The sequence below is a fragment of the Rhizobium leguminosarum bv. viciae USDA 2370 genome, assembly GCF_002008365.1.
GTDB classification, from domain to species: domain Bacteria; phylum Pseudomonadota; class Alphaproteobacteria; order Rhizobiales; family Rhizobiaceae; genus Rhizobium; species Rhizobium leguminosarum.
Window position 1 is genome coordinate 57,672 of the sequence record NZ_MRDL01000023.1, and the last position, 101,049, is coordinate 158,720.

Below are 101,049 nucleotides of genomic sequence, written 5' to 3' on the forward strand. Positions count from 1 at the left end.
CTATGCCACCCTAGAACGGCATGGGACAATGTACCTCAGTCAATCGCGTCATTGGCCCCTTAGGGGGACGGCGAGGAAAACCAACGGAGAGTCATAACATGGAAACGATAGCTAGCCGTAAGCCCATTGATCCAATCGGTAGCGAGTTGAGCGTGTTTGCCAAGGCGCCGCGCGTCGGACCGACCCCTTCGACCACAGAAATTGCTGCCATGATCAAGGGGGGCAAGCCAGGAGACATGGACAAACTGGACGTTTAAGTTTCATCCGTGTGACCGTCGCCAAGGCGGCGGTCACTGCCCTTTAGATTTTCATCAACCAAGCGATCATCCATGTTCAAGGGAACGATTGACCGAGGTCATCTCGAGTGCGTGGCTGAGCCCCCGATGTATCCGCCGCCCTACCCCAACATCTCTATCAAGATCCTAGACCATCCTTTGCTCGAAAACTTCCGGTGGGACACCGCTGATCAAATCATCCTGATCTGCCGCGAGCGTTCGGCCGAACCGAATGGGCAGGTTATGGCGCTCAGGGATTGGCCGATAGAACGAGCGCATGATTTCTGTGCTTTTGGACAATGGCGATTGGACTATCAGACAATTTCGATCAATCGCCATTCCGGCACGGTTACCTTCAGCGCCGGACATGGAGGTGTTGCGCCACTTTATCTGAAGGTCAGCGGCGAGCGAATTGATCTCTCTTGGTCGATAGCGGACTTTTATTCGGGCATGACCCTGGCCGACGTCGACACGGACCGAACTGGTCTGCGTCTTGTGGGGACGCTCCCCTATGCAACAACCACGATGTTTCGCGGTGTTTTCATGCTGACCGAGCGCGCGTCACTTTGCATCAGCAGGACGGGAGCCGTCGAGACGCACTATCCGCCTCCGGCACCGTATTTCATCCCGACCCCGCTTGTGGATGAGGCCGATGTTGCAGCCGCAGCATGCCGTTTGATCGACGCTCTGCTGCGTCGCTGGCCGCTCACACCCGCCCTCACGGCTAGCGAATTCAGCGGAGGATTGGATTCGGCAGTCGTTGCCGCCATTTTGGCGGGGCAGCATCCTGACGCCCTGCAAACCTATGCCTTAGAGGTCGAGGGGCCAGCTCGAAGTCAACAGACTTCGCGGCGCGAAATAGCAATCGAGCACTTTGGCTTCCACGACCAAACGCTGCGTGTTGACACGATACCAATGGTTCCGTGTGGGTTCGAAGTGAGTAGCGACTACGTTCCCGCTCCCTACAATGCCGATCTGCAGCGGCCTCTCCATCAACTATTGAAGTCGCTCACAACTGCCTCAGCCCCACGGGCGGTCGCAACTGGCACAGGCGGTGATGAGTTGCTAATGGCCCATGCTTTCGAGCAAAATCACGAGCAATTCGCTCGTAATGTTAGCGATTCATTCCTTCCTGCGATCCTTCCCTCCGCCATGACGCTGGTGCTCAAAAACCGATTGCCCGACTATGCAGCAAGCTGCGATCGGGCACCCTTTCCTATTCTGCCGATCTCGGTATTGGAGGCACACGCCGCGCGGGCTCCTTTGTTTGCGAGCCATGGCATATGGCCAATTAGCCCATTCGCCCAGCCAGAAGCCGTACGATTTTATCGGAGTTTGCCTTTAGCCTGGAGGCACGAAAAGGCGCTGCATCGCCGGATGTTGGAACGGCTTGGATATCCCGAACGGTTCTTCACCGTTTCTATACGAGAAAATTTCGAAAACTATCTGTCCGGCTCGCTGATTATCGGTGCTAGCGAGATCACTAGTCAATTATCCCGCCGTTGCCTGCTGCATGAACTGGGACTGATCGATGCTGACCGCCTGATCGCCGCAATAGACGCTATCCGATACGATTCTCCGCTTGGCGAGCTCGGCTTTATCTTCCACGCGATTAACGTTGAACACATGCTTCGGCGAATTGACGGAACTTGAAGGAGATCACCCATCGGGACTTCGACACGCCTGCAATTAGGTCCCTTACAATTCCGCCTGGTGCCGTCGCGAGGCAGATCGTGATTACTCTCGCAATACCGGCCAATAAGACTTTCGATTTCCTTCGCTACAGATAGAACCCGGCCGTCCGCACCTCGTGCACCAATAATCTGAATACCGATAGGTAGCCCCGTGGCGCTAAAACCGCAGGAGACCACACATTCAGGTTGCCCTGTCAAATTTAGCGGGTAGCTAAAGCCAGTCCATTCAGTCCAACTCTTGACTCCGGTATCGGGTGGAGCGTTCATGGCCGTTGCAAAAGGGAGATGGGCGGCGGCGGGCGAGATAACGACGTCCACGCCGTTTAAAGCCACATCCAATGATGATCGAACAAGTCCAAGACGTCATCGATTGGAAGTGTAAATGGGATGATGGATGCGCCCTGATCTGCTAGCGTTTCCATCGCTGACGACACAGCGATATCGATTTCAGCATTAAGCGCTCCGACTGGAGGTTGTCTCCAGAAACCTATTTTCATCGAGCGAAAACTAACCTCTAACATCGCCCTCTTACCGGCACGAGCGCCGGCAAGGTCCCCTCCTGCCCGCCCCTCACGGCATAGCCGCTGGGACGGGTTAATTGGTTTCTCTGCGTTCCGCGTCCAGCCAGTTTTCGAGCTTCAGTCCGGGATACGCCAGGAAGTCCCGCGTGTTGTTGGTCACCAATACCGTGTCCAGAGCGATCGCATGCGATGCGATCAGTTTGTCGAGATGATCTTTCTTCCGGTCTCTCGTCGCCATTCGAACCGGACCGTAGGCACGCGCTGCTGCGATCCCAAACGGCTCTACCGTGATTAGCTCGGCCAGGGCGGAGAGATTATCAAGTTCTCGTTCCGGATCATCGGATGCGGAAACACCGTACTCGAGTTCCGCGAAGGTGATGGCGGACATCACCACGTCCCCCACATAGCAACTGGCAAAGCGGCGAGCGACCTGCTCCGGCTGGTTTTTCATCAGGTAGATACACATGTTCGTATCGAGCATGTAGCGCGCCATCAGATCTTGTCCCGCTCGTCTTGCTCATGGGACTCTCTTCCGTCACGCATGAAATCCGGAGAGAAGCGGGCGAATACATCCAGAACGCCGGCCAGGGAGCGATGCACAGGACGGATGCGAAGCTCGTCGCCGATGCGCTCGATCTCCAACTCAACATCGGTTCGCTCAAACGCCAGTTCCGCCGGTATGCGAACCGCTTGGGAATTTCCATTCTTGAAAGCTTTAGTGGTGTGCATGTCATTAGCCTTGTGTGTACGTGGATGTACTATATCCTAGGCTTTCCAAATAGTACATCCCCAGTGTGTACGTAAATGTTTGGCGCTTGGGGCGACGGGGCGCATCTCGCAACAGGGTGAGGTCGCTCGTGCCGAATCGTGTGCTGGTCCACCCGCCAACGGGTATTGGCCAGCAGGGCATCAAGGCGCCCATCCTTCGGCGGCTCGGGTCGCGCGAGCCCCCGTTTCTTCTGAGCGCGGCCGCGAGGAAGGCCCTGATCCTAGTATCTGGCGGGGGTAGCGGGTCGCCGAAGCGTCGATGCGACGTCAATCTTCGTCAACCCCGCGGTTTTGGCCGCCCTACTCTTGCATCCCGCGATCGGAGGGTGAGCACTTTTGCCGATGTTCATAGCCACCCCTGTCAACTTCATCGAAATGAAATCAGAAATTTGTCCACCGAACTTGATAGGCTTGCCGTTTATCGTGACGTCGCTGACCAAATAGCCCCGATCGGCGGGTACTTCAAAAACAGCGCGGACAGCCTTTTCAGCTGTTCCACGCGTAATTTTCCAGAAGAGGGCCGGTTGCGTCCCATCCGGGCTTGCCCAACCGGCCGTGTTCAAACCTGCGAAATAGATACCAACCGGATTGGCGAGTGAAATGTTTGCGTCAGTCCGCGCCAATAAATTGACGCCGCCCCCGATGGTCGGGTCACTATGCCTTTCCGCTTGCCCATAAGCGCCGCATCGAATGAGGTCCTGGTCGTTCGTCAACAACACGCCTTTGGGCGCACGCGTATTGCTCGCCCCGGCGGCGAGTTCAATCTCTGCGCCAAGAGTGTTGTTCTGTTGGATCAGGTGCATGGCACCCTTAGACGTCCCGCTGTTCCACTTGTTTCTCGGATTATAAGTTCCGGCCGAGGTCAAAAGATCATTCGGCTGAACCGCAGGGTCTATGTGGCCACGGTAAAGGTCCAAAACTTTAGCTGGATCGGTTGCCGCGAGAAATTGCCAGTATTCGGGCCCCTCGCAGGTAAATGTCACGCGCGAAATACGCCCGTCGGCCAAGCGGGTTACACTCCACTCGCAATATTCGTCCTGCACGTCCCTGCTTCCGTCAGCGGTCTTCCAACGCTCTTCGTCGGTGGCCGCATCGATTGCCACCAGGCGGGGAAACGCGGTCCAGCTTATATCTTTTTCGACAGCATCTGCCGCCAACGGCGTCTTAGCGACGTTGAAGAAGCGTGGGCGCGGGGCGTCAAAATCGTACGTCCGGCTGTCCGGCCTTCGCATCGTCAAGCTGTTGCGACATCCAGTCACTCCAAGCCTCTTGTTGCTGCTGGTTGAAGTCCTGCAAGAATCCAGGTGGGTCAAAACTTGGCATCACGCTTCCTCCGGGTCGGGTAAAACATGGGCGTCGACATCCATGCGTAGAAAATCAGTGATCTCAAGAGTGCTGGCGATCGGCAATGTCAGACCGAACTCCGACAAGGGGCGCTTACGGAACTGCCGACGTCTGGATTCGGCCAGCCGAAAAATTTCGTCAAAGCCATCTGCCGTACCCAACTTCTCGGTGAGCTTCGTCCAATGGGTCTCGATCATCGTTGCGAACGACTGTTCCCAGCCGCTTGGATCGACGTCCCATAGGGAGAGGAACTCTGCCCCCATTTCGCCTCCGGGATCGCGAACGGCCTGAACGAAAAGCGCCTCGCCGCTGCCGTCCAGCTTCATTTGGGTGGGGAAAAACCGCAGCAGATATTCTCGTTTTCGGGAAAAGATCGGGTTCTGGAAATCGACCATAAGCAAACAGGCTGCCAGGCGACGGGACAGAACACCTCTTCCCAGCAGGCCGGCTAGAATAACCCGGTCCTCCAGAGACGGCTCCGGAACGGCGAAGGCGAAATCGACATCCCCTTGAACCACGACGCCCCCGTCCTGCCGTTGGACGGCGTATCGACTGAGGCAATTCGTATAGAACGCGCCCGGAACTTTCAGACGCTGGATGTTCGCAGGTATGTTCAGTTCATCAAGCAGGCACTCTGTGTTCAAGAAGAACGTCGTGGGCAAGCGAAGCAGCTCATCTGGCGCCAGTGATGCCGACTGTTGAGGAGAGGATGTAAGATTGACCGTCGTCGTCGTGACAACTTGTCGTAGGAAGCTCTGGGCATTGGAAAGGATGCCATTTTGAGCCTCACGATCGAATCTCGATTTCGTCCAACGGGAGGTGCCAGAGCGCACGATAAGTTCGAGATCCTCAGCACCCTTGACCTGCGAACTGTGGTAGAGAGTGTCTGATCGCAACGGATCGTCAGGAGCAAAGATCTCGTCTTGAATCGGCGACGCCTGAGAGTGCCAGTGTAGCCATGGCACTTTCAGCTCTTTCATGACCGGTCCGCCGTTACATGGCTGTCGAACGGACCGCGCCCCCGGGTTGGCGCTTGTAGCGAATGCCACGAGTTCCCAGCCCAAGACCAGGTTCCACTACGCCGCTCGTAAAAATTATAAGCGCCTGCGACCGGATCCTAGGCAAAAACCTGTAAAAAGATGCCGCTGGAATTGAAAGGAGGCGCCGTCGATACGAATATCTCGGCATCTTGTTCGCGGTGCCGTGTCACAACCAGCCTCAAATGGCGATCTAGATCTGCAGTGGAAGGATCCCAGGCAATTTGCCCGCCGTCTGTGACCCGATAGATCCGCTGATCTGGGAGCGCATCTGGGCCGACAACAGCATCAAGGACAGCCAGCAATTCAAGCAGGGTCTCCGGCCGGTGCCCGGGAGCAAGGACCAGCTTCGCAAAAGCGTCATTGACTGGTGAAGCTTCTGCCCTTGGATCGAGCACCGACGCCTTACGGTCGATCCCTAGGATAAAGCGCGCCGCGGCGCCGGTCGGTGTATCCTTTAGGGGATCGGCGAGCCCGTCACGAGACAGCCCGGAGGCATTCCGGTGGTAAGGAAAATTACGAGTGGGAAATCTTGAGGCGCCTTCAAACTTCATGTTTGTCACCACTGCGTTTTGGTGGTTGGCCGCTGAATTCTTTTACTGCTTTGTCTCATTAGGGCTCGGCTCTGGCCTTTCGAGAGCAACCCCCGATTTAGCTTACCGGGGGCGGGCCACGCTCACCTACGAACCCAAGCTCATGGCAGCCTATGTCCGGCCCTCCCGCAAAGGCACCTAGTTGAGTGGAATCGCTTCCACATTCGCCGGAGCTGTTGCACCGTTCGAACCAGCGGTCCCCTTATTCGCCAGAACACGATATTGGATCATGTTCTTGCCTGAGATGACCTTTCCTTGAATCGTCGAGATCTTCAGTTCACCGGCCACTGAATAGTCGTTGCCGGTATTGATGCTTTGAGCGATACGATCCGCCATATCTGCGATCGTCGAAACAAGTGTTTTAATGTTATCCTCTGACAGGCCTACGTTCTTTAGAAGGTGGCGTATTTTATCATAACCTGCCTCAACGCCGCCGAAAAGATATCGGAAGAAATTCAGGTTCCCCTTTCCATGGACGCTTTCATAATGTTGGACCTCTTCACGAGCTGATGCCGAAAGAAGGGATTTTGAACAGCGCGTCAATATCCTGAGCTTCTTGGCTCGTCAGTGCTGGGACCTTAATTTCTGCGTCCACCCAGCCCTCTGAATGCGCTGGATCGTATAGTCGATGCCCGAATTTATTCCGTCGCCATGAGCATCGACCGATAATGAATCTTCCGCTTACGGGCCTTGAGCGCCATCAGGAGCTAACACCCCATGCAAAAGCGAAAATTGTATTTTCTGAACTGCCATTGATTTTAACCCTTCAGGAGGAATCTTCGTGGATTTAGACTTTTGGTTCGCCAAAAAAAATGTGGCTGCGGTAGTGGTGATCTACGTCATGGTAGTGCCGATAGCCACCGATCACATGGGCGTCGTCCTTCCAAATGCCCTGGCCTCGGCTGAGCTCCTTCGCCAGGGTATTAGCCTTTGATTTGGTCGTATATACGTCCTTGCCGTCCTTCAGCCGCTGTATTGCTTGCGCCTTATCGATCCCATGAAGACGATAGATCTTTACGCTTTTATTTACGCCTTTAGATATTATCTGCGCTGGGTAGTAATCCATGCCCGTACAACTCCTTTCTGACGACGTTTAATGGCTTTAGTGCTGCCATGGTTTGTGAATCGTCTGTCCGCAATACAGGAGCCAAGCCACGTTCGGCGAGCGCGATACATCAGGAGTATAGTGTGCCAACTACCGGCAGGCTGTCGCCGTCATTTGTATTGAGGTGTACTTTGGGAGCCAAAAATCGCAGTTGCTTGTGATATTGCCCTTGTTGGATTGTTGCATCCATAACGATTGCAAAGAGACTACCGGTCACGTCATAATCGAAGTCGCGGTTATATATAGTGCCCTTGTAGTTGAACGTTGACTCGTTCTGAGCGATCTCCATCATGCCGTTAACGATTTTCCGCTGGTCCTCCGCACTCAGGCCCCAACCGTCCAACGTGTGTTTGACATCACTATAACTTGCTGACACGCCGCCCGACCAAAAAGCGAAGAATCCTAAGCCTCCGCTAACGTTCGTCGATTCTGTTTCCTCAAATTTATGAGAATGCGAAGCGTCAAGCATTCCTTTTATCATGTTGTTCAATGCAATCACGTCTGATGGAGTAACACACTGAAGTTTAATATTTAAGGCGACATCAATTTGCCCATGTGCAGGCACTGTATACATCACGCCTATGAGCTGTCCGCGACCGTATGAGGTAATTGATACTCCGTTCTCAACGGCCGGATCGGATCTAAATACAGAAATATGGTGCAGTACTGTCTCTATTCTTCCGACATTCGTGATTGGTTCAAATGTTAAGATGCGTGCTTTTCTAAGTCTGCCGTTCATTACATCCTCCAAAAGTTGATCCATCGCTCCAAGAAGCCAGTCTTTTGAGACCTTCTCAATTGCAAGGCGGACAAATTTGCGTAGAATCAGGCAGCCGGCCTCCATGTCTTGCAATTTGTCAACTGTCTGCATAACTGGAGTAGGTTGAGGCTGTCCGGCATAACACTGATGCCATCTTCTAGTAACGAACGTGCCGTCTCCCAATCCTTCGCGTCTATCGCCGTCCAGATGCGATCGATCAGGGATTGTTCAGCGGAGTCCATTGAGGGAGCTGTTTCACCTACCTTTAGGTTGGGCATGCTTGGCGTTCCTTCATGTGTTCGAAGCAATGCGGTTATCCCGCAATGCGGATGCGGAGGCCGTTCCGCTGCCTCGCAATAGCTCTCAAGATTCGTGCCAGGCAGGCCGATTGAGATGACGAACAATAATTCGCTGCGATTCCAGTTATGTGGCGCGAAAATACGCGATTGACAACAAGGGCGCCTGTCACGTAACCGACAAAGGTAGCGACAATGCCGCAACGTCATGACGTACCCCAATTGAATAGGCCAATTGGAATTTGCCAGTTACGATCCCTGACGGTACTGGTAACCCTCCCCGCCATTAAGGGGCTTCAAAAGTGGAATTTTCTCCGGCTTTATGATCGAGGAGATTTCGATGAAGACGAGCAGATTTAGCGAACCACAAATCCTTGCCATTCTTCGCCAGGCGGAAGGCGGTGTCCCTGTACCCGAGCTTTGCCGGGAACATGGCATGAGCACGGCGTCATTTTACAAATGGCGATGGCGTTGGTGCACGGATGTGGAACTGAAGGGATGGGGATCTTTGAAACGGCTGATTATGGCTTGGCTGCCTTGCGGCGGACGGCTTTCGGGCGTGCGAAAGCAAGCATGCGGTTGAGGACGGCGCAGCCGATGGCGACTTCGGTCTGCTGACCAGGCAGCGACCTGGCCCGCAGACGCCGCCCGATGACGGACTTGTATCGCCCGATTGCCGTCTCAACCAGCGAGCGTTAGCCGTAGCCGTTAGAGACCTGCCATTTCATCCGGCCGTCACTGTTGATTGCGGCGATATGCCGGTTCCGTTGGCCGGGAGGTCTATCGTCGCTTGGCTCGACCGCGTTGGCGCGAGGCGGAATGACGATAGCCGCCGCCGCGCTATGATCGATGACTGCCTCGTATGTAGGTTTTCCATCATAGGCACCGTCGGCTGTGAACTGTCCGATCGGACCGCCAATCTGGTCCAGGAGTGGCGCAACTTGAGAGACATCGCCAGCATCCTGATGGGACTGTCAGGAATTTCGTGTACGGGCGTGCATAATGGGTACGAAGGAGACCACCCATGGCACGACGGAAAGAGCCTATCATCGCGGACAGCATTTTGGACCAGCTTCTCGCCGGTTCTGATGCGAAAACGGCTTTCGAGAGCAACGGTCTGCTCGATCAGTTGAAGAAGGCGCTGGCGGAGCGGGCGTTGAATTCGGAGATGGATCATCATCTCTCCGACGAAGAGACCGTCGGCAACAGCCGCAATGGCTACGGCCGCAAGACAGTGCTGACGGATAGCGGCTCTTTGGAGCTTTCCATCCCGCGCGACCGGCAGTCGAGCTTTGATCCTCAATTGCTTGCCAAGTATCAGCGCCGCTTGCCTGGCTTCGACGAGAAGATCGTGTCGATGTATGCGCGTGGGATGAGCACGCGTGAGATCGTGGGGCATGTCCAGGATCTTTACGGGATCGACGTGTCGGCCGACTTGATCTCGGCCGTCACCGACGCGGTGCTGGACGAAGTTGCGACCTGGCAGTCGCGGCCTCTGGAGCCGGTCTATCCGTTGGTGTTCTTCGATGCGCTGCGGGTCAAAGATCAGAGACGAAGGCCATGCAAGGCGGTGCACATCGCGCTCGGCGTGCGCGGCGATGGCACGAAAGAGATGCTCGGCCTGTGGATCGAAACGAATGAGGGTGCCAAATTCTGGCTGCGGGTGATGAACGAGATGAAGAACCGCGGCGTCGAGGACATCCTGATCGCCGTCGTCGACGGCCTGAAGGGCTTTCCAGACGCCATCAATGCCGTCTTCGCGCAAACGACGGTGCAGACCTGCATCGTCCATCTGCTGCGCGATTCTCTGGATTTTGCACCATGGAAGGACCGCAAGGATTTGGCCCGCGAGCTGAAAGCAATCTACGGAGCCATCGATGACAAGGCGGCGGAGGCGGCGCTGACAACGTTCGAGGGTGGCTTTTGGGGTCGGAAATTCCCAGCCGTCGCCCAGATCTGGCCGCGAGCCTGGCAGGAGGTCATCCCCTTCTTCGCCTTTCCAAGGGATGTTCGCCCGATCATTTACACCACCAACGCCATCGAAGCCCTAAATTCCAAGCTGCGTCGCGCCGTCCGGGCAAGAGGTCATTTTCCGAGCGATGAGGCGGCGACAAAACTGCTCTACCCGGTCTTGAACAGATCGGAGAAAGAGTGGAAAATGCCGCCGAGGGAGTGGGCGATGGCAAAATCCCAATTCGCCATTCTCTTTGCGGACCGCTTTCAGGCCGCAAGGGCGTAAGAGCAAATGTTCAACCGCACGCCCGTACACGAAGTTCCTGACAGTCCCTCCGAAACCTCTTCGTCCCATCCCAGACCAACCGCTCCGCAGCACAAATTCGAACCCATCGACGCCAGGCAATGGCCGCGTGGGAAGCCGTGAGTGCACGGCCTGCCTGAAAAGCGCAGGCTCGGCCTCACGTGGCCACATTCAAACAACGTGACACCGCCCATCCGGGAGCCGGCGGCGCAATCATCTCGAAACAAAGGACGACCTCATCGGAAACGGCAACAAACTGAGCAATAGTACTTATTTACGACATCACAAATATAGCTAGTCTAGCGGCGTCTTGTCCCGCCAAATTTCAATCAATTGTGGAGTCAGCCGATGACAGCAGCGTTTTGGAGTCAGCCGACGACAGTTGCGGATTTGACCAGTACAGGCGTGGCCATCGGCGCTCTTGCGCGTGTGGTTACTCTGACACCTGCCTTCGCGCAGACCGACTTGGTTGCGTTGTCGCGCTATTTTCCTGATGCGGCTTTGCTGGAATGATGGAGGATCAAAGTGCTTTTCCCACTCGAATCAGCGCTGAAGGCGGATTCCAAGTCTGTCGCAGCGTCTGGCGACTACGATATCGTCGTCGTTGGTTCCGGCATTTCCGGAGCTATAATTGCCAAGCAGGCTGCAGAAGCTGGCAAGCGTGTCCTTGTGCTTGAAGCCGGAACCGGTGCCAATAGCTCTTTGGCAGGCTATAACGATCTGCTGACGACCTTCTATTCGGCAGCCACCAAGGATAACCAGTCGCCCTTTCCGCTGAATGCGAACGCGGCCATGCCCCGCAGCACGCAGCTTCGCAAGCTGCAGGCGGGGGAAACCGATAGCTCGACCTATATCGTTCAATCCGGACCTTAAGCGGCAATATGCGGCCCATCCTGTCGTTCACGGCTCCGGAATATACCATGAAGGGTGCCGCCTATGGCCGCCAGTTTGCGCGCACCGTCTTTACGCGTCTGGGCGCGCAGGATCATACCCATTACGACCCTAGCGATTTCGGCTGTGTGGCCTATGAGGCAAGGCTATGCGATCCGCGGCGGCAATCATCTGGCCGGCACCCACATCATGGGAACGACGAAGACCAATTCCGTCGTGGACAAGAACCAGCGCAGCTGGGACCACGAAAACCTCTATCTGGTGGGCCGATTCGGTATAGCCAATGTCACCTTGACGCTGGCCGCCACGTGCTTCCGAAGCAGTCGCGACATTCTGAATATCTGCACTGAACAAAGACCAATATCCGATACGCGGAACGAACTGCNTCTGGTGGGCGGCGGCAGCATGCCGACGATCGGCACGGCCAATGTCACCTTGACGCTGGCCGCCATGTGCTTCCGAAGCGGCCGCGACATTCTGAAGTCTCTGCACTGAACAAAGACCAATATCCGATACGCGGAACGAACTGCGGGACTCGACGCAAGCGACACGAAGCCGGACTGTGCACCTAACTATATTCCAGGGAGCTTGAGGATGGATCCTTATGGCATTAAGACGCTCGATGAGCTGAAAGAGTTTCTCCACCGTGCGATGCAGCTCGAACATGCGACGATTCCGCCGTATCTGACTGCACTTTACTCGATTAAGCCCGGTGTAAACCGGGATGCGGCGCAAGTTCTTCGCGTGATCGTCGTGGAAGAAATGCTGGATTTGACCATTGCGGCCAATATCCTCAATGCCATCGGTGGCACGCCGGATCTTACTAGGCCAGATTTCGCGGTTAACTATCCCGCCTCGCTCCCTGACGGCGAGACCGACTTTAAGGTCAGCATACAGGCTTTCAGCCGTGAAGCGCTGGCGACATTCTTGAAAATCGAGCGGCCGGCCCGGCGCCCCGAACATCTCGCTGGCATGGGCCTGATACAACGCAAGAACTCCCCGCATATCACAGCGCTTGGCAGTGATCCGAGGCACGAAGATCTCCATTTTTACAGTATTGGCGAGTTCTATTCGGCAATCGCAGACGGCATCAAATACTTAGAAGCCGAAGCGCGCCGGGCGGGCACAACGATTTTTATCGGCGACAAGTTTCGGCAGATTACCTCGGAATATTATTATTCCGGCGGCGGTGAGTTGTTTCCCGTGACCGATCTGAAAAGCGCCCTCGAAGCCATAGAGCTCATCATGGAACAGGGGGAAGGTGACGGTGGTGGTATCTACGACGATGACGAGCACGAACTGGCCCATTACTATCGTTTCGATGAACTGGTCAAAGGCCGCTATTACCGGAAAGGTGATCAGCCCGACCACCCCACGGGTCCGCATTTGCAGGTCGACTGGGAAGGCGCTTATGCCATCAAACCGAACCTCAAGGTGGCGGAAATATCCAAAGGCTCGGAATTGCGTGAGGCGGCGACCGACTTCAATACATGTTATGGCGAGTTTCTGGAGCTTTTGACGCGTGCCTATAATGGCCAGCCGAGCTTGCTGCTGGAAGCCGTTCCGATCATGTTCGAATTCCGCAATATAATCGTTGAACTGATCCGCAATCCCCTGCCGGGCCATCCCGGTAAGTACAGCAGCCCCACCTACGAGATTCCCCACAGTGCCAAACAGGCAGCTGTCACCGGGCAGGCGGAGGTGATCGCATGAGTAGCCGTTTCGATGCATTTCTCGACCTTTCTGTCGAATTGACGGCCGTTTCCCGCTTCGATCTTTTGGGAGGGGGCCTGGCGGAACTCTCGACACGCTCGACACGGTGGTCGGGAGCGAGGTCGCCGACACGCTGCTCACCGCCCTTCGTCACCTTGCCCCATCCGTTCAGTTCCACATCCGTGCACCAACGCCAGAAAACATAAGACATAAAATCACTGTTCCTCTTCGCATTCAGATGGGAGATCGCACGACAGCCGAGCCGTACTAAACCGCGCGGGCCGCGGGCCGTTCAATCCACGGGGACCGGCAATTTTAACAATGATTGCCGGTCGATCTTGCCTGTTCCGGTCTTCGGCAGTTCGGCGACATACTGAATTATGCGTGGGTATTTGTGGGGCATCAAAGTCGATTTCACGTAGTCGCGCAGGATGCGGGTTTGCACATCGCCGTGCACTGCGCCATCGCGCAATTTCACCGCGGCCCGCAATGTCATACGGCGATCCTCCAATTTCATGTGCGAGGATGGCGCACTCATGCACGTAGGGATGTTCGTTGAGGCAGCGTTCAACCTCCATCGGCCAGACCCATTGCCCGGAGACTTTGATCAAATCGTCGGTGCGACCCAGAAAGTAATAATAACCATCCAGTCTCCACGCATCGTCTCGCTCGTCTTGTCGGCGCGGTTCCAATAGCAAGGCGCGGAAGAATGACCGCGGATGAGCATTGCGCCCTCCTCGCCCGGTTCTACCGGCTCACCATCTGGCGTGACGAGCCTGATTTCGTAGCCCGGAACGCGCGCGCCGGCGGCACCGATACGGTGATCGTCGAGTTGATTGGAAAGATAGATGTGTAAAAGCTCGGTCGAACCCAGCCCTTCGGTCGGACCGTGCCCGGTAAGATGTTTCCAGGCATTGTAGATGTCTTCCGGGAGGATTTCGGCCGCCGACTCGATTGCCGCAGCGACGAGAGATCCGTTGTCTTGGCTGAATTTGCGCGAACTAGAGCAGTGTAGAGGGTCGGCAACCCAAAAAGTACGGTTGGTTTGAACGTTTCGACCATGTCCAGCACGGCCTCAGGCGCGGGGAACTGGCCTTCCGCACAGTGCCAGTTTGATCCCTTGTTGCTGGTCCAGTCTCCCACTTTGCATCCGAGTGGCTGTCATGCAGCACCGCCTCTCGCATTTTCCTCGGTTTTGGCGATGCCGAATGCAACTGTCAGAATTGCTCTTTCACTGTGTCGACCGCTGCCAGAAGGAGATGAACCCCCTTCTCGATCTGCTGTGGGGTCAGGGCTGAATACCCCATTACAAGCCCGAGCTTGTCTGCCGTCGCCTCATCTGGTTGTGGCTCATAAAGGGCTGAGATGCCATGAACTCCAATGCCGGCGCGTTGTGCGGTTTCCTGCAAAGCCGTCTCGGACGACTTCGGCAATTCGTTGAACCAGACCACAACATGCAATCCGGCATCAGCGCCTTCCACCGTGACCCGCTCGCCGAATGCGCACTGCAGTGCTTTCAACAACGTCTCACGGCGGTCTCTGTTCAGCCGCCGTACGCGGCGCACATGGCCTTCATAACCACCGCGTTCGATGAAAGCCGCCAAGGCTTCCTGCTCGGTCACCGGCGAATGTCTGTCGAACAGTTGCTTGGCGGTTGCGAACACGTCCTGCAGTTTCGGCGGCACAACGAGATATCCGATGCGCATCATCGGCGACAGCGTTTTGGAAATCGTACCGAGATAGATGACGTTGCTTCCAGCCTCCAGACTATGAACAGGAGGCACCGGACTGATGTCATAGCGGTATTCGCTGTCGTAATCGTCCTCAATCACGTAGGCGTTGTTTTCCCGCGCCCATTCGAGAAGTTGATGACGGCGAGAAATCGGCATCACGCCGCCAAGCGGAAACTGGTGGGAAGGGGTGACATAGGCCAGATGAACCCGTACTCCCTCCAAGAGCTCGGTCTTCAGACCCTCGCCGTCGACGGCGAGGGGGACCGGAGAGGCGCCGGTGCTGGCGAAGATCTGACGAGCCATTCGATAGCTAGGGTTTTCGATGACGAACTCGCTGCCAGGGTCGAGCAGAAGCCGTGCGCAAAGGTCTAAGCCTTGCTGGGATCCGTTCACGATGATGATTTGCTCCAGATCGCACTGCAATGTTCTGGCGCGCCAAAGATATCCTCGCAGGGCTTGCCGTAAACGCCGCGATCCTCGCGGGTCATCATAGGCAAGTCGGCTCGGTCGCTGAGCGATGACCGCATTGACAGCTTTCTTCCAGGCAAGCGCCGGAAAATCGGATGGAGCGAGGTCTCCGTAACGGAAATCAATCATAAGTGAGTTGGGCAAACAATCGAGCCATGGCGGTGTCGCCCGAAGTCTTTCGCCATAGGCCGACAGGCGCTGAGCACCCTGCTGCTTGAGCCTGGCATCGCTCGGACGCTGTCCGAATGGAAACGCTGCAACCCGCGCGCGGGCACCTTGGCGCTGCTCCACGAAGCCCTCCCCCGCAAGCTGCTCATAGGCGACTGTCACCGTCGTTCGCGACACACCAAGTTCATTCGCCAGATTTCGCGATGATGGCAACTGACCGCCAGCTTCATAAACGTGGCTCAGGATCTGATCCTTGAGCGCCTCGTAGATCTGGCGTGCTCCCATTTTCGCGTGCTTGGCTACTGCCTGGCTTTCCAACTGGACCATTTTCTTTCCGCAGAACTGGATGTTTCGAGCGGACCAGTATGCTGCCACTGTGGTCGGAAGCAAAGAGGATACCGAACCAATGACGGCCAGCAGCGAACAAGACAATGTCCAGGACCACTCCGATCCGTCGCATGGCGCGCGTCTCGGATTTGATACCCGCGCAATCCATCACGCGTTCGATCCTGCTGACTTCTCAAGAGCAGTGCAGCCACCTGTCTTTCTGACATCGACCTATGGCTTTGAGAGCGTTGCGGCAAATGATGCCGCCGCAGCGCTCGGGGGCAGGCTGTATGCCCGCGAATATAACCCGACCACAGAGATCCTCGAGAAGAGGCTCGCCAACCTGGAAGGGGCCGAGGCAGGGCTTGTGGTATCGACCGGAATGGCCGCGTTCGGCACCCTGGTCCTATCTTTGCTGTCGCAGGGAGATGAGCTTGTCGTGCACAAGACGCTCTATTCGAATACGGTTGCGATGGTCGAGCAGTGTCTGCCTCGCTTCGGGATCAGGGTAGTCCCGGTTGACCTATCGAATCCGAACAATCTCGACGCGGCGATCACAGATAAAACCCGTTTGGTCTATTTCGAGACGCCGGTAAATCCGCTAAGCGCCATCCTCGATATCTCCGCCATCGCAGCGCGCGCCCATGCGCGGAATGTAAAGGTCGCGGTCGATAGCACTTTCGCTTCGCCGTCACTGCAGCGCCCGATCGAGCACGGCGCAGACATTGTGCTGCATTCGCTGACGAAATACATCAACGGGCACGGCGATACCCTGGGCGGAGCGCTGCTTGGAGACGCTGAAACACTCCATACGCTGCACGAAACCGGCCTGCGCTACATCACAGGGGCGACATTGTCGCCGCACTCTGCATTCCTGATCCTGCGCGGCCTGAAGACGCTGTCTCTGCGGATGGAGCGACACAGTGCTTCGGCACTGATAGTCGCGCACATGCTTGAGGCGCATCCCGCCGTTGCCTGGGTGAGCTATCCCTTCCTGGACTCCCATCCCGATCATACGATCGCCCACAAGCAAATGACGCAGGGGGCCGGCATGCTTGCTTTCGGCCTTCATGCGGGCTTCGACGGTGCACGGACGATGCTGGACCGGCTTCAACTGCTGACGCGCGCCGTGAGCCTGGGGGACACGGACAGTCTCATCTATCATCCGGCCAGCATAACCCGGGCGCGCCAGGCGCTCCGGAAAGATGCTCATCTGATCGAAGGAGTTGGGGAAGACCTCGTCCGTCTCTCGGTCGGGCTTGAAGATGTCAGCGACCTCGTCGCCGATCTGCGTCAGGCTCTGCAAGATTTATGACGTGGCAGGGCTCAATCGATAACCAACGTCTCGGCAAATGAGACGAACCCCGGAGTATAAAATGAAATTTTTGAGCGGCCTGTCCGCGTTCCCTATCACGCCCATGGATCGCGACGGCCAGATCGATGCGGAAGCGGCATCGTCAACTTAACGGAATGTGGAATTCGATGTGCGATGAAGGTTGATGACAGACCGTGATCCACTCTATCGTCGACATTGCTTTCCCGCTGAAGTTATTGCCCACGCCGTGTGGCTCTATTTCCGTTTCCCTCTGAGCCTGCGAATGGTCGAGGACTTGCTGGCTGCCCGTGGGATCATTGTCTCGCACCAGACCGTCCGGCTGTGGGCGGAGAAATTCGGCCACACCTTTGCCAACGAGATCCGTCGTCGATCATCCGGTCGGCTTGGGGACAAGTGGCATCTCGATGAAGCCGTTGTTTCAATTCCGCGGCAAGAAGCATTGGCTGTGGCGCGCAGTTGATCAGGACGGTTTCGTCCTGGAGGTTCTCGTACAAAGCCGCCGAAATGCAAAGGCCGCCAAGCGCCTGATGCGCAAGCTCTTGAAGGGTCAGGGACGGTCGCCGCGTGCGATGATCACCGACAAGCTGCAGTCCTACGGCGCAGCAAAGCGAGAGATCATGCCGGGTGTAGATCATCGCTCCCACAAAGGGTTGAATAATCGGGCGGAGAATTCTCACCAACCAGTCCGGCGGCGAGAGCGGATCATGAAGCGCTTCAAGTCACAGCGACATCTACAACGCTTCGTCTCCATCCATGATCCGATCGCCAACCTATTTCAAATCCCGCGCCACGACATCTCCTCCGGCCACCATCGCGAACTGCGCACGGCGGCGATGAGCCTGTGGGCGAAAATTGCCCGAGCATGAGAGATATCTGCGGATGGCGTCTTTCGCTGGCCTTTCATCCCTTAAGTTTACGATGCCGGCGGGATTGGCAGATGCGCCTGCCATGATCTGCCTAACAGGTACGGACAGTTAGGGCTTGGTCTTAGCATGCAGTCACGACTTGATGTAAGGTCGCATCAACTGCTTTGCCTCTTGAAAAAATCCGCTCATTCGTCAGGCGAGCACATCAGCTACGAGGCAATACCAGCAATCGCTTCCAGGAATGCATCGATCTCTTCCTCGGTATTGTAATAATGTGGCGACGTTCGCACCACGGGCGGGAGTTGTCGCGTAGAGGCGTCGACGGGTGTACTGGAAGGAGGGGAAACTGAGACGTTGATTCCCTTGCCTGTCAAATAAGCCATGACAGCTGACGAGTCCCAGTCGTTGACAGTGAATGAGATGATGGACGCAAGGGGCGTCCCGAGATCATGTACGGACACGGCACGCATCCCCCTCAGGCCTTCGCGAAGCTTTGACGAAAGGTGATTGCAGCGCTCTTCGATATTTTCGAGCCCAATGTCGAGCGCGTAGTCCACTGCTGCCCGCAGGCCGAGACGAACCGAATAGTTCTTCTCCCACGTTTCAAAACGTCTGGCATCAGGTCTCAATTCGTATCGATCCGGTGCAGTCAAAGGCGCACCATAGAGATCGATCATGGCTGGCTCGATCTTCTCCAGGACGGATTTGCGCATGTACATGAAACCAGTGCCCCGCGGCGCACGGAGAAACTTCCTGCCCGTAGCGGTAAGGATGTCGCAGCCAAGGGCGTTAACATCCATCGGGATTTGCCCCGCGGCTTGGCATGCGTCGAGCAGATAGAGAATGCCATTTTCGCGCGCTATTCGGCCGATCGCTGCTGCTGGATTGATAAGCCCGCCGTTGGTCGGGATCCAGGTGACCGCTATCAACCGAACGCGATCATCGATCATTTTCGCCAGTGCGTCCGGATCAAGGACCCCAGAAGCGTCATTCGGAATGACTTCGATCGATACGCCGGTGCGCTTGGCAACCTGCAGAAAGGCGATGTAGTTGGCTGCAAATTCGGCACTTGCCGTCAGGATCCGGTCTCCAGGTCCGAAAGAGAGGGAATAGAAGGCGCGTTGCCAAGCGATCGTCGCATTTTCAGCTATCGCAATCTCGTCGCGGCCACAGTTTACGAATGTAGCCAAGCTGTCATATGTCCCCTCCAGTAGAGAGTTGGACTCAGCTGCGGCTTCGTATCCGCCGATCTCCCCTTCCCGCCTTAGGTACCCAACCACCGCTTCAATAACAGGGCTCGGCATCAGCGCAGCGCCAGCATTGTTAAGGTGGTTTCTGTTTTTTGTGCCGGGGGTATCAGCACGCAAGCGAAGAAGGTCCAAAGTCTTGCGAGCGTTGCGGCTGATTTGCGACATGAGGGATTCCTTCCTTTGATCGAGCGTAAATCTTGTTGACGCAATCGGCGTTGTCACGGAAGCTGACAACTTCGCAACCCGATGTGCAGAATTGAGCGACGGGGCGTAAGCGTCCGCCAATTCAGCCGGCCAGAGCGCTCCGCACAGTCCGATTTGCGAAACTTCACGAAGACCAAGGTGAGTTTCTCAGAAGGCGTTGTTCGTCACGACGTAGCAGCTCTTTCACGAATTGCTTTACGGCTCTCACTCTTGGAAGATAAGCTAGATCCTGGTGTGCTGACATCCAGATCTCGCGCTCGCCGCTCAGTTCGTCGAGCACTGGAACGAGACCCAGGTTTAGACTGAGTGCGAATTCGGGAAGGGCTACAATTCCTGCGCCCGCAGACGCCGCGAACATCTGCGACATCATGCTATTTGAGCTGAACGCTATTTTTGGGGTGGGTACGAGTTCCTCTAGCCAGAGCACGCTTTCAAGCTGAATCAGCTCCTCGATATAGCCAACAAAGCGGTGCTCGCTAAGATCCGCCGCTTGAGAGGGAACTCCATTGCGCTCAAGATAAGCCTGCGAAGCGAATAAGCCAGTCTTGAAACGTCCGATCAGCTGACTGTCCAGAGAAGTTCCATGGGGCTTGAAGAAGCTTAGGAATAAATCCGCTTCCCGGCGAGCGACCCGAACCGTTTGCGGCGATGTTACAAGCTCGAGGTCAAGATCAGGGTGCCGGCTACTGAGTTCAACGAGGCGCTCGGAGAGATAAAGCGTTGCGATGCCTTCCATGGTGGCCAATCTGACTGTGCCGCGTATTTCGTCACGATTGCTTACGTCGCTGCGAAGAGCATTCACGCCGTTCTCGATTTCCTCCGCTCGCCGCATTGTAACCAGGCCGGCCGGTGTCAGCAGAAGTCCGTCCTTGGTCCGCTCGACGAGTGCACCGCCAACCGTATATTCCAGACGAGCAAGCCGGCGAGATACGGTGGAATGGCTGACTTTTAGTTCGCGAGCGGCGCCGGTCACGCTCTTGCACCGGACGACGATGAGGAAGAGTTTGAGATCGTCCCAATCAAGATGATCGATTGCAGTCGCCATGCTACCTCCGTCTATTTTTGCACAGGGTAGTGCATCCTATTCGGGTTGGCTCGCAAATTCGTTTTGATAGTTTCAAACGTGCTGTGCCGCTGTATGTGTGGTGCGCAGTGAAGCAAAATATCTTGCGGAAACGCTTATCGCCAGCAGCCCGCACTACTTGAACCTACCTTGGGAGAACGCATGTCCAGACGAACTGTGAATGCTTTAACCGCTGCGGCAGTGGGACCGTATTCGCACGCGACATGGGCCGGCGATCTTCTGTTCTGCTCCGGCCAGACACCGCTAGACCCCGGCACCGGCAAACTTGTCGACGGAAATGTAGCCGACCAGACACGCCAGTGTTTCGATAATCTGTTTCAAGTCCTTGAGGCAGCGGGCCTGGGGTCGGATGATGTCGTATCCGTCAATGTCTATCTCACCGACATGGGTGACTTTGGCCAGATGAATGAGATTTACGCGACGCGTTTTTCATCGCCCTACCCGGCCCGCACCACAATCGGCTGCGCCAGCCTGCCGCTTGGAGCACGCATTGAAATCGGTCTAACAGCAAAGCGGCAATCTTGAGCCTGCCTTTGCCGAGCTAGTCGAGATGGCTGATGGCGAGCCTGGATCTGTAGAGGAATGTCGATGGGAAACATGAAATTCTGGGCCGCGGCTGCTCATATTGCCCCCGTCTATCTCGATCCTGGGGCGAGCGCGGAAAAAGCTTGCTCGGTGATAGCAGAGGCTGCCCGAAACGGCGCGTCGCTCGTGGTATTTTCGGAGAGCTTTCTACCCGGTTTCCCTGTCTGGGCAGCACTTTACCCGCCCATTCAATCGCACGAACATTTCAAACGCTTCTTGAAAGCTTCGGTGTACATTGACGGCCCGGAAATTGAGCGTGTGCGAAAGGCCGCCTCCGATAACGGTGTTTTCGTTTCAATCGGTTTTTCCGAGCGCAACCCGGCAAGTGTCGGAGGTTTGTGGAATAGTAATGTTCTGATTTCCGATACCGGCCAAATCCTGATCCACCATCGAAAACTGGTCGCAACCTTCTTTGAAAAACTAGTTTGGGATCCGGGCGATGGCGCAGGGTTGGTCGTCGCAAACACGAGAATCGGTCGCATTGGCGGCCTAATTTGCGGGGAAAATACAAATCCGCTCGCGCGCTACAGTCTGATGACGCAAGGCGAGCAAGTTCATATAAGTAGCTATCCGCCGATCTGGCCCACTCGCGTTCCCACAGAAAGCGACAACTACGACAACCGAGCTGCCAACCGCATCCGTGCCTCTGCGCACTGCTTCGAGGCCAAGTGCTTCGGGATCATCGTGGCGGGGCACCTGGACGAAGTCGCACGCAAAGCCATTGCCTTGGATGATCCTGCGATCGAAGCGATCATAGATGCCAGTCCGCGGGCCACTAGCTTTTTCCTAGGGCCGACTGGAGCGGCAACTGGTGACGAAATGACCGACGAAGGTATCGGCTATGCCCAAATCGATCTCGACGACTGTGTTGAGCCGAAACGATTTCACGACGTCGTTGCTGGTTACAACCGATTCGATATTTTCGACGTCACCGTGAACCGGATGCGTCGAAACCCAATCAGATTTTTGGAAGGCCGCGCTGAGGACGCTCTAACGAGCCCTGAGGCCGTGGCCATGCCGGAGTAAAGGTGATGGCGCGGACGGGTATGCACATGACCAAGAAGGGTTTCTCCTTCCAGGGCCCTGCCGACGGCGTTCATGCCCTTAAATCGTGGATCACCCCTGAAGATGATCTTTTTCTGGTAACGCATATGGGGTTCCTGGAGATCGACCCCGAGCATTGGCATTTGGATGTCGATGGCCTCGTGGGTAACCCGACGAGATTGCATCTGTCTGACCTTCAAGCAATGCCACAGCGCGAGTACATGTCGGTTCACGAATGCGCTGGAAGTCCGCTTGCTCCGACAGTGCCTAAACGCAGGATCGGAAATGTAATTTGGAAAGGTGTGCCGCTGTCGCTCGTTCTGGAACGCGCAAAGATCAGCAGCCATGCGTCCTACATCTGGACTTCCGGCCTCGAGTGGGGCGAATACGCAGATGTTGAAGAAGCTTATCAAAAAGACCTGCCGATCGGCAAAGCACTTGCAGAAGAAGTTATCCTCGCACTTGAGATCAACGGTCGGCCACTCACTCCAGAGCGCGGAGGACCGGTTCGACTGGTCGTGCCAGGTTGGTATGGTACAAACTCCGTAAAATGGGTTGGTTCGATCACGGCTGCGGATCGGCGCGCAAGCGGCGCCTATACGACGCGCTTCTACAATGACCCTGCGGCGTCGGGGATGAAGCCGGTTTGGGGGGTCGCCCCGGAGTCCGTTATCGTATCGCCGTCCCCAAATGATCTGCTGTCAGCGGACATGCCAACGAAAATATGGGGCTGGGCTTGGGGAGATCACCAGATCTCCAGCGTCGAGGTCAGCGTGGACGGTGGAGGCTCCTGGCGGACTGCCTCAGTAGGGCCGCGCGAAGGAAGGAGTTGGCAACGGTTCGAGTTGTCGTGGACCCCTACATCAGGCCAGAATATCTTGCTATGTCGGTGCACGGATGAATGTGGGGCGGGACAGCCGCTGACTGACGCGAGAAATGCGGTGCACACGGTTAAAGTTGAAGTTGATCCTTGACCCGGAGCCCACTGCGACATTGGGATGGGCGTCCACCGACGCACGAAAAAATCGAGATTTCTCGATGAGCCAGCGGCACTACGGTCTGCCAGATCGACAGGACAAGAGCTTTCCTGCGATCGGGTGGAACAGAGGCGGTAGCCCGCCGTCACACCGGCCCACGCATGACAAAAACCGCCTATTGAACGGCCGAGGCGATGATCGCGATCATGCGCTATAGATCAGCAGTTGTCGCAGCACCTGTCCGCGCTTGTCATCCGATCATTGGCGACACCAGGGCGCTTGTTTTGGAATGCGGACTGGTATCGTCATCATGGCCACCCGTCTTTCCCCTAGTCATCACGGGGTGCATTTCGTTTGTGACTCGATTGAGAAAACCATGCGCAAGAGCCCTCACTCCTGCCAAATCTGGGAGGCTCGCTGCCACGACCTCTTCGCCGATGTCCTCGGACTACCTACAATCTGGATACCTCATTCGTACGCCGATTGTGGGCAATATGGGCCCGACGAACACGCCTCGCTTTCTGTCACTCGCAAAGAAATTATGAAAATGACTGGTATTTTTCTCGACATCGGCGAATGTGCGTCGGCTCGTGGCTGCCATGGGGGGAGTAGGACATTAATCGGATGTACCTTTGCTGAATCTGCTGCGAGACTGTTCACCTCTGTAGGTACGCAACCGCCGGCGCGATAGTCTAGCGTGGCGCGCCCAACGATTCTCGCGGCGACAATTGCGTTCGCCGAATGTGCACGAATAGTAGCTGACCCTGCTACCTCATTCGGAAGACCAGATTCTCGGGAAAACCTTTCGCCTCCCAAGGCAGCGTGGTTGTCGTCGAACTTGTTTCGACGGCAGCCACGTGTTGTGGCTATGAGACCGCCTGTGTCGCGGGGATAAAAGTATCAATGGTCCGGGAGCGAGCGCCGGTGACTGGCGCGATAAGAATGCCGTTCGTTTTTGCTTTGCGGTGTGTCGCTCGCCCAGCGAAACTAGTCGGGTCCACCGCAAGGGAGCCAGAATGTCATCGTTTCCGACCTGACGAGAACGCCTTTTGTGCCGGCCGAATATAATGGTGGCCCGAGTAAACCGACTTCGGCGTAACCGGTGTTCTTCCCACGCGTTCTCCTGTCAGCGATCTGTGTTCGACTTTCAATACAAGAGCGAAGGAAGTGTCTTCGAGACTCCGATTCGGCCAATAAATTCAACTCACTGGCGATCGGCGCGATGGTGACGAAATACTCAATCCGACCAACTTTTCGGAGTTGTCAGATAGAGGGGAACTCTTCGTGCTGCTTGAGGGAGTCATAGCCGTACATGACCACTTCGAGCGTTGGCCATCACCAACGGAGATTGTCAGCTCGAACATTCGCGGACTCAATCAAACCTTCAGCTCGTATGAGAAAGACTATATCGTTTCGAGTTTTGTATTTGACGATTAAAGTATAAAGTTACGCTAGTGCGATTGGCCAAATATATAAAAAAATATATTATTGCTATATATTGATCTATGGCGGAGCGCCGTCTAGACCTGCTCAACACGCGCCAGGGGGACTACCCTGGTCAGCGACGGGAGGCTTAGATGAACCGACGTGACAAAATGCATCCAAACAAAGCCAGGCGTGATAGCCCGGAAATGAGGCTCGCCTTCCTCGATTGCGTACGTGTGGTTGCTCCACGGGGTGCTATACGCTGGCCGGCCGCACGGAACGACCATCTGAATGCGCTTCGCGAAGTCGCAGATAGCGGAAGATATTATCGGATTAACCGTCCCGTGGTGACCGGCACGGAGCCGAGCCTTGAAAAATTGCCGACATTGCAACAACCATCTGCCGAATACGAGGCAAGCATAGGCCTGGGCCTAACCAAGGCACTTCTCGCCACCAAACACGAACCGGAACGAATGGGCCAGATCACATGGTCTCTTTCAAAATCTGAACGTGTCTTTGATTGCGCTGGAGGTGATTCTGACAACGGCGAAACCATCGCTACTGATGGACACGTCGAGGCTCTCGCGAACCGCGGATACTCCAACACCCCCGATGCCTATTATCGGCTGGTTGATAGGAATAACCGATCGGAAAAATTGCTCATTGACGATGAGGCCGACACACGTCCACCGAAGAACTATCATGAACATGTTGATTTCGAAAACTGCCACCACATTGATGGCACTTGCAGGCCTTGGAGACACGGTTCGCTTAAAGCCGGCCGCTTACGCGAAATACGACAGGCGGTAGACATCGGACCAGCGCGCCATCCCGACGCAGCTTTGTGCCTATGGCATTGAAATTAGCGGCAGAATGCGATAGCTGCCAATTACGGCCGCGGCTGTAATGCAGGTGGTTGATGCCGTATCTGGTTCGGGCGCGAAACGCGGTGCCGGTGTTGGAAGGGCCGACTAATTCGACCTTCAATTCGAAGCGACCGTCCGGTCTCAATGCAAGAAGCTCCTGTAGGGTCCTTGAAGGATATCGACAGAGGAAAACTATCAAATGTGGTGTTGCAAGAACGCGCCCCAAGGTCGTGGGGGTGACCCAAATTTTTTTACTGAACCAGAACCTGCAAAGGCCGATATTGCCTACGAGGCTATTCGACGAATTCTCCACAGTAACGGTCGTGTGCCGGGGCAACATCTCAGGGAACAGGATCTAGCGTCTAAGCTCGATCTTGGTCGAACGCCAGTTCGCGAAGCACTTCAGCGGCTTGCAGCTGAAGGGAAGATCCAATACATCCCTCAAAGAGGCTTTTTCACGAGACCGATGTCGGAAAGAACTCTGTTAGATCTTTATGTTGTCGGACGTGAGACCCTGATCTCGGCATTAAATCGAATGCGGCCGCAGGTCCCAGAGAGCTGGACCGTGACGGATAAATTGTCCCCTGACGAACTCGCCTTAAGGGCAGAAGCGATATTCACTAAAGTCGCCCAAGAAGCATCGAATTGCGAGGCTTGCAAAATCGTCCACCGATTCTGTTTTTGCACTCACCCTCTACGAATGGAAATAACTGCGTCGGAACTTCGGCCCGCGTTTGTCGAAAGCCTCGAGAAGCTAATTGCCGCAATGTCTGAACTAGGCACGGCAACGACCCTGGTGGAGTCCGCGTTGGTGAACCACCTTGATCTAGAACAGGGTGCCGTCTCAAGGATTGTACAAGAGGTGAACGAACGTGGATTAACAGGTTTTCCGGGGCCTGCGAGAAGTTTGTGACATCGCATACCGTCATCTCGACGAATGATCCTAATCAACGAACCCGAAGAATCTTGTCGAGTGCCGCGCATATCTGCGGCTGCTGCGGGCAATCCAAAAGCCGACGTCGGCATTACCTACCAGCATTTTAATTATGTTGCCAAATCAAAGAGGCTGCCACCATCCCTTCAGCATTCCAGAATACAGCGCTGGCAAAGCGAAAGTTGCTCGTGTCCTATCGGGCAACGCCCTCCGCAGGTTTCCATTTGCCGCAGCTTGCCCAGGCCAGCTATGATGATCGAGCGACGTTTTCAGCCGAAGTCTCAAAAGACATTGTGCCAAAGATAATAACAGCCAACGGGATCGACGCTGCGACCTTGAGGACAGAGGTTACGCCAGGCGGGTATCTCCTCAAAACCAATGCATCGCTTCAGACCGAGGGTGATCTCGATGACGCCGCGGCGGATCGACTTGCCGGCTCCCTTGGCTACGTCTTCCGCCAATATCGCGTCCTTACCTCTCGCCTCAACGACACGACAGGTAAGACAGGCTTTGTTGTCGTGCGGTTTCCGCAGGGCAGCCTTAACGCCACCGTCGCGCAGAGATTCTTCGAGGCAGCGGACGCAACGAAAAAAGGCTTGGGCGGCGGATATGCCGTGTTCGGTGACGAGCAGATCTTCCTTAATGCAACGAATTCCGAAGGAAAGCCTTATAGCGGACTCGATGACGCAAGCTTCCAAGACGGATTGAGACGCGCAGCCGTATCGTTTGGCAGCCCCAAACCAATGGTTTCTTCCCTCGGCAATGCGACCGCGCGCTCTATTGGGAATGATTGGCAGAGGTCAACAAGAGGCGAGGGCTATCAAACTTTGCTCGGTGGATCGGACGGCGAGTTGGTGAGAAAGCTCGACGAGATCAGCAGGTGTTATGCATTCCTCCTCGCGAAGACAGCCGACAGCAAGGGCTGGGCCAAAGATGAATAAGGGCCGGACGAGGACCTACGCTCAAGTCGCTTAGCGAGTTCAAATGGCGTTTCGCAAAACGGATCTCGCAGTCGATACGATTTTGAGTGATCGTACGCCGGCCACCTGGGGCCGCGCCGGAGAAAATCTCACTGCTGCAATGCTCGAGAAATTCAAGACGGCTTAATCCTGCTTTGGTTCTAGAATATCTTAGCGCGGCGACGTCACAGCTTGAGTGGTCACCATCTTTGCTCGATCTGGCTCAGACATTTGCTGCGCAAGCGGCCGGGATTGCGGCATCGAGGTAGCTGAATCTGATGCCGTCTAATCGCCGTCGGAACAAATGAGAGTCGTCCAACATCGCTAGTCATAGCGTTCGATATTGGTGCGGATCCCATCACCAGCCACCGATTTTACATTCGACGGGGGATTACCAGGGCGAGCCGTGCCGCAGGGAGTCCTTATCTCGCCGGAAAGGTACTGGCCGCTGTTGCAGGGCAGCATGTTGACGTCGAGAAAGTCGCTCCTCTTCAGGGAGTTCTGATACGCTACAACTTCTTTTATCGACATCGGGGTCGAGAAGATCGTCGCTCCCTCAAATCCCGGCAACGCCTCTATTGGCTCAATCATGGGCGACGCCTGACCGGGCGCGGCTGCAGCGCCAATAACCCATGGTCCAACCGATCCGAAAATCACAGATTTCGGACGATCGGCTGGCGTACCAGAGCTGAAAGGAGAATGCGGAAACCCACTGTCGAGCACTGCCTCATCCCATTGGTAAGCTGTAAAAGCTAGAAAATAGGTATACGGCGCAAAACGGTCGATGCGCACTTTGCCGTCTGGAGTAAAGGTATAGTAAATCCACTCTGTGCCGGAGAATGCCCCTGTTGGCCCCACGACGTTCATATCCCAGGGCTTCTGCCACCATGCAATAGACGCCATGTCGCTTTGAAGCAGGCTTTTCGCAAAAGACCACTTTTGACCATTCGGATTGGGCGTGGCTCCCAACGCGAATGATAGGTAAGCATCGTTCGAATTAGAACTTAGAAGCGATAAGGCGCTACCGCCATTAGGAGCGGTATTTTCACGGGTCTTTTCGACCAAAAGGACAGTGAACCCCGTGTCCGGTCGGATCGACGCGCTTTGACTAGTCACGATTGACGCGTGCGGTGGAAAGTTGAAGGAAGTCTTGTTGGTATAGAAGTCAAATGCCTGCCTCGTATCTTCGGGCACCGGATAATCCGCTTCTGTCGCCGAGTCGTGGATGTACAGCTTTGGAAATTCCCAGAAAATTGGCACTACCTTCGGTGTGAGCGTCTGAGATACTTTGTCCGACGCGCTTCTAAGACAATTGGCTTCATTGGTGCATGATGCCCCTTGCCCTTCGCCAGCGACAAGACAGCCCAGCGTGGAAAACAACAGGAAGAATTTCATTCCATTATTCATCAAAACAATCCCGTTTTTGGAAGCGGAGGTCTTGCTCTAGCGCGTGAGCTCGGTGGTGTTGCGGCGCCCTATCTGGCGCAACATATCGCCGACTACGTCGGGCCAATCAGTGGTGATAAGATTGGTACGATTGACGATCGCCATCTCCGGATCTCCTCGGTAATCTGGTACGATCCCTCGTTGAGCGGTCGATTTCGGATCCGTGTTGTGGTCGAAGCAGCATTTTCCGGCGCTGTTGGCGACGCCCTCTGGAAAGTAGTTACTTTCATGATAGGTGGCGAAGCCCTGCTTCTGGTCGATATAGTCGAAATATGCCTGCAGACCGTCACCTTTATAGAATTGGTTCATTTCAAACTGAATGGAGAACGGCGCCACATTCCATTGATCGTAGATTGAGTCCTCGTGGGGATCGTAGCTGGAATCCTTCACATTCTCGTCATCCGGGTTTTCGACGACAATTAGCCCGCCAATGAGGTTGGGGTCGTAGGTCGTCCGATTTAAAATCGTGCCGACATCCACCGCATCCTTTGCTTTGAGCTTGAATACAACGGCTTTGCTGAGTTTCGCATTTCCCTTGGTCGCGAGAATGTCAAGGCAGCGTTGCATGAGCTCGATGGGATCAGTAGGGTCCTGATCATCGACTGCCGCCTTGATATCGACGATCATCACGTAGCCATGACCATCATCGGAGACATATTGGGCGAGTAGATCAAGCGCGGCAGAGAACGTTAGGAACTTCGCCTTTCGCCCTTGTGAATCCGTAAAAACGCGGCCATGTCGGTCCCGTAGATCGGCCTGTCGTAGCTGCGAAAAGTTCTGATTATATAATAGGCCGCTTCCAGTTGACTCGCGCTCAATCCTGTAGTCGTGAGATAGAACGACTTCATTGTCAGCGGTGAAGCGGGCATCGACTTCCACGCTCTCGATCTGCGAATTCCAGGCGTCTTGCAAGGCATAGGCTGAATTCTCGGGATAGATCTCCCAAGATCCGCGGTGCGCAGATAGCAGGACCAAGTCATCGTCGGGTTTCGGCAGCTTAAACATGTTTCTTGTAATCGCACTTACAAGATATGGTGAAGGCTTTACCGGAAGCAGCGCCTCTGCTTCGGCATAGGATGGAATAGCGAAAGCAAAAAAAGAAGTCAAAATGAGCGATGCCCGCAGATCCCGTCGGCCGCCGAGGTAACCAAAACGCGAGGCGTAAGAATTTAGGATCGCTGATGCTACGTTGTTGCTGGTGTGCATAAGGTTTCAGAACCTTTCGATGGGAATTTGGGTAGCTCGCTACGTTGTACGGCCTGTTCCTGGGGCTTTTTGCAACAGCACGAACCGCCTCAGCAGTGGCTAAGGCCTGGGCTGGGAACGAAAGAGGGGAGATGGCCTCGCTACGCGATGGGATTTGTTAGCCGACCGCCTGGTTCCCCCCTTGCTCTATGGCTGTAATAACAGGCTGTTCGACATCAAGATGATCCATAAAAGCGGAGCCTAACAAAGGCGTTGCGTTAAGAGAGTTTCGGTGAAAGCAGCTTGGAGCTCGACACGATTATTTTCATCCTGGTGCAGCGGTTCTCAGGTGAGGAGGCGTTGGCAGGGTTTTCTCCATCAAAGCTGCTGCGCCATAGGGTGTTTGGACGCAATCAATTGCCTGCCAGCCGCTCTTTTCGTAAAGAACTCGCGCGTCCTCCGTTATCAAGAAAAGGCTTTTGTAACCGAGGCGCGATGCTTCGTGCTCCAGCCGCTCGATCAACAACGTGGCTATCCCTTTCTTGCGGTGAAATGGATGGACAAAGAGCGACTTAAGCCACGGGGATAGATGAGATTTTCCATCGAAATCACGATCAGCCAACGTGACCATCCCAACCGGCAATGCGTTTTCAATGGCAATCAATGTTAGCGGTATCAAATTTTTTGTTGCTGCTTCAAACTCGCCCCGCGTTTGTTCGTACGAGCCATTTGATTGAGAACCCCATTGTCCGAAAGTCCAACTTGCGCAAATGGAAATGAATTTCGGAAGTCTTTCTAGGTACTCGATCGTTACCGGAGTTGCAGCTACCATTGGTTTCGCGGTCATAGTATCTCCATTCTTCTGGCGGGCCGAGCAATCGAGCGAGGATCGGTCAATTTGAGGTGAAGCCCGTGCACCAACCGATGCTATCGGATCCCACGATATATCCTGGACGGTGACGCTGCGATTCAAGACGCTTCGCCTGAGCGCAACTGCGTGATCACAAAGCTGCTAAGATTTGTGGCAACGCCGTCATGCGGCTAAACAGCTTTGTGGCACCTGCCTCCATCAGTTTGTCTCCATGCCCAGCAAGGCAATGAGAGCCACCCACGAAGCCAATCACCATCATCCCGGCTGCCACTGCCGCCTGAGTTCCAGCAACGCTGTCTTCAATAACGAGACAACTGCCAGCCGGTGTGTTCATATTCTGTGCTGCAAACAGAAAGAGATCCGGCGCTGGCTTACCACGCGCAACTTGCGAAGCGCTGAAGACATGGGGCCAAAAGAAATCATGCAGGTCTGTGACTTTAAGAGCCAAGCAGAGCTTCGCAGCATCACTGTTCGACGCCACGCACTTCCTTAAATTGATAGCTTCCAAGGTTTGCCGAACGCCGCTGGTTGCACGCAGATCACGAGCATATCGATTTGCAACTTCGGCCATCACACGTTCATGATGATCCTCCGGTAGGCGCAAGCCGCCCTCGGATTCTATGACTGAATAACTTTGCTGGTCAGTCATTCCTATGAAGCGATCGTTATACTCTTCAGCGGATATGATATAACCACATTTCGCCAAAGCTTCGATGTGCACCCTGGTTGCGATAAGCTCGCTATCGACGAGAACCCCGTCGCAGTCGAAGATCAGTAATTCCGGACTTTTCGAAAAAGACATACAAGGAGTCCTCGTTGTAGAATCACTCTGAGTTTTGTCCCAGCGCAGCTTTCAATCTTCCGGGCATTGAGCAAAGTATGATTGAAAAGGATCGGATGTTGACCATTGCGGCACTGGGAAATTGGTGCGACGCGCGGGGCTCAGCCAGAAATTGCTCCTGCGGCGACCTTCGGACCTTGCCTATGAAGAGCATTCCAAACCTTGTGAAACGCCTCTGCATAAAGCTTCATCAATTCGCCATCGTTGGGTGGCGCAATCTCGGAAACGTAAAACATCGTATCCAAGAGTTTCACTGTATTTGGAAAATCGGCAGCCTTCCAGTTGTCGCGAATGTCTGGAAGATATTCGAATACGGGCTTCGTGAGCCAAACACAGATAGGCACGCCTTCGGCCTGCAGCGATTTCACCACGAAATCCCTTGCAGCCGGGCCTGGCGCGAAGCCAAGTGCCGCAGGTTCGATCCGGAGGGGAAAGTTGAGCATCGAATGGTCGCAGTCAGATGGGTTGAAAAGAGGAAATATACCCACAAGCTCGCTGATCATCTCCCATAAAAGCTTGCTATTGTCTCTTCGGATTTGCAGTTGCGTATCCATCTCAGTGACCCGCAAGTTCGCTATAGATGAAGAGAATACGTTGGGCCTGTAGTTGTACCCTTGGGAATAGGGCGAGAATATTCGCGCTCCGCTCCGAGACGAGGTGGACAGCGATACGCGATCAACATGTGCAATCAAGGTGGCGTCTTCCGTGATGACAAATCCTAGCTCCCCAGCCCCAAGGTGCTTGGCGCCGTTTCCGGATAGAGCGAGTGCGTCTGCATCAAGATGCGCACCGTCGACGATTGGTTTCGCGGCGCCGATCGATTGGCAGATGTCGTCGATCACAGCAATGCCTTGAGCTCGCGCTGCAGACCTCGCGTCGGGGACGAGAACATTGTTTCCGAAAAGGTGAGTGACTAAAACTGCAGCCACGTTGGGGCCGAACTCTTCAGCGGCGGCGCGCTGATCAATCCCGGCCAAGTTCATGTCGACATCAACGAAGACGGGTTGAAGACCGCTGATCGTGATTGGCCCTACCGCTCCCGGCCAATTCAATGCTGCGGTAACAACTTGCTCGCCTCGCTCTTTCACGTAGTCGAGCTCGATGTGAATGGCTGCCGTTCCGCTGCCGACAGCGCGCACTTGCCACTTCCCGGTCCACCTTGCAAGGCTTTCCTCCAAACCGCTCACAATTGGATGATTAACGCGGTGATATCTTCCACCATCCACAACTCCACGCAGGGCATCCGAGTGCTTCTTCTCCGCGGCGGGCCAAGGTGTAACACGTCCCTGGGGGACCACAGGCTTCCCACCGAAAACGGCGAGCTTCTCGACTGAGAAAGCACCAGTTGCGTTGCGAGTTATGAGCCGTAGTGCACCGAATCTGTTCATCTCGATCTCCAATCATGCTCATTAGAATGCTGATCAGCCCACACAAACGCTAGCACTGCTTTCCCCGGCATGATAGCTCAAACTAAGTATATAAAAAAGTATATGCTAAATTATATTCAAGCTACGCGAGATAAAATAAGTATAATATTCGATTCTGTCGTGTATGGTCAGGCAGCTGCTTGGGCGTCACCTTGGTCAGCTTCTGCACGGAGCGCTTGGGATATTTCAATAGTTTTTAACGATTGGGCGGACACTAAGATCACTGAATGAAGGCTTGGGACGGGAACCGGCCAAAGTTTCCCGTAAACGCCAGGTGCCGATCATAAGATGCGTTGGAAGAACAGCACATGGCCCCCAGATCATAACCCGAGCCTCACCAGATTGCGAAGAAGCGGTTAGCCCCCTGATAGTGCTGGCCGTTGGCGGCGCAATTGGTTCGGCCAACAGGATTGGATGCTATGGACTCTTTGATAAGAAGACTCGAAGCTCACCGACTGGGAGAAAGTGAGGGCAGTTCTGACGATCGCCATAAAGATGAGAGCGCTAAGGGTATAGTACCGGCCCAAAAACTGATTCCAACGCGAACCTTGGGCCCTGCGAATCGGGGCCGATTGCTGCAAGCCTTGTACGACATAGGGCCATCCAGCAGGGCGGACCTGGCCCGCCTTGCGGGTGTGACTCGAGGGACTATCGGAGGGATTGTGCAGCCCCTGATCGATCAGGGTGTTCTTGCGGAAGGAGAGGTGATACCTCCCAACGAAGCAGGCGGCAAGCCGGCTACCAAGTTGTGGTTTTCCAAGGATGCAAGGCCAATATGCGCGGTGCTCCTGATGCACGACCGCGTGAGTGCTTGTTTGGTCTCTTTGGAGGGCAAGGTCTATGCTCAACACGCCGCCGATTTTCCGAAGAACCTTACACACCCCACCGACGCATTCCGAATTATAAGCACCTGTGTCGAAGAAACCATCGCATCTGGCAAACCGATCTTAGGGATAGGTGTAGCAGTTGCAGGAATGATCAATACGGAGACGGGCACAATTGTGACCGCCAGTCTCGGGCCATTCCTGGACGGCTTACCGCTCGAAGCCGAGTTGCACAAAAGGTTCGGCGTTACCGTGTGTGTCGATCAGGATACCAGAGCCTTGCTGGTTGGGGACCGATGGTTTGGACAAGGCCGCGGCCGGAGAAACTTCGCCTCCGTCCATATCGGCGAGACTTTGGGTGGAGCGCTTTACCTTGATGGGCATCTCTATCGGGGACCCGCAGGTGCAGGCGGCGAAATCGGTCATACGACCGTAGACATCAAAGGTCGGATATGCCAGTGCGGCCGACGTGGATGCTGGGAAACAATCGCCGGCTCGAAGTGGTTAACGGACGAGGCCAAGGTTAGGCGGTTGCCACAACCGCACTCACTGGATGTGAGCCGATTATTGACTCTGGCCAACGACGACGTCCCAGGCGCACGAGAATTACTTCGCGACTACGCGTTCAACATTTCGGTCGGCCTGGCGAACCTCCAGCAGTTCATGGCGCCCAATTTTATCGTTATTCACGGCGACATCGTACGAGGGGGAAACCCCATGCTTCATTTAATCCAGGAAAGCTTCCGGGAATTGGTATTCCATCGCCCGGGCGATGAAATTGCCCTTGCTTTCGGAGATAGCGAATGCCTGGCGGCTTTACGCGGTGCCGCCAGTCTGCTTCTTTCTGAATTGCTGAATTTCGTCATCTAAGGACATCCGCAATTCGTTCCTGCGGGAGGTCCGCGGTCATTGCCGGGATCTATCTGCAACTCGACCGTCACTCACTTTGCCGAGTTCGTTCGCGACCTTTGCCAGCATCCGGCGTGCTGGCAAAGATATTGACGCTGTTTCACGGTTGCTTTGACTGGTCTGCTGCTCAGACAGTGCATTCTCAATCTGAAACTCCGCCACAATCCCGCGCAACTGTTTTGCCTCAAGGGCAAGTGCCGTGCTTGCAGCCGTGGATTCCTCGGCCATGGCTGCATTTGCTGCGTAACCTGATCCATTCGATTGACTGTCCGGTTGACCTCAAAAAGGGTTGCGGACTGCTCGTTGGAAGCGGCCGTGACGGCATCAAGCTGAGTGTTAATCAGCACTATCTGGTCCACGATGATCTTGAGCGCCTCGCCGGTATCGCGGACCAGCTTGACGCCACTGCTGACCTCATCAACCGAATTGAGGATAAGATCCTTGATCTCTTTTGCTGCATGCGCAGAGCGTTGAGCAAGCTCCCGCACCTCCTGGGCAACCACTGCGAAACCTTTTCCTGCCTCGCCGGATCGTGCCGCCTCGACGCCTGCGTTGAGCGCCAGAAGATTGGTCTGAAACGCGATTTCGTCGATGACCCCGACAATACTGGAGATCTGCGAGGATGACCGTTCGATGTGTTGCATTGCCGCGACAGCGCTGGAGACCACTCCCCCGGAGTGGCGCGCCGACTTGTTTGCCTCGATCGCAACATGTCGCGCCTCCGCTGTGCGCTTTGAGGAACTGGCGACGTTCTGGGTAATTTGATCCAGCGCGGCGGCGGTTTGCTCCAGTGAAGCAGCCTGGTGCTCTGTGCGGCGTGACAGGTCCTGCGCGCTCAAACTGATTTCCTGCGCGCCATCATCTATCGATTCGGTTGCGTTCGACACAGCTCTCAAGCTCTCGGCGAGCTGGGCAACAGCAGCATTGAAGTTCGCCCGCAACGGTTCGAAGTCCTCGGCGAACTTGTCGTCGAGGCTGAACACGAGGTTCCCGTCGGCGAGATGCCTTAGGCCCTCTGCAAGCCCGGTCGTTGCCTCCGCCATATCCCGCGCCCGCTGACGATCGGTCTCGGCGAGACGCGCACGTTCAATCTCGTTTGCGCCACGACTTGTCTCTGCATCCTTTCCGAGATCGCGCGCCCTCGGGCCATCGATCCGATCTCGTCGCGGCGAATCGTTCCCTCAACAGTCGAAGTAAGATCGCCGTCGGCTATGACCTTCATCGTCGTAACCATCTGTTTGATCGGTTTGACCAACCAGGCGCGAATTGCGAGAAAGCCGAAACACGAGACAGCGAAGAGTGCCACAATAGCTGTTCCCAAACTCAGCACGGACGTGTCACGGACAACGTTTGAAACGCCAGCACGCTTTTGATCTGCGTCGGAAGCGAGTTTTTCCGTGACGGATGTGAATCTTGGTGAGATGGCAGCAAAGGCGGGTTGGCAAAGAGTGAGATAGAGTTGCTGCACCATGGCAAGCTCGGCTTCACTAGTTGCGCCGCGACCAACAGCGATGGCTGCACCACACGTATCGGTCAGGACGGAGAATCCATCCGCCTTCAACTTCGGCAGTTCGCTCTGCTCAGGAACTGCGGCAATCGCCATATCCATGAACCTGACGAAGTTTCCTCGTGCGTCATTCAAGCCAAATTCTGCGCGCGCCCTCGCCTCTTTCGACCGCGTCATCACCATGTCGCTGATGTTGGCACGCGCTATTTCCAGACTTCGGTTCGACTGGGTCAAGCGAAGTGCTGCAGATGCATCTTTGTCGAGAAGCTCCTGATAGCTGTCGTTAACTTTCAACATTTGCCGGCTCTGATAGAACGTCAGACCGAGTGCCATGACGCCAAAGACGGCCATGATGATAAAGAACTTACCGACAATGGAAATGTGTTTCACGGGCCACTCCTCTAAGCTCGGTGTCACTTACGGCGGATGGATGTTCAGATTCTGATGGTTTGATGTCTCGAGTTTTAAAAAAATGGCTGCCGCCGACCTCGTAATCGACGACAGCCAAGTTGCCTGGGAGGGCAGGAGAAAAGAGTTGAAACCCCAGCTGGCGATATTTCGTGCACGTTCTGTCAGTCGCGGATCGCAGCCCCCGTTACTGGGTCGAACCAGTGCAATTTCTCCAGGTCGACTGTCAATGGCAGCACCTGATTGGGTCGAGGTGTCAGCGCCGGTGGTATACGCGCCACAAGCCGGTTCTTACCCTTATTGGGAAAGTCTTCGGTATCTTCAGCATCGTTGATATTGACCGGCGGTGAGGCGATGTCGAAAAACACGAAAGTGTCGGCTCCAAGCGCTTCGGCAACCGGGATCTGCTCATTGAACAACGCCTCGGCCTCGGGACAAACCTTGAACATCTCCGGGCGAATTCCAACAACGACTTGTCGCCCGGCAAAGACCGACAATGCTGGCTGGGCGGGGATGGAGAAGGATATATTCGTTCCGGTAATCGCAGCTTTCAGCGTCCCGGCTTCCGCTGTCAGCTCGATGCGTACGAAATTCATGGCGGGCGAACCGATGAACCCCGCGACGAACAGATTGGACGGCTTGTCGTAAAGCTTCTGCGGCGTGTCGATCTGCTGAAGATTACTCTCCTGTCCGTTAAACACCGGCTTCAGCACAGCCACGCGATCGCCCATGGTCATAGCCTCGACCTGATCGTGGGTCACATAAAGGGTTGTGACGCCGAGCCGCTGATTAAGCAGCTTCAGTTCACCGCGCATCTGCACGCGGAGCTTGGCATCCAGGTTGGAAAGAGGTTCGTCCATCAAGAAGGCCACGGGATGGCGAACGATCGCTCGACCCATCGCCACGCGTTGGCGTTGACCACCAGACAATGCCCCCGGTTTGCGCTCGAGATAGCGCGCGAGATCAAGCATTTCGGCTGCATCGCGCACCAGCTTGTCAATCTTGTCCTTGGGCATTTTGCGCTGCTGCAAGCCAAAAGCCATGTTGTCGTAAACAGTCATATGAGGGTAAAGCGCGTAGTTCTGGAAAACCATCGCAATATCCCGGTCCTGGGGTTCTGTCTCCGTCACATCAGCGTCATCCATGAGCAGCCGGCCGCTGTTGAGCGCTTCAAGACCCGCTGCCATCCGCAATAATGTCGACTTGCCACAACCCGAGGGGCCGACCAACACGACGAATTCTCCGTCCGCGACCGAAAAACTTACATTCGCAACGGCAACGGTTCCGTCCGGAAAGGTCTTGCCGATCCCGTCGAAGGTCATGGACGCCATTTTTATGTACTCCCCGTATTTTCAAGCGAGGCAAGCCGCACCGTTATGCGGACATGCCCCGCGCCTTTGGTTCCGGCTTTAGCCGATGTTCACAGCCTTGCCGGTCGCAACGGATTCCTCGATGGCGGCCAGGATCTTGGTGTTTGCCAGGCCGTCCTGCGCATCTGCCAGCAGCGGAGCGTCACGCAGGACGCTATCGACAAAGCGAGCAATGGACTCCAGGACAAAGCCGCCGATACGCGTCGCGCCGGTGGGCGTTATGCCGATATAGTCATTGTATTTCAGTCCGCCGTCGACGATACGGCGCAGGCCGCCGCTATGGGTCGGGTCTGCCTGGATCTGGCCCTTTTCACCAACGAACTCGACCTTGAAATCGACGAGCGAAGGATTGTCGCGCGACAGGATCCAGCTGTTCTCCATGGTCACGACCGTGCCCTTGGAAAATTCAAGGATCGACGCATGGAAGTCTTTCGTATCCACGCCGCCGGCAGACAGTGTCCCAGAGCGGGCGACGGAATAAACACGCACGACCTCGTCTGCGAGAATGAAACGCAGGACATCGACGAGGTGGCTTCCCAGGAACCAGAGTGCCGAAGACTTTGCAGCCCAGCTCAGCATTTCGAATGGAACGAATGTCGTATTCGAAAGACGCGCGGTCCCGTGCTTTGCCAAGCCGATCTGACCGTCCTGAATCATGTCGCGAACCTGGGCGAGGATCGGATTCACACGGTTGTGGAAATCAATCATCAGCTTGCCCTTGGATTTTGCGGCAGCCGCGGCAATTTCCTCGGCTTCACTCACCGTCGTCGCAAGCGGCTTTTCGCTCAACACGTGTTTGTCAGCTTTCAGAGCGGCGAGGATTATCGGCGTGTGGGTAAAGTCGGGTGTCGCAACCGAGATCGCATCGATCTGATCGCTGGAGATCAGCTTCTGATAATCGGTGAAGGCCCGCGTTGCGCCGTAGGTTTCCTTCATCTTCAGCGCCCTGCCCTCATCGAGGTCGCAGACGCCGACCAGCTCGGTCTCCGGCAAGACATTAAAGGTGTGGGCGTGATTGCCGCCCCAAAGACCGGCGCCAATGACGCCCATTCGCAGTCTGCTCATTTCATTACTCCATTCATAAAGGGAAAGCTCAGCCCTTCACCGAACCAAAGGTGAGGCCTCGTACGACGTATCGATCGAAAACAAGGAAGATGATCATCGGAGGTATCATCGCGAGCACTGCGGCGGCGGCGATGTAGTTCCAGGTCACTCCGCTCGTTGCGAAATATCCAAGTGTTCCGATCGGAAGAGTGGCGGTCGAGCGTGAGCTCAGCACCAGCGGAAAAGCGGCATTGTTCCATGCGAACACGAAGGCGAACATCGACGTGACAATGACGCCGGGACGAACGATCGGCAGCGTGATCCGCAACATGATCGTGTACCAGCGGGCGCCGTCGACCCGGGCAGCCTCCTCCAGTTCCACCGGCACTTCATCGATGAAACTCTTCATCAACCAGACGGAAAACGGGATCGTCAGCGTCTGCAGGACCAGGATCATGGAGAAATAGGAACCCTGCAGACCGATGCGCGTGATGAGGATGAAATAGGGGATCAGGAACGCGACCGGCGGGGCCATCAGCAACCCGAGATACCACAACATGATGTTCTTCTTGCCGCGTAGCTTGAAACGGGACAACGCGTAGGCAGCAGGAACCGAAAAGGGCAGATTGAGTAGCACAGCACCGATTGCGACGATGAGGCTGTTGACCAGTTGCGGCGCGTTGGTACCCGGATCGACGAGGATGTGCCGGAAAGCATCGAGATTGGGTTCGAAGGTAAGTTGCGGCGGCATGGTGAATGCCGTCTCGGCCGGCCGGATCGCAAGAGCGATGAACCACAGAATCGGACCGACAAAGATTGCCAGGAAGAGGAGGCCGGCGGCGTAGGTGAGTGCCGTGTTGAAGCTCGTGTGGCGGCGGGACATTTTACCACTCCTCGTTTCGGAACGCGAAGAAGACGTAGAGGGCAACGATGACGTTGACGATCAGCACGGTGATCCAGGTCATGGCGCTGACCAGGCCGATGTTGAAGTTGACAAGGCCCTGTTCGTAGAGAGAGTATCCAAGGGTGCGCGTCGACGTGCCCGGTCCGCCGCGGGTGAGCACAAGCACTGTGTCGAAGGTGTTGAAGATCTGCATGAAGCGCAGCATGACGATAATGATTGCGGTGCGCTTGATCAGCGGCAGCTTGATCCGCATCAGGATCGTCCATGCAGACGCGCGATCCAGGCGTGCGGCCTCCAAAATCTCGTCGGGCACGGCCAAAAGGCTCGCATAGAGAACGATTGCAAAGAACGGCGTCCACTGCCAGATGTCGACGAAGAGGATGGCCGCGAGTGCTGTCGATGGCGAGCCAAGAATTCCCTCTGCGGGAACGGGGAGCCAGAGCGACTGCAACAGCCAGCTCAACAGTCCACCGCCGGGATCATAGAGGTAGCGGAACAAAAAGCCGACGACGATGGGCGCGATCGTGGTGGGCAAGATCAGCAGGGCCCGCACGATGTTCATGCCAGGCAGTGCCTTGAGCAGAATGAGTGCAATCGCCAGGCCGAATATGAATTCAAGTGCCGTGCCAAGGATCGACAGGATCAGGGTATTGGTGAGCGCGGCGCGAAAGTCGAATGCGTTGAAGGCCTGCACATAATTTTCGAAGCCAACGAACTGGAGCGGCTCCGGGCCGATTTGCAGGTTCCAGAAGTAGAAGCTCGATCTTAGGGCAAACAGCAAGGGGTAGGCGATCAGAGCGAGCAGCATCACCACCGAAGGCGCAATCAGCAAGTATGGCAGGTTTCGTCGGATAAAGCTCTTCCGGGCAGGCCCGAAGGCTCGCGGAGAGCGAACAGTTGTCGTGTGCATTGCCAGATCCAGTTCTTCTTCAAGTGGATGCCGGCGCGATCGCTGTCGCGCCGGCCCGAGGAGAACTCTGTTACTTCTTGGCGATCAGGGCTTTGGCCCCGTCAAGAGAATCCGAGTAGCTGTCCCTTTGATAAGGGATCATGAGATTGCCCTTCAGGATGCTCTCGAACAGGCTGTTGGCGCGCTCGAGGCCGGTCTTCGGCTCCTCGCTGCCGGTCAGAAGCTGGTTCAATGTGAGACCCAACACGCTTTCGACAGCCGTGTAACCAGGGACCGGCGGGCGTGCGACCTTGCCGTTGCCCTGCTTCATCATCGCATACTGCACATCGAGGTAAGGATAGATCGCCTTGACTTCCTCGTCTTGATAGAGCGAAACGCGCGCAAAGTCGGAGAACTGGTAGTTGAGGTCCGGCCAAAGAGCCATTTTCTTCTGCGTGGCCTTCGAGGTCGCCCATTTGATGAAGGCGTAGCCTGCCTCTTGCCTTTCGGAACTGGATGGGATGCCAAGGCTCCAGCCACCGAGGCTGACCGTCTGAGGCACGCCCTCAGCTTTCGGCAAGGCTGCGGTTGCATACTTCTCCATGACGTCCGATTTCTTACCGGTCATGTAACCGGAATTCTTGATCAGATAGAAGTACGGGGTCCACCAATAGAACATGCCGATGTCGCCCTTGGCGAAACGGGTGCCGGCGTCGAACCAGACATAATTGATGGCTTCAGGCGGAGACAGCTTGTAGAGCTGCCTGTAGACTTCGACAGACTTGATCCAGGCCGGGCTTGTCAACTGCGGGGAGAAATCCCACGGGGCGGTCGGGAACGATTTGAACCAGTTCGCCCCGTGGCTTGCTGAGACCTGCGTAAACATGTGGACGATCGGCGACGGCTGGGAACCGCAAACGACGGTTGGGAAGAGCGGCTTGCCGCCAAATGATTTGCCTTCCATCGACTTCAGGGTGTCGACGTATTTCGTCCAGGTCCAGTCTTCCGACGTCTCGGTCGGCGGTGCTGCAATGCCGAGTTCGTCAAAGACGTCCTTGCGGTACATAACCCCCTGGGCATAGGCGGCGACCGGCAATGTGCCGACCTGGCCGCGCCACATATTCGAGGAGTAAAGGACCTCCGGGATGAAGTCTGAGAGATCGAATTCGTTGTCCTTGGCAATAAAATCATTCAGTGAGATGATCCAGCCATTGTCGAGGTACTGCCCGAGCCACATCTGGTCGACAACGATGACATCGGCGTCGGAGGTCTTGGCGACAAAGGCAGAGACGAGGCGCGACTGAAGGGCGTCATACGAGAGGCTTTCCAGTTCCACCTTGATGCCGGTTTCCTTCTCGTATTCTGGCACCAGCGCCTTCATTGAGAAAAAGAATGGGTCTTCAACGGACAGGACGCGCACCGTGTTCGCATCCTGTGCCGCCCCTCGCCGTGGCACGGCCAATGATCCCGCGCCAACCACAAGAGCTGCGACGGAAGCGCTTTTCAGCAGGTCACGTCGCGACATATTTCCGATATCGATTGTCATAAACAGCCTCCTCAGTTGCTTCGTATCCCAACCCCGGCCCTTCAGCGCAGCCCTGGGCTTCCGCTTGTCGATACTGAGATTGTTACCCCTAATGTGCTTTTTGTAAGCAGTTAGTTTGTACCTCGCACAAACTTATGTTAGTGTCAAGAAGTTGTCGCGGCGAAAATTTCTGCGCTGTACCGCGGTTGTCATCGACGTCCTGCTTGCATCACCGGAAAGGGCCTTATGTTGTATGGCCGTTCGATAATGTACGGGCTAAAAGGATCCGGTAGATTGGAGAAGAGAATTGAAGTTTGAGAGCCAGCCGTCCTATTCGTTGGGCCAGCGCACCCCTGCAAGCAGAGAAGTCGCCGCCGGCGAGAACGGCGGTAACGTGACACTTGTCTCCCAATCGGCACTTGGCGCGATAAACCGCGGTCGCGTCCTTCAGGCCTTATATGATAACGGACCCAAAAGCCGGGCAGATCTCGCTCGACTTGCAGGTGTCAACCGGACCACGATAACCGGTATTGTGCAGCCGATGATCGAAGACCAGCTTCTTGTTGAGGGAGATGCGTCACCTTCCGACGTCAAAGGCGGCAAGCCGGCTCGTCCGCTTTATTTTAACCCCGATGCTCCGATGCTTGGCGCAGTCCTCCTTCTGCCCGGCACGATACAAACATGCCTCGTGGCGCTAACCGGTGAGATCAAGGCCGTTGCGAAAGCTGAGTTTGATACGCATGGCGACACAGAAGCATTCATCGCGGTCATGACGGAGACGCTTACTGCCACACTGTCTCAGGCCCAACAGGCGCCTTTCGGCATTGGCGTGGCCTCTGCTGGAATGATCGACAGTGACAATGGAACCATTCTTACCGTCAACCTTGCTCCCGTTCTAACGGGACTTCCCCTCGTAGCAATACTACAAGAACGCTTCTCTCTTCCGGTTGTCATCGATCACCACCCCCGTGCCTTGCTTGTTGGGGACAGATGGTTCGGACCCGGTCGCGGCCAACAAAATTTCGCAGCAGTCTATACTGGCGAGGTTCTCGGCGGCGCCTTCTTCATCGACGGCAAGGTCTATCGTGGACTCGCCGGATCCGGCGGCGAACTCGGTCACAGCGTGGTGCAGATCGATGGTGCCCTTTGCAATTGCGGAAAGCACGGCTGCTGGGAGACCGTCGCTGCCCTTCCTTGGTTACGAAAAGAAGCCGCCCGATTGAGCTTTCCGCATCCCAAGAGCGTCACCTGTGCCAGGCTTGTCAAGGAAGCAGACGAAGGCTCGAAGGCGGCAGAGGAGCTTCTCGACCGTTATACGCGGAACGTAGCCTTCGGCATCGTCAATCTGCAGCAAACACTCTCTCTCAACTCCTATGTCCTTCATGGAGACGTCGCCGGAGGCGGATTGAAGGCAGCAGAGCTGATCAGGCAGCATGTCGAGCAACTGGTGGTGAAGAGACCTGGTCAGGAGATATCGATCACGGTGAATGGTATCGGCGAAGGCCATACGGCTCTGCGCGGCGCCGCGGGTCTGGTTTTATCCAGCCACCTCAAGCTGGTCATTTGAGGCTTTGTAGCGGCACCGATCTGCAAGGAAGGGCTTGCGGACCTGCAAGGTGCGGTTCGCGCCTGGGCCTGCCCCGGTTGACTTCTTAAAGAGACTCAGGCGCGCAATCAAATTTTCTAAGGTCGGGATTTGGGCTTGCGACCGTTAAGGTAAGGACTGCCATCGTCTGCGACGGCGGCGGAAAAGAGAGAGGCAAAGAACGGAATGCAGGCCGCCCCGATCGCGCCGGCGCGAGGGCCAAGTCGAGAGGCCTCGACTGCGGCAGCCTCCAAACCGCGCGACGGGCCAAGGATTGGCTGACTGGAAATTGCGCGTACCAGCCTGTCTGTCACGAGTTCTGGCAGCCGTCCCCCAAGGACAATCAGCGCGGGGTCGAACATCGCCGTTGCTACACGTACCGTCTCGCTGAGCTGCTTTCCGGCGCGTTCAACCCAGATTTCTAACGCCGCTTCGGCGCTATCTGGCAACCGATCGAGGTCGATGAAGTCGTGGATGGCGAAGCCGGCACCGTTGAGGGTGGCAAAAAGGTCTTGGCCGGATGGGCGCGGCTGGTCGTACGGGTAGAGAACTCCGGGCAGGCAGGCGTTTCCATTGACACCGCGGTACGGCCGTCCGTCGATAACCGCCCCTCCCCCGACACCGTGTCCAATGTGAATGAAGAACATCGGATCAGGCTGCGGGATGCGTCCGCCGAACACATACTCTCCGAGCGCTGCAGCTGTTCCATCATTCTCGATGTAATAGGGCGCTTCGAAAGTCGCTTTAAAAGCTTGGTCCACCTCACCATCATCGAAAGCCGGGAAGAAGCTGTGGGCCTTGAGGATGTTCGACATCGTGCCGAAATTGCCGGGCACAGAGCAGCCGACCCCGAGAAGGCGATCCTTAGGCGTACCCAGGTCGGTCAGCATCGCCGCGATAGCAGCCTGCGCGGCGCCTGCCACAGACAAAGCCGTGCTGGTCTCGATGTCGACTGATCGGGAGGTAAGAATCTTACCTGCTAGATCAACAATTGCTACCTCCATTCGGGAGACCGAGAATGTTATCCCCGCGGAAAGATACCGGTCAGCCCGCAAGCTCAGCAAGCGCCGAGGCTGGCCTTGGGCGCCGGTCCGCTCGACCACCTCGATGAGAAGTCCGATCTCAAGTAAGCGACCTATCAGCCGAGTGACAGAAGCGCCTGTCATGCCGGACCGTTCGGCCAGGTCGACGCGCGCAATCTTCTTGCCCACGAAAATCAGTTCGACCAGTCGTCGTTCGTTCCGTGAAAGGTCCATTGGTTCCAAGAGTGCCTCAAATCGTTAGTAGCCAAAGAGCTATTGCAATATATATTAAATTACGCAATGTAATTAAACTGTCATGTAGCTCCGGTAATAAGGCGCCAAGCCGGGGATGACCGGCCAAACTGAAACGAGAGGAACACCATGCATCAGATCAAACGTTTATTGACCCTCGCAGCCGTACTGATCGCGGTCACCTCTCCGGCCTTGGCCAATAGTCTTGTCGTCTATTCACCTCAGGGAGAAGAGAACGTTCAGTGGATAATCGACCAGGCTAAAGCCGCCGGTCACGATGTGCAGTTTCTGCGCGCACCCGGAGGAGAACTTTTTGATCGGCTGGTCGCCGAGAAGAACAACCCCCAGGCCGATGTCGTACTCGGCATGGTCGACACGTCTATGGGTCTGCTCAAAAAGAACGGCCTGTTCCAACCATACACACCAGCCTGGGCAGCGGACCTCCCTGCGCAATACAAGGACAAAGAAGGCATTGTCTACAAATTCTGGAGCACACCGGTTGTCATCGCCTATGATTCCGACAAGCTTGCCGCTGAGCGGGCGCCGAAAAGCTGGCTGGACCTGACAAGGGGCGAATACAAAGCCAAATACGTCATCGGCAACACCGCCTGGCAGACGACAAGGGTCTATCTTGCCGGCATCTTGGCCCGGTTCCTCGACGACAAGGGCGAAGTCACTCAGGCTGGATGGGATTTTCTTGGCGCATTCTATGCGAACGCCATCGTTGTCGATGACGCCGATGCGCGCAAAGAAGCCTTCAAATCGGGCGGTGCGATCATCAATCTGAACTGGTTCGGCGGCGTCATCAAAGACGCCAAGGAGCTCGGCATGCAAGTCAAGGTCATTGACCCGGAAGGTGGCACGCCCGTCATCTCCGAAGGCGTGGCGATCATGGCGGGAACCGATCAGCTGGAGCAGGCAAAGGCATTCGTCGACTGGTTCGGCTCTGCCGATGTCATGGCCGGCTACGCCAAAAAGTTCGGTCAGGTTCCGGTGCTACCGGCGGCGCTGGCGAAATCACCGCCAGAGGTGCAGGCGAATGCGGAACTAGTCAAGGCGCAGCCTATCGACTGGGATGCCGTCGCGCCCAAACTGGACGGCTGGTTGCAGAAGATCGAGCTTGAAATCCGGTGAGGATGCAGGACCGGGCGACACAGATCGCCAGGCTTCACAGGAGTATGATCATGCCGACCCCGATCCTCATCATCGATAAACTGCATATTGGCTATGGCGATAAGGTAGTCATCCGCGACCTCTCGCTTGAGGTTCACGAAGGCGAGTTCGTTGCTCTGCTCGGGGCCTCCGGCAGCGGCAAATCCAGCGTTCTAAGGACCCTCGCCGGCTTTCATCCGGTCATGAGCGGGCGGATTATTCTTGAAGGAAAAGATATCACCAACGAGCCGCCGGAGCGCCGTAATGTCGGTATGGTATTCCAGAACTATGCGCTGTTTCCAACGATGACGGCGTTCGAAAACATCGCCTTTGCTTTGCGTGTGGCGAAGATGCCGCAGAGCGAGATCGGCAAGCGCGTCGCCCAGATCGCCGAAACATCCGGGATTACGGAGCAGCTGCACAAGAAGCCAGCGACCATGTCAGGCGGGCAACAACAGCGGGTCGCGATTGCGCGCGCGCTTGTCGCGGGCTCCAAGGTGCTTTTGTTCGACGAACCATTGTCCAATCTCGACGCCAAGGTGCGAGTGACGATGCGCCGCGAGATCAAGAGGCTCCAGCAGGAATTTGGCTTCACGGCAGTCTTTGTCACGCATGATCAGGAAGATGCACTCACGATGTCCGACACGATCGTCGTGCTGGCGAACGGTGGCGTTGAACAGATCGGTGACGGACGTACTCTTTATCGAGAGCCGGCGACGCCGTTTATCTGCGAGTTCATCGGCACCGCCAACGAACTGCCCACGCCGCTTGCCGGGCAAATCCTGGGCAGCGACGTTCGGGGGCGCATTTTTGTTCGCCACGAAGATGTACTCGTTGGGAAAGTGATACCAGCCGGGTTGCCGGCGACCGTCCGTCATGTGGAATTCCTTGGCGCCCACAGCCGTATCGACCTGGATACCGGCGGATACTTCATTTCGGCCGCCAGGATGGGGCACGAGTTACCCGAAATCGGTGAGACCGTGTCCTGGACGATCCGGCCGGGCTCGGTGCATATCTTCGAGGAAGCGGACAGATGAACCGCGCGGCTGCCGCCGAGCGCGTAGTCTATTGGATCGGGTTGGCGGCCCTGATCTGGATCGTCGTCACCTTCCTGATACTGCCGCTCGTCGCGTCACTTCAAACGGCATTTTTCAGGGACGGCAGCCTGGTGGTCGGTCAGACCCTAAGCGAACTTTCAAGATCACGAAGAGTGCGCGCTGCCCTTTGGAACACGGTTTGGATGACGTCAGCGACCATGGTCACGGTGACCATTGTCGGGATTTTCCAGGTGGTCGTCCTTGAATATTTTCACGTACGCGGTCGCGCACTCTTGAAAATCGCCTATGCAACGCCGCTGGTCTTCGGCGGTGTCGTTGCGGCGGCGGGCTATAACTTCACCTATGGTCCCGGCGGTGCGGTGACACATCTGGTGAAGGCGATCGTTTCCAGCCTCCCGCAAGACTGGTTCATCGGCTGGTTTGGCGTGCTCTTCACGCATACCTTTCTGATGACCAACTTTTACTATCTTTTTCTGCGTGCTGCGATGCGCCGCGTCGACTACGCAACCATCGAAGCCGCGCGCAGTATGGGTGCCTGGGAATATACGATCCTGTGGCGTGTGGTACTGCCCGCAATCATGCCGACGCTCCTCGCTGTCACCCTTCTCACCCTTTACACCGCGATCAGCTCTTTCGCCGCCCCTCAGGTGCTGGGCGGTCGCGATTTCCACATGCTGAGCCAGATGGTGCTGACTCTGAACAGCCTGCGCCGTCCCGACATGGCCGCCTTACTGGCGCTTATGATGGGACTGTGTCTCATGGCGCTTATCCTGCTGTCTCAATATTACGAAGCGCGCGGTTCCTATGTCGGCGGCGCGAAAGCGACTGCGCCCATCCAGCTACGCAAAATTTGCAGCCCGATCGGCAATACAGTGCTACATTTTTTTGCCTATCTTCTTGTGGCTATTTATGCGGTGCCGATCGCTCTTGTCGTACTCTTCTCCTTCGCCCCGGCCGCGAGCATCGGCATCGAAGTGATCCCATCCAGCCTGACCCTGAAGAACTATGCCCGCGTCTTTACCGAAGGCACCGCCTTTCTTCCGTTCTTCAACTCCATAGTGATGAGCCTTGCCGCGGTATCGGCGGCGCTGGTCGTTACGCTGTTTGCTGTCCCGGTTATTCTTGGCCGGCGCAGTTGGCTGACGCGCCTTCTAGACATCACTTTCTTCCTGCCATGGGTAGTTCCTAGTATTCTGCTCGCTGTCGGGCTGATCGTCACCTTCGACACGCCAAACCCGCTCGTTGGAAACGCAGTCCTCCTCGGCGGCTACTGGCTCCTGCCGATTGGCTACGCCATCGTCGCCTTGCCGCTTATGGTGAGGTTCCTGCGGGCAGCCTTCGTAGGAATCGATCCGGCCTATAACGAGGCGGCCCGCTCGATGGGCGCCACTGGTCTTTATCGCTATCGCCGCATCATTCTGCCGATAGTGGCGCCGACTGTAATCCTCGTCGCCGGGATGGCGTTCAACGATCTCCTGTCGGAATACCCCCTGTCGGCGTTTCTATACAACGTCAACAACAAACCGCTGCCGATTGCAATCGTAGACAGCTCGCTGTCTGTCGATCCTGAGCAGGCCGCGCTCAACCTTGTCTATGTCACTCTGATCATGGCGTTTTCACTGGCGATCATTCTGTTGGCCGAGCGCATCGGCCTTGGCAAAGGTCCAGAAACCACAACATTGTAGAACTGGAGACTGATCCATTGGATACCTGCATCACCGTCTGGCATTGGCCGCACCAGGAGCGTTGGTACGACGAAGGCATTCGCAACTCGCTCACCCTCATCAAGGAAGCTGGCTTCACACACATCAACTGGAATCCCGACTCCGGCAGTTCGTACTGGCTGGCCGACGCCGAGATCGAGTTTACAAGCAGGATCGTGGCCGATGCTGGGCTGAAAGTACACTCGGTTCATGGCAGCAATGGCCGCAATCCTATCACCGAGATCGGCCACAAAAACCCTGGCCCTTTCGCGATGGAGACGCGCAAGGACTTCCTGTCGCCGCATGAATGGCAGCGCCGCAGCGGAGTCGAGCTGTTGCGTAACCGTGTCGACCTGGCGGCCGCGTTCCAGTCCCCCAATATTGTTCTGCACATCGATATCAACGACAACGTCTTCGGCAGCGAAGCCGCCGAACGAGCGTTCTTCGACCCCCTTTTCCAGTCTCTCGACGAGATCAGGCCTTACTGCGTCGAAAAGGGCATCCAGATTGCCGCGGAAACTCTTCTTTGCGCCAACGCTCAGAATTTCCTCAACCTCTATGATCGGCTGTTCGCTCGATACGGCAAGGAGTTCATCGGCGTCTGCTTCGATTGTGGCCACTGGGAACTGATCGAGCCAGGCAAGCTCAGCGTGCTTGAGCGTTTCGCCGATCGCCTCATCGCTACTCACATTCACGACAATTTCGGAGCAATGGATAACCATCTCTTGCCATTCGACGGACGATTAGATTGGCACACGATCACCTCGGCGATCGCCGCAACTCCTTATCAGACTCCGCTCAACTTCGAGACGCCAATGGACCGGTATGGGATTCCAGAATCCGCCTACTATCGCCGCGCTCACAGTGTTGCTGTTAGGCTCGAGGAGATGGTCGCCGAGGCGCGCGAGAGGAAAAGCGCATGATGGCGAATGCGCTTACCCTCGACAATCCTCCACTACGTCGTGACAAAGGTAGCAGCGTTGACCCCTGAACAGTTCCGCGGTCCAGATGGATGGACAGTCGAGACCAAAGAATCTGTCGGCTACGTCGGTGCCGTCAATCAATAGGCGGAGATCCTCCAACAGGCAGAGATCCTCGCCGGCGACTGCTGGCCAACGACGTTTCAGACCACCTTGTAGTTGGCAAGGTGGTAGCGCGACAGTCATCTAACGGCTGATCGATCTGGTGAACGGTACTGCAAATTTCACCAGCAGGATACCCATTCGGCCAATTTCGATCGCCTACGGCGGTTACGCCGTTCATGCCACCTTCGACCTGAAACGCCTGGGCCGTCCGGCCTCGCATGGCTGCGTTCGGCTGCATCCCGATAATGCGGCGCAGTTCTTCTCGCTGGCGCCACAGGCTGGCCTCGCCAATACCGCGTCGTGATCACGCTCTGATCCCGAATTCGGCAGCTGATCCCGTTCTATGCGCTGATCATCCGCTCCAGCTCATCCATGTCGGGGACGATGATATGTCGAGAGTTCTCGATGCGAATGACACCGCTCTTGCGCAGCCTGGTCAACTGGCGGCTGACGGTTTCAATGGTCAGACCGAGAAAATCGGCGATCTCGGCGCGGGACAGCGGCAGGTCGAAAGAGGTGGTCGTGGCGGTCTGCGGTTCGGCGTGGGTGGCGATGAGGTGGAGCAGGCTTGCGACCTTCTCCTCGGCGGTGCGCCGGCCGAGCGTCAGCATCCATTCGCGCGCGGCGTCCAGCTCCTTCAGCGCCTGATCGTGCAGGCTGCGCTGCAGCTTCGGCGCCTCCGATATCATGCGGTCGAGCAGGTCGCGGGGGAAGACGCAGATTTCGGCGTCGGTCGCAGCCTGAGCCGACAGCATGCTTTCGGGCACGAAGGGCCTGCCGACGAAATCGGGGGCGAATTGCAGGCCGACGATCTGCTGGCGCCCGTCCGGCATCACCTTGCAGAGCTTTACTACCCCGCGCATGATGTTCGAATAGAAAGAGCTTTCCGACCCTTGAGCGATGATCTCGCTGCCGGCATCGACCGTGCGGCGCAGCGACTGGTGGCCGAGCTCTCGGAGTTGGCCGCTCCACAGCGCGCCGCAGACGACGCCGTACCGCGCTTGGCAGGAAGCGCAAGCGACGGGAGTGCCGGCGTCGGAAACCTTACTGCGTGCAACGTCCATTTCCTGATCCCTTCAAAATCCGCGTGTGCCATGATGTGGCTGCGCATGCTGGGCATACCCCAGACGATTACGCCGTGATTGCGGGTTCGGCTATCCCGATTTCTTCCGGCGCGGCTTGATGATTACCAATTTCGCCGGGACCGCGAGTTGATCCAGATCAGAGTATCGGTGCCATGGCTGTTTTTGGATAGCGCCTGCCTCGACACGAGGCCGTCCCGCACAATCCTTCAAACTTGAACGACGGAGCAAAGATCTTCCAATCCTGGGCGACGAAGCCGCCGACGTCTTTTCGCACGAGCATTTCCCAAATTGCATGCCGGTTACTCGCGACGGGGAAAGGATTCAGGTCGAAAGGCATTACGGGTTCCTTCAGCTGGGTCGCCCATACTCTCTCTAGCCGGTTTCCAGTTGACAATCCGGTATGTTTGTGCGACGTACGTACTAACACGGTGCGCGCAGCTGGTGCGGCCCGAACGCGAACGACGCTGTGTCAGATGACCTCCTGAAGGAACGCGCGGATGACTGTCTACCTAATCGGAATCGACGGCGGTGGCACCAGCTGCCGTGCTGCAGTCGCCGGTGCGAACGGGAGTATCCTTGCGCGGGCTCAAGCCGGGCCCGCCAACATTCTCTCCGATCCGGATACGGCCCTCGACAGCATTGCCAGTGCGACCCACGCGGCTTTTTACGCAGCTGGCATCAATGCGCGTAGCATCGCCTCGGCGCGTGCAGTACTTGGGGTCGCGGGCAATAATGTCGGTGAGGCCGTTCACTACGTGAAAAACAGGCTACCCTTCGCCCAGGCGGACATCGAGTCAGACGGGCTGATCGCGCTACAAGGCGCGCTTGGTGATAAAGACGGAGCCGTCGCCATTTTAGGAACAGGCACGATCTACATTTCCCGCCACTGGGAAACGGTGACCTACGTCGGCGGATGGGGCTTTACTGTGGGCGACCTCGGCAGCGGCGCTCGTATTGGACATGCGCTTTTGCAAGAAACGCTGCTCGCATATGACGGCATTCACGACATGTCCGCGATGACCGCCTCCGTCCTTGCGGAATTCAAAAATGACCCACGCAATATCGTCGAGTTTGCGCGGCAGGCAAAGCCCGGCGCCTTCGGCCGCTATGCGCCGCGCGTATTCGAGCACATGAAACAGGGCGATGCCGTCGCCGCGCGCCTGTTGCAAGAAGCCGCTGTTTCAGTTGACGAAGCACTTGATCGTCTAGTCGCGCGAGGAACGCAGAAGATTTGTCTGCTCGGGGGATTGGGGCCGCTGTATTCGTCCTGGATCGCTGCACGGCATCAAAGTTTATTGGTAACGCCCGAAGGCGATGCAGTGAGCGGGGCCGTGGCCCTGGCTGTGTCGCGCTTCGGGCATCTGAAAGCGATCGAATGAGTGACAGGCTTGCGGCCATGCTTCCAGGATGGGGCATAGACATCAAGGGCGCCGGCCCGCTCTACCATAGACTTCGCCTGGCGCTTGAAAAGGCGATCCTGTCGGGTAAACTCAAAGAGGGCGACGTTCTTTATCCCGAACGAGACCTCGCTGAACATGTCCGCGTTAGCCGTGTAACGGTCCGCAAAGCAATCGACCATCTCGTCCAAGAGGGCTTTCTGGTCCGCCGGCGCGGCTCAGGAACCTTCGTTGCCGGATCGGCGGTGCGCGCAGATCGGCCTCCGTTATGCGCGAACTCTTTGACGGGTGACATTTCCTGGCGTGGATCGGACACGAAAGTCGAGTGCATCGGGCGCAGCACGTCTCATCCCGCACCAGAGGAGATGATGACACTCGGCTTGTCAGGCGACAGTCACGTCGTGCGCATCACCCACTTGCGGAGCTCGGCGGGCCAGCCGCTTGCGATCGAACGCACATGCATTTCCTCGGAGTTCCTGCCCCACGCTCGTGCCGTTACCTCTTCTATCTGCAACACACTCGCGGACGCAAACTTCAGACCCGTTCGTGCGATCCAGCGCACTTTCGCATCCAACATCGAAGGTCCGGACGCCACCTTGCTTGGCGTCGCGATTGGAACGGCTGGTCTTTTGACAAAGCGCGTCGCCTATCTTGCTTCGGGCCGTGCGATCGAATTCACCCGCTCACTTTTTCGAGGCGATGCCGAAGGTTTTGTCAGCGAGCTCACCTTTCTCGAAAACTGACCGCTCTCTTACAAGACAGGATCCTATCATGCAGGCCACCGTGCAAACGAACATGCGCCGTGAGATCGACGAAATTCCAGAAGCTGCGGCCAGATTGCTCGATCGCTTAGCGAAAGACTTCGCTGCCACCGGTGCGGCTTTGCGCGCCGAGGACTCCGAATTCGTCGTCACAGTCGCGTGCGGCTTGTCCGACTATGTCCCTGAAATAGTCCATCGAGCTGAGGGCGAAATTGCCCGCCGCTTCGATTCGAGGGTCACTCCCCTCAATCTACGATATCGAGCTCAGCTTTGGTCGCGGCGCTGCCTTGCCGAGGCAGCCACGCGCGTCATCGCAGCCTCGATCGCTCTGACGAATAAGCCTCCGCTTGCGGAACCCGCAAAGGCTATGAGCATGCTGAGCACAAAGGTCGGCTTGTACCTGAAGACGACGCACATCTCGTGGTGTTGACTCCCGAGTTTGAGTTGAAGTTGAGGCAAGCGGTCATGGCGATTTCGGATCAAATTTGCACAGGTTCTCCAATGGTAAGGTCGATGTTTTCCGCAAACCTGCTGGGCTTTAGCTGAGTGGAACCAGCGCCCCATGAAGATAGCAATGCTCTCGCCGTTTGAACGAACCTGTCTCCATTGGATATCGAGAGGCTGGACTGTGGCTGATATCGCGTTGATCGAGGGAAAGGATACCGCTGAAATTCAGGCGTGCGTGGAGCGTGCGGTTAAATCGCTCAACGCCGAATCAGTGGAACAGGCGCTTGAGAAAGTGAAGCTCACGCGATCAGGCTGATCGCAGTGTGGTTGCGGGCGCCGGACGCTTTCACCTTGCCTTGCATGCTGCCTGCAAATGCATCGTTCTGGCAACGTCAGGCCCGCAGCAAGATCGCGCCATCGGTTTGAAAACACGGAGAGAATGGCTCCTGCGTTCGGCGGAACGCAGCCGAACCGAGGTGACCACGAAAGCAAGCCAATCCGCGCGTTTGTGATGGGTCCTTGCCGAGTTCCGGATTCCACGAACAACACGCTGAAAGGTCCGCTCGCAAGCTGCGGCCGCTCCGCGGCGCGGTGATCGCGCCCGTCCCGAGCCTTTGAGGAGCCATCGAGCGGGAATTGGCCCGCTCCCACTGGAGCCCTTCTAAACTCGCTCGATCATTTCCTCGCACAGTCCCGCGCCTTCCAGCTCCCATGACCTGATGGTCCGGTCACCGTCCTTGAAGTCGAGGGTGAATACAGCGTCTTTCCCTCTGACGAGATCGATGCCGACGACGACCTTGAGATCGCTCATGAATTTTTCCCCTGGCCGGCGCATCGAGCCGGCCTTTGGCGTGCCGCTTGCGAGCAGCAGGCCGCAAGGGAGGCTTCGCCGCGGCCGTGCATTGCATGATCCGACAATTGCCAGCCGCGCCCTTGCAGTCTTTGCTCTTCGCGGTGGGCCGAACGGTGCCCACGAAGCGACGGGCAAGGAAAGGCAATGGAGGCCGATCGCAGTGCGATCGGGAGCAAAATGAAAAGAAGAGAGATAGAGGCGCTGCGTGAGCAGGTGAGCTGCGCGGCCGTTCTTGAACAGGCGAGGTTCGCCATCGACATCAAGGAAAGCACCCGGCGGGCAGTCAAGTTTCGCCGTGGTGGTGAAATCGTCATCGTCGCGCATGAGGGGCGCGGATGGTTTGATCCGCTCAGCGATGCGAAAGGCGATGTCTTCGGGCTTGTCGAGCATCTCGATCATGTCGGTTTTCTCGAAGGCGCCGATAGGGTCGCGGATCTCGTTGGTTTCGAGATCACGGAACCGGAGTGGCAGCCTGCGAGCCGCGATAGAGGATGCAACCTCTCTCTTGTCGAGCGCTGGCAAGCGCGCCGCAGCCCATGGCCCGGTTCATCGACGTGGCGCTACCTCAACGGCGAGCGCCGGCTGCCACCACCTATACTCTGTGAGGCGATCAAAGCGGGGCTTCTTCGGGAAGGCCCGCGTGGCAGCATATGGGCAGCGCATACGGATAATGCCGGCGTGGTGACCGGATGGGAGGCGCGCGGACCGCAATACCGTGGCTTCGCCTCTGGAGGAGCGAAGGTTCTCTTCCGTCTAGGGTTGGATACTGCGTTGCGCCTGGCCGTCACGGAAGCTGCGATCGATGCCATGAGCCTTGCGGCAATCGAAGGGTTGCATGACGGCACGCTTTATCTCAGCACCGGCGGCGGGTGGTCGCCGGCCACGCAAGCCGCACTGCGGGAATTGGCCTCCCGACCGGACGCCCGGCTGGTCGCTGCGACGGACGCCAATGCACAAGGGGATCTGTTTGCCACGCGATTGCGGTCGCTTGCCGAGGATGCCGGTTGCGAGTGGACCCGGTTGCGCCCGGCCGAGGAGGACTGGAACGAAACCCTGAAGGTCAGGGAGAAAGAAAAGGGGGAAAGAAAGGCAGGAAGCGTGCCGCATTCGCACCGCCCGCGTCAAGGGAGGCTTCGCCCGGCTGAGCCGGCCCTTGACCCAGCCAGTCGCGATGCCGGCGCCAGGCAAGGGGTCATGAAGGACTGAAGGGGATGGCGAGGTCGATAGGACGGCGCCGCACTTCGGTCCGAAAACGCGCAAGGAGCCGCAGATGATCCCCTCTCCCGCAACCACCAGGGTTTTCCAGGGCGTCGCAAGCCGCCAACAGATGTTCCGCATGTTTGACCGCCACGCGGAGCGCCCAAAGCGTTGGGATGGTGATGCCGCGCCGTTCTACTCGGGCGAATGGTTCGAGATCGGCGAGACCGAACATGACTACATGTTCGAGGTCCTTCCACCATTGTGGATCCGAGGATCCACGTTTGCGATGCGCGAGTTCATGACTGGCTCGGTGACATCAGTATTCTTCGCGCTCAGGATCGAGGCGTCCATCCGATATTTCCATGGCTACTGCGATCTTTCCGGTAAGGCATCCGTCGAAACGATGCGCGTCGCCATCATCGAGCGCGAAAGCCGAGCGGTCCGGGCGATGACGCGGCAAGAGCGGCTCGAGCATATCTGGAGCATCACTGCCGGCGATTACCGCGGCTATGCCGGAGACGAGTGGCCGCAGTCCGCTCGCGGCAAGCGCACCGTCATACTCTATGGCGGCAACGAAGGCACCTTGCTGAAGCTGCTCGACGAACTCACGGACGGGGAGACTGCTGCGAAGCTGCCGGTGCATCTTCGCCACCTTCCCTCCCAGATCGCCGCGTGAGGGGGAGGCCATGTTCACTTTCAGCGTGGTCGAGGTCAGTGCGGTGATCGTGCACGGACGTACCGACGCGGAAGCCAATGGCGGCTTCCGCAACCCCCACTATGGTCTACTCCCGGGTAAGGACGAACGGCCAGGTCTGTGGATCGTCGGCGACGAAGGCGTCTATCTGCTGTCCAATGGCAAACCGGCAGAAGGTCAAAGGGCGCTGAGTGCGATCCGCAGACCGATCCGGACTGCTGGCATTACAAGCGTCGGTATTTCGAGGGAGACGACGGGATCGTCTTCATCGCCGGCGCGAGCCTTGAAGCCATGCTTTCCACAACCCCGGAACCCACGCATCTGCGGGCGCAGTTTACGTCGGAAACCATGCAGTTCTCCGTAGTCACGCGCTCGTAGCTCGCGATCGCTGCAGCCGGACGAACCAGATCCAAATTCCTCACCTCATTCATCCGCCATCGCCCGCGGGACCTGTCCTGCGGGCGATGGCGCATATCCTCGAAAAGGAGTCTTCAATGTCCAACGATCCCTTCACCCTCGATATGTTTGTAAGCAGCGCGTTGTCGTCCGGCCTTGGCTTGGGCGTCACCGCGTTTGGCGGTTTCGCCGCCAACGACGACGATCCCGATCCGCCGCCGCCCTCCCCTGCGCCGGCATTGCCTCCACCAGTTGCGAAGCAGCCGGCGCCGCGGACACACGGCCTGCGGGGTAACTTCTATCTCGACAATGGCGATCGTGGACTTGCGATCGACTGGAAGCAAAGGGCGAAGGCGAATCTTGTGGCCATCCTGACCGCCAACGAAATCGAAAAGCAGGATCGACCCGCCACCAGTGACGAACAGGCGAAACTGATCCGCTTTACCGGTTTTGGCGCATCGGAACTCGCAAACGGCATGTTCCGGCGTCCAGGCGACGTCGATTTCCAGGAAGGCTGGGGTGACCTCGGCAGTTCGCTGGAAAGCGCCGTCACCGACGCCGATTATGCTTCGCTCGCGCGCGGCATCCAATATGCTCACTTCACTCCCGAGTTCATCGTCCGCTCGATCTGGGCGGGCTTGCGGCGGCTCGGATGGCGCGGGGGCCGCGTGCTGGAGCCGGGAATCGGCACGGGCCTTTTTCCGGCGCTGATGCCAACGGCGCTCCGTGACATAAGCTATGTCACCGGGATCGAACTCGATCCGGTAACAGCGCGCATTGTCCGGCTTCTTCAGCCGAAGGCACGCATCATCAACGCCGACTTCGCGCGCACCGATCTCAACGCGATCTATGATCTCGCGATCGGCAATCCGCCCTTCTCCGATCGAACAGTTCGGTCGGACCGGCAGTACCGTCCGCTCGGTCTGCGGCTGCACGACTACTTCATTGCCCGGTCGATCGATCTCTTGAAGCCCGGTGCACTCGCCGCGTTCGTGACAAGCAGCGGCACGATGGACAAGGTGGACAGCACAGCGCGAGAGCATATCACCAGGTCTGCCGATCTGATCGCAGCGGCCCGCCTCCCCGAGGGCAGCTTCCGCCGCGACGCTGGCACGGATGTGGTCGTGGACATCCTGTTTTTTCGCAAGCGCAAGGCCGGCGAGCCGGAGGGTGATCTGTCATGGCTCGAACTCGAAGAGGTTCGTCCTGCGACATCCGACGAGGGGGCGATCCGCGTAAACCGCTGGTTCGCGCGGCACCCGGATTTCGTGCTCGGCGAGCACGCCTCAACGTCTGGCCCGTTCGGCGAGACCTATACATGCCGGCCACGCGCCGGTGAAGACCTGCAAACGGCACTGAAGGCCGTGATCGCTCTTCTCCCTGAGGATCGGTATGACGGCGAGCCGACGTCGGTCGACATTGATCTGGAAGAGGAGTTGGGCGAGATCGTCGACCTCCGCCCCGCCAACGACAAGGTCCGCGAGGGCAGCTTCGTCCTCAATAACCGCCACGGTCTCATGCAAATGATCGACGGAGCCCCGCTCGCGGTTTCGGTGCGAAAAGGCAGGTCAGGCGAAGGCCTGTCCGAAAAACATGTCCGGATCATCAAGAAGCTGATTCCGATCCGCGACGCCGTCCGCGAGGTGCTGAAAGCGCAGGAACGCGACCAGCCGTGGCGCGATCTGCAGGTTCGGCTGCGTATCGCCTGGTCGAGTTTCATCCGCGACTTCGGGCCGATCAACCACACAACGGTCTCGATCTCTGAGGACGAGGAAAGCGGCGAGGTCCGCGAAACCCATCGTCGGCCGAATCTCCAGCCGTTCCTGGATGATCCCGATTGCTGGCTGGTGGCCTCGATCGAGGACTACGACCTCGAAACCGATACGGCGAAGCCTGGTCCGATCTTCACCGAGCGGGTGATTTCTCCTCCCGCGCCGCCGGTCATAACTTCGGCTGCCGACGCGCTCGCCGTCGTTCTCAACGAGCGTGGCTGCGTCGATCCCGAGCATATTGCCGAGCTGCTGCACCGTGATCCGGATGCTGTGATCGACGAACTCGGTGACGCCATCTTCCGCGATCCCGCGGATGGCTCCTGGCAGACCTCCGACGCCTATCTCTCCGGCCCGGTCCGCACGAAGCTCACGGTCGCCGAAGCGGCGGCTGCGCTCGATCCGGCGTTTGAGCGCAATGTCCGAGCGCTGCAGGACGTCCAGCCTGCCGACCTCCGACCGTCGGATATCACCGCCCGTCTCGGCGCACCCTGGATTCCGGCTGCCGATGTCGTCGCCTTCGTCAAGCAAACGATGGATGTGGACATCAGGATTCACCATATGCCGGAACTCGGGTCATGGACCGTCGAGGCACGCCAGTTTGCCTATAGCGCCGGCGGCACCTCCGAATGGGGCACAAGCCGCCGTCACGCGGGCGAACTGCTGGCCGACGCGCTGAACAGCCGGATTTCGCAGATCTTCGACGTGTTCAAGGATGTTGGCGGTGAACGCCGCGTTCTGAATGTCGTCGACACGGAAGCAGTGCGCGACAAGCTGCAAAAGATCAAGGAGGCTTTTCAGAACTGGGTCTGGACTGACCCAGACCGCACCGACGGGCTTGCGCGGGTCTATAATGACCGCTTCAACAACCTCGCGCCTCGAAAATTCGACGGCTCCCATCTAAAGCTTCCCGGCGCCTCCGGCGCCTTTGTTTTGTATGGGCACCAGAAGCGTGGAATCTGGAGGATCATCTCCTCCGGCTCGACCTATCTCGCCCATGCTGTCGGCGCCGGCAAGACGATGACGATGGCAGCCGCGATCATGGACCAGCGCCGGCTCGGCCTAATCGCCAAGGCGATGCTGGTCGTGCCAAGCCATTGCCTCGCACAGGCGGCGCGCGAGTTCCTGGCGCTGTATCCGAACGCTCGTATCCTCGTCGCCGACGAAACCAACTTCACCAAAGACAAGCGGGCACGTTTCCTGTCGCGAGCCGCCACGGCCAACTGGGATGCTGTTATCATCACCCATTCGGCCTTCAGGTTCATCGCCGTGCCGTCGGCGTTCGAAAGCCACATGATCCAAGAAGAGTTGGAGCTCTACGAGGAGCTTTTGACCAAGGTGGACAGCGAGGATCGGGTGTCGCGCAAGCGGCTCGAGCGCCTGAAGGAAGGCTTGCAAGAGCGGTTGGAAGCGCTCTCAACCCGCAAGGACGACTTTCTCACGATCTCGGAAATTGGCGTCGATCAGATCATTGTCGACGAGGCGCAGGAATTCCGCAAACTCTCTTTTGCGACCAATATGTCGACACTGAAAGGCATCGACCCGAACGGATCGCAGCGGGCCTGGGACCTTTATATCAAGTCCCGCTATATCGAGACCAAGAATCCCGGCCGCGCGCTCGTGCTGGCCTCCGGCACGCCAATCACCAACACTCTCGGTGAGATGTTCTCGATCCAGCGCCTGCTCGGCCACGAGGCGCTGCGCGAACGCGGGCTTCACGAATTCGACGCCTGGGCCTCGACCTTCGGCGACACGACGACCGAACTCGAAATCCAGCCGTCGGGCAAATACAAGCCGGTGAGCCGGTTCGCGAGCTTCGTCAACGTGCCGGAGCTGATCGCGATGTTCCGCTCGTTCGCCGACGTCGTGATGCCGGAGGACCTGAAGCAATATGTCAAGGTTCCGGACGTCTCGACCGGACGGCGGCAGATCCTGACGGCGCAACCGACGCCGGCCTTCAAACTCTATCAGCAGATCCTCGACAGCCGCATCAAGGCGATTGAGATGCGAGAGGGGCCAGCGCAGCCCGGCGACGATATCCTGCTGTCCGTCATCACCGACGGCCGACACGCGGCGATCGACCTGCGCCTGGTCATTCCGGCAAACGACGACGAGCCGGACAACAAGCTCAATCTCCTCATCGAGAACGCCTTTCGCATCTGGACGGAAACGAGCGAAAACACCTATCTTCGTCCGGACGGCAAGCCCTATGAACTTCCAGGCGCGGCGCAGATGATCTTCTCCGATCTCGGCACCATCAATGTCGAGAAGACGCGCGGCTTCTCCGCTTACCGCTGGATTCGTGACGAACTGATCCGCCTAGGCGTGCCCGCGTCGGAAATCGCCTTTATGCAGGACTTCAAGAAGACCGAGGCCAAGCAGCGACTGTTCGGTGACGTCCGTTCGGGCAAGGTTCGCTTCCTGATCGGCTCGTCTGAGACCATGGGCACTGGCGTCAACGCCCAGCTCAGGTTGAAGGCGCTGCATCACCTCGACGTGCCGTGGCTCCCATCGCAGATCGAGCAGCGCGAGGGCAGGATCGTACGCCAGGGCAATCAGCACGATGTCGTCGACGTCTTCGCCTACGCCACGCGAGGGTCACTTGATGCTGCGATGTGGCAGAACAACGAGCGCAAGGCTCGCTTCATCGCCGCCGCCCTTTCCGGCGACACCTCGATCCGCAGGTTGGACGACCTTGGGGAGGGCCAGGCCAACCAGTTTGCCATGGCCAAGGCGATTGCCTCGGGCGACGAGCGCCTGATGCAGAAGGCCGGGCTCGAAGCCGATATCGCTCGGCTCGAACGGCTGCGCGCCGCCCATGATGACGACCTGTTCGCGGTGCGCCGCCAGGTCCGGGACGCCGAACGCGACATCGAGGTATCGCTCCGGCGGATCGGCGAGATCGGCAAGGACATCGCGCGGCTGGTTCCGACTGCGGGAGATGCCTTTACGATGACCGTCACAGGCGTTTCATACGACGAGCGAAAGGAAGCCGGCCGCGCGCTGATGAAGGAAATCCTCACCCTCGTCCAGCTTCAACAGGAGAGCGAGATCGTCGTCGCCTCCATTGGTGGCTTCGATCTCGTCTACGATGGCGAGCGCTTCGGCAAGTCTGACGGTTATCGCTACACCACCATGCTTCAGCGCACGGGCGCGGACTACGAGATCGATCTCGCCGTCACGGTGACGCCGATCGGCGCCGTCTTCCGCCTCGAGCATGCGCTGGATGATTTCGACGGGGAGCGGGAACGCTATCGCCAGCGGCTGGAGGAAGCGCGCCGGCGTCTTGCTTCCTACCAGTCCCGTCAGGGTGGCGATTTTACCTTCGCGAGTGAGCTGGCCGAAAAGCGTCGCCAGCTCCGGGAGGTTGAGGCGGAACTCGCGGCCGAGGCGCGCGAGGCAGGGGCCTCTGCCAGGGAGTCAGCCTGATTTTGGAAGCAGTGCAGCATGTGCATAGGTGCATTGCACAATAAATGTTTTCCATCTGATCAAAATATCATCATAGTGCACACAGCTGATGCACATGGCGGTCTCCTCCCAGTGCCGCCGCAACGGCTGTTCCCCTCTGGAGGTTAAATAACCTTCACACTTCATGGGCCTCGGTTCTTCCGACGGCCCATTTTTTTGTTCCCGCTCAACCCGAATTCTGACCTTCGCATGGGATCGCCCGTCTGAAAAAACAGGAAAGAGGGTGAAAGAAAAACCGGTCGCAGATCGGTCCTCCCGTCGCCGCTGGCGCTCAACCGCGGCCTACGCAGCCCGGCCACTCGTACTTCGCAAGGCTGTTAGCCCCGCTTGTCCTTCGCGGCAGGGCAGCTCGCCCGCAGTTGCGCCGGTCAGGCCACTTTGCGCTCCGGGAGATGTCTTCAGGAAAAAATGAAGACAGGAAGGACCGGCAGAAGGCCGCGTCCGCATCCCCGGAAAGGAACACTCCCATGCAACTCATGAAGGTCGATCCGCGTGCGCTGAAGGACAATCCCGACAATACGCGCCAGTCGCAGTCGACGCCCCAGGCCGACGCGCTGCTGCTTGCGACCATCAAGGCCGTCGGCGTCATCCAGCCGCCCGTCATTTTCGCCGAAGCCGGCGGCAACGGCTATGTCATCGAAGCCGGTCACCGGCGCACCCGCATGGCCATCGCCGCCGGCATCGAGGAAATCGATGTTATCGTCGTCGAGGCGGCCAACGATAATGGCGCGATGCGTTCGATGATCGAAAACGTCGCGCGCGAACCGCTCAACCCCGTCGATCAATGGCGCGGCATCGAGCGCCTCGTTGCTCTCGGCTGGACCGAGGAAGCTATTGCGATTGCGCTGGCCCTGCCGGTCAGACAGATCCGCAAGCTTCGTCTGCTCGCCAATGTGCTGCCTGCGATGCTCGATCACATGGCCAAGGGCGACATGCCGAGCGAGCAGCAGCTTCGCCCGATTTCCGCAGCGTCACTCGACGAGCAGAAGGAAGTCTGGAAGGCACACAAGCCGAAGAAGAGTGAGACAGCATCCTGGTGGGCGATCGCCAACGGCCTCACCAAGACCCGCATGTTCGCGCGCGATGCGAGTTTCGGCGATGATCTCCGCCGGGCCTACGGCATCGAGTGGGCAGAAGACCTGTTCGGACCGGCCGACGAGGATAACCGCTACACCACCAACGTCGAAGCATTCCTCGGTGCGCAGCAGGAATGGATGAGTAGCAATCTTCCCAAGGAGGGTTCCATCGTCGAGCTCAACAATTGGGGCCAACCCCAATTGCCGCCGAAGGCGGAGCGTATCTACGGCAAGCCCGGCAAAGGCGATTGCACCGCCATGTATCTCGATCGTGAGGGCAAGGTGCAGTCCGCCCATTTCCGGTTGCCGGAGATCAAGAAGGCGAAGCGAAAGGTCGATCCGACCGCGCCCGGCGGCGAGGACACGAACGAGGCCATCGACGTTGCAGGGAAGACCCGTCCCGACGTGACCCGAAACGGCCTCGACATGATCGGCGATTTCCGCACAGACGCTCTGCACGAGGCACTGGCACGAGCGCCGATCGAAGACGATACCCTCTTGGCGCTGCTCGTCCTCGCATTCGCCGGGCAGAACGTCTCGGTCGATTCCGGCTCCGAAACCTCCAACCATCTCTACGGCTCCAAGCGTTTCGCCCGGCACGCCGTCCGACTGATCGGTGAAAGCGGCAAGCTGCAGTTCGATACAGATACGCTTCGTGTCGTGGCCAGGTCGACCCTGATCGACGCACTGTCGGCGCGGACCAACCGCACGGACAGCGGCATTGTCGCCCGGATCGCCGGCGATGCCATAGGCGCCGACACCTATCTTCCGAACATGGGCACGGAGCAATTCCTCGCGTGCCTATCGCGTCCGGCACTGGAAGCGTCCTGCGGCGGTAGGAGTGTCGCTCCCCGCCCGCGCGTCAGGGACACCCGGGCTGCCCTTGTCGAGCACTTCAAGGAAGAGCGTTTCGTGCATCCGTCTGGCCTCTTCGCACCCGATGACGTGAAGATGAGCGAATGGTTGGCCAAGAACACCGAGCATGGGGGCGATGACGACGATGCACCCGCCGACGGGCCGATGGGCGGCATCGAGGACGGTGCCGACGGTGAGTCTGATCCCTCGATCGAAGCCGAATTGGTCGACAAACCCCATGATCCGGAAGGCGAGGTCGGAGGCAACGCAGCCGACACCGAGCTCGAAGAGCTGGATGAAGCCGACGCTGACACCGGCACTGAGGATCCCGATACCGCTTACGGAATTGCGGCCGAGTAACCCTGCCCCACAACTCCGTACTGATCGATACCGCCGCCGGCCATCACCGGCGGCGGCTTTGTTTCCTCACCTCAAAACAGGAGAATACGCATGTCCGCGTCTTTGATTTACGACCTCGCCCCAATCGGCTCTATCAGCGCCTGGCGCGTGTCACGGCCGCTTTCCGAGCTTAAGCGCGACGACTTCTACTCGCATCATGGCGCCGTTGCGGATGAGACGGAATTTCAAGGACGGATGTTCGAACAGGCCGAGCACAGCCGCGAGCTCCGGGCACTTCACCGGCAGACTGTTCGGATGAACTGCTCGACGCCATGGGGACCGTCGCAGGGCGTGCGGCGGCGTGAGTCCGACCGTATGGGGGCTTTCGTGGCGGCTGGTCCGAGCTGGAGGAAGGGATGCGGGCTGTCGCTCGCAAGAGGTTCTCTCCTCCGGGGGTTCGGAGCCATAGCCCGCCCCCGCCGGTCTGCCCTTCGTTTTCGCTGCGGTCTGAACCGGCGGCCGGTCGTTTAAAGGCCGCTGGCGCGCCGCGAAGCGGCCGGTGCAGCCTCCCTCGCAAAACGGGTTCGCGTCCTTCGCAGGGCTTTACCCCGCTTGTCCGCAAACCCGTTTCGCTCGCCCGGCCGTCCCGGACCTGTGAAAGCGCCCGTCCTTAGCCGGTTCCTGTCGACCGCATCGAAGGGCAGACCGGCAGGGGCCGGTGCCGCTTCGGTGAAACCACGAAAGGAAGATCCCATGGCCAAGCCCGCAACCAATCGACCTGCCGCCCGCGTCGTGCCGCTCCGCAAGGGTACCACCCTCGAAATGGTCAGGCTCACATGCCCGGACACTGCGCAGGCAATGCTGATCGCTGAGAGTTTCGGAACCGCTGTAGTCGACAGCGATGGCATCCGTGAACTCCACGAGCGCCTGATCATTGAGACCGCCGACAGCCTCTCGGACGGTCTGGGTGAGAAGGCGATGCAGATCCATCTCCAGCGTATCGTCGGTGCGTATGTCGGCTCGGCGCACGGCGCCGGCCTGTTCTACAGTCGAGCAGTCTCCGAAGCCCGAGACGCGACCGCCAAATCGGCAAACGATCCCCGCGACGAGGATCTCAATGGCCCGGTGGGTTACGACAGCGCCGCCCAGCGCAAACGCGAATTCGCTGCCGACATGGGCATACAGTCCCACGCGCTGCGGATGGCCGCCGAGGGCGCAGTCGCAGCCTATCGCCACGTCATCGGCGAAGCCTGGAAGCCTTTCGACCGCCCGGTCGACAATCCAGGCCAGTCGCTCGACCGCAAGGCGGCCGAGGCACAGATGGCGGCTCTCGGTTGAGGCGCTTCCGGCGGAGCTTCGGCTCCGCCATCTCCCTCTCACTGATCCTTGGGCCGGTTCCTTTGGGACCGGCCTTTTCCATGTCAACGGAAGGAAAAACAAGAGCCCTGCCCGCCACGCGGCCTCGTCCTTGTCGGCGGTCCTGCAGGAGCCGCCGGTCTGCCACAACGGCTTTGCCGTCCTTCACTCCGTTCCGGCCGTTCCGGTGCGGCCGACCACCTGATCGCTCCTGCCTTCGGACCTCCGCGACGGGGCCGCGATCGGGGCGGCCTCCAAACGGAGGATCACGACATGAGCAGGAAAGCCGAAGGCGAACGCGCCGACATCTATGCGCGGATCACGGATAGAATTGTTGCCGATCTCGAAAAGGGCGTAAAACCCTGGATGAAACCCTGGCACGCGGCCAACACGGATGGCCGGATTACCCGGCCGCTGCGCCACAACGGTCAGCCCTATTCGGGCATGAACATTCTTCTGTTATGGTCGGAGGGAATGGCGCGCGGCTTCACGTCACCCACGTGGATGACGTTCAAGCAGGCGCTCGAACTGGGAGCGGCGGTGCGCAAGGGCGAGACCGGTTCGACGGTCGTCTTCGCCGGCCGCTTCACCAAGTCCGAGGCGGACGGCGATGGTGAAGAAGTCGACCGGGAGATCCCGTTTCTGAAGGCTTACACGGTCTTCAACATCGAACAGATCGACAGGCTGCCCGAACACTACCATCACCGACCGACACAGGTGCTCGATCCTGTCGAGCGCGTCGAGCACGCAGATCACTTTTTCAGGAACACGGCCGCCGTCATTCGGCATGGCGGCTCGCAGGCTTATTACTCTCCGGTCACGGATCACATCCAGATGCCGCCGTTCGAGACATTCCGAGACGCGGCGTCCTACGTGGCCACGCTCAGTCACGAAAGTTGCCATTGGACTGCGCGCCCCGATCGCGTCGATCGCGATCTTAGCCGCTATGCGAAGGACAAGACCGAGCGGGCTCGCGAAGAGCTGATTGCGGAGCTCGGGAGTTGCTTCCTATGCGCCGATCTCGGGATCGCACCGGAGCTGGAGCCACGGCCGGACCATGCGTCTTACCTGGACTCGTGGCTGAAGGTTCTATCTGACGACAAGCGGGCTATCTTCCAAGCTGCGGCGCATGCCCAGCGTGCTGTCAGCTTCCTGCACGGTCTCCAGCCCGTTCAGGCCGACGAGAGAGCGGCCGCGTAGGAGACGTCAAGGTCGGTCGTTGTCACCCGCAACGGCCGACAGCTCTTTCGGCGCTCTCTCCGCGAGCGCGTGCTCATCGGACGTGAGGTCCAGCCTCCCCCAGATCGATGGTTTCCGATCGTTGGCTTTCAGCTTTCGGGACTGCTTGATTTCGACGGTAAACGGCTTTGTCTGCTGACGCATAGATCCTCCAGGCGACGAATCGCGGCCCGACAATATTGCGTTGATGAGAGGAGACAACTGCCCGGACGGCCGAGTTTGTCGCATCCGAAGCCGACGCTATGCTTTAGAGACCTGGGGAACGGCTTCGCGGCCGGGCTGTTCTGCCGGGGCAACGCACGGCGAGGGCCATGACCAAGTTCCTTCCACCGCTGTCATAGGCCACGCCCTCCGCGGGCTCGATGAGGCATGTCTGATCGGAGACCGGCTTCGCCTCGATCGTTCTCCCGCAACGGCCGTCCGCAACTTTCTTCCCCAGCGAACTGCGTTCGCATTCCTCGCGCGACAACAAAGTTTCTCCCGACCGCCCTCCATTTCATTACGGCCTTCCAGGTGCGGTCCGATCGTCCCCGATCCTTGCGACAGCCATCGAGGCCGCGAAGGGCGCGGCCCGAAACAACCGAAAGGAACAGACAATGGCTACCATCGGCACTTTCACCGCAAACGAAAACGGCTTCACCGGCTCGATCCGCACCCTCGCACTCAACGTCAAGGCCCGCATCGCCCGCGTCGACAGCCCCTCCGACAAGGGCCCGCACTTCCGCATCTACGCCGGCAATGTCGAGCTGGGTGCGGCTTGGCAGAAGCGCTCCGGCGAGAGCGACCGCGACTATCTCTCGGTCAAGCTGGACGACCCGAGCTTCCCCGCCCCGATCTACGCAACGCTCTCCGAGGTCGAAGGCGAGGACGGCTACCAGTTGATCTGGTCCCGCCCCAATCGGGATTGAGATCCCAACAAGGCCCCGCCACCGAGGCGGGGCCAACTGGCCGCTTTAAGAAAGCCGGCAACGGGCGTCGAGCCCGCGGCCGACTTTTAGGGTGCCATACGGAGAGGTGGGGGTCTGCTCATATCGGGCCTATCGTGCCGTGGAGCCGGGACAGCCTCAAGGACGAGCGGTTCCCCCAAAATGCCGGCGCATTTCGGCTCCCCCACTCACCGCCGCTGGCGGTCGCATGCGCGATCCTTGACCCTGACCCACCGCCACGCCGGCGGGCGTCATCTTTCTCAAACATCAAGGAGATGACGATGATCGAACAACAAATCGAAGAACTGCGCGCCGAGCTGAACGCTTGCATCGAGCCCGCCGAGCGTCGCGAGATCGAAGCCGAGCTCGAAATCGCCCAGGCCGAGCTGATCATGATGCTTGGCGAACAGGATGGTTCCATCGACGCCGAGCCGCCCTTCTGAGGGCGGCATACCACCAGCATTGGGGGACCGCCGGCATCCAGGATCCCGAGAGGGGCGATCCGCTGCGACTCTCCTTTCGATCTACCGTCATCGACATCGGGGATGTTGCATCCCGTCCGTCGCCCGCAACCTGCCGGCGCCAGAATTTTCCCCGCCGTATTGCGGCTCCTCGCGTGCCAAATTCTGGCGCCGGCAGGTCCTTCACTCTCGTTTCGTCCTTTCAGGTGCGTCCCTCCTTGTCCGCCATGCGGCCTATCCCCGCGATATCCGCATTTCGAAAGGAGAAAATACCGTGCAACAGCTCGCTCAGTTCCTCACCGCCACCGGCCGTCGGCTCCGCACCCTCGGCAAGGTGATCTGTCACTACTTCCGCAAGGGGAAACTCGGCCTGAAACTGGCCATCAAGATTCCGTTCTTCGTCGAGATCGAGGCGTCGTTCGAGACCGACTGGAACCGGCGCGAATAACACGCCGCGGGCCGCTTCAGCGGCCCCTCCTCTACCAGCTGGAACGCGGAACACAATCATCGTCAGCTCGGCGAATATCGGCAGGTTGTTTTTGGCCGATAGCCGCGACCACGTTTTTGCTTCAACAGCTCAAGGAACAAGCGAACCGCTTCCTCCTCCCGTTCGAACACATGCTGCTTTTCCTGTCCACGCTTGCCGATCCGTCCCCATCGCCGGGTCAGGCAGGCCTCTCCGAACATCGTCTGCTCGATCTCCATGGCATAATACCGCGCCATGTTCTTGGCTGGATCCGTTCGTTCGACATAGAGCTGGTATGGTTGCGAAATCATGCCGGCATGATCGTCACACGGCGCCGCTACGTCCAACGACATATGTGAATCCTACAGATGCGACCGATTCATTTTCGTGAAGAATGGGGCTTGGGCGAGGCGCCGATGGCGCACGGCTGTGGTCGCACCGCGACCGGAGCCCGCACGCGGTCTCCGCCCCGCCGGGTTACGATCCTCTCGCAGCAAGAAGCATGCCTCTGCGAAATCTCATTGTCCGGAGACAGCCGGAGCCTCCCGTCGCCATCGGAGATGGCAAGCGGTCGCGTCCCTTCAGGACGCGGTTCTATCTCTCTCTAACGTCCCATTTTGCACCCGCCGTTCCGGCGTCAAGGACATCGCGGCCCCTCCAATTTTCCCAACGCCGCAAGCGGCACAGAGAAAATCGGTTCCTCCGCTCGCCGCAGGGCGGCCGCGTTCCGCGGTCCCTGACCCCTCACGGACTACGGTGCCGACACCTTTCGTCAGAAAACGAAAAGGAGACTCTGATGACAAAGCATCAATTCGCTCGTGTGGTGGAAGAAGATCAGAAGCGGCCGGATCAACAGCCGGATTGGCTTGAACGACTGCGCCGAAATTTTGATGCGGAAGTGCATCTTCCCGCCGATATCTCGCGGGAGTTTCTGTCTGCAGCGCTGCTTTGGGCAGTCGACAACAAGGTCGATTTCGGTTTGTTCCACGAGGCCAGCGAGATCATCATTGCGCACTTCGGCGGTGATGAGATCTACCTCCCGTCGCGGTGGTCCGACAAACGATGGCACATCGGCCTTGAGGACAAAGAGCCTTTCGATCCGAGCGACTGAGGTCGAGACCAGAGGCGGCTTGTCGCCTCTGGTCTTTGCCTATTCACATGAGCCCCTCCAGCCGGATCGACCGAGCGGAGCGGCTATGAAAGGGGGGCTCTGCCGCCCCTCTCGATCTCACCCCATGAAGGAAGGGCAATGCCCCTCCTTCAAACTTCCTCCCAGGGAGAAAGGGAGACGGTTCCCTCCTCCCTTTCCCCAAACCCCTATCCCTCTCCCGTGCAGGGAAGGTGATGATGGCTGTCACCCGCCCTGGCACCAGCCGTGTCGGGCACCATCCCATGATCGGGCAAGCCCTTCCTTGATCAAGGCATCGCCCAGCGAATTGCCTGCACGAAATACGGTTCGCAGTTTGCGTCCATATTTGTCTTCGTCACGGAACCCGGCCGCTAGCGAGAATTTTTCAGCGTTGAGCAGCGTCAGCAGGCGGGATTTTGCCGCCTCACCCTTTATCCGTTCCGCCTCGCACCGGGGCGGGCTGAGTTCAGGCGTATCGATGTCGGCGATGCGGATTTTCTCGCCGTTGAACCAGAATGTGTCGCCGTCGACGACGCAGTTCGCTCGATGGCTTCCGTCGCAGATCGAAAATGCGGTCGACAATGAATCCGTCGTCGGTTTCTTGGTCAAAGTGGCGAGATCGGGAAGAACGTCGGCGCCGCCATAGGCAAGCCAACCCCCAACAGCAATGATCACGGTGCATAGAACTGCCGTCGAGCGTTTACGCCATCTGTTCCGGCCAGATCTCAGCAGTCCTCCACCCGCGCGCTGCCGGTCGCGACCGCCTCCGGCCTTCGGCGGCTTTCTAAACGGAATCACATTTGATTTCGCCACTTTCCGATCCCCTCGTTTCGTCTCAACCTATGTCGGACCCGGTTTCATCTGCGTTTACGGAGGAGCTTGGCTCCGGGCTGCGGTGTGGCCGGCAAAATGGTGCGCGACGGGCGGGGGCAGTCGATCCCGCCTCCCCTTCGGGCCACTATGTTGAGGCTCCTGCGGCTGCCCTGTTTTCCTCCCGTCACGCAACGAGAATTCCCGAAATCCCGCCCGCCGGGCGTCGCTATGCTGATTTCTCCGATACTCTTCATTTTTCTGGATCAGCCTTGCTCGGTTGCACCGCGCGCCGGCTTGGATCATGCAGGCTTTGGCGTATCCCCGACCATGTGAAACCTGTTTGTGCCGACGCATGCTTTCATGTCGTCGCGCCGGAACCAGATGGCTCGTCCGCATCGGAGTGGGGCGTTTCCTGCGGTGAAGACGATCTGTTCGTCGGCGCGCATGCGCAAAACTTCATGCGGCTGGATGAGCGGTCTGGCGGCAAGCTGTTTCGAGCGCGTGCGCGATGATCCCTTTGCCTGGAAACTCCGGCTCACCTGGTCGATCTCGACCGTGGTCATGCCGCAGCGCCGGGAGATGTAATCGGCGGTTTCGGGATCGTTGATCGCGGCAAACGAAATCCAGCTGGCACTCTCGAACCACTTACTTGCCGCGTCGCGGCCGCCATAGGTTTCGCGCATCTGGCCGATCGACTGATAGATCATCGTCAGCGTGATGCCGTATTTGCGACCGGCGTCGCGAGCGGTCTCTATGATCCGCATGTAGCCGAGGCGCGCGACCTCGTCGAGGAGAAACAGGGCGCGCCCCTTGATCTGTCCGTCGCGATTGTAGATCGCATTCAGAAACGAGCCGATGATGACGCGCGCAAGACCGGAATGGGTCTCCAATGTCTTGAGGTCTATGTTGATGAAGACGTCCGTATTGCCGGACGCGATCTCGTTGGTCGCGAACTTCTTTCCAGACACGAGTGCTGCGTAGTTCGGATAGGAAAGCCAGTGTGTTTCCTTGACCGCGTTGGCGTAGACGCCGGAGAAAGTTTCCGGCGTCATGTTGACGAAGGCTGCGACGTTTTCCTTCACAAAATCCGAGCCCGAATTGTCGTAGATGTCTTGCAGCCGTTTGCGCAATGTCGGCTCCGGCTCCGAGAGGTTCATGCGCACCTGCCGAAGCGTCTGGTCGTGCTCGTCCGTGCGGCCGGACAGGCAGACATCGGCGATCAGCGCCGTCAGCAGTTGCAGCGCCGATGCGCGAAAGAAGTCGTCACGGACACCACGCACGCCTCCGCCGTCGCTCATGATCCATGAGGCGACCGAGGCAATATCCTCTTCCTTCGTCCCGCCGAAACGACCGACCCAGTCCAGCACGTTAAAACCGATGTCAGGCTTCCTTGGATCGAGGACGAATACATCCCTTCCGGCTCCGCCGCGATGCACGGAGACCATCGGTGCGACCTCGTTCGAAGGATCGAGCACGATCAGCGTGCCGCCCCATTTCAGTGCCGTCGGGATCGTCACCGACGTCGTCTTGAAGCCACCGGAACCGGCAAAGACGATCCCGTGCGACGAGCCGAACGAGCCATCGAAGCACAGCAACGGCGACTTGCCGCCGGCGCCCCACGTCTCAGCGCTGTCGGCGCGAAACGCTTGGCTCCCGACACTGTCCTTGTCGACCCGATAGCGCTCGCCGATGACGATACCACCGGCATCGGGAAACAGCTTTGCTGCCTCCGTCAGTTTCATCCAATCCGCTTCGCCATGGAGCGCCCGCTTGCCCTGAATGCGTTTTGGCTCGGCCCTTGCGAATGCCGCATTGCCGATGAGCGCGACGCGAAGCGCGAAGCAGGCACATAAGAGCGCCGCACTCGCGCCGATCGACGTCGCTGGATCGAGAAAGGCCCAGACCGTCTTGTCGGCGGGTACTGTCATGAAAGCGGAAAGGCGCATTGTTTCGCGAATGGCTGCGATCAAGATCGTCCCACTGCATCCCGCGACGACGCCCCAACCTGCCTGCTTGATATTGATCGAACCGGCGCTCGAAAACAGCAACAGAATTCCGATCGCCGCACTGGCCACATAGGGCAATGCGATGCCCGCCCGCCCCCATGCCAGTCGCGCGGCCTCGGTCTTGCCAAAACCGGAAAGCCACTGCTCTACCCCTGTCATCCCGATGACGACCAGGATCATCAACGTCCCTGGCATGACGACGAGCGCAATCCTATTGATCGTCATTGCCGAAGGCCTCCACGCCGATTGCCGTGAGCCTGGACCGCTCGGTATCGTCACTCTTGATGCGGCGCGCTGCATCGACCAGCGCGCCCAGCAACAGCGCTCGCTTCTCGTAGCGCAGACCGGCCTTGACGATCAGTCCGCCGAGCTCGATCTTTTCTCGCGTGTCCTTCTTGCGGGCGTCGGATGTCATCGTCCTCGCCATGCGTTCAAGCCTCGCCAGCGCTGCCCGCGCCCGCGCCAGACGTGACCGGCGCGGTTTGCTGCGAGACGACGGCTGCCCCTCCCCTTTCTTTTCCGGCCGTAGCGCCCTGCCCTCCGCGAAATCGCTTGGTCAGTTGCTCAAACGCTGCCTGAAGCTCCGCCTCGTCGATCTCGATCTCGCCAAGGCCCGCCTTGAGCGCGATCCGTCCGATGCGTTCCGCTTCCCGGGTCTCGGCGATCTTGAGCTGTTCCTGCAGCTTGGCGATTTCGTCGCGAAGTTTCGCGGATGGCTTCTTCATGTCCGTCTGTCTCCCTGGGTGCGAAAGCTTGTCTTTCGAACCCAGTTTTTCGGACCGGAGTGCGGAACGCACTACTGTGAATCCTACAATCGCCAAGGGCGATGCTTTCGGGAATGATCCCGGCCGTTCCGAAGGAGCGGCTTCCAAGGGCGCAATTATACGTCGCTGGCGCGACGTGTTGCTGAGAGAGCCTCGTGGGGCGGCCGCTCCCGACGAGCCTTTTGATTTCGTTCGCAACCGGGAGAGAACTCCGCCGTGGCCGTCCCTCACTTCTCCGTCAGCGTCGTCGCGCGTGGCTCCGGCCGCAGCGCGGTGCTGTCGGCGGCCTACCGGCACTGCGCCAAGATGGAGTTCGAGCGGGAAGCCCGGACGATCGACTACACGCGAAAGCAGGGGCTCCTGCATGAGGAGTTCGTGATCCCTGCCGACGCGCCGGAATGGGTGTGCAGCATGACTGCCGATCGCTCGGTCGCCGGCGCATCCGAGTCCTTCTGGAACAAGGTGGAGGGCTTCGAGAAGCGATCCGACGCGCAGCTCGCCAAGGACGTTACCATAGCCCTGCCGCTCGAGCTGTCTGCCGAGCAGAACATCGCGCTCATGCGCGACTTTGTGGCGGGCCACATCACCGCGAAGGGCATGGTCGCGGACTGGGTCTATCACGACGCCCCGGGCAATCCTCACGTCCACCTCATGACCACATTGCGCCCGCTGACCGAAGACGGTTTCGGTTCGAAGAAGGTCGCCGTGCTCGGCCCGGACGGCAAGCCAATCCGAAATGACGCAGGCAAAATCGTCTATGAGCTGTGGGCCGGTAGCACTGAGGATTTCAATGCGTTTCGCGACGGCTGGTTTGCCTGCCAGAACAAACATCTGGCGCTTGCCGGCCTCGATATCCGCATCGATGGCCGTTCCTTCGAAAAGCAGGGTATCGACCTCGAGCCAACCATTCACCTCGGCGTCGGCGCCAAAGCCATCGAGCGCAAGGCCGAGCAATCCGACCACAAGTCGGAGACCTCGACTCCCAAACTCGAACGCATCGAGCTTCAGGAGGAGCGCCGCAGTGAGAATGCTCGACGCATCCGGCGTCGTCCCGAGATCGTGCTTGAGCTGATCACGCGGGAGAAGAGCGTCTTTGACGAGCGCGATGTAGCGAAGGTCCTGTACCGGTACATCGACGATGCCCGGCTTTTCCAAAGCCTGATGGTGAGGATACTGCAGAGCCCGGAAGCGCTCCGGCTCGAACGCGAGCGGATTAATCTTGCGACCGGGGTCCGGGAGGCGGCGAAATACACCACGCGCGAGATGATCCGGCTCGAAGCCGAGATGGCCAACCGTGCGATCTGGCTCTCCGGTCGCGCCTCCCGTGGGGTCCGTGAGACGGTGCTGCAAGCGACATTTGCGCGCCATTCCCGTCTGTCGGATGAGCAGCGAACGGCGATCGAACATGTCGCCGGGGCCGCGCGGATCGCCGCTGTCATCGGTCGCGCCGGCGCCGGCAAGACGACGATGATGAAGGCTGCGCGCGAGGCATGGGAAGCGGCCGGCTATCGTGTCGTCGGCGGCGCCTTGGCGGGCAAAGCCGCCGAGGGATTGGAGAAGGAAGCAGGCATCCAATCGCGCACGTTGTCATCGTGGGAGCTTCGCTGGAACCAGGGACGCAACCAGCTCGACAACAAGACGGTGTTCGTGCTCGACGAAGCCGGCATGGTGTCGTCACGGCAGATGGCGCTGTTGGTCGAAACCATAACCAAGGCTGGCGCCAAGCTCGTCCTTGTCGGTGATCCGGAACAGCTGCAGCCGATCGAAGCAGGCGCCGCCTTTCGTGCGATCGCCGATCGCATCGGCTATGCCGAACTCGAGACAATCTATCGTCAGCGCCAGCAATGGATGCGCGATGCCTCGCTCGATCTGGCGCGTGGCAATATCCGCAAGGCTGTCGACGCCTACGCCGCTTATGGTCGAATGATTGGTTTGAGACTGAAGGACGAGGCGGTCGAAAGCCTGATCGCAGCTTGGGACCGGGACTACGACCCTTCGAAGACCAGCCTGATCCTCGCACACCTTCGCCGCGACGTCCGGATGTTGAACGATATGGCCCGCGCCAAGCTGGTCGAACGCGGCGTCGTCGCGGACGGATTTGCGTTCAAGACAGAGGGCGGAACTCGCATGTTCGCGGCCGGCGACCAGGTCGTGTTCCTCAAGAACGAGGGCAGCCTTGGTGTCAAGAACGGCATGCTCGCAAAGGTGCTTGAGGCTGCACCCGGCCGGATCGTCGCTGAGATCGGTGACGCCGAGCACCGCCGTCAGGTTACGATCGAACAGCGCTTCTACAACAACCTCGACCACGGCTATGCGACGACGATCCACAAGAGCCAGGGCGCGACCGTCGACCGGGTGAAGGTGCTTGCTTCCCTTTCATTGGACAGGCATCTCACCTATGTGGCCATGACGCGCCACCGTGAGGATCTCGCCGTCTATTACGGCCGGCGCTCCTTCGCCAAAGCCGGCGGTTTGATCCCGATCCTGTCGCGCAGGAATGCCAAGGAGACGACCCTCGATTACGAGAAGGCGTCGTTCTACGGCCAAGCGCTGCGCTTCGCGGAAGCGCGGGGCCTTCATCTTGTCAACGTCGCCCGCACGATCGCTCGCGATCGGCTCGAATGGACCGTCCGGCAGAAACAAAAGCTCGCCGATCTCGGCGCACGTCTTGCCGCCATCGGCCCGGCGCTAGGACTGGTTCGCGGCAGCAACAAACACTCCATCCCGGACACAATCAAGGAGGCCAAGCCCATGGTATCAGGCATCACCACCTTCCCGAAATCGCTCGACCAGGCTGTCGAAGACAAGCTAGCCGCCGATCCCGGGCTCAAGAAGCAATGGGAGGACGTCTCGACCCGCTTCCAGCTTGTCTACGCGAAGCCGGAAGCTGCCTTCAAGGCGATCAATGTCGATACCATGTTGAAGGACCAGTCGGTCGCGCAGTCCACCCTGGCAAGGATTGCCGGCGAGCCGGAGAGCTTTGGCGCGCTCAAGGGCAAGACCGGTCTTCTCGCGAGCCGTGGCGACAAGCAGGACCGGGAAAAAGCGCTCGCCAATGTACCGGCGCTCGCCCGAAATCTTGAACGCTACCTTCGTGAGCGGACCGAGGCCGAATTGAAACACGAGACAGAGGAGCGCGCAGTCCGTCTGAAGGTTTCGGTCGACATCCCGGCGCTATCTTCAGCCGCCAAGCAAACGCTCGAACGCGTGCGCGATGCGATCGATCGCAACGATCTTCCGGCCGGCCTCGAATATGCGCTGGCCGACAAGATGGTGAAAGCCGAACTCGAAGGATTTGCCAAGGCTGTGTCCGAGCGTTTCGGGGAACGGACATTCTTGCCTTTGGCCGCGAAAGACACGAGTGGCAAGACCTTCGAGACCGTCACATCGGGCATGACGGCTGGCCAGAAGGCCGAGGTCCAGTCCGCGTGGAATTCCATGCGCACGGTCCAGCAACTTGGCTCTCATGAGCGTACGACCGAAGCGCTCAAGCAGGCCGAGACGCTGCGTCAGACGAAGAGCCAGGGGCTCTCGCTGAAATGACCGCGGGAGCTGGAACGCGGCGGGCGATGACCGCGGAACAACGACGAGCGGCTGGAATCATTTTTATGGCCGCATTGGTGGTCATACTGGCGATCGGCACCGGCCTCGCCGGCGGCTACCGCATCAATCTGACGCCGAGCGAGCCACTCGGCGTATGGCGTATCGTTCCGCTCCATCGCCCCGTTGCTGTCAATGATCTGGTGTTCATCTGCCCACCGGCTACCGCGGAAATGCGGGAGGCACGAGCGCGTGGCTATTTTCGTTCTGGTTCCTGCCCGGGCGGCGTCGCACCGTTGATCAAGACAGTGATCGCCGTAGGAGGACAAAATGTCGAAATCGGCGTCAGAGTGAGCGTGGATGGGTGGAGGGTTTCCTCTTCCAGTCTCGCACTACGAGATGGAAAAGGCCGGCCGTTGACGCCCTTTCCAAGCGGCATCGTACCGCCAGGATATGTCTTCTTGCATTCCGCATTCCCCGGCTCCTATGACTCCCGATATTTTGGCCCGGTGCCGATCTCCGGCATTCTCGGGCTGGCGCAGGAGGTGTTCACCTATGTGCCGTGATTACCTTCGGCCGGCGCTGCTGATATTCGCTTCGATCGCGATCGGCGTGGTGGGCTGGAGCGGCCATGTGTTGCTTCTACCTGTCGCGCTGGGGTTTCCGGTTCTTTGGTCAATCGCGCGAACGAGATCAGTGGCGGCACTTGTCTCCGCCGGATATTTTCTGGCCGCATCACGTGGTTTGCCGCAAGGCGTGGCCGCCTTCTATTCGTCGGATATCTGGCCGGGCTTGTTGCTCTGGCTGTGCGCCTCTTTGAGCTTTGTGGTCGTGCATGCTGTCCTCTGGACAAAGAACACGCGCGTTCGTCCTTCTCGCTATCTCCTTGCGGCCGTCATCATGGCCATCCCACCATTCGGCATCACAGGCTGGGCGCATCCTGTCACGGCGGCGGGTGTTCTGTTCCCGGGATGGGGATGGTGGGGCCTTGGCTTCATGACAGCCGGCCTTGCGGGCCTCGCAACACGCATTTGGCCAGCTGTCGCCATCGCCTTTGCAGGCCTTTGGCTGTGGTTCGCCGCGATCTGGACCGATCCGAAACTACCGGAAGGCTGGCGCGGCGTTGATCTGGAGTTGGGCGCTTCGCTCGGCCGAGAGGCCGGTCTTCAACGCCAGCGTGACATAATCGCAACGGTGCGTAACGCCGCCAGCGACGGTGCCCGCTATGTCGTGCTGCCGGAAAGTGCGCTTGGCTTCTGGACCCCGACCGTGGCGCGGCTTTGGACAGGCGCCCTCAGCGATAGCAATGCCACAGTGATGGCCGGGGCCGCGGTGGTCGATCCCGGGGGCTACAACAATGTTCTGGTCGCGATCGACAGGAAGGGCAGCCGCATCCTCTATCGCGAACGCATGCCGGTTCCCGGCTCGATGTGGCAGCCGTGGCGTTTCTTGTTCGGGGAGAGTGGCGGTGCCAGGGCGGATTTTTTTGCGAACCCGGTCGTCCCGATCGGTGCCGGCCGCGCGGCGCCATTGATCTGCTACGAGCAACTGATCGTTTGGCCGGTGCTTCAGTCCATGCTGCACGATCCGGGCTTCATCATTGCCGTCGGGAACGGTTGGTGGACCGATGGGACGTCGATCGTCGCCATCCAGCGGACTACTGCCACGGCTTGGGCAAAGCTCTTCGCAAAGCCGCTTGTTATTGCCTTCAACACTTGAGTGCCCAGGAGACACCATGATCGACGCAGCCCTGATAAACGAATGTGCAGACCCTTCTCTCAAGCCCGCGATCATCGAGCAATTCGTGATGGCAGCGGGCTCGGATGATCCCCTCGCCGTCACTGTTAAATCGGGCGGCCGGTTAATACTCGTTCCGAAAGCCACATCGACTGAGGAGGCGATGGCGATCATGCGCCAATACGCTGGTCAGGCGGTCGTCCGAGTCGGTCTGACTCAGTTTCCTGCTGGGGTTGGAGTCAAGCAGCCCGCTGATTTGAAGCTTGATTTCGTCGATCCTTGCCAGAACCTCCGCAAAGGCACGACGATGTTCGCCAAGGTTCTGAGGATCGTTGCGAAATGGTATGGCAACCCCACGAGCAAAGATGTCTTCCCGCAGATTTTTGATGATGCAGTCTACGCATGGAAAACCGGCGAGTTCGAGGGCGTGAGTGTGTTTCAGGCCGAGGATCCTGGAATACCCATCGAAGCGCCGCAGCAAAGCGATGAGACGCGTCCCGCCGAGTCAGTGGATGGTGAGGAAGCGACGCCGAAAGACGTACAGCCAGGGACGGTACAGGATGTTGGACGCGCGGGGATGCGGATCGATCTTTCCCGCATTGGTGGTCAGCAATAGCGTTGAGTTCACCTCCCATTCGCGGGGCATCTTCCGGCCAAGCCAGAATTTAGCGCGGCTCCAAAGCATGAAATTAGTGTGCTTTCGACGCATGAAATTAAAGTGAGACAGATTGCGAGCAAACCGCTCACTAGTCCAGCCTCGCAGCCGCGACCGCGTGCGGCATCAGGAATGTGGCAATCTCCGCGATGACGTCTGTCAGATCGCCAGGATTGTGTGCAACGCCTTCAACGAAAGCTCGCCATTGCCGCTGCTTTTGCTGGTCCTTGGCAAAGGCGTCCGTTAGGGCGTCGGGGAGGTCAATGGGGATCGATGTCGCGCGGCGATCAAAGGTAGCGGCTATTGCGCGCGCCAGCCGATCATCGCTGAAGTCGAAAGACCTGCTGAGGATCCAGATGTCGTAGAAATCCTTCATGCGGCTGTTTACTCGCCCCAGCATCACCATTGCCTGGAACTTCTCGGCAATGACCGTTTCTCGCGCATAGGCCCGAAGCCGCGGCATCGGAAAATCGAGCATAGAAGGATAATCCAAAACCTCCACCCCAGGCTCAAGCGCATCGCCAAAACCGATGTCGATCGTCAGGGTGATCCGGGCTCCGCTGATCGAAGCGATCACCTGCAGCCTGAGCCCACCATAATCCAATGCCTCGCGAATACGATCCACATGCAGCGTATCAGCGTCAAACGTAACGCCATCGTCGGCCTCTTGCGCCAGAATTTCCCGAAATGTCTCAAGCATCGGGCCCGGACTCGGATCACCGAAACCCAAAAGATCGAGGTCGCGGGTGCCTCGGTGCGGATTGTCGAACCAACCCATCATCAACATCGCCCCTTTTAGAACGAAGCGACCGGCGTGGGGCGACTGGCTAAGCCGGAACAATAACCGTTCAAGAGCGAAACGCGTCAGGACCAGATCGAAGCTTTGTCCGCTTGCCTTGGCGAGTTGCAACAGGCGGGCGCGAACCGAAGCACCGACGTTTCTGATTTCTTTAGCCATTGGCGGTCAGCGCCTCGAGATACGGCCGGATCACCGATCCGGCGCCACCGCGTTCGGCCTGGTTGGCGATTTCGCCAGGAGTAGCCCTTCGTTGCCGCAGCGCCTCCTGCAGCCCTTCTATCGCTACTGAAAGGCCGATCTTGTTGCGATAGCGAAAGCAATCGGCAATTGTCTTGGCAATTCCAAACACCCTCACAGGAACGCCTTCAATGACATGGGTTTCGACGCTTTCGTTGAGAAGGCTGTCTGTGAAACGCACGATGCGCATAGCGGGGCTGTCCAGTTTCGGAGCCCAGTCCTTACGGGCTATGGCAAGCCAGATTTGTCCCGGGAGCTGATCTGTCAGGCCGTGGAACGCCAATGCTGAAACGAGGCAGATAACGCCTTTTGGCGCGCGTTTGGCAACCTCCGCCAGACTGTGGTTGACGTCGAGCTGCGCATCAGGAAGTTGATAAAGACCGCGGGCAAGCCGGAGCACTTCACCATCTCGTTCCATTCGGCTCATGGTGGCAGCCGTCACACCTGCGTTCCGCAGTTCCACCAAACGTGCTATTCCGCGCTCAGTTAGCACGGTGCGGGCAATTTGGCGTTGCGTGACGGGCCTGGGCATTGATATAAAAGCTCGGAGAATTGGATCTATTATCCTAGGATTTGTATCACAATCCCTAAAGCCGAGAAAGCCATCATCGCCTTGTGAATTCTTCACCACGAATAGTTGCCTCGATTGGATGAGAGCTGACAAATCCAGTGGTCGTCAAGAGTAAAGATGTAGCCTTGCCGACGGACCTAGCCAATTGACGTGAAAGCATTGCCGGCCGGGCATGAACTCGTCAGTCCGCAGGACAACTTCTCTTAATCGTCAAGCTCGGCGGTTGGCATCTGTGACTCCTCCGGGGGCCGTTTCAGTAACTCACAGGCTTCGATGCCCAAGACTGTCGCCAAACGGTCAACGACATCGATGCTTGCATTGTAGACGCTACGCTCGAGCGAACTGATGTAGGTGCGATCGATGTCCGCGCGATGGGCGAGTTCCTCCTGGGACAAGCCTTTAGCCTGCCGTGCAGCTCGCAAATTACGCGCAAATACCTCTCGAATCTCCATGATCCGGAGAACAGCGGCTTGATGAGTTTCCTACCACGGAGTATTCTCTACAGCACAAGCGAGGGTCGAATCCTTTTGAGCAAATAAGCAAGACAGTGTCGTTCAAGTCCCTGCACTCTTCGACGTCGGTATGGAGAGGCGCGAGATGAAATTGCACAGGACCCAGATGATGCTCAGCGGATATTGTGATGGCGCTCAACCGATATAATAAGGCCGCAGCCTTAGGTTCGGGCAGCAGAATGAAGTTAGGGAGAAGCGGATGAACGATGTGGGCTCATCTCGCCACAGTTTGATGGAAGAGTCAGAACTAGAGGTGCTGGCAGTTGCTGCGATCCGTGAGCACCGCCATCTTATTGCCGCCGATGAGGCTGTCTATGAGGAATGGACTCGCGCGAGCGCCGATCCGTCGGTCTCCGCCGCCGTACTCAAAAGCCTGCAGGATGAGTATGTCGCACGTCAGAAAAAATCCGAAGCCCAGCAGGAGTTGTTGTCGGAAATCATCGATGCGCTTGGCTACGTCCCTAAAGTTGCCCCAGATGGCGAAGCCTGACGCTCATACCAGACCGTGATCTTTGGCGATCGCGACAAGTTGCGGAACGGTTGCTGCTTCGAGCTTTTCGCGCGCTTTATCAAGGTAGTGCTGCACTGTCCTCGGATTAATCCCTGTCAACATTGCGGTTTCCGGAGCGCTTTTGCCCTTTGCCGCCCACATTAGGCACGTTGCTTCTCTTGGTGAAAGTACCCGTTTCGGAGCGACAATCGTCGTCGCAGCTATGATTTTCAGGCGGTAGTGGATCGCCAGTACCGCCTGGATCGCTTTTTGCGCATCCTGCAGCTTTTTAGCGTCAGCCGTCTGAGCTGAGGATGCAAACGTCAACATCATCGTCGACCCGAAACTTCCTTCGACGGGTATAGTCACCCCACTCCGAATGCCGTAATCGATCGCCTGGTCCCGAAAACGCCTGAGTTCGGAGGTTCCACGAGCGGGCCAATCGTCGGCCGTCCAGGAAAACATTTCCATGCGACGCTTGGCTTCAGTAACGACCGGGTCGATGCGGGAGTACTGGCCTTCGAGATAAACGCCCTGCCATTCCTCCGGATAGGAGTTGAATGTGCGGATTTCCAACCCCTCGGTCTGCAGATAAGCAAAACGGTCGAAGCCACATGCGTGCGCAAATGTCTTCAAAGCACTTTTGATCATACGTTCATCATGTGCGGCTTCTGTCATATCGATGAGAGAGCGAAGGTCACCGTCCACTAACTTTTCTCCTTTTGCGACGGTGCAAGCCTCCCACTCGTGGCGCCATTCTGACGCCGCTAGGTACCGGTTGGCACCGTTCGGCTAGCCGGAGCCACATGGGACATTGGACCACATGGCGGTTGCTTCTACGCGAAGCAGATCCACGTTCGTTGCATCCCTTAGGTCTATTCACCTCTGCCGAGTATTCAACTCTTTCTGATCTAAAGACGATGATTTTTGTAGAGATTTTTAGTCACACCTGCGCCGCCGCGCGGAATGACCTCGCGATGTTCAGCGACAAGCGAAAATCTGAGGGTCCACTAGCTGGTTAGCGGCCGCTATAGACTGACGGAAAAACAATATCCTGATCGACCAGGACGTTGAACTTGTAGCCCGGCCGGATGCGAATTGTCGGCTGAACGTTCAGATTCTTCGAGATCGTCTCTTCCGCTACCCGGCCGAATGATTCGGCAAAATTACGTCGTGCTGCATCCGAGGCCGTGTCCTGCGTCGCGAGCGTCGAACTCTCAGGCATCGACATATCGATACCAGTTCCGATGATTGCCACCAGCGCAGCCGAACCGAACGTCCTCCAGAGATGGCGGTCGACCTTATCCTGGAAGCCGCCATATCCTTCGGCGTCGGTGCCAGCCATGCCTCCGATCTGCAGCGTAGCCCCATTCGGATAAATGAGGTCCGTCCAGACGACGAGCACACGTTCCTGGCCAAAGGACACCTTGGAATCGTAACGGCCGAACAGCTTTGCGCCCTGCGGGATGAGAAGGCGATAGCCGGTCGCGCTGTCGTAGACATTCTGGCTGACCTGAGCCGTGATCCGCCCTGGCAAATCGGAATTCAGGCCGGTGATCAAGGTGGCGGGAATGACTGAGCCGCGCTTCAATTCATTGGGTGACATCTGCGGCACCACCTGGTTTGGCAGGTAGCCAAGATCCTTGATGTCCTGATTGAAGAAGTCCTCCTTCGACGTCTGCCCGTTCTGATCGACGTTCTCTCCCGTCAGGCCGGATTTCATGGCGGCGGCATAAAGGTCTGAGGCGCTGTTTGCTGCGACGTTTGTCGGCTGGCGGCCCGTGTCATTGGTGGAGCTTGCAGCCTTCTCGACATCGGAGATGTCGACCTTCAGTGGCGAATCGAGCGCCGTGGAACGGGCCTGGAGACGCGCCATCCGCTGGCGTTGTGCCTCGCGCATATATTGCTCATCCTGCTCTCGCTTCAGTCGAGCCTTCCACTCCTCTTCGGATTCGAGCCTTTGTCGGCGATCTTGTCGATCTGTCGGTTGGCGCTCGACGACCGGTTCCTGCTTTTCCTCTTTCTCGATGACGATTGGTGTCGGCTGAAACACCTCCTGCTTTTCTGGGTCACCGATAATGCCGTCCGTAACACCCCGCTTAAGCTGGTCGCCGAAACTGGTCGCAGGGCTATTGGAAGCACCCTCGATGTCGCCACGATTGAAGGAAAGCCCGCGCAGCGACAGACCAATCACGACGATGCTAACGAACAGCACGATGACAATGATGGCGACGATGATCGGCAGGCGGTTGAGCCGGCGCATGCCCTGCTGATCATCGGCTTGGCTGGACGTGCCAAGCTGGAGCGACTGGACCATGGTAATCTCCGTCAGTTGCGCTGCATGATCGAAAGGGGACTGGCCGGCACAGCACCCGCCGCCGTCGGCGTGTAAGCACGGCCGAGAGCGATGGATGGCGTCGAGAGCTTCGCCAAAACCTGCCCGTCGAAGCCCTCGATCGAATAGGAAAGCTCGACCGGCTTGATGTCTTTGGCGACTTTGCTGTCCGTGACGACCGTATAGCCCCACCCCTTCAGGGCCGCTTCGAGGGCGGTCGCAAACTCCGACGTGTCTTTCGCCATTTTGATCGTCGTCGTAGCACCGGCTGGCCCGATCTGTTCAGCCAGGCGGCTTGCCATGTCGCCGGCGATGGCGCTCGCGGCTGGTCTAGTAACGGCCACCGGGGTTGAGCTGGTGGTCAGGGCGTCGTCGGCCGTTTGGCAACCGGAGAGCAGCGCGGCCACGACGAAATATCCGAGAAGCTTGCCCATAGGTCAGCCTCCCCGCCGGATGGTGATCTTCTGTTGCCGCCAACCGACGCCGGAAACGAGGATCGCCTTGTCGATCGCATAGTCGACGGTCATCATGTCGTTCTTCATGCGATAGTTGACGATGCGATTTTGACCGCCGGAGACGACGAAGAGTACAGGTGCATCCTGACCGGAGATCGACTTCGGGAACTGGATGTAGGTCTTCACCCCGTCAGAATAGACCCGCTTCGGTTTCCAGGGCGCGCTCCCGCTCACCGAGTAGGAGAAGTTCAGCTTGTCCGGCGCTGTGCCCGGAATGCCGCCCGTTTCGAGACGGGCGTTTATGTCGGCGAGCTTGGTGGACACGTCTTCCGGATATTCGAAGCCAATGCGCGCCATGTACTGGCTGGGATGGGATTTGAGCTGGATGTGATAGGTTCGACGTGACGTGGTGACGACCATCGAGGTGAGAAGCCCTGGCTCAGATGGTTTGACGATGAGATGGATGGCCTGTCCGCCTGTGGCACCCGAGGTGGCCGGCTCTACCTTCCAGCGCACGGTGTCGCCGACGAGGACGTCGCGAACGATCTCGCCACCCTGAAGTTCGATGTCGCAGACCTGTAGAGGAGAGCAGACGACGGACGGCTGGGTCTCGCCGAACAGAAAGATGACCTTTCCGTCCGGACCTGTCGTGACCAGTCCCTGCGTGCCGCGCCACTTTCTGGAAAGATTTGTTCCTTTCACCTCGTTGCTCGTCATGCTTTGCGCCTGCGCGCCCGCCGCTAGCAAGAGTCCGGCTATGCAGCCGGCGGCTGCGATTAATCCCGTTTTTTTCATTGAAAGATTCCCTGCCCTTAAAGCTGTGCCGTCCAGTCAAAATCTCGGACGTAGAGGCCGATTGGATTGAGGCGGATCGTCGCCTCATCCTGTGGCGCGGTGAGCGTCACCGTTGCGATCCCGCGGAACCGCCGCGTGCCGATCTCCTTGCCCTTGCGGTCTCGCTCGTATTCCGTCCAGTCGATCTGATAGGTCTGGTTCGAAAGCGCCACGATGTTGTTGACCTCGATGGCAACTGTCGAAGACTTCGCCTTCTCGAACGGAGAATTGCCTCGAAACCAGGCGTTGACCTTCTCCGTCGACGGATCGGACGTGCGAAGAAGGGCGTAGGTGCGGTCGATATATTGCTTCTGCACCACCGCATCCGGCGTGACCGATCTAAAGCTCGTGACGAAGTTACCGAGTGTGGCGCGCACCACGCGGACATCGGCATACTCGATCTGTTCCGGAAAGCCTGCCGTGACTGCGGTTCCGAGCTTGTCGACCTCGACGATGTAAGGCACGAGCCTCACCTGCGTGCTCAGATACATCGCGTAGCTGAAGCCGATGACGGCCATGACCAGACCGAGGACACCAACAATGCGCCATGCGGCTGCGGCCTTCACATAGGAGCCATAGCGTTCGCTCCATTCCTGGCGGGCGGCAAGATACGGGTTTTCCGGGGCGCGGTTCGCTGCCATTTATTCTTCCCTTGTCTCGATTACGGTTTGTCGTTGCGTTCGGGAGGAGGTTTCGGTCCGCTATGACCGCCGCGCTGTTCATCGAGCTTCGCATTGGCCAGTCCGAGAATGGACCCGGCATAAGCGCCCGGAGAGCCGATTGCCTTTTCCTTCGCGGCAGATCCGGCTGCTTGCGCGCCGGAAGCGAAGCTCGCGCCCACGCCGCGAAGAGCAGCACCTGCAATGGATGAACCGCCAGCCCGTGCGGCTTGAGCCGCCGCAAACCCCGCTCCCGCAGCGCCGGCGGCGAGGAAGCCAGCACCGGCGGCAAAAGACGCCGTTTGCCCGCCGTGGCGGATCGCTTCCATTCCTCCGGATACCGATGCGCCCTGGACGACGCCCTGGATGATGCTCGGGACATACATGGCGATGATGAAGACGACGACGGAGATACCGGCGATGGCCAAGGTCGTGACGAACTGATCCGACGAGGCAGTCGGTGCTTGAGCAAGGCCAAGCAGGACGTTCGATCCGATCTTGGCGATCATCACCAAGGCCATGAGCTTCATGCCGACGCCAAAGGCATAGACGAGGTATCGAACAGCAAAGTCTTTCGTGAAGGACGAACCACCCAGCCCGAGCATGATCATGCCGGCGAGCAAGCCGACATACATTTCGACCATGACCGACACGAAAATAGCGGCAACCAGCGAGAAGCAGATGACAACGATGCCCATGGCAAGAACGGCGGCAATCGCGAGCGCATTGTCTTCGAACACCCCGAACTGTGCTTGTTGCGACATTTGGGAGGCGACGCGGATGCCGGCATCGAACACTTCAGCAGGCGAAGCTGAACCACCGCCGGCGCCAATCTGGAAAAGGCTGTCGACCACCGCTCGCGCAAAGGTCGGACCCTGGGTCAGAACGAATGCGAAGAACCCGATGAACATGATCCGCCGCACCAGTTCGGCGAACCAGCTGTCCAGTGAGGCTGACTGGATCGCCAACCAAACGGCCGCAATGCCGATCTCGATCGTTGCAAGAATCCAGAATAGGGATTTCGCTGCCTCCATAATGGTGGTCTCCCACCCCTTCGCAGCGGATGAGACCTGGTTTTCCAGTTCCGTGAGAACCTGTCCCTCCTGCGCGAATGCGGGAACAGCATAGGTGAGGAAAAAGAGACCTGTAATCAGGAACGAGCGTGCGACAGTTACCTTCACCATCTCGGGCTCATCTCCTGACCTTCCTCGATCGGCGGCAGCTCTTTGTCGGAGCCGAAGAATTTTTCCCGGACGGCGCGCTGCTCCTCGGTGAGCGCGGGTATTCCTGTGTTTCGGGAATTGACGATCAGCACTATCGCTGCAGACGATGCAGCGGCGACAGCCAACAGCAAGGCAATCAGGACGGGGCGGCTCACCATCGCGGTTCCATTTTCTGGCCTTCCGGAACGCTCTTGACCTCGGCGTTGAAGAATTTCTCCCGCCGCGCCTGTGCCAGGTCCTTGTCTGTCTGTTCCGTCTGCAGCCAGGTTCCCATCATCGTCATCTGCTGCGAGACAAGGCCCCGAAGCTTCTGCATCTGGGCAACCTGCTGAGCGGCGATTTCATGCCCGACTTGCAGAGCCTTCATCTGCCCGTCAGCCGTCTCGGACATCGACCGCAGCGAGGACATCGTATCTTCCTCGCTATCGAACTGGTCGGCCGTGAGGCTCGCCGCTTTCAGCGAGCTGGCGATCGTGTCGCGGTTGGTGTTCGACCAGGACTGGTAGGTCGAGGAGAACGTCGCGTTGTCCGGCAAGTTGGTCTTGAGATCGGCATAGCTTTGAAAGCGCTGCTGAAGAACGTCGTCCGCATTCCCCATCGAAAAGGCGATGCCCTGTCCCTGGTCGACGATGCTGCGCAGCTGGTTGAGATCGCTTTCGACCTGACCCCAGACATGGTCAGAAAGCTGCGCCGTGTTTTGCAGCATGTTCTCGTAGATCTTCAGCTGGTTCTGGATCTGCTCTGCAAGCTGGCTGATCTGGGTCAGCTGATTGTCGACCTGGATGCCGGAGCTTTTCATGAGATCCACGAGCTGCGCATTGTTGGCGAGCTGCGTCCATTCGGTCGCAGCGCCGGTGGCTGTACCGGCTTGCACAGAGCCTGCAGCTCCGATCGTGAGAGCGGCGGCCGCCAAGCAGGCGAGCCATCTATTCGAACGTGAGTAGCGATGCGGCATCGTGAACTCCTCTCGTTTCAAGCCAGTGGATCGGCCAGTCGTGGCCATGTTCGGATTTCAGTGCGCGGATGCGTTTGAGGTCCTCTTTGCCCGACGCGCCGACAAAGCTCAGCGCGACTGGCCCAAGCGACATGTTGAAGAGCCGCCGGCCTTCTGGCGTGGCGACGTAGTATTCGCGCTTCGGCATGGCGGTAGCGACGATCTCGATCTGTCGCTCGTTGAAGCCGATGCGCTCGTAGAATTCTCGCGTCCCCGACTCGCGAGCGGCGCCATTTGGGAGGCATATCTTTGTCGGGCAGGATTCCTTAAGTACATCTATGATCCCGGACCGCTCGGCATCGGAGATCGATTGGGTCGCAAGAACGACAGCGCAATTCGCCTTGCGCAGTACCTTCAACCACTCGCGAATCTTGTCGCGGAATACAGGGTGGCCAAGCATCAGCCACGCCTCGTCGAGCACGATCAGGCTGGGCGACCCATCCAGCCGCTTCTCGATCCGGCGGAACAGGTAGGTCAGCACCGGCACGAGATTGCGCTCGCCCATATTCATCAGATGCTCGATTTCGAAGGTCTGGAAGGCGCCGAGTGTGAGGCCGTCCTCTTCCGCATCGAGGAGCTGGCCCATCGGGCCATCGACGGTGTAATGATGCAATGCGTCCTTGATCTCGCGCAACTGCACGCCGCTGACGAAATCCGAGAGCGAGCGACCGGATGCGCTCGCCATCAGTCCGACTTGCCGAGAGATGGCGTTACGATGATCGGGTGTGATCGTGACACCCTGGAGACCGACCAGCATCTCGATCCATTCTGTCGCCCAAGCCCGGTCGGTGTCACTTTTGAGATCGGAGAGCGGGCAGAAGGCCAACGCCCTCCCCTCTTCCGCATTGTCGCCGCCGATCTCATAATGATCGCCGCCGGCTGCGAGCGTCAGGGGTTGAAGTGAACTGCCTTTGTCAAAGGCGAAGATCTGCGCATTTTCGTACCGGCGAAACTGCGCGGCTATCAGGGCGAGCAGTGTTGACTTGCCCGAACCCGTTGGACCGAAGATCAGCGTGTGGCCGACATCATCGACGTGCAGATTCAGACGAAACGCCGTCGATCCGCTCGCAACCTGCATCAAGGGCGGGGATTTCGCTGCGTAAAAGGGGCATGGCGCGACCGGGTTTCCCGACCAGACCGAGTTCAGCGGAATCAAGTCTGCGAGATTGCTGGTGTTGATCAACGGCTCACGGATGTTGCAATACCAGTTGCCCGGCAAGCTGCCGAGATAGGCGTCGGTGGCGTTGAGCGTTTCGATCCGCGCCCCGAAACCTTCCGCCTGGATCAGCCGCCGGATCGCTTCGGCCTTCTCCAGGAGTCCTTCGCGATCGCGGTCGAACAGCACGACGACCGGTGTGTAATAGCCATAGACAACCAGTTGCGACGAGGCCTGCGCGATCGCATCCTCGGTCTCGGTGACCATGGTCATCGCGTCCTGGTCGACGGATCGACTTTGTGTCTGGAAGATCTGGTCGAAGAACGGCCGGACCTTCTGCTGCCATTTCTTCCGCGTGCGTTCGAGCTTCTGTCGGGCCTCTTCGGCATCGAGAAAAATGAAGCGTGATGACCATCGATAGGTCAGCGGCATCAAATCAAGGCTGTTCAGAATCCCCGGCCAGCTTTCGGCCGGCAGACCGTCGATCGCGATGACGCCGAGGAAACGGTTTTCGACCTTTGGCGTCAGTCCGTGCTCAAGCTCCGCCGTGGCAATCCAGTCGAGATACATCGGAATATCGGGAAGCCGGATTGGATGGCTTTCCCCAGTGGTGCAGAATCGGGCGAACTGGAGCAACTCGTCATACCGGGCAATTCGCTCCCCTCCCCTCTCAAGTGTTTCGCGGGTTTCCATTCGCCGGATCGTAAGTGTGTTGGCAAAATACTGCTCAAGCTCACGCACCGCGTTCTTGAACACGAAGAGCACCGTGTCCGCGTAGGACTTCTTCCGGCTCTCCTCATCCGAATAGACGTATTTGCTGAGTGCAGTCTTCTTGGACTCAAGTGGCCGGTAGGTCAGGATCAGCGCATGCTTGCTCTCGAAATGCCCCTGCTCGCGCGCGAAATGCGCCCGACGCTCGGCATCGATTGCGCGGGTCACGGGGTCGGGGAAATGGCATCGATCTTCTGATGGATAGTCGACTGTCGGAATACGGATGGCCTCGACCTGGATCATCCAGCCGCTTCCGAGCCGTGACAGAACGGCATTGATCTGCCGCGACAACTCGTTGCGCTCAAGGTCGGTCGCACTTTCCGAGTCCGGTCCCGCGAAGTACCAGCCGGCCATCAGGCTTCCGTCCTTCAAGAGGAGAACACCATTGTCGACGAGGCCGGCATAGGGAACGAGATCGGCGAAGGACGGGCCGGTTACCCGGAAGCGTTTGAGAGCTACCATGGCCGCCTCCTCAATACCGGCGCCACGGCGAAGTGGTTGCCTTGTAGTAGGGCTTGTAAGAAATGTGCCTGATATAGACTTGGCGCATGAGCGGATCCGACTTCGCCATCATCCTGAGCGCCCCGACGATGACGATCCAGACGGCGATGCCGAAGAGCGCCGAATAGACCGTGAGAACCACGAAGATGAGAATGACGGCCGCAAGGCCGGTGATCAGCACCAATTCGCGGTCCGCGCCCATCAGAAGGTTCGGGCGCGAGAGGGCACGATGGATGCGATTGCGTCGCAAGCCGGACACGGACTCAGCCATCATCTCCCTCCCCTCCCCCGTTCGAACCAATTGACGTGACCTGCTCGTCGGTTAGCCCGATCGAAGCGCCGGTCGCACCGAACAGGCCGACGATGTTGGTGGCGCCGAGCAGGATGCCGGCGACGAGAACGACGTACACAAGGCGCCGTGCGAAATCGTTGAGCTCGCCGCCGAAGATGAGCATGCCGCCGGCAATGGCCACGGCTGCAAGCGCGATCGCACCCGCGACCGGGCCGGTGATCGACTCCTGAATCTGCTGCAGTGGCCCTTCCCATGGGAGGCTGCCGCCGGAACTGGCGAGCGCCGGCGCGACTGAGGCAAGAACGATGGGCGCCGCCAAGAGCGCGGCGGCGATGAGGGTATGCTTACGCGACATGGCGCGCCTCCTGTTCTTCGGTGAGCTGATCGGATTCGATCTCGTACTGTCCGTTGATGAACCGCTCGACTTGAATGATGTCGCGAACAAGCCGCCCACGCGGCGTTCGCTCGATCGAGATGACCAAGTCGACGACCTCCCCGATCACCTCGTGCATCGGCTGCTGGCTTGCTTCGGCGGTCAGCTGTTCAAGCCGACGTAGCGCTGACATGGCGGTGTTCGAGTGAATGGTCGCCACGCCGCCTGGGTGACCGGTGTTCCAGGCCTTGAGCAACGTCAGGGCCGCGCCGTCGCGAACTTCGCCAACGACGATCCGGTCGGGGCGCAAGCGCATTGTGCTCTTCAAGAGCCGCGCCATGTCGATCGAATCGCTGGTATGCAGGAGAACGGCGTTTTCGGCTGCGCATTGGATTTCCGCGGTATCCTCAAGAATGACGAGACGATCCTGGCGCGCAGATTTGACGATCTCGTGGATGACCGCGTTCGCTAGCGTCGTCTTGCCCGAGCCCGTTCCGCCGGAAATGATGATGTTCAGCCTCGTGGAAATGGCACTGCGGATCGTGGCGGCTTGGTATTCTGTCATCACGCCGGCGCGAATATAGTCTTCGAGCGGAATGAGGCGCGATACCCGGCGACGAATCGTGAAGGCAGGCTTGGTGACAACGGGCGGCAACAGTCCCTCGAAGCGGTGGCCACCGATTGGCAGCTCGCCGGAGATGATTGGCTGTTCCGTGTCGACCTCTGACTGAAGCGCGTGCGCCACTGTACCGATCACCATCTCCGCTGCAGCCGACGACATCTCGCCGGCGGGCGTAACGCCGTGACCGAGCCGTTCGATGAACAACTTTCCGTCCGGATTAAGCATGATCTCGACGACGTTCGCGTCGTCCAGGGCAACACAAAGCTGGTCGCCGAGCGCCTCCTGAAGTTTGCGGACGAGCCGAGGGTGAGAGCGAAGCTGGTTCACGGATTTCTCCTTACGCTGCCTGGCTGACAGGGGGCGAGTTCAGAACGGTAGTTGGAGGGGCGAAGCCTGAGGAACGTGGCCGCATTGGCGGCCAGCGTGCCCGCTACGGCCGTCGTCACGCCGATCTTCTTGGGTTCGCCTAAACGATGCAGCTGCCACCCCACGCGGGCGAGGATGCGCTCAAACCGAAGATCGGTCACCGTAACAATCTCAGTGTACCCGTTTGCCAGGCACCATTCGATGATGCCAGCGAACATGGTCAGCGTCGCTTCATGGACCGAGCCGGCGCCCCTCCCCTCCGCGAGAGCCGTGTCGACACAGAAGCGAGAACTCTCGATCATCGCGGCATGCCCCTTGAGTTGGCCGTCGGGGAGCAGCGACGGGAAAACGTCGGCCACCATTGTCGGTCCGAGCGCAGGAAGAAGCCTTGCGCACCCCGCCAATTCGCCCGTCTCTGCGATGGCGAGAATATAGGTCGGCCGAAGCGCGTCGAAACGATCGGACTCGCACCCCGCCGTTACATCGACTTCCCAACCCAGGCGATCGGAAAAGACCCGAGCACGAAGCTGATAGTGGATGTGTAGGAGATGCGCCTCTTGGATCGTCCGGGGTGTTGAGAGCGCGAGAGCCCGCATGATCTTTCTCCGTCGTTGTTGGTCGGCGGGAAATCAGCACAGTTTGGAATCGGAGGGCAGTTGTAGGATTCAACATGCACGTAGCGAGGTGAGTCGCGGTCATAAGGGGTGTGGCGCTACAGAGCCGCCTAATCTGCTTGCTGCTACACTGTTCGGATTTGTAGGATTCACAGGAGAACATTCCGGGATCAGGGAGCCAGGCCTTTGAGGCTAACCCCCGGAGCGGTAAAGCAAAAATCGGAACAGCCTTATGCAGATTGTCCCCGGTCGTTAACCTTTTGTTAACCCTAAACCTCTGGACCAGTTCGGAGAATCGTGTTCTATTTTTAGCGGGCAATGGCCGGTAAACCGGCGAAAAGCCGCCAAGAGGGACAGATGGCGATAGCAAACCGAGTAGAAGCAAGTGTTGGCTCGAAGGAAGATGCCGGCAGCAAAATCATGCGCCATGCCGGGCTTCTGTCCGGGCAATTGCAGCAGCTCAGAACTCGTATGTATCCGCCAAAATCGGAAAAGACCCTGCGTCCCTTTCTGACCAACGAAGTGTCGAAGCTGACGTCTATACCCGATTCCACCCTGAAGCTCATGTCCACCGAAGGACGTGGGCCGATTCCGAGTAGGCTGGAAAATAACCATCGCGTCTACACACTGGACCAGATCAATGAACTGCGTGAATTGTTCGCGATGCAGAAACCTGCAGACGCCTTGCGATTCCTTCCTCGTCGTCGTGCCGGGGAGCACCTCCAGGTTCTTGCGATAGCCAACTTCAAGGGCGGCAGCGCGAAGACGACAACCTGTGTCCACCTTGCCCACTATCTCGCCCTTCATGGGTATCGCGTCCTCGCACTCGACCTGGACCCGCAAGCATCCTTGTCCGCTTTGTTCGGTGCTCAGCCAGAAGTTGATGTCGGGTCGAATGAAACGATCTATGCGGCTTTGCGTTACGATGACGCCGAGCGTCGTCCCATCCGCCATATAATTCGCAGGACATATTTCGATGGCATCGACCTCATTCCTGGCAATCTTGAAGTCATGGAGTATGAGCACGAAACGCCACGGATCTTGGCGAACAAGGGCAACTCCGGCGCAATCTTTTTTGAGCGGCTGAAACTCGCCCTTTTGGAAGTCGAGGCGGACTACGACATCGTGATTCTCGACACTCCGCCGTCCCTCGGCTTTCTGACCTTGAGCGCGATATACGCCGCGACTAGCATGATCATTACGGTCCACCCGGCCATGCTGGACGTCGCGTCAATGAGCCAGTTCCTTCTCATGATGGGTGATCTGATTAGTGTTCTGAACGAGAGCGGCGCTCAGTTGGACCAGGACTTCATCCGGTATCTGGTTACACGACACGACCCCAATGACGCGCCACAGTCGCAAGTCGTTGCGATGCTTCGGCACCTGTTCGGCTCCGATGTATTATTGCCGACCGCCATTGAAAGCACCGCCGTTGAGGCAGCCGGCTTGGCGAAACGCTCGGTATACGAGCTCGAATTGGGACAGATCGGACGCGATACTCACAAGCGTGCCCGCGAGGCGGTAGATGCTGTGAACGAGGCGATTGTTCGCCTTGTCAATGAGAGCTGGGGGCGGACATGAGCAAATCCCCTCGCAAGTCGATTGTCGCCAGCTTCGGGTTGCTTTCCGCAGAGCTGGAAAGCGATCAGGCTGCGGATCAACAGCAGCCGTCGCAGGCCCCTGCCCTGGTTCTCGGAAATCGTGTCGGAGCAGGTGTGATCGGTGCTGCACACCGAGCAATCGACGACATTCGAACAGAGCGAGATCGCTTGAAGGCTATCGTGGAGTCAGGCGGTGGTTCGGTTCGCGAGTTGGATCCGTCGCTCATCGACCCATCCCCTTATCCGGACAGACTGCCGGACGATGACGCAACGAGCTTCGAGGCGTTCAAACGGTCGATCGAGACTGAGGGGCAACAGGTTCCCGTCCAGGTCCGCAAACATCCCTCCTCCCCAGGTCGCTATCAGATCGTCTACGGTCATCGACGATGGCTCGCTGCTAGGCAGCTTGACAGGCCTGTTCGCGCTCTCGAAGTCGAGATTTCCGACCTCGACCTAGTTCTTGCACAAGGCATCGAAAACGCGGGTCGCCAAGACCTCACCTGGATCGAGCGCGCGTTGTTTGCATCGCGAATGGATGATGCGGGGATCAAGCCTCGGCACATCTACGCTGCGCTTTCGATCGAGGACGCAGAACTGGCTCGGATGCGGAATGTCTACAGGATCGTTCCCGCGGATATCATCGAGGCCATTGGGCGAGCGCCGAAGATCGGGCGGCCACGTTGGCTCGACCTTGCCAAGACGGTTGCGGGCGACACGGGAGCGCTCGATGCCCTAAGGGCGGCACTGGTTAGGAGGGGCGATGCGGTTGAGACGTCCGATCAAAGGTTTCAGCGTGCATTGAACGCCATCAAGCCAGTATCGGCTGGTCGGAGAGAGCCAAGCCCGATTACAGACAAAAGCGGAACGAAGCTTGGCGCCCTGTTGAGATCCTCGAAAGAGGTTCGAATTTCGGCTGAGGGTTCACTCGGGGTCGACTTTTTGAAGTTTGTTGAAGCGGAGCTCCCAGCGCTAACGGAGCGCTTTGTCCGCCTGCGAGAAGACGAGAAACCCTGACAGCTGTCAGGGTTTGGAGATAAAAAAGGACGAACTGCAAAAGAAAAAGGCCCCCCAAACGTTGCCGTCGTGGAAGCCTCTCTCAATGTGTGACAACTAGAGAATCGCATTTCCCCGAATCCCAGTCAAGAGTCTTTGGCACCGTAATTTGGTGAGCAGGTTTCTTTTGCCTTTTTGAAGGTGAAGAAAATGCAGATTGGAAGTGTGACGACGCCCTTTGGGCGGCGGCCGGCGACGCTTGCCCTGGTGAAGCGGCAAATGGAGACGAGTAAGATTAAGCCGGGCAAGACAGCGGACAAGTGGAAAGTCTTTCGGGACGCATCCGAAGCAAGGGAGCTGCTTGGCCTGCAGGATCGCAGCCTGGCCGTCCTTGACGCGCTCCTGAGCTTTCATCCAGACACCGAATTGCGCCAGGATGCGCAACTCATCGTTTTTCCGTCCAACACACAATTGACACTTCGGGCGCACGGTATCGCCGGCGCTACCCTTCGCAGACATCTGGCCCTTCTCGTTGAGGCAGGACTGATCGTGCGGAAGGACAGCGCGAATGGAAAGCGCTACGCCCGGAAGGACAAGGCGGGTGCGATCGATAGCGCATTCGGCTTTGATCTGTCACCGTTGCTCATGCGAACAGATGAGCTTGCCATGATGGCGCAACAGGTCGTTGCAGATCGTTTCGCCCTCCGTCGGGCGAAGGAGAATTTGACAATATGCCGGCGTGACGTTCGAAAGCTCATTTCTGCCGCGATCGAGGAAGGTGCGTCAGGCAACTGGGAAAACATCGAAGCGATGTACGTCGGTCTCGTAGGCAGGATTCCGCGCGCTCCGACGCTCAGCGATGTGAATTCAATCCTGGACGAGATGGAGCTCCTGCTGCAGGAGGCGGTCAACATCCTGGAAGTGCAGCAAAAAGACGAAAATAATAGCACCAATGGTGACCAAAGTGAGCGTCACATACAGAATTCAAACACCGAATCCATCAATGAACTTGAACCTAGCTCTGAAAACGAGCAGGGCGCAAAGGCGGTGGACGATGATCGGCCGAAGCGGGAGCCAGTCCGGATTTTTCCACTTGGCATGGTGATGCGGGCTTGCCCCGAGATCGCGATATATGGCCCGGGCGGTACGATCGGAAGTTGGCGCGAGATGATGGGTGCAGCGGTGGTCGTCCGGTCGATGCTGGGCGTCAGCCCCTCAGCCTATCAGGAGGCCTGCGAGGTGATGGGGCCGGAAAGTGCGGCCACGGCGATCGCCTGCATCCTTGAGCGGGCAGGGCACATCAACTCGCCTGGCGGATATCTGCGAGACCTGACACGGAAGGCGGCACGGGGCGAATTTTCACTTGGCCCGGCGCTTATGGCGCTGCTTCGGGTCGATGGCGATAGCAATCGCAGGACGGGATAGTTGGTTGCCTATGCTTGTGGTCGGCTGGTCAAAACCCTGACAGCTGTCAGGGTTTTGCGATCGGCGGATGCTGGAGCGGGGAAGGGTAGATCAACTCGGCTGGCGGCTACTGACATCATCCGACGAGGCAGGTTTTCGCTCGGTCCGATGGGCGAGTTAAATGAAGTTGCTTGCCTGGTCCGAGCCGTGCTCTGCTGGCCTTCGAGACCGTTTTAAAAATGAGGAGGTGCAATGCCGTCTGAAACTAGATCTCCGCGCCTGGCTGTTCTGATTGATGCGGACAATACATCCGCTAAAATCGCCGACGGGCTGTTCGAAGAGGTAGCCAAAATCGGGGAGGCGAGCGTGCGTCGCATCTACGGTGATTTTTCCGGCACGCGCTCCAAGGGTTGGGCGGACGTACTCGCAAAGCACGCGATTATCCCGCAGCAGCAATTCGCGTATACCACGGGAAAGAATGCTTCCGATATCACTTTGGTCATCGATGCAATGGATTTGCTGCACAGCGGTCGGTTCGACGGCTTTTGCCTGGTGTCCTCGGACAGCGATTTCACGCGGCTTGCCGCCCGGATCCGCGAGCAGGGTGTCGATGTATTCGGCTTCGGCGAGCAGAAGACACCGGAAAGTTTTCGCCAGGCCTGCCGGCGGTTCGTCTATACCGAAAATCTGCTTCCTGGCGCGATCAAGGACGAGCAGAATACTGCTTCCACCGACAAGCCGCTGCAGCCGGCAACATCGGCCGTGCCGCTGATCAAGAAGGTACTGTCCCAGGAGGATAGCGATGACGGCTGGGTCAACCTGGGCACCGTCGGCAAGCAGTTGTTGAACCTGGCGCCGGATTTCGACCCGCGTACATTCGGCTTCCGAAAACTCAGCGATCTTATCCGCAAGACGAACCAGTTTGAGATTCGCCAGGCCGAGGGCGGTCCGATCAGCATCCGGGTGAAACAACGAGGTAACAAGTAGCACCATCGTCGCGGCGATAGAGCGAGGAGTACCGGGACACCTCGACGGTGAGTATGGGCTTTCCCCGCGGCAAGAAGCGTCTATCAGTGCAGCCCGCAAAAAAAGTGTCAGCCGAGCACGCTTCGGCAATGCGATTGATCAAAGGAAGACGTCATGGCGACCGGTATGGTAAAGTGGTTCAACGCAACGAAGGGCTTCGGGTTCATCGAGCCGGACGACGGCAGCGCCGATGTGTTCGTCCATATTTCCGCAGTGGAGCGGGCCGGCATGCGCGGCCGGCAACGACGGCCAGAAAATTACCTATGAGCTGGTAAAGGATCGCAAGTCCGGCAAGATGTCTGCGGACAACCTGCAGGCCTGAGTCTGACTGCATGTGAATGGTCGGATAGGCCGGATTCGACAAGACTATCCTTTTTTTGCAGGCCGAGATATGTGCGCGGTGCAAGCGCGGGACTTCAATGTTCTGCATTGCAGTATTACCCTCAGAGTGTTCAAGCGGTTCACCACCTCCCGAACCGCTTGGGTCCGACGGACAGCAGGCTGTCAGTCACTATCGGAGCCCTGCGCCCCTCATCCCGTGCTGGGCCATCTTTGCGCAAGCAGGACGACCGCCACATCCTTCATTACGATTTTTGCCATCCTTATCGATCAAGGCCTCACGAGATCGCCCCAATTGTCTTGACGGACCTGTTCTTAGAGCCGGCCGGCCGGCCCCAAGGACGCCATCGACGCATTTAATTTCGATGCGGCTGAGAGGATGCAGACCAGAAGCTTAGAGACATCAGCAGTATCCCCGTTTCGCGAGTACTAGGTTCCCTCGTGATGCTCCATCTGCGCCCGCTGAGGGACGACTAACGTGACCGACACCAAGCGGTGTGAAGGTACAGGGGCTGCACGTATTTGCTTCTAGTCGAGCTCGAGGAGACCGCTGATCCGGCGTCGCGGTTTCTGGAGTTTTGCGAGGGAGGAGCTCCGCGGGCGGCTGATTGACGGCAACGCCCCCGTCTTACTCTACATCGGCGAGCCTCAGCGTCCTCTTTGGGCCGACTGTTTTCACAGCATCCGTGCAGCACGCCCGCTCCGCCTTGTAACGTTGTTGTAGTAGCCTGCAGCCTGCTGAACGGATCGATGTCGCGATTGCTCCATCGCTTCCAGAAGAGGGATGTTCCGAATGGCGGCCTCTGTCAGATAGCCTGACCGCAGCCCATGAGCGGAAAACTCCTCCGGCTCCAACCCAGCCATCTCCGCCCGCTGCTTGAGAATGGCATTGACAGACTGCGGATCGATCGCCCGCCGCGACACAGTCCCCCAGCGCCCGATCCCCCGAAACACGCTGCCGCTCTCGATCTTGGCTGCCGCCATCCAGGCATTGAGCGCCACCACCGGCCGGCCGGTCAGATAGACGACATCGTCTTGCTCACCGGAGCTGGTCTTGGTGCGACCGAGATGGATGGCGAGAGAGGGGAGGGGGGCGCCATTCTCGACTGGGATCGGCGCCTCGACGGTCAGTTGCTCGCGGCGCAGTCCGGCGATCTCGCTGCGCCGGCGGCCGCCGGACGCAAACGCGACCATGAGGATCGCTCGGTCGCGCAGATCGCGCAGGCTGTCGGTCGCGCAAGTCGCCAGCAGTTTTGCCAGCACGTCGCCGGTGACCGCCTTGGCGCTCTTGCGACCCCGCGTCCGCGGGACGGCGCGCACGGCGAGGCGGATCGCCGACTTGAGGGCAGGGGAGGCGAAGGCGCTGTCAAACCCGCGCCAATTGGTCAGCGTCGACCAATTGGCCAGCCGCCGGCGCACCGTGGCGGGCGCGTGCGGGCCAGTGGATTTCAGAAAACCCTGGTTTCGAAGGTTTTCGTCGACATCGGCCGGCATGCCGTGATCCGGATCGGCAGCACGCTTTTCCGGATCCCAGAGATGATGGGCGACAAATTTCAGCAGCAGCGCCTCGGGCGCCGGCCAAGGGAGAGAATGCCGGGTTGCGGCCAAGCCCCAGGCTTCGAGATAGGCCAGATCGGAGGTCAGCGCCCGCAGCGTATTGTCGCCCATGCCCTGGTTGACCAGATGGCGTAGCGTCTCGACATCCTGGTCGGTCAAGAGTTGGGCGAGCTCGTCGCGCCGCTCGATCGGCAGCACCGCGGCAATGGTGTCGAGTTCTTCGGCGCGTCGCTCTACGGCGGTTGCTGATTTCTTGGCTTTGACCACGGGCGCTCCAAAAGGACGGTTCTGGCGGCCTAGAAGGCCGTGATTTGCCCCGATTCTCGCTTGTCGATCAGCTTGATTAAGCAGAATCAATTTCCTTGGAATGATACGGTTTATTACCTGCCAAGATCAGTGGAATCTT

Annotated in this window: 87 protein-coding genes and 12 pseudogenes; 49 read left to right on the top strand and 50 right to left on the bottom strand. The window is 58.1% G+C overall.

Going from position 1 to position 101,049, the window contains the following annotated elements:
- Positions 1-98: 98 nt before the first annotated feature.
- Positions 99-257 carry a hypothetical protein gene (locus tag BS629_RS39155; RefSeq protein ID WP_165505241.1) on the top strand — a complete coding sequence of 53 codons (159 nt, stop codon included), beginning with the start codon at positions 99-101 and terminating at the stop codon, positions 255-257.
- A gap of 72 nt (positions 258-329) precedes the next feature.
- The gene (locus BS629_RS10485; protein WP_077988167.1) at positions 330-1,928 is read left to right on the top strand and encodes an asparagine synthase-related protein; all 1,599 of its coding nucleotides are present in this window, start codon (positions 330-332) and stop codon (positions 1,926-1,928) included.
- Between the two features lie 146 nt (positions 1,929-2,074).
- On the opposite strand, the pseudogene BS629_RS40495 reads toward BS629_RS10485, so the two are convergent.
- The 9 genes and pseudogenes from BS629_RS40495 to BS629_RS10530 form a co-directional block, all read right to left on the bottom strand.
- A pseudogene (locus BS629_RS40495) lies at positions 2,075-2,308 on the bottom strand (amidase family protein); the annotation flags it as partial.
- A gap of 255 nt (positions 2,309-2,563) precedes the next feature.
- Positions 2,564-2,983, bottom strand: a complete 420-nt coding sequence (locus tag BS629_RS10495) for a type II toxin-antitoxin system VapC family toxin (RefSeq protein WP_077988169.1) — start codon at positions 2,981-2,983, stop codon at positions 2,564-2,566.
- Complete coding sequence (gene vapB, locus BS629_RS10500) at positions 2,983-3,219, bottom strand: type II toxin-antitoxin system VapB family antitoxin (protein ID WP_018496487.1); 237 nt, start codon at positions 3,217-3,219, stop codon at positions 2,983-2,985. Before vapB ends, BS629_RS10495 begins: the two co-directional genes overlap by 1 nt.
- A gap of 260 nt (positions 3,220-3,479) precedes the next feature.
- A complete protein-coding gene (locus BS629_RS10505) occupies positions 3,480-4,496 on the bottom strand; it encodes a hypothetical protein (RefSeq protein ID WP_131645741.1) in 1,017 nt (338 codons plus the stop codon).
- A gap of 84 nt (positions 4,497-4,580) precedes the next feature.
- Positions 4,581-5,582 carry a hypothetical protein gene (locus BS629_RS10510; protein ID WP_077988171.1) on the bottom strand — a complete coding sequence of 334 codons (1,002 nt, stop codon included), beginning with the start codon at positions 5,580-5,582 and terminating at the stop codon, positions 4,581-4,583.
- A gap of 137 nt (positions 5,583-5,719) precedes the next feature.
- The gene (locus tag BS629_RS38220) at positions 5,720-6,193 is read right to left on the bottom strand and encodes a hypothetical protein (RefSeq protein WP_131624556.1); all 474 of its coding nucleotides are present in this window, start codon (positions 6,191-6,193) and stop codon (positions 5,720-5,722) included.
- Between the two features lie 177 nt (positions 6,194-6,370).
- The gene (locus tag BS629_RS38225; RefSeq protein WP_131624554.1) at positions 6,371-6,775 is read right to left on the bottom strand and encodes a hypothetical protein; all 405 of its coding nucleotides are present in this window, start codon (positions 6,773-6,775) and stop codon (positions 6,371-6,373) included.
- Positions 6,776-7,019: 244 nt separating this feature from the next.
- A complete protein-coding gene (locus BS629_RS10525) occupies positions 7,020-7,298 on the bottom strand; it encodes a hypothetical protein (RefSeq protein WP_018068327.1) in 279 nt (92 codons plus the stop codon).
- Positions 7,299-7,407: 109 nt separating this feature from the next.
- Entirely contained in the window at positions 7,408-8,076 is a 669-nt protein-coding gene (locus tag BS629_RS10530) for a hypothetical protein (protein WP_131624552.1), read from the bottom strand.
- A 657-nt stretch (positions 8,077-8,733) separates the two neighbouring features.
- Here BS629_RS10530 and BS629_RS10535 point away from each other — a divergent pair.
- Positions 8,734-8,859, top strand: a pseudogene (locus BS629_RS10535) (transposase); the annotation flags it as partial.
- 55 nt (positions 8,860-8,914) lie between these two features.
- Here the strand turns inward: BS629_RS10535 and BS629_RS10540 are convergent.
- Positions 8,915-9,358, bottom strand: a pseudogene (locus tag BS629_RS10540) (transposase); the annotation flags it as partial.
- Between the two features lie 59 nt (positions 9,359-9,417).
- On the opposite strand from BS629_RS10540, the gene BS629_RS10545 reads away from it, so the two are divergent.
- From BS629_RS10545 to BS629_RS10555, 5 genes and pseudogenes are all read left to right on the top strand, one after another.
- Positions 9,418-10,632 (top strand): IS256 family transposase, encoded by a 1,215-nt coding sequence (locus BS629_RS10545; protein WP_077988175.1) that lies wholly within the window; start codon positions 9,418-9,420, stop codon positions 10,630-10,632.
- Positions 10,633-10,998: 366 nt separating this feature from the next.
- A complete protein-coding gene (locus tag BS629_RS38895; RefSeq protein ID WP_158081455.1) occupies positions 10,999-11,163 on the top strand; it encodes a hypothetical protein in 165 nt (54 codons plus the stop codon).
- A 12-nt stretch (positions 11,164-11,175) separates the two neighbouring features.
- A pseudogene (locus tag BS629_RS40500) lies at positions 11,176-11,799 on the top strand (GMC oxidoreductase); the annotation flags it as partial.
- A 129-nt stretch (positions 11,800-11,928) separates the two neighbouring features.
- Positions 11,929-12,036: pseudogene (locus tag BS629_RS40325) on the top strand (GMC oxidoreductase); the annotation flags it as partial.
- A gap of 99 nt (positions 12,037-12,135) precedes the next feature.
- The gene (locus BS629_RS10555; protein WP_077988176.1) at positions 12,136-13,254 is read left to right on the top strand and encodes a ferritin-like domain-containing protein; all 1,119 of its coding nucleotides are present in this window, start codon (positions 12,136-12,138) and stop codon (positions 13,252-13,254) included.
- Between the two features lie 292 nt (positions 13,255-13,546).
- Here the strand turns inward: BS629_RS10555 and BS629_RS10560 are convergent.
- Positions 13,547-14,340, bottom strand: a pseudogene (locus BS629_RS10560) (AMP-binding protein); the annotation flags it as partial.
- Between the two features lie 131 nt (positions 14,341-14,471).
- The gene (gene pdxR, locus BS629_RS10565) at positions 14,472-15,950 is read right to left on the bottom strand and encodes a MocR-like pyridoxine biosynthesis transcription factor PdxR (RefSeq protein WP_077988177.1); all 1,479 of its coding nucleotides are present in this window, start codon (positions 15,948-15,950) and stop codon (positions 14,472-14,474) included.
- Positions 15,951-16,029: 79 nt separating this feature from the next.
- Here pdxR and BS629_RS10570 point away from each other — a divergent pair, with 79 nt between their 5' ends.
- Positions 16,030-17,265, top strand: a complete 1,236-nt coding sequence (locus BS629_RS10570; protein ID WP_077988229.1) for a trans-sulfuration enzyme family protein — start codon at positions 16,030-16,032, stop codon at positions 17,263-17,265.
- A gap of 181 nt (positions 17,266-17,446) precedes the next feature.
- A pseudogene (locus BS629_RS10575) lies at positions 17,447-18,152 on the top strand (IS6 family transposase).
- Positions 18,153-18,361: 209 nt separating this feature from the next.
- On the opposite strand, the gene BS629_RS10580 reads toward BS629_RS10575, so the two are convergent.
- Both BS629_RS10580 and BS629_RS10585 read right to left on the bottom strand, forming a co-directional pair.
- Positions 18,362-19,567 (bottom strand): aminotransferase class V-fold PLP-dependent enzyme, encoded by a 1,206-nt coding sequence (locus BS629_RS10580; protein WP_077988178.1) that lies wholly within the window; start codon positions 19,565-19,567, stop codon positions 18,362-18,364.
- Positions 19,568-19,730: 163 nt separating this feature from the next.
- Positions 19,731-20,651: a LysR family transcriptional regulator gene (locus tag BS629_RS10585; protein WP_077988179.1), complete on the bottom strand. Its 921-nt coding sequence runs from the start codon at positions 20,649-20,651 to the stop codon at positions 19,731-19,733.
- Positions 20,652-20,831: 180 nt separating this feature from the next.
- Here BS629_RS10585 and BS629_RS10590 point away from each other — a divergent pair, with 180 nt between their 5' ends.
- The 6 genes from BS629_RS10590 to BS629_RS10625 all read left to right on the top strand — a co-directional run bounded on the left by BS629_RS10590 (position 20,832) and on the right by BS629_RS10625 (position 27,462).
- Positions 20,832-21,215 carry a RidA family protein gene (locus BS629_RS10590; protein WP_077988180.1) on the top strand — a complete coding sequence of 128 codons (384 nt, stop codon included), beginning with the start codon at positions 20,832-20,834 and terminating at the stop codon, positions 21,213-21,215.
- A 63-nt stretch (positions 21,216-21,278) separates the two neighbouring features.
- Positions 21,279-22,301, top strand: coding sequence for a carbon-nitrogen hydrolase family protein (locus tag BS629_RS10595; protein WP_018484255.1), 1,023 nt, complete (start codon positions 21,279-21,281; stop codon positions 22,299-22,301).
- A 5-nt stretch (positions 22,302-22,306) separates the two neighbouring features.
- Positions 22,307-23,293: a molybdopterin-dependent oxidoreductase gene (locus BS629_RS10600; RefSeq protein WP_028734623.1), complete on the top strand. Its 987-nt coding sequence runs from the start codon at positions 22,307-22,309 to the stop codon at positions 23,291-23,293.
- A 1,580-nt stretch (positions 23,294-24,873) separates the two neighbouring features.
- Positions 24,874-25,581 carry a hypothetical protein gene (locus tag BS629_RS38900; RefSeq protein ID WP_158081456.1) on the top strand — a complete coding sequence of 236 codons (708 nt, stop codon included), beginning with the start codon at positions 24,874-24,876 and terminating at the stop codon, positions 25,579-25,581.
- Positions 25,582-25,786: 205 nt separating this feature from the next.
- Complete coding sequence (locus BS629_RS10620) at positions 25,787-26,500, top strand: GntR family transcriptional regulator (protein WP_077988181.1); 714 nt, start codon at positions 25,787-25,789, stop codon at positions 26,498-26,500.
- 209 nt (positions 26,501-26,709) lie between these two features.
- A complete protein-coding gene (locus BS629_RS10625; RefSeq protein ID WP_245315078.1) occupies positions 26,710-27,462 on the top strand; it encodes a hypothetical protein in 753 nt (250 codons plus the stop codon).
- Between the two features lie 342 nt (positions 27,463-27,804).
- On the opposite strand, the gene BS629_RS10630 is transcribed toward BS629_RS10625, so the two are convergent.
- From BS629_RS10630 to BS629_RS10650, 5 genes are all read right to left on the bottom strand, one after another.
- On the bottom strand, positions 27,805-28,875 hold the full coding sequence (locus BS629_RS10630; protein ID WP_017958604.1) for a hypothetical protein: 1,071 nt from the start codon (positions 28,873-28,875) through the stop codon (positions 27,805-27,807).
- Between the two features lie 48 nt (positions 28,876-28,923).
- Positions 28,924-30,132, bottom strand: a complete 1,209-nt coding sequence (locus BS629_RS10635) for a glycerophosphodiester phosphodiesterase family protein (RefSeq protein WP_020572027.1) — start codon at positions 30,130-30,132, stop codon at positions 28,924-28,926.
- Between the two features lie 304 nt (positions 30,133-30,436).
- Complete coding sequence (locus BS629_RS10640) at positions 30,437-30,958, bottom strand: GNAT family N-acetyltransferase (RefSeq protein ID WP_245315079.1); 522 nt, start codon at positions 30,956-30,958, stop codon at positions 30,437-30,439.
- Positions 30,959-31,112: 154 nt separating this feature from the next.
- Positions 31,113-31,784: an HAD family hydrolase gene (locus BS629_RS10645; RefSeq protein WP_018517066.1), complete on the bottom strand. Its 672-nt coding sequence runs from the start codon at positions 31,782-31,784 to the stop codon at positions 31,113-31,115.
- Between the two features lie 140 nt (positions 31,785-31,924).
- Complete coding sequence (locus BS629_RS10650) at positions 31,925-33,211, bottom strand: DegT/DnrJ/EryC1/StrS family aminotransferase (protein ID WP_077988182.1); 1,287 nt, start codon at positions 33,209-33,211, stop codon at positions 31,925-31,927.
- A 458-nt stretch (positions 33,212-33,669) separates the two neighbouring features.
- Here BS629_RS10650 and BS629_RS10655 point away from each other — a divergent pair, with 458 nt between their 5' ends.
- Complete coding sequence (locus BS629_RS10655) at positions 33,670-34,944, top strand: ROK family protein (RefSeq protein ID WP_026242369.1); 1,275 nt, start codon at positions 33,670-33,672, stop codon at positions 34,942-34,944.
- Positions 34,945-34,980: 36 nt separating this feature from the next.
- On the opposite strand, the pseudogene BS629_RS10660 reads toward BS629_RS10655, so the two are convergent.
- The 6 genes and pseudogenes from BS629_RS10660 to BS629_RS10685 all read right to left on the bottom strand — a co-directional run bounded on the left by BS629_RS10660 (position 34,981) and on the right by BS629_RS10685 (position 42,651).
- Positions 34,981-36,880: pseudogene (locus BS629_RS10660) on the bottom strand (methyl-accepting chemotaxis protein).
- A gap of 182 nt (positions 36,881-37,062) precedes the next feature.
- Entirely contained in the window at positions 37,063-38,229 is a 1,167-nt protein-coding gene (locus tag BS629_RS10665; protein WP_077988183.1) for an ABC transporter ATP-binding protein, read from the bottom strand.
- A gap of 78 nt (positions 38,230-38,307) precedes the next feature.
- Positions 38,308-39,333 carry a Gfo/Idh/MocA family protein gene (locus tag BS629_RS10670; RefSeq protein ID WP_077988184.1) on the bottom strand — a complete coding sequence of 342 codons (1,026 nt, stop codon included), beginning with the start codon at positions 39,331-39,333 and terminating at the stop codon, positions 38,308-38,310.
- Between the two features lie 28 nt (positions 39,334-39,361).
- Positions 39,362-40,195, bottom strand: a complete 834-nt coding sequence (locus BS629_RS10675; RefSeq protein WP_077988185.1) for a carbohydrate ABC transporter permease — start codon at positions 40,193-40,195, stop codon at positions 39,362-39,364.
- 1 nt (position 40,196) lies between these two features.
- Positions 40,197-41,126 (bottom strand): carbohydrate ABC transporter permease, encoded by a 930-nt coding sequence (locus BS629_RS10680; RefSeq protein WP_032982638.1) that lies wholly within the window; start codon positions 41,124-41,126, stop codon positions 40,197-40,199.
- A 70-nt stretch (positions 41,127-41,196) separates the two neighbouring features.
- Positions 41,197-42,651, bottom strand: coding sequence for an ABC transporter substrate-binding protein (locus BS629_RS10685; RefSeq protein WP_077988186.1), 1,455 nt, complete (start codon positions 42,649-42,651; stop codon positions 41,197-41,199).
- Positions 42,652-42,937: 286 nt separating this feature from the next.
- On the opposite strand from BS629_RS10685, the gene BS629_RS10690 reads away from it, so the two are divergent.
- On the top strand, positions 42,938-44,197 hold the full coding sequence (locus BS629_RS10690; protein WP_077988187.1) for an ROK family transcriptional regulator: 1,260 nt from the start codon (positions 42,938-42,940) through the stop codon (positions 44,195-44,197).
- 116 nt (positions 44,198-44,313) lie between these two features.
- Here BS629_RS10690 and BS629_RS10695 read toward each other — a convergent pair whose 3' ends face one another.
- Positions 44,314-45,471, bottom strand: a complete 1,158-nt coding sequence (locus BS629_RS10695; protein ID WP_018482070.1) for an ROK family transcriptional regulator — start codon at positions 45,469-45,471, stop codon at positions 44,314-44,316.
- A 147-nt stretch (positions 45,472-45,618) separates the two neighbouring features.
- Here BS629_RS10695 and BS629_RS10700 point away from each other — a divergent pair, with 147 nt between their 5' ends.
- From BS629_RS10700 to BS629_RS10720, 5 genes and pseudogenes are all read left to right on the top strand, one after another.
- Positions 45,619-46,623 (top strand): extracellular solute-binding protein, encoded by a 1,005-nt coding sequence (locus tag BS629_RS10700; RefSeq protein WP_077988188.1) that lies wholly within the window; start codon positions 45,619-45,621, stop codon positions 46,621-46,623.
- Positions 46,624-46,673: 50 nt separating this feature from the next.
- Positions 46,674-47,678, top strand: a complete 1,005-nt coding sequence (locus BS629_RS10705; RefSeq protein WP_026236765.1) for an ABC transporter ATP-binding protein — start codon at positions 46,674-46,676, stop codon at positions 47,676-47,678.
- Positions 47,675-49,384, top strand: coding sequence for an ABC transporter permease (locus BS629_RS10710; RefSeq protein WP_077988189.1), 1,710 nt, complete (start codon positions 47,675-47,677; stop codon positions 49,382-49,384). The genes BS629_RS10705 and BS629_RS10710 overlap by 4 nt, the downstream gene beginning before the upstream one ends.
- 17 nt (positions 49,385-49,401) lie before the next feature.
- Positions 49,402-50,325, top strand: a complete 924-nt coding sequence (locus tag BS629_RS10715; protein ID WP_018482066.1) for a sugar phosphate isomerase/epimerase family protein — start codon at positions 49,402-49,404, stop codon at positions 50,323-50,325.
- A gap of 322 nt (positions 50,326-50,647) precedes the next feature.
- Positions 50,648-50,791: pseudogene (locus BS629_RS10720) on the top strand (L,D-transpeptidase); the annotation flags it as partial.
- Between the two features lie 37 nt (positions 50,792-50,828).
- Here the strand turns inward: BS629_RS10720 and BS629_RS10725 are convergent.
- On the bottom strand, positions 50,829-51,551 hold the full coding sequence (locus BS629_RS10725; RefSeq protein WP_077988190.1) for a Crp/Fnr family transcriptional regulator: 723 nt from the start codon (positions 51,549-51,551) through the stop codon (positions 50,829-50,831).
- A 518-nt stretch (positions 51,552-52,069) separates the two neighbouring features.
- Between BS629_RS10725 and BS629_RS10730 the strand changes: the two genes are divergently transcribed.
- The 4 genes from BS629_RS10730 (at position 52,070) to BS629_RS40215 (ending at position 54,493) form a co-directional block, all read left to right on the top strand.
- A complete protein-coding gene (locus BS629_RS10730) occupies positions 52,070-52,951 on the top strand; it encodes a glucosamine kinase nucleotide-binding domain-containing protein (RefSeq protein WP_077988191.1) in 882 nt (293 codons plus the stop codon).
- Positions 52,948-53,712 carry a GntR family transcriptional regulator gene (locus tag BS629_RS10735; protein ID WP_077988192.1) on the top strand — a complete coding sequence of 255 codons (765 nt, stop codon included), beginning with the start codon at positions 52,948-52,950 and terminating at the stop codon, positions 53,710-53,712. Before BS629_RS10730 ends, BS629_RS10735 begins: the two co-directional genes overlap by 4 nt.
- A gap of 28 nt (positions 53,713-53,740) precedes the next feature.
- A complete protein-coding gene (locus BS629_RS10740; protein WP_077988193.1) occupies positions 53,741-54,160 on the top strand; it encodes a hypothetical protein in 420 nt (139 codons plus the stop codon).
- Between the two features lie 198 nt (positions 54,161-54,358).
- Positions 54,359-54,493, top strand: coding sequence for a hypothetical protein (locus BS629_RS40215; protein WP_259666420.1), 135 nt, complete (start codon positions 54,359-54,361; stop codon positions 54,491-54,493).
- A 345-nt stretch (positions 54,494-54,838) separates the two neighbouring features.
- Here BS629_RS40215 and BS629_RS38905 read toward each other — a convergent pair whose 3' ends face one another.
- Complete coding sequence (locus BS629_RS38905) at positions 54,839-54,988, bottom strand: hypothetical protein (RefSeq protein WP_157633263.1); 150 nt, start codon at positions 54,986-54,988, stop codon at positions 54,839-54,841.
- 219 nt (positions 54,989-55,207) lie between these two features.
- Between BS629_RS38905 and BS629_RS10755 the strand changes: the two genes are divergently transcribed.
- The 11 genes and pseudogenes from BS629_RS10755 to BS629_RS39175 all read left to right on the top strand — a co-directional run bounded on the left by BS629_RS10755 (position 55,208) and on the right by BS629_RS39175 (position 69,257).
- Complete coding sequence (locus BS629_RS10755) at positions 55,208-56,236, top strand: DUF3991 and toprim domain-containing protein (protein ID WP_245315080.1); 1,029 nt, start codon at positions 55,208-55,210, stop codon at positions 56,234-56,236.
- Positions 56,237-56,300: 64 nt separating this feature from the next.
- Positions 56,301-56,906, top strand: coding sequence for a DUF1419 domain-containing protein (locus BS629_RS10760; protein ID WP_077988196.1), 606 nt, complete (start codon positions 56,301-56,303; stop codon positions 56,904-56,906).
- Positions 56,907-56,916: 10 nt separating this feature from the next.
- Positions 56,917-57,302 (top strand): annotated as a pseudogene (locus BS629_RS10765) (DUF3085 domain-containing protein).
- A 116-nt stretch (positions 57,303-57,418) separates the two neighbouring features.
- Complete coding sequence (locus BS629_RS10770) at positions 57,419-62,518, top strand: DEAD/DEAH box helicase family protein (protein WP_077988197.1); 5,100 nt, start codon at positions 57,419-57,421, stop codon at positions 62,516-62,518.
- Between the two features lie 506 nt (positions 62,519-63,024).
- Positions 63,025-64,848: a ParB N-terminal domain-containing protein gene (locus BS629_RS10775; RefSeq protein WP_077988198.1), complete on the top strand. Its 1,824-nt coding sequence runs from the start codon at positions 63,025-63,027 to the stop codon at positions 64,846-64,848.
- A gap of 132 nt (positions 64,849-64,980) precedes the next feature.
- Positions 64,981-65,178, top strand: a pseudogene (locus BS629_RS39700) (DUF7007 domain-containing protein); the annotation flags it as partial.
- Between the two features lie 402 nt (positions 65,179-65,580).
- The gene (locus tag BS629_RS10785) at positions 65,581-66,165 is read left to right on the top strand and encodes a hypothetical protein (RefSeq protein ID WP_077988199.1); all 585 of its coding nucleotides are present in this window, start codon (positions 65,581-65,583) and stop codon (positions 66,163-66,165) included.
- A gap of 291 nt (positions 66,166-66,456) precedes the next feature.
- Positions 66,457-67,383, top strand: coding sequence for an ArdC family protein (locus tag BS629_RS10790; RefSeq protein ID WP_077988200.1), 927 nt, complete (start codon positions 66,457-66,459; stop codon positions 67,381-67,383).
- A 635-nt stretch (positions 67,384-68,018) separates the two neighbouring features.
- Positions 68,019-68,330 carry a DUF736 domain-containing protein gene (locus tag BS629_RS10795; RefSeq protein ID WP_018482050.1) on the top strand — a complete coding sequence of 104 codons (312 nt, stop codon included), beginning with the start codon at positions 68,019-68,021 and terminating at the stop codon, positions 68,328-68,330.
- 299 nt (positions 68,331-68,629) lie between these two features.
- A complete protein-coding gene (locus tag BS629_RS39170) occupies positions 68,630-68,791 on the top strand; it encodes a hypothetical protein (protein WP_018516739.1) in 162 nt (53 codons plus the stop codon).
- 292 nt (positions 68,792-69,083) lie between these two features.
- The gene (locus BS629_RS39175; protein WP_018482048.1) at positions 69,084-69,257 is read left to right on the top strand and encodes a hypothetical protein; all 174 of its coding nucleotides are present in this window, start codon (positions 69,084-69,086) and stop codon (positions 69,255-69,257) included.
- Positions 69,258-69,319: 62 nt separating this feature from the next.
- Here BS629_RS39175 and BS629_RS10805 read toward each other — a convergent pair whose 3' ends face one another.
- Positions 69,320-69,628, bottom strand: a complete 309-nt coding sequence (locus BS629_RS10805; RefSeq protein ID WP_018482047.1) for a WGR domain-containing protein — start codon at positions 69,626-69,628, stop codon at positions 69,320-69,322.
- A gap of 443 nt (positions 69,629-70,071) precedes the next feature.
- On the opposite strand from BS629_RS10805, the gene BS629_RS10810 reads away from it, so the two are divergent.
- Complete coding sequence (locus BS629_RS10810; RefSeq protein ID WP_064251367.1) at positions 70,072-70,386, top strand: hypothetical protein; 315 nt, start codon at positions 70,072-70,074, stop codon at positions 70,384-70,386.
- Positions 70,387-70,629: 243 nt separating this feature from the next.
- Here BS629_RS10810 and BS629_RS10815 read toward each other — a convergent pair whose 3' ends face one another.
- The 4 genes from BS629_RS10815 to traC all read right to left on the bottom strand — a co-directional run bounded on the left by BS629_RS10815 (position 70,630) and on the right by traC (position 73,948).
- On the bottom strand, positions 70,630-71,079 hold the full coding sequence (locus BS629_RS10815; protein ID WP_077988201.1) for a thermonuclease family protein: 450 nt from the start codon (positions 71,077-71,079) through the stop codon (positions 70,630-70,632).
- 437 nt (positions 71,080-71,516) lie between these two features.
- Positions 71,517-73,448: a Ti-type conjugative transfer system protein TraG gene (traG, locus tag BS629_RS10820; RefSeq protein WP_077988202.1), complete on the bottom strand. Its 1,932-nt coding sequence runs from the start codon at positions 73,446-73,448 to the stop codon at positions 71,517-71,519.
- Positions 73,435-73,650: a type IV conjugative transfer system coupling protein TraD gene (gene traD / locus BS629_RS10825; RefSeq protein WP_011654561.1), complete on the bottom strand. Its 216-nt coding sequence runs from the start codon at positions 73,648-73,650 to the stop codon at positions 73,435-73,437. Before traD ends, traG begins: the two co-directional genes overlap by 14 nt.
- A 4-nt stretch (positions 73,651-73,654) precedes the next feature.
- Positions 73,655-73,948 (bottom strand): conjugal transfer protein TraC, encoded by a 294-nt coding sequence (gene traC, locus BS629_RS10830; protein WP_011654562.1) that lies wholly within the window; start codon positions 73,946-73,948, stop codon positions 73,655-73,657.
- A gap of 255 nt (positions 73,949-74,203) precedes the next feature.
- Here traC and traA point away from each other — a divergent pair, with 255 nt between their 5' ends.
- The 4 genes from traA (at position 74,204) to BS629_RS10850 (ending at position 79,880) form a co-directional block, all read left to right on the top strand.
- The gene (traA, locus tag BS629_RS10835; protein WP_077988203.1) at positions 74,204-77,530 is read left to right on the top strand and encodes a Ti-type conjugative transfer relaxase TraA; all 3,327 of its coding nucleotides are present in this window, start codon (positions 74,204-74,206) and stop codon (positions 77,528-77,530) included.
- A gap of 65 nt (positions 77,531-77,595) precedes the next feature.
- The gene (gene traF / locus BS629_RS10840) at positions 77,596-78,093 is read left to right on the top strand and encodes a conjugative transfer signal peptidase TraF (RefSeq protein WP_018482041.1); all 498 of its coding nucleotides are present in this window, start codon (positions 77,596-77,598) and stop codon (positions 78,091-78,093) included.
- Positions 78,083-79,246, top strand: coding sequence for a conjugal transfer protein TraB (locus tag BS629_RS10845; RefSeq protein ID WP_077988204.1), 1,164 nt, complete (start codon positions 78,083-78,085; stop codon positions 79,244-79,246). Before traF ends, BS629_RS10845 begins: the two co-directional genes overlap by 11 nt.
- Positions 79,247-79,262: 16 nt before the next feature.
- On the top strand, positions 79,263-79,880 hold the full coding sequence (locus BS629_RS10850; protein WP_077988205.1) for a TraH family protein: 618 nt from the start codon (positions 79,263-79,265) through the stop codon (positions 79,878-79,880).
- Positions 79,881-80,010: 130 nt separating this feature from the next.
- Here BS629_RS10850 and BS629_RS10855 read toward each other — a convergent pair whose 3' ends face one another.
- From BS629_RS10855 to BS629_RS10865, 3 genes are all read right to left on the bottom strand, one after another.
- Entirely contained in the window at positions 80,011-80,877 is an 867-nt protein-coding gene (locus tag BS629_RS10855; protein WP_077988206.1) for a nucleotidyl transferase AbiEii/AbiGii toxin family protein, read from the bottom strand.
- Positions 80,870-81,487 carry a type IV toxin-antitoxin system AbiEi family antitoxin domain-containing protein gene (locus tag BS629_RS10860; protein ID WP_077988207.1) on the bottom strand — a complete coding sequence of 206 codons (618 nt, stop codon included), beginning with the start codon at positions 81,485-81,487 and terminating at the stop codon, positions 80,870-80,872. Before BS629_RS10860 ends, BS629_RS10855 begins: the two co-directional genes overlap by 8 nt.
- 242 nt (positions 81,488-81,729) lie before the next feature.
- Positions 81,730-81,978, bottom strand: a complete 249-nt coding sequence (locus BS629_RS10865) for a helix-turn-helix domain-containing protein (RefSeq protein ID WP_027668121.1) — start codon at positions 81,976-81,978, stop codon at positions 81,730-81,732.
- 259 nt (positions 81,979-82,237) lie between these two features.
- Between BS629_RS10865 and BS629_RS10870 the strand changes: the two genes are divergently transcribed.
- On the top strand, positions 82,238-82,528 hold the full coding sequence (locus BS629_RS10870; protein WP_077988208.1) for a transcriptional repressor TraM: 291 nt from the start codon (positions 82,238-82,240) through the stop codon (positions 82,526-82,528).
- A 3-nt stretch (positions 82,529-82,531) separates the two neighbouring features.
- On the opposite strand, the gene BS629_RS10875 is transcribed toward BS629_RS10870, so the two are convergent.
- From BS629_RS10875 to traI, 13 genes are all read right to left on the bottom strand, one after another.
- Complete coding sequence (locus BS629_RS10875; RefSeq protein WP_077988209.1) at positions 82,532-83,236, bottom strand: autoinducer binding domain-containing protein; 705 nt, start codon at positions 83,234-83,236, stop codon at positions 82,532-82,534.
- Positions 83,237-83,546: 310 nt separating this feature from the next.
- The gene (trbI, locus tag BS629_RS10880; protein ID WP_077988210.1) at positions 83,547-84,845 is read right to left on the bottom strand and encodes an IncP-type conjugal transfer protein TrbI; all 1,299 of its coding nucleotides are present in this window, start codon (positions 84,843-84,845) and stop codon (positions 83,547-83,549) included.
- A gap of 11 nt (positions 84,846-84,856) precedes the next feature.
- Positions 84,857-85,297 (bottom strand): conjugal transfer protein TrbH, encoded by a 441-nt coding sequence (trbH, locus tag BS629_RS10885; protein ID WP_077988211.1) that lies wholly within the window; start codon positions 85,295-85,297, stop codon positions 84,857-84,859.
- A gap of 3 nt (positions 85,298-85,300) precedes the next feature.
- Positions 85,301-86,113 (bottom strand): P-type conjugative transfer protein TrbG, encoded by an 813-nt coding sequence (gene trbG / locus BS629_RS10890; protein WP_077988212.1) that lies wholly within the window; start codon positions 86,111-86,113, stop codon positions 85,301-85,303.
- Between the two features lie 17 nt (positions 86,114-86,130).
- Positions 86,131-86,793 carry a conjugal transfer protein TrbF gene (locus BS629_RS10895; protein WP_077988213.1) on the bottom strand — a complete coding sequence of 221 codons (663 nt, stop codon included), beginning with the start codon at positions 86,791-86,793 and terminating at the stop codon, positions 86,131-86,133.
- Between the two features lie 20 nt (positions 86,794-86,813).
- Positions 86,814-87,995 carry a P-type conjugative transfer protein TrbL gene (gene trbL / locus BS629_RS10900; RefSeq protein WP_077988214.1) on the bottom strand — a complete coding sequence of 394 codons (1,182 nt, stop codon included), beginning with the start codon at positions 87,993-87,995 and terminating at the stop codon, positions 86,814-86,816.
- Positions 87,989-88,189, bottom strand: coding sequence for an entry exclusion protein TrbK (gene trbK, locus BS629_RS10905; protein WP_077988232.1), 201 nt, complete (start codon positions 88,187-88,189; stop codon positions 87,989-87,991). The genes trbL and trbK overlap by 7 nt, the downstream gene beginning before the upstream one ends.
- Complete coding sequence (gene trbJ, locus BS629_RS10910; protein WP_077988215.1) at positions 88,186-88,989, bottom strand: P-type conjugative transfer protein TrbJ; 804 nt, start codon at positions 88,987-88,989, stop codon at positions 88,186-88,188. The genes trbK and trbJ overlap by 4 nt, the downstream gene beginning before the upstream one ends.
- Positions 88,961-91,417 (bottom strand): conjugal transfer protein TrbE, encoded by a 2,457-nt coding sequence (locus tag BS629_RS10915; RefSeq protein WP_077988216.1) that lies wholly within the window; start codon positions 91,415-91,417, stop codon positions 88,961-88,963. The genes trbJ and BS629_RS10915 overlap by 29 nt, the downstream gene beginning before the upstream one ends.
- A gap of 10 nt (positions 91,418-91,427) precedes the next feature.
- Positions 91,428-91,727 carry a conjugal transfer protein TrbD gene (locus tag BS629_RS10920; protein ID WP_077988217.1) on the bottom strand — a complete coding sequence of 100 codons (300 nt, stop codon included), beginning with the start codon at positions 91,725-91,727 and terminating at the stop codon, positions 91,428-91,430.
- Positions 91,720-92,103, bottom strand: coding sequence for a TrbC/VirB2 family protein (locus BS629_RS10925; RefSeq protein WP_077988218.1), 384 nt, complete (start codon positions 92,101-92,103; stop codon positions 91,720-91,722). Before BS629_RS10925 ends, BS629_RS10920 begins: the two co-directional genes overlap by 8 nt.
- On the bottom strand, positions 92,093-93,070 hold the full coding sequence (gene trbB, locus BS629_RS10930; RefSeq protein WP_077988219.1) for a P-type conjugative transfer ATPase TrbB: 978 nt from the start codon (positions 93,068-93,070) through the stop codon (positions 92,093-92,095). Before trbB ends, BS629_RS10925 begins: the two co-directional genes overlap by 11 nt.
- Entirely contained in the window at positions 93,067-93,705 is a 639-nt protein-coding gene (gene traI, locus BS629_RS10935; protein WP_077988220.1) for an acyl-homoserine-lactone synthase, read from the bottom strand. The genes trbB and traI overlap by 4 nt, the downstream gene beginning before the upstream one ends.
- 375 nt (positions 93,706-94,080) lie before the next feature.
- On the opposite strand from traI, the gene repA reads away from it, so the two are divergent.
- The 5 genes and pseudogenes from repA (at position 94,081) to BS629_RS10960 (ending at position 99,069) form a co-directional block, all read left to right on the top strand.
- Positions 94,081-95,304 (top strand): plasmid partitioning protein RepA, encoded by a 1,224-nt coding sequence (repA, locus tag BS629_RS10940; RefSeq protein WP_032998569.1) that lies wholly within the window; start codon positions 94,081-94,083, stop codon positions 95,302-95,304.
- Entirely contained in the window at positions 95,301-96,338 is a 1,038-nt protein-coding gene (gene repB, locus BS629_RS10945) for a plasmid partitioning protein RepB (RefSeq protein WP_077988221.1), read from the top strand. Before repA ends, repB begins: the two co-directional genes overlap by 4 nt.
- Before the next feature lie 189 nt (positions 96,339-96,527).
- Positions 96,528-97,742 carry a plasmid replication protein RepC gene (gene repC / locus BS629_RS10950; protein ID WP_077988222.1) on the top strand — a complete coding sequence of 405 codons (1,215 nt, stop codon included), beginning with the start codon at positions 96,528-96,530 and terminating at the stop codon, positions 97,740-97,742.
- 231 nt (positions 97,743-97,973) lie between these two features.
- The gene (locus BS629_RS10955) at positions 97,974-98,708 is read left to right on the top strand and encodes an NYN domain-containing protein (protein ID WP_018482017.1); all 735 of its coding nucleotides are present in this window, start codon (positions 97,974-97,976) and stop codon (positions 98,706-98,708) included.
- 153 nt (positions 98,709-98,861) lie between these two features.
- Positions 98,862-99,069: pseudogene (locus tag BS629_RS10960) on the top strand (cold-shock protein).
- 692 nt (positions 99,070-99,761) lie between these two features.
- Here the strand turns inward: BS629_RS10960 and BS629_RS10965 are convergent.
- Positions 99,762-100,910 carry a site-specific integrase gene (locus BS629_RS10965; RefSeq protein WP_077988223.1) on the bottom strand — a complete coding sequence of 383 codons (1,149 nt, stop codon included), beginning with the start codon at positions 100,908-100,910 and terminating at the stop codon, positions 99,762-99,764.
- Positions 100,911-101,049: the final 139 nt, after the last annotated feature.

Excerpts from the sequence above, each read along its gene's own strand:
- BS629_RS10785 (WP_077988199.1), top strand. The coding sequence starts at position 65,581 with ATGGCCAAGCCCGCAACCAATCGACCTGCCGCCCGCGTCGTGCCGCTC.
- BS629_RS10680 (WP_032982638.1), bottom strand. The coding sequence starts at position 41,126 with ATGCACACGACAACTGTTCGCTCTCCGCGAGCCTTCGGGCCTGCCCGG.
- BS629_RS10915 (WP_077988216.1), bottom strand. The coding sequence starts at position 91,417 with ATGGTAGCTCTCAAACGCTTCCGGGTAACCGGCCCGTCCTTCGCCGAT.
- traC (WP_011654562.1), bottom strand. The coding sequence starts at position 73,948 with ATGAAGAAGCCATCCGCGAAACTTCGCGACGAAATCGCCAAGCTGCAG.
- traG (WP_077988202.1), bottom strand. The coding sequence starts at position 73,448 with ATGACGATCAATAGGATTGCGCTCGTCGTCATGCCAGGGACGTTGATG.
- BS629_RS10860 (WP_077988207.1), bottom strand. The coding sequence starts at position 81,487 with ATGCCCAGGCCCGTCACGCAACGCCAAATTGCCCGCACCGTGCTAACT.
- BS629_RS10485 (WP_077988167.1), top strand. The coding sequence starts at position 330 with ATGTTCAAGGGAACGATTGACCGAGGTCATCTCGAGTGCGTGGCTGAG.
- BS629_RS10855 (WP_077988206.1), bottom strand. The coding sequence starts at position 80,877 with ATGGCTAAAGAAATCAGAAACGTCGGTGCTTCGGTTCGCGCCCGCCTG.
- BS629_RS10870 (WP_077988208.1), top strand. The coding sequence starts at position 82,238 with ATGAACGATGTGGGCTCATCTCGCCACAGTTTGATGGAAGAGTCAGAA.
- BS629_RS10645 (WP_018517066.1), bottom strand. The coding sequence starts at position 31,784 with ATGTCTTTTTCGAAAAGTCCGGAATTACTGATCTTCGACTGCGACGGG.
- trbJ (WP_077988215.1), bottom strand. The coding sequence starts at position 88,989 with ATGCCGCATCGCTACTCACGTTCGAATAGATGGCTCGCCTGCTTGGCG.
- BS629_RS10925 (WP_077988218.1), bottom strand. The coding sequence starts at position 92,103 with ATGTCGCGTAAGCATACCCTCATCGCCGCCGCGCTCTTGGCGGCGCCC.
- BS629_RS10920 (WP_077988217.1), bottom strand. The coding sequence starts at position 91,727 with ATGGCTGAGTCCGTGTCCGGCTTGCGACGCAATCGCATCCATCGTGCC.
- BS629_RS10795 (WP_018482050.1), top strand. The coding sequence starts at position 68,019 with ATGGCTACCATCGGCACTTTCACCGCAAACGAAAACGGCTTCACCGGC.
- repB (WP_077988221.1), top strand. The coding sequence starts at position 95,301 with ATGAGCAAATCCCCTCGCAAGTCGATTGTCGCCAGCTTCGGGTTGCTT.
- BS629_RS10725 (WP_077988190.1), bottom strand. The coding sequence starts at position 51,551 with ATGGACGTTGCACGCAGTAAGGTTTCCGACGCCGGCACTCCCGTCGCT.
- BS629_RS10865 (WP_027668121.1), bottom strand. The coding sequence starts at position 81,978 with ATGGAGATTCGAGAGGTATTTGCGCGTAATTTGCGAGCTGCACGGCAG.
- BS629_RS10700 (WP_077988188.1), top strand. The coding sequence starts at position 45,619 with ATGCATCAGATCAAACGTTTATTGACCCTCGCAGCCGTACTGATCGCG.
- BS629_RS10530 (WP_131624552.1), bottom strand. The coding sequence starts at position 8,076 with ATGAACGGCAGACTTAGAAAAGCACGCATCTTAACATTTGAACCAATC.
- BS629_RS10600 (WP_028734623.1), top strand. The coding sequence starts at position 22,307 with ATGGCGCGGACGGGTATGCACATGACCAAGAAGGGTTTCTCCTTCCAG.
- BS629_RS10805 (WP_018482047.1), bottom strand. The coding sequence starts at position 69,628 with ATGTCGTTGGACGTAGCGGCGCCGTGTGACGATCATGCCGGCATGATT.
- BS629_RS10525 (WP_018068327.1), bottom strand. The coding sequence starts at position 7,298 with ATGGATTACTACCCAGCGCAGATAATATCTAAAGGCGTAAATAAAAGC.
- BS629_RS10705 (WP_026236765.1), top strand. The coding sequence starts at position 46,674 with ATGCCGACCCCGATCCTCATCATCGATAAACTGCATATTGGCTATGGC.
- BS629_RS10630 (WP_017958604.1), bottom strand. The coding sequence starts at position 28,875 with ATGAAATTCTTCCTGTTGTTTTCCACGCTGGGCTGTCTTGTCGCTGGC.
- BS629_RS10845 (WP_077988204.1), top strand. The coding sequence starts at position 78,083 with ATGTGCCGTGATTACCTTCGGCCGGCGCTGCTGATATTCGCTTCGATC.
- BS629_RS10595 (WP_018484255.1), top strand. The coding sequence starts at position 21,279 with ATGGGAAACATGAAATTCTGGGCCGCGGCTGCTCATATTGCCCCCGTC.
- BS629_RS10580 (WP_077988178.1), bottom strand. The coding sequence starts at position 19,567 with ATGTCGCAAATCAGCCGCAACGCTCGCAAGACTTTGGACCTTCTTCGC.
- BS629_RS10755 (WP_245315080.1), top strand. The coding sequence starts at position 55,208 with ATGAAAAGAAGAGAGATAGAGGCGCTGCGTGAGCAGGTGAGCTGCGCG.
- BS629_RS10695 (WP_018482070.1), bottom strand. The coding sequence starts at position 45,471 with ATGGACCTTTCACGGAACGAACGACGACTGGTCGAACTGATTTTCGTG.
- BS629_RS10685 (WP_077988186.1), bottom strand. The coding sequence starts at position 42,651 with ATGACAATCGATATCGGAAATATGTCGCGACGTGACCTGCTGAAAAGC.
- trbL (WP_077988214.1), bottom strand. The coding sequence starts at position 87,995 with ATGGTGAAGGTAACTGTCGCACGCTCGTTCCTGATTACAGGTCTCTTT.
- BS629_RS38895 (WP_158081455.1), top strand. The coding sequence starts at position 10,999 with ATGACAGCAGCGTTTTGGAGTCAGCCGACGACAGTTGCGGATTTGACC.
- BS629_RS10510 (WP_077988171.1), bottom strand. The coding sequence starts at position 5,582 with ATGAAAGAGCTGAAAGTGCCATGGCTACACTGGCACTCTCAGGCGTCG.
- trbI (WP_077988210.1), bottom strand. The coding sequence starts at position 84,845 with ATGGTCCAGTCGCTCCAGCTTGGCACGTCCAGCCAAGCCGATGATCAG.
- BS629_RS10635 (WP_020572027.1), bottom strand. The coding sequence starts at position 30,132 with ATGCACACCAGCAACAACGTAGCATCAGCGATCCTAAATTCTTACGCC.
- BS629_RS10850 (WP_077988205.1), top strand. The coding sequence starts at position 79,263 with ATGATCGACGCAGCCCTGATAAACGAATGTGCAGACCCTTCTCTCAAG.
- BS629_RS10770 (WP_077988197.1), top strand. The coding sequence starts at position 57,419 with ATGTCCAACGATCCCTTCACCCTCGATATGTTTGTAAGCAGCGCGTTG.
- BS629_RS10675 (WP_077988185.1), bottom strand. The coding sequence starts at position 40,195 with ATGTCCCGCCGCCACACGAGCTTCAACACGGCACTCACCTACGCCGCC.
- BS629_RS10790 (WP_077988200.1), top strand. The coding sequence starts at position 66,457 with ATGAGCAGGAAAGCCGAAGGCGAACGCGCCGACATCTATGCGCGGATC.
- pdxR (WP_077988177.1), bottom strand. The coding sequence starts at position 15,950 with ATGGTCCAGTTGGAAAGCCAGGCAGTAGCCAAGCACGCGAAAATGGGA.
- repC (WP_077988222.1), top strand. The coding sequence starts at position 96,528 with ATGCAGATTGGAAGTGTGACGACGCCCTTTGGGCGGCGGCCGGCGACG.
- BS629_RS10570 (WP_077988229.1), top strand. The coding sequence starts at position 16,030 with ATGACGGCCAGCAGCGAACAAGACAATGTCCAGGACCACTCCGATCCG.
- BS629_RS10710 (WP_077988189.1), top strand. The coding sequence starts at position 47,675 with ATGAACCGCGCGGCTGCCGCCGAGCGCGTAGTCTATTGGATCGGGTTG.
- BS629_RS10620 (WP_077988181.1), top strand. The coding sequence starts at position 25,787 with ATGTGGTGTTGCAAGAACGCGCCCCAAGGTCGTGGGGGTGACCCAAAT.
- BS629_RS10655 (WP_026242369.1), top strand. The coding sequence starts at position 33,670 with ATGGACTCTTTGATAAGAAGACTCGAAGCTCACCGACTGGGAGAAAGT.
- BS629_RS38220 (WP_131624556.1), bottom strand. The coding sequence starts at position 6,193 with ATGAAGTTTGAAGGCGCCTCAAGATTTCCCACTCGTAATTTTCCTTAC.
- trbG (WP_077988212.1), bottom strand. The coding sequence starts at position 86,113 with ATGAAAAAAACGGGATTAATCGCAGCCGCCGGCTGCATAGCCGGACTC.
- BS629_RS10895 (WP_077988213.1), bottom strand. The coding sequence starts at position 86,793 with ATGGCAGCGAACCGCGCCCCGGAAAACCCGTATCTTGCCGCCCGCCAG.
- BS629_RS10555 (WP_077988176.1), top strand. The coding sequence starts at position 12,136 with ATGGATCCTTATGGCATTAAGACGCTCGATGAGCTGAAAGAGTTTCTC.
- BS629_RS10495 (WP_077988169.1), bottom strand. The coding sequence starts at position 2,983 with ATGGCGCGCTACATGCTCGATACGAACATGTGTATCTACCTGATGAAA.
- BS629_RS38905 (WP_157633263.1), bottom strand. The coding sequence starts at position 54,988 with ATGAGCGATCTCAAGGTCGTCGTCGGCATCGATCTCGTCAGAGGGAAA.
- BS629_RS10640 (WP_245315079.1), bottom strand. The coding sequence starts at position 30,958 with ATGACCGCGAAACCAATGGTAGCTGCAACTCCGGTAACGATCGAGTAC.
- BS629_RS38900 (WP_158081456.1), top strand. The coding sequence starts at position 24,874 with ATGAACCGACGTGACAAAATGCATCCAAACAAAGCCAGGCGTGATAGC.
- traD (WP_011654561.1), bottom strand. The coding sequence starts at position 73,650 with ATGGCGAGGACGATGACATCCGACGCCCGCAAGAAGGACACGCGAGAA.
- traI (WP_077988220.1), bottom strand. The coding sequence starts at position 93,705 with ATGCGGGCTCTCGCGCTCTCAACACCCCGGACGATCCAAGAGGCGCAT.
- BS629_RS10590 (WP_077988180.1), top strand. The coding sequence starts at position 20,832 with ATGTCCAGACGAACTGTGAATGCTTTAACCGCTGCGGCAGTGGGACCG.
- BS629_RS10585 (WP_077988179.1), bottom strand. The coding sequence starts at position 20,651 with ATGGCGACTGCAATCGATCATCTTGATTGGGACGATCTCAAACTCTTC.
- BS629_RS39155 (WP_165505241.1), top strand. The coding sequence starts at position 99 with ATGGAAACGATAGCTAGCCGTAAGCCCATTGATCCAATCGGTAGCGAG.
- BS629_RS10670 (WP_077988184.1), bottom strand. The coding sequence starts at position 39,333 with ATGAGCAGACTGCGAATGGGCGTCATTGGCGCCGGTCTTTGGGGCGGC.
- traF (WP_018482041.1), top strand. The coding sequence starts at position 77,596 with ATGGCCGCATTGGTGGTCATACTGGCGATCGGCACCGGCCTCGCCGGC.
- trbH (WP_077988211.1), bottom strand. The coding sequence starts at position 85,297 with ATGGGCAAGCTTCTCGGATATTTCGTCGTGGCCGCGCTGCTCTCCGGT.
- BS629_RS10730 (WP_077988191.1), top strand. The coding sequence starts at position 52,070 with ATGACTGTCTACCTAATCGGAATCGACGGCGGTGGCACCAGCTGCCGT.
- vapB (WP_018496487.1), bottom strand. The coding sequence starts at position 3,219 with ATGCACACCACTAAAGCTTTCAAGAATGGAAATTCCCAAGCGGTTCGC.
- repA (WP_032998569.1), top strand. The coding sequence starts at position 94,081 with ATGGCGATAGCAAACCGAGTAGAAGCAAGTGTTGGCTCGAAGGAAGAT.
- BS629_RS10545 (WP_077988175.1), top strand. The coding sequence starts at position 9,418 with ATGGCACGACGGAAAGAGCCTATCATCGCGGACAGCATTTTGGACCAG.
- BS629_RS10740 (WP_077988193.1), top strand. The coding sequence starts at position 53,741 with ATGCAGGCCACCGTGCAAACGAACATGCGCCGTGAGATCGACGAAATT.
- BS629_RS10735 (WP_077988192.1), top strand. The coding sequence starts at position 52,948 with ATGAGTGACAGGCTTGCGGCCATGCTTCCAGGATGGGGCATAGACATC.
- BS629_RS10955 (WP_018482017.1), top strand. The coding sequence starts at position 97,974 with ATGCCGTCTGAAACTAGATCTCCGCGCCTGGCTGTTCTGATTGATGCG.
- BS629_RS10810 (WP_064251367.1), top strand. The coding sequence starts at position 70,072 with ATGACAAAGCATCAATTCGCTCGTGTGGTGGAAGAAGATCAGAAGCGG.
- BS629_RS39170 (WP_018516739.1), top strand. The coding sequence starts at position 68,630 with ATGATCGAACAACAAATCGAAGAACTGCGCGCCGAGCTGAACGCTTGC.
- BS629_RS10760 (WP_077988196.1), top strand. The coding sequence starts at position 56,301 with ATGATCCCCTCTCCCGCAACCACCAGGGTTTTCCAGGGCGTCGCAAGC.
- BS629_RS10665 (WP_077988183.1), bottom strand. The coding sequence starts at position 38,229 with ATGGCGTCCATGACCTTCGACGGGATCGGCAAGACCTTTCCGGACGGA.
- BS629_RS10775 (WP_077988198.1), top strand. The coding sequence starts at position 63,025 with ATGCAACTCATGAAGGTCGATCCGCGTGCGCTGAAGGACAATCCCGAC.
- BS629_RS10650 (WP_077988182.1), bottom strand. The coding sequence starts at position 33,211 with ATGAACAGATTCGGTGCACTACGGCTCATAACTCGCAACGCAACTGGT.